Here is a 115083-nt window from a genome sequence, read left to right as displayed (position 1 = left end):
CTGTAAGAGCGGAACCAATACCAGCCATGACCGAAGAAACGGATATGTACTCCCGCCTAAGGATCCAACACCCCCCCGCTGTACCCCTCAGACAACCGCGTCCCGGTAAACTTGGCCACCACCGAACCCTGTGAAACCAGCCGCTCCCGATGCCCCGTCACCATCCGCCCGGTTTGCGCCGCATGCAGCACAACCTCAGAAGCCGGATCCCCAGGCCGCCGAATAATCCGCGCAAACCGCTCACCCTCTTCCACCTGTTCACCCAAACCTTTTTCAAACACCAACACCCCGGCACACGGCGCCAGGATGGTCTCCATACAGCCCATATCCACCACCTGCCCGTGCCATTGCGTAATCACTGGCGCTTCATCAATCACCCCGCTGGCGCAGAGCCAAGCCCAGATCCCATCACCATCCTGCCCGGCCAGGGCATCACTCACATCCGCCTGCCCACGCAATTCAATCGTCGCCGCCAACCGCGGCTGCCCATGATCAATGATGGTCTCCTCAAACGACCCATCACCGCCCTCGTCCCAGACAATCACCACATCCACCTGCAACGCCGCCGCCAATACCTGGCCCTCTGGCCAAAAGCTGCGGTGGATGTAGAGATATGGCAGGGCTTCATCATCGGTGTGCAGGTCCAGCACCAGGTCAGCATCGGCGGCCAGTTGCACCAGGCTTTTCTGCCATTGCGCCAGGTTGCTGGCCGGCCGCTCCATGGCCAATGAATGATCAAACGACCGGTTGAAATTCTGCCCGGTGGCTTCGTGAAACCGCCCCAACAACCGCCCCTGGCGAAACTGGCCAATGCCAAACGGGTTGGCCTGGGGCACCACCGTCACCGTGCCCTTGAGCCGGCCCTGATCCTGGCAGGCCTGCAAACGCGGCAGCAGTTGATGCAACACCAGCATCCCGGCGATTTCATCGGCATGCACACCGGCCTGCAGGTGTACCCGAGGGCCGTCGCCGTCACCCTCGAAGCGCCAGGCGCCAATGTGCAGGGTGTTCCCGGAATCCCCGGGGACTTGCCACGAAAGGTCTTTTGCCATGCCGTTGCCCTCCTCTTGTTGGTTCTGCAGGTATATATTGAACACACGTTCAACCATGTATCTTCACCGAGGGTGTGCCTGTGGCCGAAGACCGTCGCGACCTGTTGATTGCCGCCACCCTCACCAGCCTCGCCCGTGACGGGCATGCCGGCATTTCCGTGCGGCGCATCGCCGCTGAAGCCGGGGTTTCGGTGGGGTTGCTCAATCACCATTTCGGCAGCATCGATGCACTGATCGCCGAGACCTACCACAAACTCGCCAGCGAACTGACCACCGCCCTGTGGCAGGAAGTCGACCAGGCCGTGGGCCCTGCCGCGCGGCTCGATGCATTCCTCGCCGGTTCGTTTTCCTCGCGGGTCATGGACCCGAAACTGTTGGGCGTCTGGGTGGTGTTCTGGAGCCTGATCCGCCACTCGAACCACGTGAACGACTCCCATGAAAAAAGCTACCGCGCCTACCTCGAACTGATCCGCCAGTTGCTCGACGACCTGGCCGAGAGCGAAGGCTTCGTGATCCACGACACGCGCCTGGCCGCCATCGGCTTATCGGCGATGCTCGACGGACTCTGGCTCGAGTGGTGCCTCAACCCCGGCACCTTCAGCCCCGCCAACGGGCTGCACATCTGCCGTTGCTGGATACAGGGGCTGCGTCACGGAGCATTCGGCGCCGACCACATCCTGTGACACCGGGTGCCGGGCGCTGAGCATGGCCAGGGTGCCGCTGATGGCGATCAGCACGGCGCCGAAAATCAGCGACACGTCCATCACCGTGCCCCAGACCAGGCTCGACAGCAGGAACGCCCAGATCAAACCGGTGTATTCAAACGGCGCCAGCAGCGTCGCCGTGGCCCGGCGGAAGCTCGCAAACAGCAGGAACTGGCCAATCCCGCCCACCAGCCCCGCGCCGAGCATGCCCAGCCATGCCGGGGTCGGCGATGGCGTGTGGGTCCAGGGCAGCGTCAGCGCCATGCAGATTACAAACACCACATTGGTGATCAGCATCTGCTCCAGCACCGAGGTGTTGTCGTCCACCTGGCGCAACTGGATATAGGTAAACGCCCAGCACAGTGCTGCCGCCAATGTCAGGGCGATTGGCAACGGATCGAGCATGTTGCTGGGGCGACAAGCGATCACCACGCCGACAAAGCCGATGATCAGCGAAATCCACTGGCCGCGACTGGCGCGCTCCTTGAGGATCAATGCCGCGAGCAACGTGACCATGATCGGTGCGGAAAAATACAGCGTGGTCATTTCCGCCAGGGTCAGGTCTCTGGCGGCGGTGTAGTACAGCAGCCAGGCCAGCAGCGACAGCAGGCCGCGGATGATCAACAGCTTGCGGCTGACCGAGTGCCAGGCACGCTTGAGCAAACCCATTCGCCCGGCGATCACGCACGCGGCGACCACCACCAGGCTGCGCCAGAACAGGATGGTGAACACTGAGTAGTCGGCCACCAGCCATTTGATCCCGGCGTCCTGCAACGCCAGGAACGCATAGGCCAGCGAGCACAAGGCAATTCCTTGCAACGAGCGATCGGTTTTCATCCGGCAGACCTGCGCAACGGTGTGCCGCGTCGCTCGGCAATCGCGTACAGGGCTTCAATCAAAAAGGTCAGACACAGGTAGACCCCGGCCACCAGCAGCAGCGGCTGGTAGATCTGCAAGGTCTGGGCGCGTACCACGTTGGCGGCGCCAAGCAGGTCGACTACCGCAATGGTCGAGGCCAGCGCCGTGGACTTGAGCAGCATCACCGTCTCCCCCGCCAGGGTCGGCAGCAGCAGGCGCATGGCCCGTGGCAGGCGCACCCGCAACAGTGCCTGGCGTGGCGTCATGCCGAACGCCGAGGCGGCTTCCATTTCACCCTTGGGCACGGCCAGCAGCCCGCCGCGAATCACTTCACCGACGTACGCGCCCACCGACAACACCAGGGCGAACACGATGTACCAGTAACCGTCTCGCAGGAACGGCCAGAGGAAACTCCCGCGAATCATCGGGAACTGGGCAAACAGGCTGCCCAGGCCGTAATAGAAGATGTAGATCTGGATCAGCAACGGCGTGCCCCGCAGCACACTGGTGTAGCCCAGTGCGCAACGGGCCAGCCACTTGCGCCGGGACAGCCGCGCCAGCGCTACCAGCACCGCCAGGGCGAAGCCGAGCACTGCCGAGATCACCAGCAGCGACAGCGTCGTCTGCAAGCCCTTGGCGATCAGTCCTGCGTAATAACTTATCCACTCAGGCATGTGCGGCTCACTCGACAACCGGCATCCAGCGACGAATACGTCGCTCCAGGCGCCCGGACAGGTAGTTGGAGGCCAGTGTCACCAGGTAATACAAGGCGGCGGCCGTGAGGTAGAACAACAGGTAATGCCGGGTCGAGCCCGCCGCCTGTTTGGCGGTGTACAGCAGTTCGTTGGTGCCCACTACGCTGATCAGCGCGCTGTCCTTGATCAGGTTGATCCACAGGTTGGACATCCCCGCCAGGGCGTATGGCGCCATGATCGGCAGGGTCACCCGACGGAACAGGCCAAAGCCGCTCAAGCCAAACGCCCGCGCCGCTTCGATCTGGCCATGGGGAATCGCGAGGATCGCCGCGCGGAAAATCTCCGAGGCGTACGCGCCTTGCACCAGCCCCAGTACCAGGACCGCTACCAGCGGGCCGCTGATGTTGAACTGCGCAAACCCCAGCCACAGCATCAATGCGTTGAGGCCCATCGAGCCTGCGTAATACAGCAGCAGGATCAGCAGCAACTCGGGCACCGCGCGAAACACCGTGGTGTAGCCGCGCATCAGCATGGCTATCGGGCGCGGTGCACTGAGCTTGGCGCAGGCCACCACCAGGCCGATCAGCAGCCCCACCGCAAACGAGCCGGCGGAGATCTGCAGGGTCATCCATAACCCCTTGAGCAATGCGTTGCCCCAACCTTGTTCGCTGAAGCTGAGTAGATCGAACATCGCTGCTCCCTATTTCGATGACACGCAATGACCCTGTGACGAGGGAGCTTGCTGTGGCGAGGGAGCTTGCTCCCGCTGGACTGCGCAGCAGGCCCATTTTTTGGGGGCGCTTCGCACCCCAGCGGGAGCAAGCTCCCTCGCCACAAGCACTCCCTTTCTACCGGATTAGTTTGTGTAGGGGCTGTCGCAGACTTTGCTCACATAGGCAGGCGTGTCGGCGCGTTTGCACGGGCTGACCGATACCCCAAACACGCTCTGGGACAGGTCGGCGTAGTCCTTGCTCACCAGCAACTCACCGATGGCCTTGTCGAGCCGGGCCTTGAGTTCGGTGTCTTCCTTGCGCAGACCGGCCCCCACGCCGCGGCCGATGATCGGGTCGTAAGGCACTTCGGCGATTTCGGCCAGGCCCTGGGCCTCAGGGGTCTTGACCATCATGGCGATGGCGACGCCGTCGGCCATCATCAGGTCGGTGCGCCCGGCAATCAGGTCGGCGTTGGCCGATTCCTGGGTGTCGTAGTACTTCAGGTCAGCAATATTCTCGTAGTACTTCTTCAGGTAGTTGGCGCTGACCGTAGAGATCTGCACGCCGATGATCTTGCCCTTCAGCCCTGCCGGCGAGACTTCGACCGTGGTGCCCTTGGGGCCGGCAATGCCCAGCAGCGAATCGTAGTAGGCGCGGCTGAAGGCGATCTGTTTTTCGCGCTCTTCGGTGACCGACATCGAGGAGAAAATCACGTCGATTTTCTTCGCCAGCAGCGACGGAATAATCCCGTCCCAGGCCACTTCCTTGATCTGGCACTCAGCCTTCATCAAGCCGCAGAGCTTATGGATCAGGTCGACTTCAAAGCCCGTCCACTCACCATTGCCGCCCTTTACCGTGAACGGTGGGTAGGGTTCTGCCGCCACCGCGAACACAATGGGTTTCTCCGCCGCCAACGCAGTACCTGCCGCCAGCATCAACACAGCACTGCTCAACCACTTTGCCAATCGTTTGGATTTCATGATCTTGCCCCGTCTTTTTTTGGAGTTAGCGAGTTTGATGCGCGTTGACGAACTGCCGGCAACGTTCACTGCGTGGGTCGATAAACACCGAGTCCGGCGAGCCGGTTTCCTCGATCAGGCCTTGATGCAAAAACGCGACTTTGGATGACACATCCCGGGCGAACGCCATTTCATGGGTCACCAGGATCATGGTGCGGCCTTCTTCGGCCAGGGAGCGAATCACCCGCAGGACTTCGCCCACCAGCTCCGGGTCGAGGGCCGAGGTGGGTTCGTCGAACAGCATGACTTTGGGGCGCATGGCCAGGGCGCGGGCGATGGCCACCCGCTGCTGCTGGCCGCCGGAGAGGAACGCCGGGTATTCATTGCGCTTGGCGGCCAGGCCAACCCGGTCGAGCAAGGCTTCGGCGCGCTCGATGGCTTCGGCCCGGCTTTCGCGCAGCACCTGGATCGGCGCTTCGATCAGGTTCTCCAGCACAGTGCGATGGGGCCACAAGTTGAAGTTCTGGAACACCATGCCGAGTGTCGAGCGAATCCGCACCAGTTGCCTGGCGTCGGCCACCAGCGGTGCGCCGGGCCGGCCGTAGTTGAGCTTGATGCTTTCACCGTCGACGTGGATGCTGCCCTGGTCCGGCACTTCGAGCATGTTGATGCAGCGCAGCAAGGTACTTTTGCCCGAGCCGCTGGCGCCGATCAGCGAGATCACCTCGCCTTCGTGGGCGGTCAGGGAGATGCCCTTGAGCACCTCGATATTGCCAAAGCGTTTATGCAGGTCGAGCACCTCGATCATCTTCTTCGCCGCCACCGGCTGTACGCTGATGATTTTCGCCGCAGGCTCGATTCGCGGTTCTCCGGCGAGCTTGGCGACGAAGCGGCTGATACGTTCACAGGCTTCGGCCAGTCGCGCTTCACCCAGGGTAAACGACAGCCGCACAAAACCCTGGGCCGGTTCGCCGAAGGCCGCGGCATCCAGCACGGAAACCCCTGCTTCGCGGAACAGCCGCCAGGCGAAATCCAGGGAGCCGAGGCCGGTGTCCCGCACATCCACCAACACGAACATGCCTGCCTGCGGGGCCCGCACGTGAATGCCCGGGCAACCGCCGAGGCCTGCTACCACCAGGTCGCGGCGGCGGCGGTAGGTTTCGCGCATGCCCTGGGTGACTTCATCGTGGGCCAGCACGGCGGCGGTCGCGGCTTCCATCACGAACCCCGGCAAGCCGTAGAGCATGCTCAATACCAGGGTTTCCGCGTGGGCCACCATCGCAGGCGCGGCGACGATCCAGCCGATGCGCCAGCCGGTCATGGCATGGGACTTGGACAGGCTGCCGATCACGATGCAGCGATCGGCCATGCCCGGCAACGCGGCCAGGCTATGGTATTCGCCATCGAACACCAGGCTTTCGTAGACCTCGTCCACCACTACCCACAGTTCATGCTCGATCGCCAGGTCGGCGATCACCTGCAATTCCTGAGGGTTGAGGACAACGCCGGTGGGATTGTTGGGGTTGGAGAAGAAGATCGCCCGGGTGCGAGGCGTAATGGCGGCAGCCAGCAGTGCCGGATCGAGGCGAAAGCCCGAGTCGGCGGAACACGGCACCCGCACCAGCGTTGCGCCGCTGGCCTTGAGGGTCGCTTCGTAGGTGACGTACATCGGGTCGAGCACGATCACTTCATCACCGGCCTGCAACAGGCACAGCGAGGTGACGAACAAGGCGTTCTGCGCACCGGCCACGGTGATGACGTTTTCAGCGTTGAGCGGGCGAGCCAGGGACTGGCTGTAGCGCGCGGCGATGGCATCGCGCAGTGCCGGGCGGCCGGGGATTTCGGTGTAGTGGGTGTCGCCCTGGCGCAGGGCCTCGACGGCGGCGTCGGTGATGAACGAGGGTGTGGCGAAATCCGGATCGCCCACACTCAGGATGATGATGTCTTCGCCTTTGCTGCTGGCCTGGAAGGCGGCGTGGTGGATGTCCCAGGCGGCTACGCCCTGCCCTGCAATTCGCTCGACAAAAGGTGAAAACCGCATGCCAGTGCCTCTCGTTCAATCAGAAAAAGCGCAAGCCCGCCTGTTACCAGGCAGGGGGTGCAGCCAACATAATTGAAACTGAACACTCGTTCAACGGCAAACTTCACCGGATGTCGTTAACAGCTAAAACAGGTCGTTGTGGTGGTTTGCCCATCAGGTTGCACTGGCGGTCCTGCAGTTCTTCGGCGGAGGCCAGGTTCCATTCCTTGAGCGTCAACCGCGTGGTCAACAGTACGAAGTTGCCGTTCGCCGCCGGTGCCAACAGCAAGCTGTAACTGGCCATGGCGTCGCCCTGGGCCTGCACGTAGTCATTCAGGATGGCCAATGGGTCGCGCAGGTCGAATTCCACCGCCGACAACGTACGGGCACTGTAGGTATGCCCCTGCAGTTTTACCGGCAGGGTTTGCCAGTGCTCGTCGAGGGTTGCCGCGCGTTCGTTGAGGGTGTTGAAAATGTCGGGGCGCAGGCAGGCGATATGAATGTGCAACTGGTTTTGCGTGCGGCCATACCGCGAGTTGATCGCCAGGGATACATAACGGTCGGCAATCGGTGTTTGCAGGCCGGCCGAGAGTACATCGTGGTGTTTCCAGGCCTGGGCAAAGTAATGCGGCAACAAGTCCCGGGCCAGCGCGACGTCTTCGATTCCGGTGACTTTATCGGTGGGGATCAGTAAGTCCTGGTACGGGCCGTTGAGGTCCTTGAGCAGCGCGAACCCCTTGTCCGGATCAACCTCGAGGCAGGGGCGCGGATTCTGGTGCTGGTTCTGGTCGGGCACGCATTGACGGCTGACGATCTGCCACAGCACATCGGGATTGCCGCGCCATTTCCAGGCGGCTGCCACCGCCACCACACACAGCAAACCACCCATGATCTTGAACAAGGGACCGCGCTTCATGCCAAAAACCTCAACGCCAAAGGAATGTCTTTTGTTGTTTTGCAGCTGCAAGACATCCCTGTCGCAAAGGTTAACGCTGGGCCGGGGCCATGAACTCCGGCCCTACCGGGTCTTTTATCGTGCTGGCCAGAATACGGTCGATATGTTGCAGGTCATCGGCCGTGAGCTGCCAGCCGAACGCATCTTCAACGCCTTTGAGCTGCTCCGGCCGGCGGGCGCCCCACAGTGCAACCGTGGGGCCCTGGTCCAGCACCCAGCGCAACGCCAGGGCCAGCACAGACTTGCCGTGGCATTCGCGAGCGTACACGTCCAATGCCGCGACCGCCGCCAGGTACTGCTCAAAGCGTGGCGCCTTGAATTTCGGGTCGAGCTTGCGCACGTCATCCCCGGTAAAACCCGTGGCCGCGTGCATGCTGCCGCTCAACAAACCCCGGCACAGCGAACCGTAAGCCAAAACCACCAGTGAATTTTGCTTGGCGTACGGCAGGATATCGCTGTCGATCGCCCGCTCAAACAGGTTGTAGGGCGGCTGCACGGTGTCCAGGTGCGTGTACTGGCGGAAATCGTCCATTTGCGCAGGCGAATAATTGCTCACCCCCGCGGCAAGGATCTTGCCTTCACGGCGCAGTTTTTCCAGCTCGCCGGCGGTTTCCTCCTGGGCTACCAACGGGTCGGGCCAGTGAATCTGGTAGAGGTCGATGTAGTCGGTTTCGAGGCGCAGCAGTGAGTCTTCGATTTCCTTGCGGATACGTCGGGCCGTGGCATTGCGGCGCACCGTGCCGTCGTCCCATTGCAACCCGGCCTTGGTGGCGATCACCGCCGTGTGGCGTACGCCGCGCAGGGCCCGGCCGATCAGTTCTTCCGACAGCCCAAGGCCGTAGACCGGCGCACTGTCGATAAAGTTGATGCCGCTGGCCAGCGCATGGCGAATGGTCTTGACCGAGACCTCATTATCGGCGCCGCCCCACATCGAGCCACCCATGGACCAGGTGCCCAGGGCAATCCGCGAGACGGCCTTGTCGATGCCCGGGATCTTGATGGTTTCGATACTCATGAAAAAGCCTCCGCCAGAAACAATCAGTAAAAAAACGATTACTCTAGATCATCCGTGGTTGAATCGGGCTCAACGCCGCGTGCAACCCAAACCCCATAAAAGGTGCTTGATATGGCTGCGTTCAACCGCTCCGAGTTGGCCGACCTGAATGTCTTCATGGCGATCATCCGTCGCCGCAGTTTCCGGCATGCCGCCAATGAACTTGGCGTCACCACCTCGGCCCTGAGCCACACCATGCGCAACCTGGAAACGCGCCTGGGGGTCAAATTGCTGTATCGCACCAGCCGCGCCGTAGAGCCTACCGATGCCGGCGTGGTACTGGCGGAAAAACTCAGTGCCGGCTTTGCGACGATCCAGGACGGCCTCGACACCCTCGAACTGTACCGCGAGGCGCCGATTGGCCGCCTGCGCCTGAACGTACCCCGGGATGCCGCGGTGCTGCTGATTTCGCCGGTGCTCGGCGAGTTCACCCGCACCTACCCGCAACTGCGCCTGGACGTGATGATCGAGGACCGCATGCTCGACATCGTCGCAGAGGGCTACGACGCAGGAATCCGCTATGGCGCCACGGTGCCCCAGGACATGGTGGCCGTGCCGCTGACCGGCGAGCTGCTCTGGATCATGGTCGCCTCCCCGGCCTACCTCGCACAGGCAGGGACACCTGCAGTGCCCAGGGACTTGCTCACGCACTCCTGTGTACGCATGTACCTGGGCGACAAGACCACCTACAAATGGGAACTGGGCAATGGCGCACGCCAACAGCGGCTCGATGTGCCCGGCCACTTCAGCGCGGCCGACACCCAGACCATCGTTGATGCGGCCCTGCAAGGCGTGGGTATCGCCTACTGCCTGGAGAATCGCGTGCTGGCGGAACTGGCCGAAGGGCGCCTGGTGGAAGTGCTGCCCGACTGGGCCTGCATCGGCGCGCCGCTGTGCATGTACTACCCTAGCCGGCGTCAGTCGCAGCCGGGATTGCGCCAGCTGATCGACATGATTCGGCTGAGGACCGCGGCGCGCCCTTAGCATGGGCGCGTAAAACGCCGTATCAATCTGCATGCCAGTGGGATGGAATCGCTGATGGGGCATCGGGTACGAAGAGTTACACCCGCTGGAGCGAAGCGCTGCTTGGGTGTACTCGATAAATTACCGGATCCCCCTCCTATGACAATTGCTCCTACTCAGGCTACGGCTTCTTTCATTCCTTTGAACGCACCTGACAAGCCGCTTCCCCCGGCGCGGCTCCAGGCCACAGCGCCGGAAAATGCCGCGCCAGGCTCCCCCGGGACCAGGATCCCCAGCCCGCGTGCCGATGCCGACGGTGAACTGGCAGGCCAGGTAGCCAGCGCGCTGCGTCAGGTCAAGGGCGACGGCCATGATGACACGATCATGGTCGAGAACATTCCGCCGAACTCAACGTTCGGGCAGTGGTGGTCGCAGTTGGGGCGTGCCATGGAGTCCCCGCAAGTCCGTGACTGGATGAGGGAAAACGGGATAAACCCCAATTCAGTGATGATTGACCCCAATACCGGGAAGATCACCTACCAGCGCAGGCCCTCCGCCGCCGCGCAACCCAACGGCCCCGATGACAAAGGCTGGGCGCAGGTGGGCGCACAGGTCAGGGACGCCGCACGCGTTATCGGCGACGGTAACCCGATCCCCTTCAAACCGCCGCTCTCCCAAAACAGCAACAGTGCCCCCCTGTGGTTGGTGAGCCAATTCTACAAAGAGCAAGAACATATCCTGCCGGATCATGCCCACGAGCGTGCAGATGAGTTGGCGCGCGACAAGGCTTTTACCGGCGTGAGCGGCCCGCGTTTTGCGGACCTGCACGAAACCCGTGGTGAGGATGAGGTTGAGCGCCAGAAAGCCCTGGTGGGCAATACCCAGACGCTGAACACCGTGGGGCGTGAACTCAATTACCTGCTTGAGCGGATTCGATCGGGCAGCATTGGGAGCGGTGACGTTCTCGACTACCTGCAAAAGAATAAAGTCGAGCTTCACCCCGACAGCGCTTACCGCCAGGTCGGGAGCACCGACTCAGGGAGCACCATTAGCCTCAAGGAATTCCTTGAGATCAATGGCTGGGACGTGCCAACCACGCCCGAGGAGGTGGAGAACCTGACGAATTATCTGCTCAGGCCTGAACTCCAGACGCCGCTCCATGGCAATTATGGCGGTGCGCTGGAATGGCAGCCCCCGCTTGCGCCCGAGGCGGCGAATCAGCTGCGGTCCGACCTGCGCCGCGGCAAGATCGGCGACGTTGATTTGAACGGCGCCAGGAACGTAGTGGAATACCTCATGCAGGGCAAGTCGTTCACGCCTTCCGAGCTGGCTGACCCGCAGCGGGTGCTCGACTCGCTGATCCGCTCCCCCAAGGGCAAGGCGTTGGGCGAGGCCCTCCAGGCAAAATTTGACGCGCAGTCCATCAAAGGCAGTGCCACTGATTGGCTGTTGGCAGCCATGAGTGTGGACAAAGACAACTCGTTCCGCGCGACAGACCCCAGGTCCAGGCATCACATCGCCGGTTTTGCCGTGACCGGGAACAGTACCTGGGGCAAACCCGCCTCCGGTATCGTCAGCCGGTTGGCCGAACATCTTGTCAGCACCGGCAAGGCATCGTCACCCGAGGCAGCGGCACTACAAGCGCATCTGCTGCTCTCCACCCGCGCTCCGGAGTTCCTGGTTAAAGACATCCCGGACCAGGTCACCCCGGGTTCCCATAGTTGGGTCAGTTTTGTCACCGCGGTAGAACGCATCGAAGCGCAGTCTCCGGGTTCAACCGCAGGGATGTCCTATGGGCAGGTCATGCTCCACGCTGAGGTCGCGCCGGTCTCCGCCCAGGAGCGTTATGTCGAATATGCCGCCCAGCAAGAGGCGCTCAAGGATTGGGGAAGCGCGAACGGTATGCCGTATCCGGTGACCGAAGGCCAAATGAATGATGTACGCGATGCATTCGATGCGCAGATCACCGAGCTGAGCGCGGCCAGTCAAACACAGAGCATGCCGATGCCATTACGCAAGGAAATGGCCCTGGAGCAGTTGCGCAAAGCCCTGCCAGGCATGGATACGGCAACCCTGGAAGACAAGAGCATCACGCTGGAACCCGCCCATAGCGATTTCCCGGGGCCTTATTCGATCCTCGACTTGTATATGAAGGACGCGCTTCACCATCGACCTGGCGTCGAAGAACCACCGGCCGTAGGGGTACTTGGAATTGGGCCCCCGCCCCCCGCTGACAATCAGTGGGTGACCTCATCCAGTACGTTGAACCTCAGCGAGGTGCTGGAAAAAACCAAAGACCTGCCAAGTATGCCGAACGTGTTCCAGGACGCGTTCGGGGAATACGCCGACGGCATCGAAAAAAGCGTCGCGGCCCAGGTGAAGTGGATGGTTTCGCGGCTCCCTGAAGAAGACCGTAAAAACCTGGAATACGGCGAAATCACAGTGGTCAGGGAAGTCGACGTCGATAAGGACAACTTTGGCAAGGAAACCCGCAAGCGGGTGCCCGAAGACAATTGCCTGCTGGTGAAAACCAGGCGCAAAAACCAGGTGCACACCTACGAAATCAATCTCAGGACCGCGAAGATTACCGAGCGTACGGACCTGGGTGACTTCACGGCAGGCAAACAACCTTCCAACCACACCCATTACCATAAAGACCTGGAAGAAGTCATACCTTCGGGCGAGTACGCACCCGGGTTGACGGATGAAAAAATCCAGGACGCCAACCCCAAGAGCTTTGGCAGTGCCCGAACGTCTTATATTGCCGATGCCATGGTGACGGATGTTGATATCCGGTCATTCAAAAAAGAGGCCGAGGGGGTCACCACGCTTGATACCGAGGTTCCCTTTTACAAGAAAGTCAATGAATTCCTCCTCAACCTGATCCCCTTGAGGTCGGCAATCGTCAACTTTCAAAACGGCAACATCGGCGAAGGTGTCGGCGACCTGGCCCTGGATATATTTGGGTTTGCCGTGGGCCTCGGTGCGGCAGCCAGGGGGGCCAAGGCCGTGGCCGCCGGCGCATCGGCTTTCAGCAAGTTCGCCCAGGGCGCGAAGATTGTCGGGCGCGCGGCGCTGGGGAGTTTCAATCCGTTGAGCGGGGCTGATGATCTGGCCCGAAGTGCATTGAAGCTGGGGCGCACCACGCTGACCGCTGGACGTAACGGCGTCAATCATCTGCGTGGCGCCTTGCGCAGTGTCGACCTGACGTCACTGGCGAAAAAGCCCGGCATTGCCGAAGGCACTTACAAGGCGGCCAATGCGACCGAAGAAGCCAAGGTGTTTGCGAAGTTTGATGACGCCACCGGTAATTGGCACGCCTTGAATGTGAAAACCAGACAGCCCTTTGGCGAGCCGCTGGAAAATTTCAAAGCTGACGCCGTGCCGGTAGAAGCGCTTCGCGACAAACTGGAGAAGCTCCATGCCAAAACGGGATACACCGGGACAATCTGCTACGAAAAAACCATGTTCGTCGGGATGGCAGACAATGCACTCCCGTTGAAAACTCGCGAGGCCGTGCTGGGCAGTGTGGCCAGGAGCGGGGATTCCAATTACACGCAACGCTACAAGGATCTGATGGGTATTACTGCGGAGAATACCAGCGCCGTATTCAGGCCCGCGGACATTACCGAATCAGGCGTTATCAATTTCATGAGCAATAGAGCAGACGGCAATATCGTACACACCGCCTATATTCAAAAGAGCAGTGATGGAAAGCTCTATATCTACAACACCAACCAAGCCGGCCTGGACAAAGCCATGTTCGATGCCACTGGCACTCTTGATCAATCGGTCGGTGCAACGGTATTCAGTCTTGATAATGACGGGCTGCAAAAGTTTCTCGACTCGGGGTTCACCTTCTCCTTCACCCCAAACAGCACCCTCAATGCCAACGTAACACGCCTGGCGACCTGACAAACCGCGCATTGTCCGAGCAGTCAATGCGCGTTTTTTGAACCTCTCTCTCCCGGCAAACCTCAAACGTTCACACAGACCATGCCCGGGACTATTCAATGACCTTCATCCTATGGATGGCCGTACTGGGCGCGGTGTTGCTCACCCTCGCCCTCACCTCCTCCTACCTGCGCTGGATGCCGGTCACCACCTCGGCGGTGTGCCTGTTGCTCGGCGTGGGTATCGGCCCGCTGGGCATGGACCTGCTGCATCTGGACATCAAGGCCTCGGCCAGTTGGATGGAACACCTGACAGAAGTCGCGGTGCTGTTTTCGCTGTTCGTCAGCGGGCTGAAACTGCGCCTGCCCCTCAAGCACCGAACCTGGCGCATTGCGTTTGGCATGGCCGGGCCGGTGATGCTCTTGACCATCCTCGGGACGTGCCTGGTGCTGCATTGGCTGCTGGGGTTGTCGTGGGGGGTTTCACTGCTGGTGGGGGCGATTCTTGCGCCCACCGACCCGGTGCTCGCGGGCCTGGTGCAGGTCAATAACGCGCAGGATTATGACGCGCTGCGCTTCGGTCTTTCCGGTGAGGCAGGCTTGAACGACGGCACGGCCTTCCCGTTCGTGATCTTTGCGCTGATTTTCATGCAGCACGGCGGGTTCGACGGTGACTGGCTGGGCGGCTGGGTGCTGAAAAACCTGCTCTGGGCCGTACCTGCCGGGCTGCTCGTGGGCTACTGGATGGGGCGTGGCATCGGTCGCGTCACCCTGAAGATGCGTATCACCAATGCCGACAGCACCCTGTCACCGAATGACTACCTGACGCTGGCGCTGATCGCCCTCGCCTATGTGGTGGCCGAAGCCATCGGCGGCTACGGCTTCCTGTCGGTATTTGCCGCCGGCCTGGGGCTGCGCCAGGCCGAGTTCAAGTCCACCGGCAACTCACAAACCCCGGCGGAACATCTGGCACAGCCGGTGGTTGGCCACATGGAAGTTGAGCCGGAGCATGCGTTGCATGGCGATGTCGGGCAACTGCAGGACACGCAAATCGCCGCCGGGGTGATGATGGGCGACATGCTCGCCTTTGGTGGGCTGGTAGAGCGTTCGATGGAAGTGTTCCTGGTGACCTTGCTGGGCGTGGTGCTGATCAGCCATTGGGACTGGCGGGCGCTGGCGGTGGGGGCGGTGCTGTTTTGCGTGATTCGCCCCCTCAGCGTGCTGTCGATACCCTGGGGCAGCTTGCTGAATCGCCATCAGCGCGGGCTGGTGGGCTGGTTCGGGATTCGCGGGATCGGCAGCATCTACTACCTGTTCTATGCCATCAACCACGGGCTGGTGGGCACCAGCAGCGCGGTCGCGGTGAACCTGACGCTGTCAGTCATTGCCCTGAGCATCGTCGTTCATGGTCTCAGCACGCAGCCGATGCTGGCGTGGTATGAACGACGTGCCCAGGCACAACAATGACGTCTACTCCTGGTTTTCAGTGTTGCCGACGTCAGCGGCATCATCCAGGTCGTTAAGCGGTACTTCGGCATCATCCATCAATGAACCCGGGTCTTCGTTGCCCGGGTCATTGAGTTCATCGTCTTCGTCTATTTCAACTGACATCACCGTCTCCTCTAACCGCCTTGGGTATCGATATCGGCATCGGTTTCAGGCTTGGGCTCGCGCTCGGGCTTGAAATCTGGACTGTAGTCGTTTTCCTTGGCCTTGGGGTCGCTGGCAGGCTTGGGGTCTTTCGGCGCGTCGGCCGCGGTGCCGGGGGCCGGTTCGCCGCGGTCGATGGCGGGATCGTTACGGTTGCTGGTTTGCGGGTCGTTGTCTGTGCTCATGGCTCACCTCTGTTGGAAAACGCAGACTGCGTAAAGGTAAGGTCCCGTGCGGGTCGGTGAAGTTCCAATTGCTTATGAGCCGGGATTGTCCACCTGGATGTAAAACGCGTAGGCCCCCAGCATCACCCAGAACACCATGAACAGCCAGGGCGCGCGCATCGAGAACAACAGCGACTTGCGATAGCCCTTGTGGGACGACTCCATCTCACTGAACAGTGGCGACTCATCGTAGGCCAGGCCCATCACCGGCTCGCTGCGCAGCAGTTCGCTCTGCTTGTAATGCCAGTGGTCGATGATTTCGTAGGCCGCCCGAATCCCCGGCCAGGCGTTGAGGGAACTGAGAATGCCCAGGGTCGCCAGGAACACGGGCACCACCAGGGTGAACAGCTTGCCCCATTCGGGGTTCAGGTTGCCCATGCCGGACACGAAGGCGATCACCAGGAATGACTGAGCCGTGAGGTAGGCGTCGGTGCGGTTGGCCAGGATGCTGGTTTCGTACTGGATTTCACGCCGGTAAAAGTCGAGACGGTCCTTGGGCGAACCGAAAATCTTAGCGTTGTGTTCGCTGTGGTCGGTCAGGCTCGATTCCGGGGTGTCGGGTGAGATGATTCTGGGCACATCCGTGCTCCGTGCTGGCATTTGAAGCAGTTTAGAAGAACCGGGCTGGTGCAAAGTTCAAGTAATCAGTGCACCGTTTTGAGGCGATAGGGCCGCATCGGTGGCGCGGGAGCTTGGTGCCGCTGGACCGGGACAGCGCTCCGGTGCGCAGCGGTCTGATTCCTTTTTGGGGCCGCTGCGCAGCCCAGCGGGAGCAAGCTCCCTCGCCACAAGGTGGATGGCACAGGCATTGCTTTAGTCCTTTATCTGCCCGGATACAGGAGCAATCGTTACCCCCCGACCCAGAGCCCACCCCAAAAGAAAGTAAGGACCAGGCCTGCTGGCACCATCAGCCACGGGCTCATAAAAAAATACGTTTTCTAAAGCGGCAGTGCCAAAGCGCAGTTAGTCCCGGCACTGACAAGGTAATTGGAATGGCTCGATCTTTCTTTGATGAAATGAATGACGCACAAGGCGTTTGCCGTGCGCATTATCAGGAATTCTCCCGCTGGCTGGCCAACACGCCGCCAGAACTGCTGGCCCAGCGCCGCCGTGAAGCCGACCTGCTGTTTCACCGCGCGGGGATCACCTTCACCCTGTATGGCGACGAGCAAGACACCGAGCGCCTGATCCCCTTCGATATCATCCCCCGCAGCATCCCCGCCAGTGAGTGGAGTGTCATCGAGCGTGGCTGTATCCAGCGGGTGAATGCGCTGAACATGTTCCTTGCCGACATCTACCACGACCAACGCATCATCAAGGCCGGGATCATTCCCGCCGATCAGGTGCTGGGCAACGAGGGATACCAGAAAGCCATGGTCGGCCTGGACCTGCACCGCGATATCTACTCGCACATCTCCGGGGTCGACCTGGTGCGCGATGGCGACGGCACCTACTACGTGCTCGAAGACAACCTGCGTACCCCCAGCGGCGTGAGCTACATGCTCGAAGACCGCAAGATGATGATGCGCCTGTTCCCCGAGGTGTTCGCCAAGCAACGCATCGCCCCGGTGGACCACTATCCCAACCTGCTGCTCAAGACCCTGAAAAGCTCCAGCCGCCTGGACAACCCGAATGTGGTGGTGCTGACGCCGGGCCGGTTTAACAGCGCGTTCTTCGAGCATGCATTCCTGGCCCGGGAAATGGGCGTGGAGCTGGTGGAAGGCGCCGACCTGTTCGTGCACGACCTCAAGGTGTTCATGCGTACCACCGACGGCCCCAAGGCCGTGGATGTGATCTACCGCCGCATCGACGATGCCTTCCTCGATCCGCAGGCTTTCAACCCCGATTCGATGCTCGGCGTGCCCGGCCTGGTCGCGGCGTACTGCGCGGGCAACGTAGTGCTGGCGAATGCGATAGGCACCGGCGTGGCGGACGACAAGTCGATCTACCCGTACGTGCCGGAAATGATCCGGTTCTACCTGGATGAAGAGCCGGTCCTGCAAAACGTGCCGACCTTCCAGTGCCGCAAGCCGGATGAGCTGTCCCACGTACTGGCGCACCTGCCGGAACTGGTGGTCAAGGAAACCCAGGGTTCCGGCGGCTACGGCATGCTGGTGGGCCCGGCGTCCAGCGCGGCCGAGATCGAGGACTTCCGGCAACGCATCAAGGCCCGACCCCACGCTTACATCGCCCAACCGACCTTGAGCCTGTCCACCTGCCCGACCTTTGTCGAAAACGGCATCGCGCCGCGGCATATCGACCTGCGGCCGTTCGTGCTCTCGGGCAAGGAAACCCGCCTGGTACCCGGTGGCTTGACCCGCGTGGCGCTGCGCGAAGGCTCATTGATCGTCAACTCGTCGCAAGGCGGCGGAACCAAGGACACCTGGGTGGTGGAGGGCTGAATATGCTGAGTAGAACCGCCGCAGATCTGTATTGGATGTCCCGTTACCTGGAGCGTGCCGAGAACCTGGCTCGCATGCTCGAAGTCAGTTATTCACTGTCGTTGATGCCCCAGGCCGGGCGCAGTGACGGGCTGGACGAGTTGGCCATGTCGCTGCTCAGCAGCGGCACCCTGGACAGTTACCTTGAGCGCCATCAGCAACTGGACGCCGAGCGCATGCTGCACTTCTTCGCCCTCGACGAGGAAAACCCCGCCAGTATCTACAACTGCCTGCGGGCTGCACGGGGTAATGCCCATGCGGTGCGGGGACGGATCACGGCTGATATGTGGGAAAACCTCAACGCCACCTGGCTGGAGATGCGCAGTATTGCGGCCGGCGGGTTGGCGCGGCATGGCATCAGCCACTTTTGTGACTGGGTGAAACAGCGCTCGCACCTGTTTCGTGGGGCGACGTCCGGGACGATCATGCGTAACGATGCGTATCGGTTTATTCGGCTGGGGACGTTTGTCGAGCGGGCGGATAACACGTTGCGGTTGCTGGACGCGCGGTATGAAATGTTTGGGGAAGAGTCCGAGGAAGTCAGCGACCTTTCGGCACGCGGGTATTACCAGTGGAGCGCGTTGTTGCGGGCGCTGTCGTCGTTTGAGGCGTATACCGAGCTGTACCCGAATGCGCTGAATGCGCGGTCGGTGTCGGAGTTGTTGCTGTTGCGCAGTGATGTGCCGCGCTCGTTGCATGCGTGTATCGAGGAGTTGAGCCATATCCTGGCGGACCTGCCGGGGAGTTATGGGCGTACGGCCCAGCGTTTGGCGGCGGAGTTTGAGGCGCGGCTGAGGTATACAGGGATTGATGAGATTCTGGAGGATGGGCTGCATAGCCGGTTGACGGATTTTATCGACACCGTGCGGGAGTTGGCGCGGGCGATTCATAGCTCCTACCTTGAAGTCGTCTGATAATCGTTCCCACGCTGATCGTTCCCACGCTCCGCGTGGGAATGAATCCGGTGACGCTCCGCGTCACGACTTCAAGAGCGGACGCAGAGCGCCCTGGCGGCGTTCCCACGCAGAGCGTGGGAACGATCGTCCTGCGTGGGAACGAGCGTCGAGAGTGGGAACGATCATAGGTCTACTGGTTTTTCACCAGTACCGGTTCTGCGCGGTACTGCTCAGGGAACAATTTTTTCAGCTGGGCCACCTTTGGCAGGTCGTTGATCACGATGTAGGGGTACGACGGGTTTTCGGTCAGGAAGTCCTGGTGATAGGACTCCGCCGGGTAGAAGGCTTTGCCCATCTCGATCTTGGTCACGATCGGCTTGTCGAAGGCTTTCGCGGCGTCGAGCTGGGCGATGTAGGCCTGGGCGACTTTTTGCTGTTCGGCGTTCTGGGCAAAGATCGCCGAGCGGTACTGGGTGCCGCTGTCCGGGCCCTGGCGGTTGAGTTCCGTGGGGTTGTGAGCGACCGAGAAGTAGATCTGCAGCAGCTTGCCGTAGCTGACCTTGCTCGGGTCGTAGGTCACGGCGACGGACTCGGCGTGGCCGGTGTCGCCGCCGCTGACGCTTTCGTACTGCGCGGTGCTCGCCGCGCCGCCGTCATAGCCGGAGACGGCGTTTCTCACCCCTTGTACATGCTGGAACACACCCTGCACGCCCCAGAAGCAGCCGCCGGCGAAGACCGCGGTTTGCAGGTTGTTCGCGTCTGCCGCCAGGTCCATGGCCGGCGGCGCGATGGCCACGGCGTCGTCGGACGGGCCGAAGGAGAACGCCGAGCTGTGGCCGACAAAGGCGGCGAATGCCAGGGCCGGTAAGTACTTAAGCAGTTTCATCTCAGTCACTCCGAAACATCAGGATAAATGCGGTCAACTGTGGGAGCTGGCTTGCCTGCGATTGAGGTGGTGAATTCAACATCGCTATCGCAGCGATGCGGCGACCCGACAAGCCAGCTCCTACATTGATCGGGTTAACCATGCAAAATTTCGCTATGGGTTAGCCGAAGGTGAAGGCATAGGCCGCCACTTGCGGGTCCAGGAACTCGATGGTGAAGGTCCGGTCCTTGACCGCGCCCGGCTGGCGCACCAGTTGATACAAGCGTTGTTCGGTCACGGTGCCGCTGCCATCCGGTGCGACGTCGGTGCCGTGGGCATCCCCCGGCGCCTGGCCGTCGATGCTGACCTTGAAGCGCACCGGCTTGCCGTCGGCGCCCGGGCCCAGCACCAGGTGCAGGTCACGGGCGTGGAAGCGGTAGACGATCTTGCCGTTGGCCGCTGCGAGGGTGGCTTGCTGGCCGCCGACGTTCCATGGGCCTTCCAGGGTCCAGTTGTTCAAGGCCAGGTTGCCGGCTGCCGGGTAGTTCACCACCTTGTCGGTGCCCAGGGTGCCGGTGGTCACGAAGTTCTCGGCGCGCTGGAAGCCCAGGTAGGTTTCCGGCGACTGCACTTCGTTCATGTCCGGTGCGGCCTGGATGCCCTTGGCATCGGCTTCGATCAAGCCGCCCGCCACCTTGGTAGCGCCTGCCTCACGCAGCAGTTGCTGGATCACTCGTTCGGACTCGGCGTAGTCACCCTCGCCAAAATGGTGATAGCGGATCTGGCCCTTGGCATCGGCAAAGTAATGCGCCGGCCAGTACTGGTTGTTGAAGGCGCGCCAGATCTTGTAGTTGTTGTCGATGGCCACCGGGTAAGTGATGCCCAGGTCCTTCATGGCCTTGGTGACGTTGTTCACGTCGCGTTCGAAGGCGAATTCCGGAGCGTGCACACCGATCACCACCAGGCCCTGGTCGCGGTATTTCTCGGCCCAGGCCTTGACGTACGGCAAGGTGCGCAGGCAGTTGATGCAGGAGTAGGTCCAGAAATCCACCAGCACCACCTTGCCTTTCAACGCCTCGGCAGTCAGTGGCTCGGAGTTGAGCCATTGCACGGCACCGTCCAGCGGCGGCAACTGGCTTTCCACTGGCAGCGTGTCACTGTGGTTGGCGGCCATCATCGCGCCGCCGGCCATCATCGCCCCGCTCTTCTGTTCAGGCTTGGCGCTGAGTTTTTCCACCAGGCTTTGTTCCAGGCCACCGGTTGACGCCGTCGACAGGCGCGCCAGGATGCCGGTGTCCAGGCCCAGGGCGATGGCCGCCACACCGGCCAACATCAGGGCGCCGAGCCCACGACGCAGCCATTCACCAGCGCCCAGCGAACGCTTCATGAAACCGAAGACTTTACCGCCGACCAGCAGCGCCAAGGCCAGGGAGGTGGCAGCCCCTGCCGCGTAGGCCAGCAAGAGCAAGGTAGTGCCGATACTGGCGCCCTGCAGCGCGGCGCCCGTCAGCACCAGCCCGAGGATGGGCCCGGCGCACGGCGCCCACAGCAGCCCGGTGGCCACGCCGATCAGGAACGATGCGCCCGGACGCGGCCGCGAATCGGCCCCGGCGGCTTCCGACAGGCGACTGCCCGCGGCCACCAGCGGCCGGGTCAGGCGCTCGGACAGGCTTGGCAGCAGCAGCGTCAGCCCGAATAGCGCAACAAACAGCAACGCGAGCCAGCGACCGTACTGATTGACTTGCACCACCCAACCGCCGCCCACCGCCGCGAGCGAGGCGACCAGGGCGAAGGTCATCGCCATCCCCAGCAGCAGCGGCAAGCCACTGCGCAAAAACGGCTGCCCGGTGCGAGCGAAGACAAAAGGCAGAACCGGCAGGATGCAGGGACTGACAATCGTCAGCACGCCGCCCAGATATGCGAGAACCAAAAGCCACATGGGGTAGACCCTTATAGGAAGACATTGAATTAAGTCGCGGTGAACGTCATGGCTGCGCCGTTCATGCAGTAGCGCAGGCCGGTGGGTGCCGGGCCGTCATCGAACACGTGGCCCTGATGACCGCCGCAGCGGCGGCAGTGGATTTCCTTGCGTACCACGCCGAAGGAGGTGTCGACGTGGCTGGCCACGGCGTTTTCCAGGGGTTGCCAGAAGCTGGGCCAGCCGGTGTGGCTTTCGAATTTGGTGGCTGAGGCGTACAGGGGCAAAGCGCAACCGGCGCAGGCGAAGGTGCCGTTGCGGTGTTCACTGTTAAGGGCGCTGCTGTAGGGGCGTTCGGTGCCCTCCTCCCGCAGGATCGCGTACTGCTCGGCGGTCAACAGGGTGCGCCATTCGGCGTCGGTGTGGCTGACTTCGAAATTTTCGGCGGCTTCGGCTTCGGCGATCAGGGCGGGGCCGGCGTTGATTTTTTGCAGCAGGCCACCGGCGATTACCGCGAGGCCGAGGCCGCCGCCGGCGAGCAGGATCTGTCGACGTGAATACATGAGTTGCTCCTCACACAAGTGCGGATGGCTGGCGAAGCCCCTATGGCTGATAAACAAACTGTGGCGAGGGGGGGCGTACTTTTGCCGTTGCGATGAGTAAGGTTAGGCCCGGGGTGGTCGCGGAATCCTCACGCAGAGTTAAACAATTCGTGATAACTACACTGTTGCAAAAGCCGCACAATGCGCGAATCAAGAAGACAGGTTTCTATCAATGGATCAGCCCAAACGTGTCCTGGTGGTCGAGGACGATGCCCATATTGCCGATTTGATCTGCCTGCACCTGCGGGACGAGCAGTTCGAGGTGGTTCACAGTGCCGATGGTGACGAAGGCCTGCGCCTGCTGGAGCAAGGCGGCTGGGATGCGTTGATCCTGGACCTGATGCTGCCCGGCGTCGACGGCCTGGAGATCTGCCGGCGGGCCCGGGCGATGACGCGCTACACGCCGATCATTATCACCAGTGCCCGCTCCAGCGAGTTGCATCGCATCCTCGGCCTGGAACTGGGAGCGGATGACTACCTGGCCAAGCCGTTTTCCATGCCGGAGCTGGTGGCGCGGGTCAAGGCGCTGCTGCGCCGGGTCGACGCCATGGCGCGCAACTTGAAGATGGACGCCGGCAGCCTCGACCTCGGCCAGTTGTTCATCAACCCGCTGACCCGTGACGCCACCCTGCAAGGCCAGCGGCTGGACCTCACGCCCCGGGAATTCGACCTGCTGTACTTTTTCGCCCGCCAACCGGGCAAGGTATTCTCGCGCATGGACCTGCTCAACGCCGTGTGGGGCTACAGCCACGAAGGTTACGAACACACCGTCAATACCCATATCAACCGCCTGCGGGCCAAGGTCGAGGCCGATCCGGCCAACCCGGCGCGCATCCTCACGGTGTGGGGCCGTGGCTACAAGTTTGCCGAGCAATCGGCATGAGGCTGACCCTTACCCAGCGCCTGTCCCTGGTGTTCGCGCTGTTGCTGCTGATTTGCAGCGGCACGTCGGCCTGGCTGCAAGTGCGCTCCAACCACATGCATGAACTGGAAGTGGTGCAAGGCCTGTCCCGCGACCTCGCCGCGCACATCGCCCGGGATACGCAGTTGATGGACGCCGACGGTCTCAAGCCGGACGCGGTGCGCAACCTGTTCAGCCAGTTGATGCTGGTAAACCCGAGTGTCGAGGTGTACCTGCTGGACATTAACGGGCGCGTGGTCGGCAACGCTGCGCCCAGCGGCCACCTGCGCCGCGACCAGGTCAACCTGGAACCGGTGCGCCGTTTCCTCAGCGGCGCGATGCTGCCGATCCTCGGCGACGACCCGCGCAGCGTCGACGGCCTCAAGGTGTTCAGCGCCGCGCCGCTGCGGGTCAACGGCCAGCAGGCCGGCTACCTGTATGTAGTGCTGCTGGGCGAAGCCCATGATGTGTTCGACGCCCGGGATGCCACCGGCATGGCACTGAACATCGCCCTGTGGTCCATCGCCCTGGTGGCATTGTTGTGCTTGCTCGCGGGTTTGACCGCGTTCGCCTGGATCACCCGGCCCTTGCGGCAACTGACCGAGAAGGTCGGCCAGTTCGATATCAACGGCGCACCGAAAGTCCCGCAGGCCGTGGCGCCCGAGGTTGCCAGCCAGGATGAAATCGCCGTGCTCGACCACGCCTTCGTGCAGATGGAGAACCGCCTGGGTGAACAGTGGCGCGCCATCACCCATCAAGAGCAGGAACGCCGGGAGATGGTCGCGAATATTTCCCATGACCTGCGCACACCGCTGGCCTCCTTGCATGGCTACCTGGAAACCCTGTCCCTGAAAGACGCCAGCCTGACCCCGCAGGAACGCCGGCGTTACCTGGGCATCGCCCTCGACCAGAGCCGCAAGGTCGGCGGGCTGGCCCAGTCGCTGCTGGAACTGGTACGCCTGGAACACGGGTTTGTGCAGCCGGTCATCGAAGGCTTTTCGTTACCCGACCTGGTGCAGGATATTTTCCAGAAGTTCGAACTGACCGCGGAAGCCCGGGCGATCACCCTCACCGCCAGCCTGCCACCGGTGGTGCCAACCGTATTGGCCGACCTGGGCCTGATCGAACGGGTACTCACCAACCTGCTGGATAACGCCCTGCGCCATACCCCGCCCAATGGCGAAGTTGAAGTGACCCTGGCCCCCAAGTCCGGTTTTGTTGAAGTCACGGTGAGCGACAGCGGCCCCGGGATTTCGGCGGATCTGCGCGAAGGTCTGTTCCTGCGCGCCTTCACCATTGGCGGGGCTCGACGCGATGGCGGCCTGGGCTTGCGCATCGTGCACCGGATCCTGCAACTGCACGGTCAGGAAATCCGCCTGATCGATGTGCCACGACGCGGCGCGACGTTCACGTTCGCCCTAGAAACCCGAGCAGCAGTTCGTTGACCTTGGGCCCCTGCTCGCTCTGAATCCAGTGGCCGCAGTTGGCCAGGACGCTTTGTTGCAGGTTCGGCACGACGTCGGGCATGCGCTTGAGGGTGTGGGCTTCGAACACGCCGACCGGGTCGCGGTCACCGATCAGGAACAGCGTCGGCTGCAGCACCTGCCTGCCGGCGAGGAACTCGGTGCGCTGCCAGTTGCGTTCGAAGTTGCGGTACCAGTTCAACGGGCCGCGAAAGCCGTCATTGGCGAAGGTCTGAACATACACGTCGAGGTCCTGCTGGCTGCACCAGGCCGGGAGCTTGGCCGGCAGCGGCACACCTTCCAGCAGCTTCGCGCTGGCGGGTTTCTTCTGCAGGAAAACGTCCTGGTCCTGCATGAACAGCCGTAATGTCCGCTCGATATCGGCATCCAGTTCCTTTTCAGCCACACCCGGGGCCTGGAAGTACAGAATGTAATTGAAGCGATCGGCGTACAGTTCGCGCATGATCTCGATCACCGGCCTGCGGGAGCGTCCGGCGAACGGTACCGACATCGTCACCAGCTGGCTGACGCGCTCTGGCTCGAGCAACGCCAGGTGCCAGGCCACCACGGCGCCCCAGTCATGGCCAATCATGACGACCCGGCGATGCCCGAACAGGTCCATGGCTCCCTGGATATCGGCGCACAGGGTCAGCAGGTCATAGTCGACCACTTCCGGCGGCGCGCTGGATTGTCCATAGCCGCGCATTTCCGGGACAAACACCCGATAACCCTGGGCCACCAGCGCCGGAATCTGCTCGCGCCAGGAGTGCCAGCACTCGGGAAACCCATGCAGCAACCACACCGGCGGGCCGCTCTCGGGGCCGGCGATGTGCACGTTCAACTCAATGCCGTTGACCTTGACCTTCTGCTGCTGGATTTCGCTCATCACTGGGTTCCTTGTGTGGGGTTCGCTCGCGGTATTCCCGGGGAGAACAAGCCATCACGCGCTTGAAAGCATTGCTGAAAGCGCTGTCTGACTGATAACCCAGGGACTGGCCGATCGTGGACACGCTGTTGTCGCTGGCTTTCAAGGCCTGTACCGCCAGGTGCATACGCCAGCGGGTCAGGTATTCCTGCGGTGCCAGCCCTACCCGTTGCTTGAAGTGCAAGGCGAAGGTGGAGCGGGATTGACTCGCCACGCCGGCCATTTCACTCAATGTCCAGCGCCGGGCGGGTGCTGCGTGAATTTCCCGCAGCACCGGGGCCAGCCTTGGATCCGTCAAGGCTCCCAGCCAGCCGGTGGTATGGGTGCCCATGGAAGATTGATAGAGCCGCAGGATTTGCACCAGCATCATTTGCGCCAAATGCTCGGTCATCAGCGCCGCGCCTTGTAACGGGCTGGCGTATTCCCGGGCCAGGCGATCCAGGCACCAACGCAACACGGCGGCCTGTTCGGAGTTGGCACTCACCCGCAACACCGGCGGCAGGCTGTCCAGCAACAGTCGGGCGTCGTCCCCGTAGATAAATCGTCCGCCGATCAAGAACAGATCCACCGTGGCACCCACCGTGGCGATGCCTCCCACCGCATCGGCATACACCTCACGTGCATCGAGTCCTTCAGGGCACAGATTGCTGGACAGCCTCCACGGGCGTGCCTGGGTCAACAGGAAACAATCTCCCTCATACAAGCGTATCGGTACTGCCAGCCCTTCCACTTCCAGCCAGCAACTACCCTCCACCACCGCGTTGAACTTGATGCCATCCGGCGCCGCAAAGTCAATGGCCCAGGTGCCCCCAGCCTTCAGGCCGGCGAAGGTCGAGCGATGGCTTTTTAACAGTGCCAGCACATCGGAAAGGGTATCCATAAAAGCTCCGGACGATCGCGACAGAAACACGGACTCTAGGGCATTCCGCGTCCGGGCTCCAGCGAGAGACTCTAGGCCTCCCATAAGGAGATCTTTCATGGCTGACAAACAAACCCCAATTGGCAGCGGCTTCGATGCCGGCACTACCGCCCAGCAAGCCTTGGCGGGCAGCGATTTGCGAGGCAAGACGGTGATTGTCACCGGTGGCTACTCCGGCATTGGCCTGGAAACGGTTCGCGTGTTGGTCGACGCGGGTGCGCAGGTGATCGTTCCCGCGCGGGATCCTGAAAAGGCCGAACGCAACCTCTCGGGCATCATCGGTGTTGAACACGCCAGCCTGGATTTACTCGACCCGATTTCCATCGACCGTTTTGCCGAAAACTTCCTCGCCAGCGACCGGGCATTGAACCTTCTGATCAATAGCGCCGGAATCATGGCCACACCACTGCAACGGGATACGCGAGGTTTCGAAGCGCAGTTCGCCACCAACCACCTGGGCCACTTCCAGCTAACCGCGCGGTTGTGGCCGGCGCTGCGTGAGGCTAATGGCGCGCGAGTGGTTTCGGTATCATCCCTCGGCCATCGTCTCAGCCCTGTGCATTTCGATGACCCGCAATTTGAACACCGCCCCTATGACAAGTGGCTCGCCTACGGCCAATCAAAAACCGCCAACGCACTGTTCGCGGTAGCACTGGACCGACGAGGTAAAGCGGAGGGTGTACGCGCATTTTCCGTGCACCCGGGGGAAATCCTCACCGACTTGATCCGCTACCTGGACAAGGACGACCTGGCATTCGTCGGCGCACTGGATGAGCACGGCAATATCCGCCGCGCCAGTCACTACAAGAGCCCCGAGCAAGGCGCCGCGACCTCGGTGTGGTGCGCTGTCAGCCCGCAACTGGAGGGCATGGGCGGACTCTACTGCGAAGATTGCGATGTGGCCGCTTCGTCGCAGGATGACACCAGCCGTAACGGCGTATGGCCCTGGGCTGTCGACCCGGAGCAGGCCGAACGCTTATGGGCAGTGAGTCAGCAGTTGTGCAATGTCACGTTGTAGTCCGGGACCCCAGCGTTCATATTTGGCAGTCATGCACTGCCAATGAGCGACCTGAACCATGCAGCCTCCTGCCAGATACCTCGTGCCCCTTGCCGCCTCCCTTTGCGCCACCCTCGCCTGCGCCGACAGCCACGACCCACTGCTCGCCAAGCGCGTGGATGCGGTGGTCGACAGCGCCATTGCCGACAATCGCCTGGTGGGCACCGTGGTGATGGTGCTGCGGGACGGGCAGCTGGTTTATCACCGTGCTGCCGGCTTGGCGGACCGCGAAGACGGGCGCCCGATGACAGAGGACACGATCTTTCGCCTGGCATCGGTGACCAAACCGCTGGTATCCGCCGCCGCGATGCACCTGGTGGAACAAGGTCGCTTGGGCCTGGACGATCCGGTCAGCCGCTGGCTGCCCGACTTCAATCCCAAGCTGGCGGATGGCACCATCCCGGTGATCACCGTCAGCCAGTTGCTTAACCACACAGCCGGCCTGAGCTATGGATTTCTGGAAAGCCCGCACGGACCCTACCGCACCGCCGGGGTTTCCGATGGTTTGGGCGAGCCGGAAATCAGCTTTGCCGAGAACCTGAAGCGCATCGCCAGCGTGCCCTTGAGTTACCCGCCGGGTACCCGCTGGCAGTATTCGATGGCCACCGATGTGCTGGGTGCGGTGCTGGAAAAGGCGTCCGGCCAGAGCCTGCCGGCATTGCTCCGCGACTCGGTGACCGAACCACTGGGGCTAAGCGATACCGGGTTTTCCGTGACGGATATAAAACGCCTGTCCGCCGCCTATCAGGATGGCTCGCCACAGCCGTTGCGCATGGTCGACAAGGCCACGATCACCTCGGGCAACAGCACCGCGCTGTTTGATGTGCGGCGGATTCTCGATCCCCAGTCCTACCCTTCCGGCGGCGCAGGCATGGCCGGGACGGCAGGTGATATTGCGCGGTTCCTGGAAACCATTCGCCGGGGCGGCGCTCCGATCCTGTCGGCACACAGCGTGCAGTTGATGGTCACCGATTCGGTCGGCGCCAAGGCGCAAACCCAGGACCCGGGTTGGGGGTTCGGTTATGGCTGGGCGGTGCTGGATGACCCGGCGTTGACAGGCACACCGCAATCCCGGGGCACCTTTGAATGGGGCGGCGCCTACGGTCACAGCTGGTTTGTCGACCCGCAGCAGAAGCTTACGGTGGTGGCACTGACCAATACGGCTTACGAAGGCATGTCCGGCCAGTTCACCCACCAGTTGCGGGATGCGGTGTATCCGCCGCAGTGATCGACCACCAGCGCGGTAATAACTGCCGCACCCGCGCTTCGCCAAACCGGTCATCAATCAGCATTACCACCCCTCGGTCCTGCTGGCTGCGGATCACCCGGCCCGCGGCTTGCACCACCTTCTGGATGCCCGGATAAAGGTAGGTGTAGTCATAACCGGCGCCGAAAATCGCGCCCATCCGCAGCTTGAGCTGCTCGTTCACCGGGTTGAGTTGCGCCAGGCCCAGGGTAGCGATAAACGCGCCGATCAGGCGGGTCCCCGGCAGGTCGATGCCTTCGCCGAATGCGCCGCCAAGCACGGCAAACCCGATGCCCTGGCTGTGCTGGGTGAACTGGTCGAGAAATGCCTGGCGTTCAGCCTCGGCCATGCCCCGTGACTGCTGCCACAGCGGGATGCGCGGGTGCCGCTCGGCAAGCAAATGCGCCACTTGCTGCAGATAATCAAAACTGCTGAAAAACGCCAGGTAGTTGCCCGGCGCCTGGGCAAACTGCGCTGCAATCAGCTCGACGATGGGCTCCAGGGACGCCTGGCGATGCACAAACCGGGTGGAGATCCGGTCGACGATACGCACCCGCAGCTGCTCGGCCTTGAACGGTGATTCCACATCCACCCAGGCCGTGTCGGGCGGCATTCCCAGCAAGTCCGCGTAGTAGTGCCGCGGGCTCAGTGTTGCGGAAAACAACACGCTGCTGCGGGCCGCTGTCAGCCGGGGCCGAATGAATTCGGCGGGCACCACGTTGCGCAGGCACAGGTTTGATGAACTGCGCTTGCCGCTGAGTTCGCGTTTGCTGATGTCGAAAATGAAGTGTTCGTTGAACAGCTCGGCGACCTTGGCAAACTGCAACGCCTCGAAGTAGAAGGCTTGCAGTTCGCCATTGAGTGCTTCGGGATGGTCGTTGAAATATTCACCCATGGCGCTGGTGCACAGGCTCAGCGCCTGCAGCAGTTTGTCGGGTTTCTGGGCGTAGGCCTGATAAGGCGCCACTTGCTCCTTGTGCAGGGCATTCCACTCACGGTTCAGGCGCTGGAGCGGCTTTTTCAGCGGCTCGGGTGCGATCTCGCGCAGGGTCTTGAGCGTGTACTGGTCGAGGGCCGCGCTGTACATCGAGCGGCCACGCTCCACCAGGTTGTGGGCTTCGTCCACCAGCACCGCGACACGCCACTGGTTGAGCTGGGCCAGGCCGAACAGCATGGCGCCGAAGTCGAAGTAATAGTTGTAGTCGGCGACCACCACGTCGGCCCAGCGTGCCATTTCCTGGCTCAGGTAATAGGGGCAGACGTCATGGGCCAAGGCGACTTCCCGCAGGTTGCGCTGGTCCAGCAGGCGCACGCGGGAAGCGGCTTCGCGGGCCGCCGGCAAGCGGTCATAAAAACCCTTCGCCAGTGGGCAGGAGTCGCCGTGGCAGGCTTTGTCCAGGTGTTCGCAGGCCTTGTCCCGCGCCACCAGCTCCAGCACCCGCAATGGCAGATCGGGGCTGCTGTCATACAGCACCTGCGCCGCATCCAGCGCGAGTTTGCGGCCCGGGGTCTTGGCGGTCAGGAAGAACACCCTGTCCAGCTGTTGTGGCGCCATGGCCTTGAGCATCGGGAAAATCGTGCCGACGGTCTTGCCAATCCCGGTAGGCGCCTGGGCCATCAGGCAGCGGCCGGTGCTGACTGCCTTGTAGACCGTTTCCGCCAGGGCGCGCTGGCCTGGGCGAAACGCCGCATGGGGAAAGCCCAGGGTAACCGCTGCGGCATTGCGGGCTTCGCGCTGGTGTATTTCCTGTTCGGCCCAGCCGAGGAACAGGGCGCATTGCTGCACGAAGAATGCCTGCAGGTCATCAGCCTGAAACCGTTGGCTGAGCAGCGTCTCATGCTCGCCAACAATGTCGAAGTACACCAGCGCCAGGACAATCTCCGACAACCCGAGCTTCTGGCACATCAACCAGCCGTAGACCTTGACCTGGGCCCAGTGCAGTTGCCGGTGGTTGGCCGGTTGTTTGTCCAGGTCGCCGCGATAGGTTTTCACCTCTTCCAGCTGGTTGCGGTCCGGGTCGTAGCCATCCGCCCTGCCCCGGACTTTCAACTGCTGGTATTCGCCCTCCAGCGCGACTTCATTCTGGTAATGGGCGCTGCGCCGCGAGGCCACGGTGCGGTGGCCGACAATCCCTTCCTGGGCACTGGGAGACGGGGTAAAGCGCAGGTCGAGGTCGCCGACCTTGGCGGTGAATTCACATAACGCACGCACCGCAACGCTGTAGCTCAAGCGGCCTGCCCCGCCCAGCGCACATAACACACAGTGACGGGCATCTGGTGTTCGCCGCAGAACTCCAGCCAGCGCAGCTGGTTGTCCTGCAGGCGATCACCGGGGCCTTTGACTTCGATCATGCGGTAGGTTTTTTCTTCGGGCCAGAACTGGATCAGGTCGGGCATGCCGGCGCGGTTGGCGCGGATATCCAGCAGCAGGCGTTCGAACCAGTGGCGCAGGTGCGCCGCAGGCAGGCAGTCGAGGGCCTGATCGAGCAGTTCTTCGCTGAGCACGTTCCAGAACACGAAGGGTGACTGGATGCCCCATTTGTCTACATAACGCTGGCGAATGGTGTGCTTGTAGCGCCCATCGTCCAGTTGGCCCAGGCACTCGGCGAACAGCTCGGCGCGCCGCAGATGAAAATCCTCGCTGTGCAGGTCTACCGGCCCGCGCTGGAACGGGTGGAAAAACGACCCCGGCAACGGCGCGAAAATCGCCGGCCAGCACAGCAGGCCAAACAGCGAATTGATCAGGCTGTTCTCGACGTAATGCACGGGTGCACCATGGTCGCTGAGGTGCGCCTGTACGCAATACTCCACCGACATCATCGGTTCCGGAGCCGGCAGTTCGAGGTCCAGGCGCACGATCTCGCGAGGTTTTGCCTTGGGCAGCGCCGGCTCGCCGAGCTTGCGTCGCAGCCTGGGTATCACGCGCAGCAAGTGCTGCTGTTCGGCAGCGCTTTCCGGGGCCTGTTGCGCCTCACGGGCCAGCCCCATCGCCTGGGCAAAATCCTCCTGGCGCTCCAGCACCCGGATCAGCCGCGCCCGTGCGCCCGGATAGGTGCAGCCCCGGTAGATAGCTTCCGCCAGGGCCAACTCGGCGCTGCGCTCACAATACTGGCCCACCTGGAACAACAGCTTGGCTCGACGTTTCTCCAGCCAGGGGTTGTCGGTGTGCAAGGTAGCGATTTGTTCCAGCACGCCATCGAGTGCCTCGCCCGCTTCAAAGGCCTGCTGGCACTGATGCAGGAACAGGAAGCCGTGCACATCGTCACGGCTGCGCAAACCGCGGGATTCGGCGCAGAATTCGACTTTCTCGTAGGTAAAGATCCCCAGGTCCGCCAACACAAATTCCGACCAGTCCTGATAGAGATTACCGAAGAACATCAGGCGCAGGCGGTCGCACAGTTCCATCACGGTGAGGCTGTAAAGCTGATCGGCCAGGTCCGGGCACCAGTGCTGGAAGTGACGCAGGTCACAAAACTGCGTTGACAGCGTTTCCAGCCAGTCAGCCTTCCTGGCCTTGGGTTGCTCGATCCAGGGTTTGAACGCCGCCAGGATTTCCGCTTTCTGCAACAGGCCGAACAACTCGGCGAACGACAACAGGCATTGATCCGTCACCCAACCCTGTTCCAGCAAAGGCACAACCGCCTCGTGTACCGCGCCGATCTCGACATAGTTGAGCTTGCCCGCCCGGAAATGCGCGCCCTTGCGCATCACCATGCGTACCAGTAACGCCTGGGAAGCCTGCGGCAAGCTGTCAAATTGCTGAATGAAATGCTCTTCGTCCGGGGCCAGCAAATCGGCATAACGCTGCCCCAGCCAGGCGAGCACTTGGCGGAAGTTATGCAGGTAATAGAGCGGATCTTCTAGGGGATTGGACATGTCAGGCACTGGATCAACCACTGTTTATGCATACAGAGTGCCGTCCCTGACCGACTGTTGCAATCAGTAATAGATCAAAGGCACACGCAACTTTTTGCGTAATAATGATCAGATGGCTGTCAGCCACATTAAATGAGTCTCCCCCGACCGCTCAGGTGCGGGGTTTTCGAAGGATCAGGGTAAGGGTTATGAGCATGAAGAATTTGGGTCTGGCGGTGGGTATGTTCACGTTGCTGGTATTGGCCGGTTGCTCCACGCAGACGGTGGTGACGTTGCAGAACGGCACTCAATACCTGACCAAGGACGTGCCCAACGCGAAAACGGCCGATGGCTTCTACGAATTCACCGACATCGCCGGCAAGCATATTCGCGTCAAGGCCGATGACGTCGCGACCGTGATGAAGGAGAAATAAAAAGTGGGAGCCCGTCGGCTCCCACTTTTCTTTGCAATGATCGTTCCCACGTTCTACGTGGGAATGCATCCCGTGACGCTCCGCGTCACCACTGCGCAAGACATGAACCGTGGGTTGGCCGTTGGACGCAGAGCGTCCGGGGCGGCGTTCCCACGCAGAGCGTGGGAACGATCAATCCGTGGCGCTACTTAGCCGATGGAAACCCCATCGCCCCAAACCCCGGCGAGCCCAACGCCAACCAGCGTCACCGAGTCCGCGCCAAAACTCAGCACGGTATCGCCCCCCACCACCTTGGCGTGGTCACGCCAGTCCGCACTGCCCTCCACGTCCCGGAACAACAGCTTGTCCGTCGGCTGATAACCAATCACCCGGTCCTGCCCAAACTGCCCGCCGAACAGAAAGGTGTTATGCCCGCTGTTGTCGCGAATAGTGTCATTGCCCTTGCCGCCCTCGATGAAATCCACACCCTTGCCACCCTGGATCAGGTCATCGCCATCACTGCCGATGATGAACGTGTTGCCCTTGTGCGGCTCGGCATTGCGGTTGAGGTCCTGCACCCAGGTATTGGCCCGGGCCGGGTCCGACAGGTTGGCCACGATAATCGTCGAGTCCCGGCTGGTCAGGTCGTAGAACTGCGAGTCCAGGACCCGCGTCATGCCATCCCCATACCCGGTGGGCAAATGAGAAAGCCAGGTGGGAACATTGACGATGGAAAACGGCAGGACATTCCACAGCGTCGACGCGTAGTGATCGTTGAAGCTGACGATATTGTCCGTGGTCGACTCATGGGGCTTGTCGTGCACGCCCAGTGACGAGAAGTTGAACGACGAGCCGTCCAGCGCGCGAAACACCGGGTCGTTTTCATAACCGATGTTCAGCACCTTGTCGCCGGCACTCTGGGTTGGCGAGGCATAGGCCACATAGTTGGAGTCCTTGTAGAACCCCGACCATTTATTGCCGCTCAGGTCGGCCATGCTGTTGACCGCCAGGCCACCCAGGCTATGACCGCTGACCACCACGTCCTTGCCCGTCAGGCCATGACTGCCGGCATACGCCGCGACATCCTTGAGCAAGGTGCCAAAGGCTTCGCCGGCGTAGTTTTTCGCGTAGTCCTTGGGCCCCAGCGCCGCCAGCAGGTCACTGACCAAATCGCCGATGGAGTCGCTGATCAAGGTTTCCCGAGGCCCCGAAGTCCCGCGAAAACCAATGCCGATTTCCAGCAGCTTGCCGTCGCCATCGTACTTGCCCAGCACTTCCACCTGCGCGGTGGTGTAGCCGGGCTTTTCACCGAAGAACGTGCCCCGGGCGTCCACCTTGCCGCCGTAGCCCAGGGTACTGGCGCTGATGGGCGTCCAGCCGGCCTTGTTGACCGCCTCGAGGGCGGCTTTTTCCGAGTCGGGGTTCCAGGGAATCCCTGGAATAACCCCCTGTGAATCGGTGCTGCCCAGCAGCGCGCCCACCAGAGTGGCGGGCAGCCCCAGGCCAAAACCGTTGTGCTGGTAACCCACGGCAAAGCCGTTGTCCAGATTGTGATAGGAGTACAGCGTGATCGCCATGGCATCGGCGAACAACGCTTTGGAGCCCTCGGTGCCGAGGTTTTTATAGTCGAAAACACCCATGGTATTGCCTCTCTTTTGTTGGAATTGTCGAGAAAGCCGAATCTGCACAAATGGACGATTGGAACCGGATCAATGTGGGAGCGGGCTTGCTCGCGAAGGCGGTGTGCCAGTCGGTGGATGGGTTGACTGATCCACCGCTTTCGCGAGCAAGCCCGCTCCCACATTTCCAACTGCGGTGTTTAGAAAGCCCAGTCCAGGCTCAAACCCACCCCATGGACTTTCTCCTTGCTGGCCAGCAGGCCGTTGTAATCCAGATTCACCTTCGCCTCCTTGCTCAACGCCAGGCTGACCCGCGCCCCCACCAATGCCGCATCACGCACCATCGACGAACTCTCCACAGTGAACGAAGGGCCGCCCGAGGCAAACGCCAGGTGCCGCTCGGAATCGACGCTGCTCAGGTTGTGCTGCCAACCCAGGGTGCCGGAAAGCTCCAGTTGCTGATGGTCATTGATATTCAAGGTTTTCAGCGCTCGAGCACCCAGGGTACTCAACACCACATCGCGGCTGTCATCCCGGCCCTTCAAGGCCGCCGCATCACCCTTCTCGGTAAACCCATCGGCATCCAGATGCACGTACGCCAGGTTGGCGAACGGTTCCAGGGCCAGGGGTTGCAGGTTCAGGCGATACGCCGCTTCGGTAAACACCTGGGTACTGCGGGCATCCACCTTGGCTTTCTGCTTGCCGGCGACTTCACCGTATTGCAGCTCGCGCTTCACATCGGCGCGGTGCCAGCTGTAGGTCGCACCACCGCTCAAGCGCAAGGCACCGATTTCATGCCCGGCATACGCACCCAGGTGATAGCTGTCCACCGATGCCCGGGAATGGGTGTCGCTGCCCATGTTCAGCGATGTATCGCTGTACCCCGCCACCAGGCCCACACGGGTGTCTTCATCCAACGCGCCGTCCACACCCGCCAGCATGCCGCCGATGGAGGTGGTGTAGCCCGCCGTATCGCTGCCGCTGTTGGTCTTGCCCCAGGCGCCCAACGCCTTGACCCAGACGTTGCCACGGCTGTCGACGGTCTGGCTCGATGCGCCCATTTGCCCTTGCTGCAAACGCTCGCCCACGGCTTCGCGCAGGTAGCGGTTGTCATTCACCAACGCGGTTTCCAGCGCCGGGTAGATTTCCCCGGACAGCTGCTGGAATGCACCCTGGGCCGAAGGCGCATTCGGCGCCAGCAACAGGCTTTCGTACACGGCGTTGCCCGCGCCCAACTGCTCGGCAGCAGCGGCCACCGAACGTTGGTTCGGGGTGGCGGCCACACTGGCAAAGGTGTTGGCATTGCGCCCCACATCCAGCTGCACGCCGTTGGCGGCGTAGTTCAGGGTACCGCCGATAAACAGATAGTTGGGCAGCACCGAACCGAAGCTGCCGGTAATCCCGCCCGCAGCCTGCAGGATGTTGTATTGGCGACCGATCAGGCTTTCGGCCTGGGTCTGGGTCAGCAGCGTCGGGCTGTTTTCCAGGGCCAGGGTCACCGTGCCGCCGCTGAGGGTGGCCTTGCCACCGGCGACGATGCGATCACTGTTGGTGGCCGACAACTCCACCGCATAGGTGGAGCCCGCCGCGAAGTTCACATCCCCGGCCACGTTCAGGGTGCCGATGGAGTTGCCCGGCGCCACGGTACCGCCGCTGTTCGCCGTGAGCGAGCCAATGCGCCCGGAACCACCCACTACCCCGCTGCTGCTGACGGTAACGTCGGAGGTGATCGAGCCATTGATCGCCAGCAACCCTTGGTTGACCAGGGTCGGGCCGCTGTAGGTGTTGGTGCCGGTCAGTACCAGCGCGCCAATGCCCTGCTTGGTCAGGCCGCCATGCCCGGAGATATCGTTGCTCCACACATCCAGCCCGCAATGCACATCGGTGCACGTGCGCTGGGTCGGTTTGCCGGCATCCACCACGGCGCCAATCCCTGGCAGGTCCGCGACAAACTGGCCGGAGCCGTAGGCGCCGTCGATACGAAACTCCGCCGGGATATCCTCAGCCGTCACAAACATCCCCGGGCCGTTGATGGCCTTGCTCAGGTTGATCATGCCCCAGCCGTACAGCGAGTCGATGCCCGGTGCGCCGAGGTCGGTCGCGGTGGTTTTCAGCAGCGTGGAGATCTGGTCGCCGCTCATGTACGGGAAGCGCTCCATCAACACCGCTGCACTGCCGGCCACATGCGGCGCGGCCATGGAGGTGCCGTTGAAATTGGCGTAGTCGGTGGTCAGGTTTTCCAGGGAGGTGCCGTTGATCACCGAGCTGTAGATCTTGGTGCCGGGGGCCGCGACGCAGAAGCTGGCGGCATACCCGCAGCGCGAGGAAAACGTACTGATCACGTAAGGATCGGAACTGGCGGTGTCGGGATTCTGTTGCAAGGCCGCCACCGACAGCCAGTTGGGTGCAATCTCCGGCACGAAGTACGCCAGGCCCGAGATCGCATCCGGGTTGTTGCGGTTGTAATCGTTGCCGGCGGCAAAGATCGTCAGCACGCCGCTGCGGGCCGCATCAATGGCGCCCTGATAAGCGCCACCTGCGATCGTCCCAAGGATCGGCCGAATGTTATTGAACTGCGCCTGGGCTTCATTGACCGTGAAGTTGGGGAATGCCGGATCTCGGCCGCCCTTGGCGTACTGGTCACCAATGCCGATGCCCCAGCTGTTGTTGATAATGCGTGCGCCGCTGGCCACCAGCGCGTCCCAACCGGCTTTGTAGACCGCACCGTCGTTGCCCAGGATGATCCCGTCTTCGGGGCCCGGGTCACCATTTTCGGCGCTGATGATCTGCGCATCGAACGCCACGCCGTGCATTGGCCCGCCGTCGCGGTTACCCGCGGCGATCCCGCCTACGTGCGTGCCGTGATTGCCGAGCTTGCCGTTGGAACCCAGGGAAGGCGTGCCGTCGTAGCGAAACGCGTCCCCGGCCTTCACCGGGATGTACGGGTCGGTGTATTGGCGAATGCCTTCGGTCACGAGCGTGACCACTTTGCCGGGGCTGGCGAATTCCGGATGCTGGGCATACACCGGCTGGTCGAAGATCCCCAGCTTCACGCCCTTGCCGGTGTAGCCGGCGGCGTAGGCGGCGTCTGCATGCACGGCGCCCAGGCCCCAATCGGCCTTGAATTCATTACTGCGCCAACTGGCAGCATCTCCCAGTTTTCCGGTTTCCACGTAGGGTGCGGCCTGGGCGGTACCCAGGCTGGCCAGGCAACACAGCAACGCGCCGTATGGCACGCAGCTCAGGGCCTTGAGCGGGTAGCCCGGGCCTGTTGGGATGGCGGATTGAAACCCTCGTTTTGTTTTTTTCACGGTGACCTTCCTTAGTTTTTATTGCACTTGTATAAATCACGTTTCTCCCAAGCGTCGCCGACCCAATGTGGGAGCGGGCTTGCTCGCGAATGCGGTGGCTCAGTTACAGGTGCGTCGACTGACACACCGCATTCGCGAGCAAGCCCGCTCCCACAGTTGACCTCTTTCGGCCTCAGGATCTTGCTCAGAACTGCCAGTTCAGGCTCAGCCCCACGCCCTGGATTTTTTCCCGGCCAGCCAATTGGCCGGTGTAGTCGAGGTTGACCCGTGTGCTTTTGCTCAACGCCAGGCTCGCCTGCACGCCCACCAATGCCGCGTCGCGCATCAACGGCGAGCTTTGCACCGCAAACGACGGCCCTCCGGCGACAAACGCCAGATGCTCTTCGGATTCAACGGCACTCAGGCTGTGCTGCCAGCCCAGCGAGCCGGAAACGTCCAGTTGCTGGCGGTCATTGAGGGGGAAGGTTTTTGCCGCCCGCAGGCCCAGGGTGCTCAGCACCGCATCGCGGCTGTCACTGCCACTCTCCAGCGCGGCGGCGTCGCCCTTCTCGTGAAAACGTTCGTTGTCCAGATGCACGTAAGCCAGGTTGGCGAACGGCTCCAGCGCCACCGAGGACACGTTCAAACGGTAGGCCGCTTCGGTAAATACCTGGGCGCTGCGCGCATCCAGCTTGGTCTTCTGCTTGCCGCTGACTTCGCCGTACTGCAAGTCGCGTTTCACGTCGCCGCGATGCCAGCTGTAGGCACCGCCGACGCTCAAGCGCCAATTGCCCAGCTCATGCCCGGCGTAGGCGCCGAGGTGGTAGCTGTCGATGGACGCCGATGAATGCGTGCCGCTGCCCATGTTCAGCGAGCTGTCGCTGTAACCGGCCACGAGACCGGCACGGGTCTGCTCGTCCAGCGCGCCGTCGACACCGGCCAGCATGCCGCCCAGTGAGCTGGTGTAGCCTGCCGTGTCGCTGCGGCTGTCGGTCTTGCCCCAACTGCCGAGCGCCTTGACCCACACGTTGCTCTCACCGGTAACCGGCGTATGGCGCAGGCGCTCGCCCACGGCATCGCGTACCTGGCGGCTGTCATTGATCAGCATTGTGCCGATGGCTGGGTAGATTTCTCCCGACAGCTGCTGGAAACCCGACTGCGCCGTGGCTGCCGAGTCTGACCGCAGGATGCTTTCGTACACCGGATTACCGGCGCCCAACTGCTCGGCGGCCGCCGCCACCGAACGCTGGTTACGAGTGGCACCGACACTGGCGAAACTCGCATCACTGCGGGCAATGCCCAGTTGCACACCGTTGGCGGCATAGTCGAGGGTGCCGCCGAGGAACAGGTAGTTGGGCAACACGGCACCGAACTGGCCCTGGACCCCGCCAGCCGCCTGGAGGATGTTGTACTGGCGCCCCACCAGGCTTTCCGCCTGTTGCAGGCTGAGCAGGGTCGGGCTGTTTTCCAGGGCCAGGGTCACGGTGCCGCCGCCGAGGATTGCCTTGCCCGTGGCGACAATCCGGTCGCTGGTGGTGGGGGTGAGTTCGACCGCATAGGTGGAGCCGGCGGCGAGGTTTACATCCCCGGCCACCTGCAAGATGCCCACGGAGTTGCCCGGCGCCACGGTGCCGCCGCTATTGACCTGTAACGCCGCGATGCGACCGGAGCCGCCCAACGTGCCGCTGTCATTGACCGTCACCGCGGACGTCAGCGAGCCATTCACCGCCAACCGGCCGCCATTCACGGTGGTAGGGCCACGGTAGGTGTTGTCGCCCGCCAGGATCAGGCTGCCCGCACCGGACTTGGTCAGGCTGCCTTCGTAGATACGCTGGGCCGCGGCTGCCGCACGGGCAGTGCCAACGGCATAGTCCGTCTGGTCCTGCTGACTCGCGCCGGCGCCCACGCCGTTCTCCCAGCCCTTGTCGCGCAGGGTTTGCTGCCAGGCCAGGGTTTCGGCGCTGTCTTCGACCTGGCGCTGGATCAGCGCCTTGTCGGAGATCGCATTGCTCCACACATCGCCCTGCCCGGCCGCCAACGTGACATTCATCGGCCCGAGCAATTGCCCGGGCCCGTGCATTGCTCGGCCAAGGTCCGGCACGCCCCAGCCGACCTGAGTGGTCGGTGCATCGGTGACCGCGCCATTGAGCTGGGTGGCCGTGGTCAACAGCACCTGCAAGGCCTGTTCGTTGTTCAGGTATGGATAGCGTTCCATCACCAGCGCCAGTGCGCCGGTGGCATGGGGCGCCGACATCGAGGTGCCGGATTTCACCCCATAACCGCCATCGGGAATGGTGCTGTTGATCAACGCCCCGGGGGTGGAAATGCACCAGTACTTGGCGATGCCGCACTGGTTGTATTTCTGGTTGTTCGCCTTGTCCAGGCCCGATACCGCCAGCCAGTGGCCTTCCAGCTCCGGCTGGAAATAAGGCAAGGCCGAACGCACGCTGGCGTTGGCGTAGCCGCTGTTGCCAGCACTGAACACGTTGATCACCCCGGCCTTGGCCACCTCCGCAGCGGCATCCAGCCAGGTGTTCTGGTTGTAGTGCTGGGCATAGGCAGCGTGCAGGTCGCCAATGGTCTGGTAGCTGACATCCTTGGGTTGGCTGCCCCAACTGTTATTGATCGCGCGCACGCCGGAATCCACCAGCGCGCTGTACACCGCCTTGAAGTACTTGGGGTCTGGCGTGGGGCCGAACAGGAAGCTGTCGCTGGCGTTGGTGTTGCCGACGTAGATCTGCGCGTTGTACGCCACGCCGTGCATGCCCACGCCATCGCGGGCCGCGCCCATGGTGCCGGTGACGTGGGTGCCGTGGGAGTCATTGTTTGGGTTGAGCGCGCCGGTGGTCGTGAAGGGGCTGCCATCGACATAGGTGCCACTGGCGGTGACCGCGTGATAGCGGTCTTTTGAGGCTTCGGGATGGTTGGGGTCGAAACCCGAGTCCAGGGCGCCGATCTTCACGCCACTGCCGGTGATGCCGCTCGCATAGGCCTCGTTGGCTTTCATCCGGTCCAGGCCCCAGTCGCTCTGGAACTCGGCGGTGCGCCAACTGCCGGGGTCGCCGACTTTGCCGGCTTCGATGTACTGCCCGTGGGCCGCCACTGACAGCAGCAGCAAGGAGCCTGCGGTGAGAGGTTTGAAGCGAGGTGAACCAGTGATCATGAAGAGTCCCTTTTCTTATTGTTGAAATACCTGTGGCGAGAGAGCTTGCTCCCGCTGGAGTGCGCAGCGCTCCCAAGATCTTGGGGCCGCTACGCAGCCCAGCGGGAGCAAGCTCCCTCGCCACAACAAGCTCCCTTGCCACAGAAAGCTCCCTTGCCAAAACAAGCGCCCATGCCACCAAAGCTCCCTTGCACCAAGTGCTACTCCTCCAGGCATCAGCGGCTCTCAGGACCAAACGCCTCGTCCACCTTGGCCAGGTCGGTGTCACGCAAGTTGCCCGCGTAGTAATGCAATTTGGTCCAGGCCATCAGGTAGTCGTACCGTGCCTGGGCCAGGTCGCGACGGGTGCTGTACAGCTGCTGCTCGGCGTTCAGCGCATCGAGGTTGACCCGCTCGCCCCCGAGGATGCTTTGCTTGGTCGAGACCACCAGCGCTTCAGCCGAAGTCAGCGCCTTTTGATACGCCCGCAACTTGCTGACGCCCGACAGGCAAGCACTGAACTGGCGTCGCAGTTCGATCAGGGTTTCGCGGGTCTTGCCTTCCAGTTCGTACTCGGCCTGCTCCATGGCGCGGCTGGCCTGGCGGGTGGAAGCCGAGACGCCGCCACCGGCATACAACGGCATGCTGACTTCGATGCCGATGGTGTTGGTGTCGTAGCGCTGGTTGTAGGTGTTGCCGCTGTCGGACTCCTGCTGCCTCGAGCTGGCATAGGCCGTGATGCGTGGCAGGTGCCCTGAGCGGTTGCGCTCCACTTCATAACGCGCCACTTCCACGGACTGGCGTTGCGAGGCCAGGTTGGGGTTGTTGGTCAGCGCCAGTTCGTGCCAGGTGTCGTAATTGGCCGGGGTCAGGGTGAAGGCGGCAAACCCCGGGTTCAGCGGCGCCAGGTCGTTGATGTTGACGCTCTGCACGCCAATCAGCGCCCCGAGTTCGCGCAGCGAGGCGTCCTGTTCATCCAGCGCCTGGATCTCCTCGGCAGTCGCCAGCTCATAGCGCGACTCGGCTTCCAGGATGTCGGTGCGGGTGCCCTCACCCTGCTGGAACAGATGCTGGTTCTGCTGGAACTGCTGCTCGTAGGCCTTTTTCTTGGCGCGGGCAATGTCGATCTGGTCCTGGGCAAACAACGCCTGGGTGTAATAGGTCAGCACCCGCACCAGCAGCGCCTGGCTCTTGTCGCGGAAGCTCTCGTCGGCAAACAGTGCCTGGGCCACGCCCTTGCGGTAGTTGGCATAGGCTTCGTAGTCGAACAGCGGCTGTTGCAGGGTGAACGTGGAGCCATAGCTGTTGTAGTTGCGGTCATCGTGATAATTACCGCCGCGCCCGTCGGGCAAGGTGGCCTGGGAGTTGTTGCGGCCCTTGTTGTAGTTGTACGAGAGCTTGGGCAGCAGGCCGGCGCGGCCGATGGTGCGGTTTTCCAGGCCGGCGTCGCGCTCCTTGATGGCACCAAGGAATACCGGGTCGTTGCGCAGGGCCTGTTCGTAGACATCGAACGGGCCCATGGCGGCCTGGGCGCTGCTGCAGGCGAGCAGCAAGGCGATGAACATCGGCTTCATGCTCATTCCTCGGTCAATGCCGAGCCGGCGCGGTCCAGCAGCGGCTTGAACAGGTAATTGAGCAAGGAGCGCTCGCCGGTGCGGATGAACATCTCGGCGGGCATCCCCGGCTTGATCACCAGGCCATGGAGTTTCTCCAGGGCGCTGCTGCTGACGGTGGTGCGCAGCACGTAGTAAGGCATGCCGGTTTTTTCGTCGAGCATCTGGTCGGCGGAGATCAGGCTCACCTCCCCCGGCACCCGCGGCGTGCGGCTCTGATTGAAGGCGGTGAAGAGAATGTCCACCGGCAAGTGCGCCCCGACCTTGTCCACCAGGTGCACTGGCAGGCGCCCTTCGACTTCCAGGCGGGTGTCCTGGGGCACGATTTCCAGCAGGGTTTCACCGGCACGCACCACGGCGCCTTCGGTGTGCACGCCCAGGTTGACCGCGATGCCATCGGCGGGCGCGTTGATCTCGCTGTGCTGCAGGTCGAAACCGGCGGAGGTCAGTTGTTGTTCCAGGGTCAGGCTGCGCAGCTGCGCGTCGGCCAGTTGGCTGCGCACTTCCTTCTGGTACTCCTCGCTGTGCTGCTGCAACTTGAGGCGCGACTCGAGGATGCCCTGCTCCACCCGCCCGCTTTCGCCGGTGTTCTGCGCCAGGTCCTGTTGCACCTGGGACAGTTGCCGCTGGTATTCCATCAGCCGGTTGCGCGGGATGTAGCCGTTGTCGGCCAGGGGTTGCAGGTTGTTCAACTGGTCACGCAGGGATTGCGCCTGGGCCGTCAGGTCACTACGGGCGCGACGCATGCCGTTCAGTTGCGCCGTAGCGCCCTCGATACTGGCGCGAATCCCGGCCTGTTCCCGGGCAAAGGCTTCGCGGCGGCTACTGAACAGTTGACGCTGGCCTTCGAGGACCAGTGCCAGGGCTTGATCCGGGTTGCCGCTCAGCTCGGGCGGAAAGGTGATCGTCGACTGGTTATCCCGCTCGCTCTGCCACCGTGCCACGCTGGCCCAGGCCATGCGGTACTGGGCTTGCAGGGAGTGCACGTCGGCCTGGTTCTGCGTCTGGTCGAGACGGAACAGCGGTTGGCCCTGCTTCACCGTCTCGCCCTCACGCACCAGGATCCGGCTGACCACGCCGGGGCTCAGGGTTTGTACCGCCTTGCGCTTGCCCGAAACCACCACCGTGCCTTGTACCGGGATCCCCTGGTCCAGCGGCGCCAGACTGGCCCAGAGGAAAAACCCGCCGGCGCCGACCACCGTCAGCAGCCAGCCCATGCGGGCGAAGAAACGCGCGTCGTGCTCGGGGTGGGTCTGTTCGTAATCGCGGTTGATTTGAATGCTGCTGTCGCTGCTCATGCGCCTGGATTCCTTCCGGCTTGATACTGACGGCTGAGGCTGACCCCGGCCTTTTCTCGTGGTGCTTCCTGCTGGCCGGACAGTGCGCGCAGCACGTCCTGGCTCGGACCAAATGCCTGCAAACGACCTTCGTTCAGCACCAGCAGCTTGTCGGCCTGGGCCAACGCCGAGGAGCGGTGAGTCACCAGCACCACCGTGCTGCCCTGGGCTTTCATCTGCATGATCGCGCTGGCCAGGGCGGCTTCACCCACGGTGTCGAGGTTGGAGTTGGGCTCGTCGAGCACGATCAGGCGTGGCCCGCCGTACAGCGCGCGGGCCAGGGCGACCCGTTGCTTCTGCCCACCGGACAGGCCGCTGCCCTCGTCACCGAGCACGGTGTCGTAGCCGTGGGGCAAGCGCAGGATCAATTCGTGCACACCTGCCTGTTGGGCGGCCTGCACCACTAAATCCGGGTCGGCTTCGCGAAAGCGCGCGATGTTGTCGGCGATGCTGCCGCTGAACAGTTCGATGTCCTGGGGCAGATAACCGATATGCGGTCCGAGGTCGTCGCGGTCCCAGCGATGAATGTCGGCTCCGTCCAGGCGCACGGTGCCTGCCAGGGTTGGCCATACGCCCACGAGCACGCGGGCCAGGGTTGATTTGCCGGAGCCGGAAGCACCCAGCACGCCGACCACTTCGCCCGCAGTCAGGTTGAAGCTGACTTGATGCAAGGTCGGCACACGTCGCCCCGGCGGGCCTGCGCTGACTTGCTCGAAACTCACATTGCCCTTGGGCGCCGGCAAGGCCATCTGCTCGCCCTGGGGCGGAAACTCGCGCATCAGGTTGTCCAGGCGCTGGTAGGCCAGCTTGGCCGAACTCCATTGCTTCCACACGGCAATCAACTGGTCGATGGGGCTCAACACCCGGCCCATCAAAATGGAGCCTGCGATCATCATCCCGGCGGTCATGTCGCCCTTGATCACCAATAGCGCACCCAGGCCCAGCACCAACGATTGCAGGCACAGGCGCAGGGATTTACTCAGGGAACTGATGATCGAGCCGGTGTCGCTGGCCTTGTTCTGCAGGCCCAGGAACTGCGAATGCACCTTGAACCAGCGCTTGCGCAATGCACCCAGCATGCCCATGGCCTGGATGGTCTCGGCGTTATGCAGGTGGCTGGTGGCCAATTGGGTGGATTGCTGGGAATAACCGCTGGCTTCACCCAGAGGCTTTTTGGTCAGGTATTCGTTAAGGCACGCCAGGGCAATCAGCAGCACGGCACCGGCACTGGCCAAGACACCCAGCCACACGTTGAACAGGAAAATCACGAACAGATAGATCGGAAACCACGGCGCGTCGAAAAACGCGAACAGCGCAGGCCCGGTGATGAATTGGCGGATGTGGGTCAGGTCCCCCAGGGATTGCCCGCCATGGCCTTCGCCCCGTTGCAGGTTGCGCTCGAAAGCGGCCTTGTAGACCCGCAGGTTGAAACGCCGCTCCAGCTGGCTGCCGATGCGAATCACGATAAAGCTGCGGATCACCTCCAGCACACCGATAAAGGCGAAGAATCCCACCACCATCAGCGTCAACATCACCAGGGTGGTTTCGTTCTGTGAAGACAGCACGCGGTCGTAGACTTGCAACATATAAATCGACGGCACCAACATCAATACGTTAATCAATGCCGTGAAACAGCCAATACTGATCAGAATACTTTTGTAGTCGCCGAGTGCCTTGAACAATGGTGCAACGGGAGTGGTCTTCGCCATGTTGCCTGATCTTCCCTGAGCCGAATGACGCGCAATAGTTTACCGAGCGCCCCAATAAGGGGCGGGCAAACATTAAAATCGGGTTATATCGTTATAACGAACTATTACGGTGCACGTTGCAATATCAATACCGCGCCGGTTTTTGCGCGACCTTCATATTCGCCTTCTTTCTGGCGATTCAAATGGGTTATGCCGGTGCCTTCGGCATTCATCAGCCAAATACCATCGGGAGTAGGCGTCCAACTAACGGGGGCTTCCCCCAGCCATTGTCCGGCGCACTCCACATCGCCCCCTAACGCGTTAGCCTGCTCAATCAAGTCCAGTGCGCACACCTGCTCTTGCTGGTGCAGCGCCCAATGCCCGGCCAACTGCGCGGAAGTAGGTAAAACCAGACTGCTTGCCATTGCTGTGGCTCCTGCCGACATAAGCAACACCTGGAAACTCCAGGCCACGGTACTGCGAAATAGCGTCATCACCTTCGCCCGTTCATGGGGTGGATGCAAGGGCAGAGGGCGGCGCGTGTGCGCCACCCTCCTTTACGCGTGTATCAGGCCACGATGTCGCTGACGGCTGCCTGGCCAACGGTGGTGACGAGGAAATCCGCCACGCCGTGCCCGGAGAAGTCCACGGCCAATGTGCCCAGGTTGGTACCCGAAGCGTAGGACAGCACCGCGTCGCCGGCATGACCGGTAAACGCGTTGACGAAGGTCAGGCCTGCACCTTTGGTGATGCCGGTGAGGTCGATCTTGTCGGAACCCGAGGTGAAGTCGAAGATCTTGTCGGCCGCACCCGGCTTGGAGTCGGAGCTGGCGCCGAACACGAAGGTGTCGTTGCCTGAGCCGCCCCACAGCTGGTCTGCACCGCCGCCGCCGAAGATGATGTCGTTGCCGGCACCGCCCTTGAGGACGTTGGCGGCTGCGTTACCGATCAGCAGGTCGTTGCCCGAACCGCCGATGGCGTTCTCCACGGTCACACCCTTGGCGATGGAAACGTTGCCCACCAGGCCGCCAACGTCGGAGAACGAGGTTTCATTGAGGTTGATCTTCTGGTTCTGGGTAAAACCGGAGAAGTCCAGGGTGTCGTTGCCGCCACCGTCCCATACCGAGAACACCAGCTTGTCGGCCGATGAAGTGGCGCTGAGGAAATCACGCCCGGTGTTGGAGTTGAAGCCGTAGGTGGTGCCACCGGCACGGGTGTTGTAGTTGGCGCCGTAGAGCTTCTGGATCGCGGCGATGTCGTCGATCAGCGGGCCGGACGAGTAGGCTTCTACCCCGCCTTTGCTGAAGTTCTGGTTGGTGTTGCTCTCGCTCCAGTAACTCATGACGCTGTAGCCACGCGTGTCCTGTCCATAGTCCGCGTCTTTGTACGAAGGGTTGCCGGTCCCGGCGTTGTAGTCGCCAGGGTGGTCCAGGCCCAGGGTGTGGCCGATTTCGTGGGTCAGGGTCTGCCGGCCATAGTTGTTCAGGTCCGGGGTCTTGTTCGGCGTGTAGCTGTTGTTCGTCAGGTACCAGGAAGTGCCGTCAAGGCCGCTTTCGTTGTACTTGGCGTTGGTGCCTGGCAGGTAGGCAAAGGCCGCTGCGCCGTCCTGGCCGCCGCTGTAGTTGCCGAAGGTCATGTGGAAGTCACCGCCCGAGGCTTTCTCGGTGAAGGTGACATTGGCCACATCGGCCCAGGATTGCATGGCCAGTACGGCCTGTGCTTTCTGCTGGGTGTTGAACTGGCTGAACCCGGTGATCCCATGCTTGTTCATGGTCGCGTTCGAAGCCGAAGTCAGGAAGGTGTAGGTGAGATCGATCTTGCCGTTGCCATCCACGTCCCGGTACGCGGCGTTCTCACGCAGCAGGTGGTCGGCGGCCTGGTCAACGGTGAACGACGGTTTGCCATTGACCGTGAGGTTGCCACCGCGGTCGTATTGATGGCTAAAGCTATCGATCTGGGTGTAAGCGGTACTTGCTTGAGCCGCCGACACAATAGCTTTGTCTTTTACTTTTGACATAAACGTACTTCCTTGTTTGCAAGTGGAACAGTTTTTGTCCGACCGGACCCACTCTGGCGAGTAAGTCCGATCACTCGCCCCTTTTGAAGGCGAAAGAAAACTGACACAACCTGAAATCATTCGTCCAGCGGTTTTTATCCAAGGATAAAGTTGGGCCGGTGAACAAAACCTGCAAACACTGGTAAATAGCGCGTTATTAAAATCCAGCTATTTAAATATTAAATACTCCTAAAGACATTTAGCCACGAATGGATCCAAAGTATTGACTGAGGTGCACTAAGAAAGTGTCACCGTGTCATTGTTAGTATTGATTGGCCACTATTTAAGTGTTTGTCCCGTATTACCGGGACAAGACTTAGTTTACTTACTGGCCGCGCCAGCCGGTTTGGCGCAATGCCTGCAGGAGCGTGTGGGCATCCAGCGCGGGCACCCGCACACCCTGGTCGGTGGTCATGTCTTCGCCGGCCACTATGGCATTAATGATCGCCTCTTCCACGGCCTCCGCCGCCGCGCTGAACAGCGGTGAAATGTGGTCGTTATTGACCATTTGCAGGGCTGTGCTGAGGGGCGAGCCCTTGCGCCCGTAGTCGGCCACCGGCAAATCCTGATTGCCGGTGGCGAACGCCAGGAACAGGTCCCCGCTGGAGTCCTCGGTACCGCCACCCGTGCGCGCAATCCCGATGGACGCGCGTTGTGCCAGGCGCTGGCATTGATGGGGCAGCAACGGCGCATCGGTGGCGATGATCACCACGATGGAGCCCATGCCGGGTGTGCCGCGATCGGCAAAGGGTGACGGGATGTCCATCAATTGCCGGCCTACCGGGTAACCATCCACGCGCAGTTCCTGGCGCTTGCCATGGTTGGCCTGCACCAGCACACCGACGGTCCAGCCACCCTGCTCCGCCGGCAAGCGCCGTGACGCGGTACCGATGCCCCCCTTGAACTCATGGCAGATCATCCCGGTGCCGCCGCCCACGGCGCCCTCCGCCACCGGCCCGGATTCGGCGTTGGCCAGCGCCTTGCGCACATGCTCCGGGCCGACGTGCTGGCCCCAGATATCGTTGAGCAAGCCGTCGTAGGTTTCCATCACCACCGGCATGCACCAGTACACGGCGGGGTCTTCGAGGCTTTCGCGCTCCAGGGCGATCAGCGTGTCGCGCACAATCCCGATGCTGTGGGTGTTGGTGATCGCCAGCGGCGTGGTCAGCAACCCTGATTCGCTGATCCATTCAAGGCCCGTGGCGTCGCCATTGCCGTTGAGCACGTGGTAGCCGGCAAAACATGGCTGATACCGCGCGGCACCGGCCCGGGGCTGGATCGCCGTCACGCCGGTACGTACCTGTTTGCCGTCGATGCGGCTCTTGATCGTACTGTGGCCGACCCGAACCCCTGGAACGTCGGTGATGGCATTCAACTCACCGGGCGTACCCAGTCCCAAGGTGATGCCCAATTGACGTGCACGCATAACCACTCCTTACAATTTCTGAAACGCCGGACTCAACCGGCCACTGATGCAATACAGGATCACCGACAGTGCCAACAGGCCGATGATAATCATGATGTCGCGAACCGAGGCGGCAATCGCCAGGGTCACCAACAGGTAGCCGGCGCCCAGCACCGCCAGCAAGGCCGGCACCGGCCACAACGGCATGCGATACGGGTGCTCGCGGTCACGCAGCAACACCCGGCTCATCAACGCGCTCAACGCCACGATCAGGTACACCAGCATGATCAGCAGCACGCTGAAAGACGTCAGGTCCGCCAGGTTGGAGCTGAAGCTGAGCAATGCCGAAGGGACCGCCAGGAACAGCGTAGCCAACCACGGGGAATCCCAGCGTGGATGAATCCGGGTGAAGAGTTTGTTGATGGTGGGTGTCCACAGCGCATCGCGGCCGCTGCTGAACACCACCCGGCCAATCTGGATGACGATGGCGACGATGGCGTTGAACACCGACAGGAAGATCCCGGCGCTGACCAGCCGCGACAGGGTTTCGTTACCGTGGCTGGTCAGCAGGTAGCCGATCGGGTCGGGGCTGCTGATCATCGCGCTGAGGGATGGCGCACCGATCAGCAAGGCGGTGATCGGCACCAGCTCGATGACCACCACCAGGCCCAGGGACCACAACACTGCCTTGTGCACGCCCCTGCCGCCGCACTTCATGTCTTCGGCCAGCAATACGGCGGGACCGTAGCCATTGAACGAGAACAGGCCGATGCCCACCGCGCCGATGACCAGCGCCCAGGGCGCCAGGTGCAGCACGCCGTTCTCGACGATTTGCGGTTGCAACAGCACGCTGACCGGCTGCACCGGGTTGCCGAAGCCGATAAACACGATCACCAGCAACGCCGCCACTTCCAGCAGCAGGCAGGTGCCAGTGATCCAGGCATTCAGCTTGATATTGAGGATGCCCAGGGCGTAGCTGCACACCACAATCACCAGGGCCACGGTTTGCGAATCGAATTGGGTGCCGAGGGCGTTATTCAGGTAAGTCGCCGCCCCGGTGGCCAGTACCGGCGGGATAAACAGCAGCATCACCAGTACCGTGAGGAACGTCGCGTAGCCGGCCATGCCGCCGAACACCCGCTTGGCATACACGTATTCGCCGCCGGCGCTGTTGTGGGCACGCCCGAGTTCGGCGTAGCAAAAGGCGAACATCAGCGCGAGCAAGGCGGCCATCACAAAGGCCAGGAACACCCCGCTGCCAGCCTGCTGGATGGCAAACGGCGCAATCACGAACACTGAACTGGCCGGGGTGACCGCCGAGACGGTGATGGCCACTACATCGAATACGCTCAGGGTGGGTTTCAGCACGCCGTCGGGCGTGGAAGGAGCACTCATATCGTTATCCTCTTGATTGTTCTTGGTTTGAGGCAGAAACGAAAAGGTGAAGCGGCGCAGGGTATGTTCCCCACTGACTGACGGCCAACTTAAACACTCTGTGTAGATCGGCCAATTCCCCTATTGGAGTACTCCCCTTGACGCCGCCGGGCAAAAGTCGAACCCTTGCGGCCTGAATCCTTAGCGTGGAGCTGCACATGAGCCTGTTCAGGGAAGTCGGCATGCACGCGGGCCTGGGGCGTACCGTCGCACAGATCGGCACCGGGCGTTTCTGGAAGCAACTGGTGCTGTTGCTGCACCAATGCCTGCCCTTCGACAATGCCCTGGCGATCTTCTACCCCGCCGATGGCCCGCCCGAAGCGCTGGAAGAATACGACGCACAACCGAGCAGCAAACCGGCGTCGATGCTGGTTTATCTGAATGGCTTGTACCTGTTGGACCCGTTTTTCCAGGCGTGTCGCGAGGGGTATGCCAGTGGCGTGTACCGCCTTGAGGAAGTGGCGCCGGATCATTTTCGCCAGAGTGAATACTTCCTCAATTACTTCCACGACAACGTGCTGGAAGACGAGGTGCAATTCATCCTGCAATTGCCGGGTGCGGGGACGTTATCGCTGTCGTTGGGGATGCAGCGGTTGTTTACCGGCGAGGAAACGGGGTTGATGACCATGCTCGCGGCCTGGGTGTTGCCGTTGATGCAGCAGCATTGGCAGCAGAGCACCCAGCGAGTGGCCGCGCCGGCGGAAATGGCCAGCCAGATACGGGACGCGTTGAGTCATTTCGGCTGTGGCGTGTTGTCGGAGCGGGAACTGGAAATAGCGCGATTGGTGTTGCGTGGGTTTTCGTCAAAAGCCATGGCCGAACGGCTGAATATCTCGCCGGATACGGTCAAGGTTCACCGCCGGCACCTGTATGCCAAGCTGGATATCTCGTCGCAGCCGGAGTTGTTTTCGTTGTTTATCCAGTCGTTGGGGCATGACTTGGAGAATCCTTGATTCCGCGGCGTGGGAACGCCGCCCTGGACGCTCCGCATGCGCTTTTGAAGTCGTGACGCGGAGCGTCACAGGATGCATTCCCACGCGGAGCGTGGGAACGATCATCAACGCCCGGTACGAATGGTGTTCCACACCCGCGTACGAATCCGGTCGATGTTCAGTGGCATTGCTTCCAGTGCGAACAACTTGCCCATCATTTCCGGACTTGGGTACACCTTGGTGTCGCTCTTGATTGCCGGGTCCACCAGGCTGTCCGCCGCGGCATTGCCGTTGGCGTAGTGCACGTAGTTGGTGATGCTGGCCATCACTTCCGGGCGTAGCAGGTAGTTCATGAAGGCATAGCCGGCTTTTTCATCCGGGGCATCGGCGGGCATGGCGACCATGTCGAACCAGATCGCGGCGCCTTCTTTCGGAATGTTGTAGCCGATGTTCACGCCATTCTTGGCTTCCTTGGCGCGGCTCTCAGCCTGGAGGATGTCGCCGGAGAAGCCGACGGCCACGCAGATGTCACCATTGGCCAGGTCGGCGGTGTATTTCGAGGAATGGAAATACGCCACGTATGGCCGCACTTTCATCAGCAGGTCCTCGGCCTTTTTGTAGTCTTCCGCCTTCTTGCTGTGGTGCGGCAGGCCCAGATAGTTGAGCGCCGCCGGCAGCAGCTCCGGGCCGTTGTCGAGGATGGCGACGCCACACTTCTGCAGTTTTTGCATGTTCTCGGGCTTGAAGATCAGGTCCCAGGAATCCACTGGGGCGTTGTCGCCGAGTACCGCCTTGACCTTGTCGATGTTGTAGCCGATACCGGTGCTGCCCCACAGGTACGGGAAGCCGTGGGCATTGCCCGGGTCGTTGTTTTCCAGGGCCTTGAGCAGCACCGGGTTGAGGTTCTTCCAGTTGGGCAACTGGCTCTTGTCGAGTTTCTTCAGCGCCCCGCCCTGGATCTGCCGGGCCATGAAGTGGTTGGAGGGGAACACCACGTCATAGCCGGATTTGCCGGTCATCAACTTGCCGTCGAGGGTTTCGTTGCTGTCGTACACGTCGTAGGTGAAACCGATGCCGGTTTCTTTCTGGAAGTTCTTGGTGGTGTCGGGGGCGATATAGTCCGACCAGTTGTAGATCTTCACCGTCTCGGCGGCTTGGCTGAGGGTGGCGACGAATACCAGCGGCAACAGGGCAATGGGTCTCATGGTTCGATTTCCTGGCGGTTTTAGGGCTGTTTTTATGGCAGGCGATCAAAGATCAAAGAATCAGAGGATCAATACATAGGTCTTGCGCACGGTTTCCTGGATGTCCCAGATACCGGTGCTGTTGGCCGGCAACATCAGTGCGTCGCCGGCTTCTATGTGGAGCATTTCCCCGTTGTCGGGGGTGAAGGTGCACCGTCCCTGGATAAAGTGGCAAAACTCCTGGGCTTTGATCTGCCGGCGCCAGCGCCCGGGCGTGCATTCCCAGATGCCGGTTTCGACGCCGTCGCTACGTTCCACGCTCAAGGTCGAGGCCACCGCCACCGGTGTGCCCAGTGGCACGGCGACGGGCGAGGAGTCCGGCAAATGGGCGCTGAGTGTGTCTTTGAACTGGGTAATGCTCATGTTCATACCTGTGGTGATTGAAACGACTTAGTGCATGAAACCTTCCATGAACCCGGCAACCCCGCTGGCCAGTTTGCGGCGCCACGGGGCGGTATTGGGGTTGGCCAACACCTGGTCCTCATGCACAAAACTGCGGATGATCGCGTTGTAGCCCAGCCAGCGGCAGGGTTCCGGTTCCCAGGCTTTGAGCCCGTCCAGCCGGCCCGGCTGAATCACCCATGGCTGGCGAACCAACGGCGTATCGAGCCCCAGGATCAAGTCCGCCAGGGTGCGGCCACCGAGGTTGCTGGCGCCTACGCCCTCGCCGCCGTAACCACCGGCCAGGGCGATGCCTGCCGCGTGATCGCAGAGCATGTGCGGCTTGAAGCGCCGGGACATGCCCAGGTTGCCGCCCCAGGCGTGGGTGATCCGGACATTCTTGAGCTGCGGGAACAGTTCGCCGAACAGATAGCGACGCAGTTCGACTTCGCTGTCGGTGAGCTCGAAGTTGTGCCGCAACTTGCCGGCAAACTGATAACCCCCGCGAGCGCCGAACACCAGGCGGTTGTCCGCCGAACGCTGGCCGTAAGTCACTTGCCGGCTGCTCTCGCCGAACGCCTGGCCACGATTCAGGCCGATCTCGTCCCAGGTGCTGGCCGGCAACGGCTCGGTGGCAACGATCAGGCTTTGCACCGGCAACTGATAGCGCCCCAGCGGAGCCAGCGTGGTGGCATACCCTTCCACCGCCGGCACCACCCAGGAGGCGCGCACCGAGGCTTTGTCCGTGCGCAGGCTGCCGGACTGCCAATGAGTGACGGGACTGTTTTCGTAGATCTTGACGCCCATCCGCTCCACCAACCGCGCCAGGCCGCGCACCAGCTTGGCCGGGTGAATCGTGGCAACGTGGGGTGCATAGATGCCACCATAAGGCTTGGCGATACGGATCTGCTCGGCCAGTTGTTGCGGGCCAAGCCAACGGTAATCGTCGTCGGTCAGGCCCTGGCTGTGAAGTTTGGCCAGGTACGCACGCAGGGTGGCTTCCTGTTCGGGGTAGCGCGCGGCGCAATACAGCACACCACCCTTGCGGTAGTCGCAGTCGATGCCTTCGCGCTCGATCACTTGCGCGACTTCGTCGGGGATGGCGTGCAGCAGGTCGAACGAGGCCCGGCGCTGTTCCGGGGTCAGGCCGGCCAACAGGCGGTCCTCTCCCAGCAGGTTGCCCATCAGCCAGCCGCCGTTACGGCCCGAGGCACCGAACCCGGCGGTTTGCGCCTCGATGATTGCGATTTTCAGCTCGGGCGCCTGGCGCTTCAGGTAATACGCGGTCCAGAGCCCGGTGTAGCCGGCGCCGATGATGGCCACGTTGACGTCCAGGTCCTGCTCCAGGGACGCGCGTGCCAGCAGCGGCTCGTCCAGCTGGTCCATCCATAAACTGATATTGCGCCATGCAGGCATGCCAAGCTCCACCACCACACTTCGATGGCAGTGATCCTAGAGCCTGGCCTCAGGGGCTGTCTTGCGCGCGTGCACGCAGGGAAATTTGTTTGACGTAGGCCTTGGGCGACTGGCCGGTGTGCTGGCGGAAGCTGCTGTAGAACGCCGACGTCGAATTGAAGCCGGCGGCAAACGCCAGTTCGTCGATGCGGATCGGCGGCGCGGCCATTTCCAGTGCAGCCAGCAAATGCTGGAGGCGTGCCTGGTTGACGTAGCGATAAAAACTTTGCCCCAGCACCTGGTTCAACAGGTAGGAAATCTGGTTGCGGCTGTACCCGCACTCCTTCGCCACCCGTTGCAGGTCCAGTTCCGGGTCAAGATAGGGTTGCTGGCGCTCGAAGTACTGTTGCAGGTCGTTGGCCATGTAGCTCAGTTGCTGCGGCGACAGGCCCAGGCGGCTGACGGTCGGGCGTGTGGTCTCGCGGCGGCTGGCAGACTGCTCGTGGACCAGGGAGGCGTACTCGTTGACCCGCCAGATCAAGCCATCGCGCACGGTAATCGCTTCGCTGGTGCGAAACGACACCAGGCCCTGGCCGCCACGCAAGGTGATGCGGTATTGGATGAACGCGGTGTCGCCGTCGGCGCGGATGCGGTCGGTGTGTTCGATCGCTTCGTCGGCGCCACGGGGCATGCTGGCTTGCAGGTATTCGCGCAGCTCGCCGGCACCCACCACGCGGTTCTGGAAGAAATCGTGGTACTGGATGTCCGGATGGTAGTACGACATCACTCCATCCAGGTCCCGATCCCGCCAGCACAGATGGTGACGCAGTACCAGCTTGGCCGTAGCTTGGGTTTTCTGGGAGTCATCCGGAATGATGTCTTGCATTGAGCGCTCTACGCCGGTGAAAAAAGAGGCAGCTTGCCCAACTGCCCGTACCCGCTCAACGGCCATTTGATATTTCCGACTAATGGCCTTTCGCTTAATACCACGCAGCACGTGACCCATATCAACGTTATTGAAAACAACTGCCGGACGGGACGAAAAAACTCCCATGCCCGATGCGAACGAATGCTATTTTTAGTGCTCACGACGGCCAGGACCAGTGACGGTCATGGCGCCCCTGCAGCGAGCTAAAGGAAGCGCTCAATGAACAAGGTGGGCAACATGAACAAAGTGACATTCCCCAACGCCTGCCAGTTGATGCGCTGGCACTTTCATCCCATGGGCTTTGAGGCGAGCATGGATGCTCCCGGCAGTATGATCGCCCGCCTGTTCGACCGCGCCAGCGGGGAAACCCTGATTGCAATTGCCGGTATCCCTTGCGCCACGGTGATGAACGCTGCGGACGTGGAGCGGATCATCGAGGCGGTTGAGGATGAACTGGAGTCGTTTGTGCCGCCGCTGTCGCTGCGGGCTTGATCTGGCAACGCAGGTATCCTGTGGCGAGGGAGCTTGCTCCCGCTGGGTTGCGTAGCAGCCCCAAAATCCTGGGAGCGCTGCGCACTCCAGCGGGAGCAAGCTCCCTCGCCACAGCAAGCTCCCTCGCCACAGGATTCAACGTCATCCCTTATGATTTGCTGATGCGCTGGTCGTCAAAAAACGGTTTGTCCCCGGCAACCCGGTCCGAAGCCTTTGGCACATTCACCCCTTGGCCATCCTGGGCGTCGACATACCAATAGCAATGGCTCACCGCCCGGGTAATGCCCACGTAGGCCAGGCGCAGCACTTCGTCTTTCTGCGCGCTGTCGTAAGCTTCGGTATCGCCGTCCTTGCCCAGTCCTGCCATGCGGTAGACCTGGTTCTTGTACGGCGAACTGGTCAAGTGCTGGCAGTCGCCCAGCAGGAATACCGCATCCGCTTGCAGGCCCTTGGCGCTGTGATAAGTCAGTTGCTTGAGCCGGCGGCTGCCGTACGGCAAACTAGAATCCACATTAACTATCGACTGAATATGCTCTTTAATCAATGACTTATCGCTGCTTTTTCGATACAGCATTAACACCGAGTCACCTTTTTGATAGTGCGCCAGCAGTTGTTGGCCCAGCGCCGCATCGTCACGGTCACGCACCGTGACCGGCACCAACTCCTTCGCGGTTCCACTGGCCTTGGCTTTCTTACCGCTGATGGCCGGGGCCGCCCGCACAATGTGCTCGGCAGCATCGATCACGTGCTGATGGCTGCGGTAGTTCTCGCCCAGCATCACCCGGGTGGTCGTGGGTGACGGGAACTCCTTGTTGAACTCCATGAAATACTTGGGCGAACTGCCACGCCAGCCATAGATCGACTGCCAGTCATCGCCCACGCACAACAGCGAAGAGCGCTGGGCCCCACGCCCCACGTGCATGGCCGGCCCGCGGCTGCGGATCTCCCGCAGGCTGGCCCGGATCCACGAGACGATCTGCGGCGATACGTCCTGGAATTCGTCGATCATCAGGTGCGACATCGGCCGTAGCAGCGGGTCGCTGAGCAACTTCAGGTTCTCCGGGGTGTTTTCGCCAAACAGCGAGAACATCCGGTTGTAGGTCATGACCGGTGGCGACTGGTCCAGCAAGTGATCTTCGAGGGCCTTCCAGAAAATGCTCAGTGCCTCGAAGTAAAAACGGTCTGGATCATCCTTGGCAAAACTCATCTTGCCCACGGCGGTGGGCACATCCAGCCCGAGGTTCTCGATGAACCCGGCGGCGGCAACAAAGCTGTCCAGCAACGGTGCCGAACCCAGCTCGCCCTTGACCTTGTAATCGAAGCCCGGGCCCGCTGTTGCGTCACCTGCCAGGCTGCTTAAAAGCCGCTTGGAAGACTCGTAGCTTTCTAGCCATATCAATGATTTACGACAGAAAGCTTGAAATAGGGTTCGCTTTACCGCCCATTCGGCACGTACTGACAGCTTGGACCCGGGTCGACTGACCTGGGCATTTTCCCGCGGGTCGAAGCCCAGTACGACCCAGGCATCCAGTTCGGCAATGTAGCCATGGCAGTGAAACTTCGCGCCGTTGATATCGAACGTCTGGCGATTGGGCTCGATGCCCTTGATCGGCCAGGCGCCGGCACGAAACCACAGGTCTTCGATCACATCGCAGAGTTCTTCATCGCGCTTGGCCGCCAGTTCGGTCACCGCCACGCGTTTTTGCACGTCCGGGTGATCGCGCTCCAGCTCCTTGAGTTGCAGGGCATGGCGCGCCAGCGGGGCGATCAGTTCGCGGAAGCGTTCATGGCGGCCATGCAGCCGGTGATAGCAGGCATTCAGTTGCTGGCGCTGGGCGTCGTTGATCCGCAATTCGAAGGGGTTGCTGTCGGCCTCATCAAAGCCCGCTTCGGTCCGCGCATTGAGGTTCTCGAACGCCTGCAGCCGTTCAAGGCCCGGCAGGCTGCGCACCATTGGCAGGATGCGTGAGTGAAAGGTCCGCACCACCGCTTGCGCTTCTTTCATACCAAGGGGTTGGCCCCACAAGGCGAGAATTTCCATGAGCTTGTTGATGAAGTCCTTGCGCGACTCACGGGTGAAGGTCACCACCGTCATCGAGCTCAGCTCGAAGCCCAGGTAATGGGTCAGCAGCAGGATACGCAGCACCAGCGAGGTGGATTTACCCGCGCCGGCGCCGGCGATCACCGAGGTGGACGGCGTATCGCTGAAAATCATCTTCCATTGCGCCGCACTCGGCTGGGCATGGGCCGGCAGCAGGCGCGCCACATCAGCCTTGATGCGTTTTTTCAACTCGGCGGTCAGCGGCAGGCGCCAATCATCGAACAGATTGTCGTCAACACCCGGCGCAGTGTGCTCATCCGGCCGGAAGTCACGAATCAGCAGGACCTGGCGGCCTTCTTCGATACCATCCGCCTTGCCTTCCTTATAGCCATACTCCACGCCGGCCGTGTGGCCACTGCGAAAGCCGTCGGCCTGGCCATGCAGCCATGAGAAACGGTGCTGTGCCCGCAGGCGCGTCAGGCCGTGACCAAATAATCGGGCGGCGAGCCGTTTCAACAGGGGCATTTCGGCCAGTGGCCGCAGTTCGGGAGGCAGATCGGGGGTGTGTTGCGGCACGCGGACTCCTGCGATGCTTTAACTCGGACAAGAGCCCTATGGTCGCCGCAAATGCCCCACAGTTCCAGCCAATTGCTTTGCGCTCATGCAGTTAGGCGATGAAGTGAAGACAAGTCCTGAGCATCGGCATCGAAGCATTCGATAGGAATCCAGCATTTTTTACGCTTTTTATCGATCTGGCGCTGCTGGATGATGGCTCCCATCCACAGGAGACGATCATGCTTGAACTTCGACCTTTCAACACCCTGGGCGGCGCCAATCACGGTTGGCTGGACGCTCACCACCACTTCTCGTTTGCCGAATACCATGACCCCAAGCGCATGCACTGGGGCAACCTGCGGGTGTGGAACGATGACCTCATCGCACCGGGCACCGGCTTCCCGCAGCACCCCCACCGGGACATGGAAATCATCACCTATGTGCGTGAAGGCGCCATCAGCCATGCCGACAACCTGGGCAACCAGGGCCGCACCGAGGCCGGCGACGTCCAGGTAATGAGCGCCGGCACCGGGATCGCCCACAGCGAGTACAACCTGGAAGCTACGCCGACCAAGATTTTCCAGATCTGGATCATACCCAATGAGGCCGGTTTGCCGCCGTCGTGGGGCGCGAAGCCGTTTCCGAAAGGTGACCGCGAAGGTTTTGTGACCCTGGCCAGTGGCAAGGCCGGAGACAGCGAAAGCCTGCGGATTCGGGCCGATGCACGCTTGGTAGCGGCAAACCTGAAAGCCGGTGAAAGTGCCGAGTATCGGCTGGACAACGGACGCCGGGCGTACCTGGTACCGGCCACCGGGGTGATTGAAGTCAATGGCTTGCGTGCACAAGCTCGAGACGGTGTGGCGGTTGAGGATGAGCAGGTACTGCGGGTGACAGCGGTTGAGGACAGCGAGATCGTGTTGGTCGACCTCGCCTGACCGAGCTTGAATGTGGCAAGGGAGCTTGCTCCCGCTGGGGTGCGAAGCGCCCCCAAAAATGGGACTGCTGCGCAGTCCGGCGGGAGCAAGCTCCCTCGCCACAGGTTAATCAGTCATAGGTTGCGTATCAGTTAGCCGAGATCGCCCCGTCTACCAACACCTGGGCCTCTTCCACCAGTTGCTTGAGGTGATCTTCGCCGATAAAGCTCTCGGCGTAGATCTTGTAGATGTCCTCGGTGCCCGATGGCCGTGCGGCAAACCAACCGTTTTCAGTCATGACTTTCAGCCCGCCGATCGCCTGGTCATTGCCCGGCGCGTGGCTGAGGATCTGCTGGATGCTTTCCCCGGCCAACTGCGTGGACGTCACCTGGTCTGGCGACAGCTTGCCCAACAAGGCCTTCTGCGCCGGAGTCGCCTTGGCATCCACCCGAATGGCGAACGGCTCACCCAGTGCATCGGTCAGCCCGCGATAAATCTGGCTTGGGTCCTGGCCTTTGCGCGAGGTCATTTCCGCCGCCAGCAGCGCCGGGATCAAACCGTCCTTGTCAGTGCTCCACACGCTGCCGTCCTTGCGAAGGAACGAGGCGCCGGCACTTTCTTCGCCACCAAAACCCAGCGAACCGTCAAACAGGCCATCGGCAAACCACTTGAAGCCCACCGGCACTTCGTACAGGCGACGGCCAATGCGCTTGGCCACGCGATCAATCAAGCCGCTGCTGACCACGGTCTTGCCCACCGCAGCATCAGCGCGCCATTCGGGGCGGTTCTGGAACAGGTAGTCGATGGACACGGCCAGGTAGTTGTTCGGCGCCAGCAAGCCACCGGACGGCGTCACGATGCCATGGCGGTCGTGGTCCGGGTCGCAGGCGAAGGCCACGTCATAACGGTCCTTGAGGCCGATCAACCCCTGCATGGCGTAGCTGGAGGACGGGTCCATGCGGATCTGGCCGTCCCAGTCGACGCTCATGAAGCGGAAGGTCGAATCCACTTCGGTGTTCACCACGTCGAGGTTCAGGCGGTGATGCTCGGCGATGGCCGACCAGTAGCGCACCCCTGCTCCGCCCAGCGGATCGACGCCCAGGCGCAAGCCAGCGTTGCGGATGGCATCGAAGTCGATGACGTTGACCAGGTCGGCCACGTAGGTGTTGAGGTAGTCGTGGCGATGAGTGGTGTCGGCCTTCAGCGCCTGGGCATGGGTGATGCGCTTGACCCCGGCCAGCTTATTGGCCAGCAGTTCGTTAGCCTTGGCTTCGATCCACTTGGTGATGTGGGTGTCGGCCGGGCCGCCGTTGGGCGGGTTGTACTTGTAGCCGCCGCTTTGTGGCGGGTTGTGGGACGGCGTGATCACGATGCCGTCGGCCAAACCACTGGTGCGGCCGCGGTTGTAGCAAATGATGGCGTGGGAAATCGCCGGTGTCGGGGTGTACTCATCGCCTTCGGCGAGCATCACGTGCACGCCATTGGCGGCCAGCACTTCCAGCGCACCGGCGCCGGCCGGGGTGGACAACGCGTGGGTGTCGAGGCCGACAAACAGCGGGCCGTTGATGCCCTGGGCTTCACGGTACAGGCAAATGGCCTGGCTGATGGCAAGCACGTGCCATTCATTGAAGCTGAGGTCGAACGAGCTGCCGCGGTGTCCTGAGGTACCAAAGGCGACGCGCTGGGTGGAGATCGCTGCATCAGGCTGGCCGGTGTAATAGGCCGTTACCAGTCGCGGGATGTCTACCAGCAATTGAGCTGGTGCCGGCTTGCCCGCAAAAGGACTGAGAGTCATGCATAAACCTCGGAAAGAGAAGGATTCGGAAAAAAGTGCAGTTTACTGGGACTTGGACTGCTCCGCGACGTTATAAATCCTACAGCAATCAGCGAAATTTCATTCAGCGCCGGTCTGTGCCTGCCTGAGCGCCAGAGCCAGTTCATCCAGGGCATTCTCCAGGTTATGGGCGCCGTCAACGGCATGGCTCAGCCGCAGATGCTGGCAGTGCAGGCCACTGAGGCTGAACAACTCCCCCGGCGCAATCACCACCTGCCGGGTGAGCAGGCGCTGGAACACCTGGCGCATATCCACCGGGGCCTCTGAGCGCAACCAGAAGGTCGCGCCAGCGGCGGGCATTCGGTAGCTCACCTGGTTGCCCAGATGCGTGTCCAGCCGCAGGCCCATGAGCCGGGCCTGCTCTTTGAGTTGCGGTCGCAACTCCCGCAGATGCTGGTCGATGCGCCCGCTTTGATAGAGCCGCGCAATCGCGCGCTGGCGGATAGAGGACAACCGGAATGCGCGCAACAGGAACTGGCGCTGCAGCTCGCCGCTGAGGTGGCGCGACAGCAAATAGCCAAACGGCGCTTCCGGCCCGAGCATCTTCTCGAACGTGGAAAACACCATCAGCCGCTCGGGATTGGCCAGGTCCCGTAACGCGGTGATTGGCTGCCCGAAGCCGAGGTCACCATGGCTGTCATTTTCTAACAACCAACAGCCATGCTGGTCCAGCAATCGCACTAGCTGCAGGCGGTCATGGGTGGACAGGACTACGCCGGACGGCAGGCTGACACCGGATGACAGCAACGCCAGCTGCACCGGCTCGGTGCTGAGCAAGTGCTCGAACAACCCCAGGTCCAGGCCGTCGTCCGCCGTGAATGGCAATTCGAGAACCCTCACGCCTGCCCTCTGCAACAACCGCAGGATCAGCCAGTCACACGGGGATTCGACGATGATCGCAGCGCCCTTGAGACCCAGCACCTCGATCAGGATTTCCAGTACCCCGCGCAAGTCGGCGCCGAGGTATACCTCGTCCGCCTGCCAGCAACGGGTCGGCGACGAGGTATAGCGCGCCGCGAGCGTCGCCCGCAGTTCCCACACACCACAGGGCTGCGACCATGGCTGCAGATGATGCGGGTAATGCCGCAACAGTTCGCGCTCGAGCAGCAACAGCGCTGCGTCCAGTGACGCCGCAAGTGCCGGCTCATCGGCGCTGAGCACGCGCATTCCCGGGCGTCGCGCACTGGCATAGAGGCGCTCCAGCAGGTCGCCACCGCTGCTGCCTGGCGGTCTATTCAATACCGGCCAGGCGTAGTAGCCCGACTTGGGCACCGAGTACACCCGGCCCTCCTTCTCGAGCAACGAGTAAGCGTATTGAATGGTCGAGATCGACACATTCAGGCGCTCCGCCAGCTGCCGCAATGATGGCAGTTTTACCCGGGCATCCGTGCCCACCTCGCCGATGAGGTTGATCATGTAGCGATACACCGCCTGGTAGGCGAAGTCGGTTTGCCGGTCGTCCCTGAGGTTCATCGCTGGTCACCCGCCGCCACCCGCTTAACGCCCCGCCAGTTGGTAGGCTGCCAGGGCGGGCGCACCTTGCTGTGGCGTCTCGGCCATGCCCGGCACGCCGGTGGCTGGCCGCTTGCGATAGAGATGTTGCAGCAGGTCGATCGGCAACCCGCTGGTGTCGATGGCCCATTGCACCAGCATCTCGGCCACCGGCTTGCCTTGCAGCGCCTTGTGCAGCTCGGGGAGCGCCACCAGCATGCCGGGGTGACATTGGCGCAAAAAGCTTTCGAGACGCTCGCCGTGACGGATAAACGGCGAAAACATCAGGCAGTTCAGTTGGCTTTCATCCAATCGGAACATCGCCTGGGCGTAGTCGGCCGCCAGCGCTCGGCCATCCTGGGTCGCTGCCTGGGCAATCAGGTGTTCGGGAATCTGCTTGCGCCGCATGAACAGCGCGGCCTGCTGCATGAAGCCCTGTGCGCCCTCCTCGTAATCCAGTTCCCGCAGGCACTCGGCCTGCAAGCCCCGCAGATGGGCCATCAGCAACGGGTTCGCATAGCTCGCGTGGCTGAAATGAAAGCCAAACTCGTCCGGTTCATAGCCCATGAACTGACGCAACAGCGGCCCGGAGGAGTATTCGGCCGCGTCCTTAAGGTCGGCAGCGCCGATATAGGCCAAGTGGCGATGGTTGTCCGTGTCGGACTTATCGGCGACGGCGTAACGCTCGCCGTAAAGGTCGCAGTAATAGGCGTTGCTCCACTCATCCATGCCCGCGAACAGTCCGCTGAGCACCAGAGGCTGGCGCGGCGGGACCTCTGCACCGCTCGCCAGCGCAGCCTTCTTCAGCCACGCCAGGTACTCCCGCTGCTTGCGCGCGGAGTCACCGCTGACCAGCGCGTGCACGCCCCCATTGCAGGTGGTGACGCGCTGGTAAAAGTCACCGAGGGCCAGGTAGGCGTCGTTGCACAGGGTTTGGCGAAGATCTCCCGAGGTCAGGTGCCCCACCATCAGCATATTGCGCCGGCTGGTATCGCGCGCCGCACTGGAGGCCGGCCGCAGGTGGTTGAACGGCAAGACTTCCTGATTCTCGACCATCAGCAATTCGACACGCGCATCGTCATGCAGGAACAGCGCGCTGTAGCCGCGGTGCAGCGTGTCCAGGGCATTTTGCGACATGCCGGCATGGCGCAAGGTCGCGACCCGCAGTTGAAACGTCCGCGGCGCCCGGCCTGCAAGCGTCAGCTGGGCTGCGCGCAACAACGCCAGGACATAGCTGCTGCCGGCGCCTGCGCCGTGAGCGACCAGCACCTTGTATTCACCGATCCGCTCCATGCCGCCTGCCGCTACCACGATTCGTTGAATCAATAACTGGAGCGAGGTACGTTCTGTTCGAGAGAAATGCCCTATCAAGCGTTGCAATACTTGTTGATAGACATAGTTCATGGCTTGTTCGTGAATAGCGCTCATAGTTCTACTACCTGAGTTGAAATATCAGTTTCGGGCAATCGTTGACGGCATTTGCCTGACCTGTTGTTTCTGTAGGGGCGTTACAACATGTGACATTCAATGGAGATTAGCACCGGGCCCTACCTGCCAGGCCTGCCTTTGGGGGCTTCCAGTCCCGAAAAGGCGCCAAGCCAAGGGGCACGCAGCCCAAACCGAAAGTCTTAGGAACGCTCTGACAACTTCCTACGCTGCTTTAACTTACAAACTAGAGAAGCATCCGACATAACCCACTTCAATATTGATGTTCCGGCAAAACAGCCATGGGAAACATTATTGGGCTTGACGGATGTACGGGGTGATTTCATATATTCAATCATTGCTCAATCCTTGAGATAAAAGTGACGGGGCAATTATCGGCACTTGAATAATGATTAACAGATACAGAACGCCGGCTAAAACCGGTTCAGATGGGGGCTTGCATGGGGTATCGAGTGTGCAGACACGACAACGCCGCGCTGGGATTCAGGGCGGCGTCAGGGGCATACATCTGGTTTATCGGGCTGAAGTGCTGAAATCCCGATTCAAGCGGTGGGCAGGTTAAGTCCTGTCAAATGGCGCATTTGCCCCATGCGCCCGGGGGCAGGAATACTCGCTTGAGAATATTCCCACAGATCAAACAGTTTCTACCTGCAAGGCAACCCGTTCACGGCACGGACATTCGTCCATATAGCGGTGCGCTTCAACGAACTGGCTGAACGGAAATACCGTGGTTTTCAGCGGTACCAGCACCTTGTCGGCGGTCAGTTGGTTGATGTCACGCAAGGCTCGCTGCAAGGCCACCTGGTCCTGGATGATGCCCAGTTCCGGTTTGCCGGTGAAGTTGCCGATGCAGTGCACAAAGAACTGAATGTTCTTCTGGAACGCCGCACAGGCCGGGAATGGCGTCTGGTTGCCACCTTGCAGGCCGTACAGCACCAGGCTGCCACGCGGCGCCAGCACATCACCCAGCAACGACATCTGCGGGCCACCCAAGCCATCGAACACCACGTCTACGCCGCGGTTGTCGGTGAACTTGTTGACTTGCATCAGCAGGTCCTGCTCTTCGGTGACGATGACCTTCTCGGCCCCGAGGGACAGCAGGTATTCGCGCTCATCACTGGTCTTGGTCGCAGCAATCACCCGCACACCCAGGGCTTTGCCCAGTTGCACGAACGATGGGCCGGCACAGTGGCTGGCGTCCGTTACCAGGGCGAATTGCCCGGGTTTGACCCGCGCCAGGTCCATGTACGCAAAGTAGGCAATCAGCAGCGGCGTGTAGTGCACGCTGGCTTCGATCGGGCTCAGGACATCCGGGTAGCGGGTCAGCGCCGAGCGCGGCAGGACGATCTGTTCGCCGTACACCGGGTAGTCATTCGGGCTCTCGGCCGGGAAGCTGGCGACCTTGTCACCCACCGCCAGGTCGTCGACACCCTCGCCAACGGCCACAACCACGCCGGCCATTTCATGGCCAAGGCCGGAAGGCAAGCGGGCATGGGACGACGCCAGGTTCTGGCGCCACAGAATGTCGTACCAGCTGATGCCAATCGCCTCGACGCGCACCTGCACTTCGCCCGGTGCGGGCTTAGCGGCTGCATGCTCTTCGCATTTGAGCACCTCGGCCGGACCAAACTTGTGAAAACGGATCGTGCGGGACATCGCAAACCTCGTCAAAGTAACCTCTATTGCCATGAACTCTATCTGGGCTTTCGGGGCAAGACCACCGGTCGCCGTTAATAGTCGACATGCCTGTCATTGATTCCGCACATACGGAAAAGGTGCCAAGCCATGTAGGAAAACTGAATTAGCCGGTGCAGAGTACCAGCCTTTCCCCGTAAGATTCATGCCGGTCATTGTTCTTATATGACCGCTCCCGTCAAGTTTACTGACGCCGCCTGGGACACAAGATGAACCGTAACGACCTGCGTCGTGTCGACCTCAACCTGTTGATCGTATTCGAAACCTTGATGCATGAGCGCAGTGTGACCCGCGCTGCCGAGAAACTGTTCCTTGGCCAGCCGGCCATCAGCGCAGCCCTGTCACGCCTGCGCGGCCTGTTCGACGACCCGTTGTTCGTGCGTACCGGACGCAGCATGGAGCCCTCGGCCCGTGCGGTAGAAATCTTCGCCCTGCTCTCCCCGGCCCTGGACTCGATTTCCACGGCCGTCAGCCGCGCCTCCGAATTCGACCCGGCCACCAGCACCGCGGTATTCCGCATCGGCCTGTCGGACGACGTCGAATTCGCCCTGCTGCCGCTGCTGCTCAAGCGCCTGCGGGCCGAAGCCCCCGGCATCGTGCTGGTAGTGCGCCGCGTCAACTACATCCTGATGCCCGGCCTGCTGGCCTCCGGCGAAATCTCCATCGGCGTGAGCTACACCACCGATTTGCCAGCCAACGCCAAACGCAAAGTCCTGCGCCGCAGCAAGCCGATGCTGTTGCGAGCCGACAGCATGCCGGGCTCCATGAGCCTGGATGACTTCTGCGCCCGGCCCCATGCTCTGGTGTCGTTTGCCGGGGATTTGAGCGGGTTTCTGGATGAAGAACTGGAAAAACTGGGCCGCAAGCGCCACGTAGTCCTGGCTGTGCCGCAGTTCAATGGGCTCGGGACATTGCTGGCGGGCACCGATATTGTCGCGACCGTGCCGGACTATGCCGCTGAAGCGTTGACTTCAGCGGGTGGCTTGCGGGCTGAGGAGCCGCCACTGCCGGTGCGCACCTTTGAATTGCACATGGCGTGGCGTGGGTCACAGGACAATGATCCGGGGGAACGGTGGTTAAGGTCGCGGATTCAGATGTTTTTCGGCGACCCCGATAGTCTGTAATTGTGACGTCTGCATGACGGTTCGACTCGATACTGCGATGGAACGTGGGATCTCGTGCACGCAGAAATGCTGAACTAGTGCCGCGCCGACGTTGCAGACCTCATCCCTACTTCCAGAAGATCGACTTAGTTCTTGGAGAGCCGGCATTGTTGTGCCTAGCTAAGTGCTCATCCCTCCAGAAATCTTATAAAGTGTTAGAAATACGTCTGCTTCGGCCACGCCGAGCAAGCCTTCAAAGAAGGTCACAAGGACGGTCTATGGCCGCCAAGGATGAGCAAATGATTGGTCGTGGGTCTGAATGGCGTCGCTGGGAACCGCACATCCATGCGCCGGGAACTGTCCTAAATAATCAGTTTGGCAGCGACTCCCCTTGGGATGTTTACCTCGAAAAACTTGAGACAGTCACGCCGAAAATTGAGGCGCTGGCGGTGACTGACTACTACCTTACTGAGACTTACGAAGAGGTGCTAAGGCAAAAGGCGGCTGGCCGTTTACAAGATGTGCAGCTCATTTTTCCCAACGTCGAATTGCGTTTAGATGTCGCTGCAAAATCTGGCTTCGTCAATTTGCATCTCCTAGTCAGCCCTGAAGACCCGAACCACGTCGCAGAACTGCACCGCATCCTTCAGCGCCTTCAGTTCCAGGCGCACGGCGATACCTTCAACTGCACCCGCCAAGATCTGATTTCGCTCGGGAAGAAAGCCGACACGAGCATTCTCGATGATCGTGCGGCGCTTTCGCACGGTGCCACGCAATTCAAGGTAAATTTTGACCAGCTTCGCCGCGTTATGCGAGAGAGCGATTGGGCGAAGACCAACATCCTCATCGCGGTTGCAGGTGCGACGGGCGACGGAACTTCGGGGTTGCGCCAAGCCGCAGACGCAACCATGCGTCAGGAGATCGAAAAGTTCGCCCACATCATCTTCTCAAGTAGTACGGCACAGCGCGAGTTCTGGTCTGGTCGTAAGGGCGTGACGCTCGACCAACTGAAGGAGCGATATGGCGGTTGCAAGCCCTGCCTCCACGGCAGCGACGCCCACGACCAGAAAACCGTAGGCCAGCCGGTTGAAGAGCGTTATTCGTGGATCAAGGGTGGTCTAGAGTTCGATGCCCTCCGCCAGGCTTGTATCGACCCCGAAGGTCGGGCTTATGTCGGCAGCGAATCGCCGTCCACGGCCATGCCTTCCCAAGTTATCTCGAACATAACTATTGGAGATGCCAGTTGGGCAGCAACTCCGGACATACCACTTAATCCTGGGCTCGTCGCAATCATCGGCGCGCGCGGCTCAGGCAAGACCGCGCTTGCTGACATGATTGCCGCCGGCTGTGACGCAATCACGCCAGGTACTTGGAGTGCGAGCGCAAATATCAGCCCGTCATTTCTCGTCCGTGCCCGCCAGTTGCTTGGCCACGCGACTGCAACGCTGACATGGGGTGGAGGTGCTTCAGTCACACGCTTCCTCGATGGTCGCGATGCAAACGGTCATTTAGCCTTTCCCCGAGCGCGCTACTTGTCGCAGCAATTCGTAGAGGAGCTTTGCTCCTCTGCTGGCGTCTCCGATGGACTTATTGCGGAGATAGAGCGTGTGATCTTTGATGCTCACCCGCAGGATGATCTTGACGGCGCTATCGACTTTGCCGAATTACGGGATTTTCGCACCGCCCGTTTCCAGCAGGCCAGAGAACGGGAGGCTGAGGCAATCGCCGATTTATCCGAGCGCATTGCTACGGAGATTGAAAAGGAAGCTGCTGTCACAGGCCTAGCGCTGCAAGTCACGCAAAAGACCGGCCAGATCAAGAGTTACAACGAAGATCTCGCCAAACTTGTCGTAAAGGGAACTGAGGCGCAGGCCATTCGCCACACCGAGCTCGGACAGGCCGTGCAGACGCTGCGCGGCACGATCCAGGCCTACGGCAATCAGCGCCGGACATTCCTTGCTCTGCAGGATGAGGTCGTCAGCACTCGCAATACCAAAGCCCCCGAGCTGCTTCGCCAAGCCAAGGAGCGGCATGTTCTCAGCGGCCTCAGTCAGGAGCAATGGGATGAATTCCTGCTGATCTATAAAGGCGATGTTGATACGAGTTTGACCAGCTATGTGACATGGTCCGATCAGCAAATCGCAGCGCTCACAGGTCCGGCCATTTCGGCCACTCCGACCAGCGACCCGAACACGCCGCTCTTCCCAGTTACTGCTGACCTGTCCAAATTAACCCTCAATACGCTGTTGGCTGAAATGGCCCGGCTGGAGGTCCTACTAAGCGCCGACAATATCATTCGCGGTCAGTACTCCACCCTGTCAAAGCGCATCGCCCAAGAGAACGCCGCGCTCATCACCCTTCAATCACGCCTAACCGACGCTCAAGGAGCTGGCGCGCGTCGTAAGGAACTTCAAAGCGAGCGCGATGAGGCTTATGGCCGAGTATTTCAGGCGATCATCAATGAGCAGAATTCGCTCTCCGATCTTTATGGACCGCTGATGGCGCGCTTGAATGCGTCCACCGGCACACTTCGCAAGCTCGGGTTCTCGGTTCGCCGCGTCGTGGACGTTACCACCTGGGGAGCTGTGGCTGAAGAAGACCTTCTCGACCGACGGAAGGCCGGTCCATTCCAAGGTCGCGGTGCACTAATCGCTCTGGCGGACACAACCCTACGATCAGCATGGGAAACAGGGTCGGCTGCCGACGTACAGGCAGCGATGGCGAACTTCATTTCGCTATACATGCGCGACCTTCTGAGCCAGGCCCCCTTTGGCCAGAATCAACAAGCAGAGTTTCGTGGCTGGTTGAAGCAGTTCGCGCACTGGCTTTTCGCCACCGATCACATCTCGGTGCGGTACGAAATAGTCTATGACGGAATGGATATCCGCAAACTGTCGCCTGGGACGCGGGGAATCGTACTTCTCCTACTCTACTTGGCACTGGACGATGCTGACGATCGGCCACTCATCATCGATCAGCCAGAGGAGAACTTGGATCCCAAATCTGTGTTCGAGGAGTTGGTCGCCCTGTTTATCGCGGCCAAGGCCAAACGCCAGGTAATCATGGTCACGCACAATGCCAACCTCGTCATCAACACCGATGCGGACCAAATCATTGTCGCCGACGCCGGTCCGCATCCTGCTGGTGGGTTGCCCCCATTCAAATACACTTCTGGCGGTCTTGAGAACACTGCTATTCGCAAGGCGGTTTGCGACATTCTGGAGGGCGGCGAAGAGGCCTTCCGCGAACGCGCACGTCGATTGAGGGTTAGGCTGGATCGCTAACGGCTGCAGCATTGAGCTCTCGATGCATAGATTGATTGTCCGATGTTTGGGAGCAAACATCGGTTTTCCTCACCTTGATGCTTTGCACCGGTATGGACGCAAATTGCACCTGGGTGTGATCCCATCGACCAACGGAAGGATGCAACAGCTCCAATGACGGCCTCCGCTTCTATAGACACTACGGGCCTGCTCACCATATTGGGAGTCATCGCCGCCGTGTGGGCGCTCATTTCTCCTACTGACCGACTCCGGCTTCGCTTCTGCACGACCTGGGTGGATTGGGTCGTGGGTGGATCAGTGCTCTTTCTTGTCCACTACTTAATGTTCGCCCCGGCCTTGGTGCAACTTGGGCTTTACTACAGCTTGGGGCCTTGGAAATGGGGGCTCGACAGTTCCAGTGCGGTGTATCTGCTGCTGCTCTCGGTGGCGCTCTACTTCTTTTGGCGAACACGCTTTCCGACACTGGCCCGAGGGCGAGTTCACGTCTTTCGTGAGCTGATCGAAAATCTGCACCTGACGAAACGCTACGACGAGCTGGTGCTGCTGGTCGAACCCCAACTGCCGACACTCATTTCCCTGACCCAGCAACAGTCTTGGCTGGTGCGCTGGATCGAAAACCGGGGCAATTTCAAGAATGAACTGGCTTCGCTCCTGCGTGGGGAAGCCCCTAAGCCCCCTTCAGCCTGGCGCAAACAGTGGCGCCGCGTGTTGCAAACATTGAAATCAAGATGCGCGGAGCGAGACCAGGCCAGCCTACAAGCCCGGGAGATCCTATTGAATCTGCTCACCTCACCTGACTTGATCGTTCACTTGGCGCAGGCGCACCCACATTTCTGCCTCAAACTGCTGGAGACTGACGAAGCAATACGCTCCGACTTCATAGCGCATTACATCGAAGCATTGCTGGACGCGCCGGGAAGCCGTCTCTATGTCGAGCTGAAAAACAATCAAAATCTAAATGGTGGAAGCCGCTTGTATCTGCCGGAAAGCAATCGGTTACTTCGCTTTTTCTTCGCTGATGCAGCCATGGCGGTGAAGAACGGCTTGGAGGCGGCAATAGGTGACTCAGTATGCCGCCGCTTGGATGAAGACCGGAATCTGGCCGAAAAGCTTAACCAGCCGCTGGGCTCCTACCAGGAGAGTGGGCGGTTTCGCTGTCCAATCAATTCCGGCATCACGCTCTTTGAGATCATGGTGCACGAAGGCATCCACCAGGGACTCCAAGACCATATGTGGCTGCACTACTTTGACAACTTCGCCGAAAAGATCCTCAAGCAAATGTCCGGACCACCCGACGAAGATGCCTATCAGGAGTGGCCGACGCCCTTTCACTATATCCTCTATCGCCTCGTCAGCATCGCCACGGATTGGGCTGAGCAGTGCGCGCGGATGGATGACTCTGAAATCCCGCAGGCAACACGTTCTGCCGGTAATTTTGATCGCCACTACATCTCCAAAGAAGCTACTAAGGTGCTTGGCGCAATGCTGCAAGACATCATTCCGAGTGAGAAGCTATCTGCTTCCTTCAAGACGTATCTGCTAGAAATCGCCATTCGCAGCCATGTGCAACTCCAGGGCGATCCGAAGATGGCAGATGTTGCAGCGTCATTCCTGACCGCCGTGATCCAGGGGGCCAACTTGCCAACAAAGGTCGCCTACCGGCAAGAGCTTCGGAATGTATTCGGAAGTTTAGATTACGCTCTGAGGGACAACGCATCTGCCTTCGAAACAGCGCTGGATGCCTCACTGCCTTGACCCTCTACTGCGCTCAGGTGTCCGCCGCACGGGGGTGGGCCGTGATGGTGGATGACACCAGAGTTGAATCACTCATTCAGCATGTCGGACGTTGGCTGTAGCTACTACTTGATTGAGGCCATAGCCTCTTCGCCATCGCCCTCGTCAATGAGTCGCATCATGGCCTCGCGCAGTTCGCTCGACACGGGTGTGCCGGCGTCCGTGTCGCGAAAGTAACGCATCACGGTGCCCGCAACGATGTCGGCCAGCTGCACGCCGATGGCCTCATGCGATTGCGCAAACTCGATGCTGGCTTCTTCCTCGAACCGGTAGTCAGACTGCGGGATGTAGGGCAGATCCATGGAGCGGCTCAGGTTTTCGGCCGTCATTTTTCCCTGGCGCAGAATGTTCTCCACCTCCAATTGCTGGTCGTGTACCAAGCGGATACCGGCCAAGCGCCTGCTGTAATAGCGATTCATCCTGGCGTAGATACTCGTGAATGACGTTAGGTTCGGCAACATCCAGACCTGTTTCGCATGTTTGTTGAGATCGGGGAGCGGAAGAAACCGCATCCAAGCCTCGCCACCGTTATCACGTTGCTCGCCGTATTCGGCTTCAGCCTCCTGCACCATGTGGGCAGTGCCTTCCGCGATTTGCACGGCCGATCCGGTATAGCCCAGATCTGTAGCCATGTCGCGCAGCACGGCGAATGAGGCGCGGAGCGTCGCGTCACCCGGCGCTAGGCACGAGGCGACGAATGTATCGAGGACGCGTTCGGACGCGTGAAAGTACAGGAAGTCTGCCACCGTGTTCTTTATGGAGTGGAGCTTTACCGACTCGGTATAGCCAAGGCATGCTGGCAAGAGTTGGAACGAGGTGATGCTGGTGCAGATAAAAACGCTTGTCGACCACCTCGATGAAAAGCGGAGCACGCTGATCAAGCAATCCATGGATGACTTCGGCCGAAAATCTGGCTTGGCTGTCAGCGACTTAGACTTGAGTTCGCCGGCAGAAATGCGGTGACGGCTTCGCAGCTCATTGATGCGATCGCCCCAGTCATGACCGTCCTCAAGACCAATGCCGGCCAGGGCAAAGTAGGGCTGGCCCTTGAAGTCGTAAGCATTGCCGCTGTTGATCATGTCACCGCTGTGGCCGCTTTCATCAATATAGACGGTGGTCATGTTCTGTCCCTGAAATGGTTCGCCTTCGGATACATAGCGCATTCTGAACGCGCGCTCGACCTAGTGTTAAGGATCGGGCGCGTTTGCGCCTTCCTTTGAGCTGGCGGCTTTTGGTGTCTTCCTGCCACCTCTGCAGAACGTCAATGTCCCGTTGCAGTTGGAAGAACGACTCTTTGATCAAAGTGCGCCAAAGAGCCTGCTGATCCGTTGATTCAACTGTCTTTGACCATGAGGTCGGTGCGCTGCCAATGCTAGAAATCTCCCCCATGGTTTCCATGAATTAATTTCAGAAAAGGGTGAAGAATTTCTTTCTGCACAGCATGATTATCTCCGTAAAATTTCCTTTCTTTAATTTTACAGAATCGCGCACTTCATCAATTACTTCTTCGATTATGTACTCTTCGCCCTGGTACGTGTATTCGCTTGGCACGACTACCATTAAGATGCGTTTGTCTTGATAGTTTTTATCGTGTTTATCTTCGATGGCTTTTGTAATCCTGGCGGCAAGAGTATCGGCTTCCTGCTTCAGGTACGCCATTGTCTTTAGTGGAAATATGCCGTCGTGCGTCTGGCTAGCTAACGAGTGCAAAAGATAATCGTTTTTCGGGCACCCCAGAGTGATCTCTATTATTATTTCTTGGTTGTTTTTATCATCAGTGATTTTAGCATCGAAATTCTCTTTTTCTGTGCCAAGTTCAAGAATGGCATGATCTGGTATCGACCTCCTCATCAAAAAATAATTAATAGGCAAAAACTCTTCTCTCAGGTATTTATTTGCCCGATATTTGTTTGAGAAAAACCCATCTGGCGCATGGATGTAGCTAAAATCGCTGCTTGAATTTATAGATAGGTGACCCTGTATTAATCTCTTGAATTCAACTACAGATATCGGCTTCTTGAATACACCAAGATCGATATCGTCTTTTTCATATGATTTTTCTTTTGGTGGCCGGTATGAAGCTTCTAGTGAATACTCAGCATTTAAAACCAAGCCAGAATAGTGCACTGCCAGATCGGGGTGTAGTGAAAAGTTTTTGTTATGATTATTTAGTACACCCCTTCCTTTCATATTAGGGAATGAGTCTATAATTTTCCTCACCCCACTTAATAGGAGATTGGTTAATTCGTCTCTTTTCTTACAGTCCGATTCAAGAAAGCTGAAGCCCCATAAAAATGCACCCTCAACGAAAATGTTCTCGTACTCATATACATACACCTTTACGCCATGTACTTTTCCAAATTTCTGGAGACACTCATTTATCAGGCTATTGAATTGTCTATATTTTTTCCATCCTAACTCGCAATAGGGTGGGCCTTGATCGAAAAATATGAAAGAGTGTGATTGCTGTTCTCCTTTCTTCAGGAATTCGGCGTTATCGAACATCTTTGCTGTCCTCGCGTTAATTGGCTTTGCTGAGCAAGCCAGTCTTTCCATGTCATTTGTCAGATGTCCTTCAGCATCGCTGCTAAAACGATCAGGCCGTCTTACGTGCATGAAGGAGACGTCTTAAGCCGCCCCCCTTGCTACATCAGCCTCCTCAGCTGCCCCTAAACAGCTTCTCGACAGCCGAGGCCATTCTCCCCAAAGCATTGATAACACCACCTAAGATAAAATCAAGTGCTCGTCCGTAGCCTGCATGGACGTTTGCGGTATCGAATCCAAGCTCTTACAGTGTCGCCAAGCAGCGATCAACGTCCTCGTGCGCATCGGCGATTCTGAAATCGTTATTCAAGAACAAGGAGGCCATGGATTCACTGCGATCGCTCCAATCCACAGGCTCCCTGGCTGAGGCGAAGGCATCGTTTGCCTCATCCTGAGCATTTAGCCCTTCTAGAATGTTCAAGAGTGCCTGCAACAGCCGAAGGCTTCTCAGGTCCCTGACAGTCCCCGTCGGACATCCAGCCTGCTCCAACAATAACTTGAGTATCTGTTGGGAATGCGCTGCCACAACTCGTGCAAGCCTTTGCAGCGGGCGAGGAACATATGCTGAGCCATGTTCAACGATGCCACCTGAGCCGACCGATCGAGCGCCGGATAGGCAAGCCAACCGTCGGCTGCCACCTCGGCAGGACCAAAGCCGGTCAGCTCGACAATCGATTTGTTCAGTCCTACCAGCCCGTCACCCTATCGTAAAAGCACCTCAAGCAACCGCTGTACCTTAGCGACCACATATTCTTCTAGGTCCAACCGAACCAGCCAAACTGTTACTAGGATATCAGACGCAGGACAATCCAGAGCGCGCAGTCTCTCTCGGATCGACGCCTGACCATTGTGGCCATTAGCGTCGTCCTTGAGACGCACACATACCTAGTAATACTCTCACGAGAAAAGAATGTTTTGCATATGGAAACGATCAGACAATGAGCGACCTATTCGATGTTGACGGTTCCAATCTCGATCTGCGGTTCGAGAACCTGAAGGCCGCCGAAAGCCCGGTTGAGCAGCAGCTTCGCGTCACACTGCAAGAGATGTGGACTCACTACGAGCCCTATGCCGATCCAGACTTCCGCCAGGGATTCGCACGTGACGTGGATGGACGCTTCTGGGAGATGTATCTGGGTTGCACACTTCTTGAGGCGGGGCGCACATTGTTGCCCGTCGCCGACCGTAAGCGCGAAGGCGGCCAGCCCGACCTATGCGTGCTTGAAGAGAGTCGCCGTATCTGGATCGAAGCTATAGCTCCAGACGGAGGCGCTGCGGGACCAGACCGGATTGTGCGTCCTGTGCCGATCAATGAGGGCGGTGGCCTTATTGCTGCGCCGATCCGTCAAGCGCAACTTCGAACCTCCGGGGCATTCTGGACCAAAGCAAGGAAGATCAGCCGCTATATCGTACAGGGCGTGATCGCCCCGGAAGACGCTCGCATCGTCGCGATCAGCGCCAGCCGGTTCGGCATCTATGTCCCCGAACATCCCTTACCACTCATCATGACGACGCTGTTCCCCATCGGCGATGCTTTCCTCACTATCGATCGCGATACAGGCGATGTCATCGAAGAAGGCTTTCACGTCTCTCCCTTGATCCACCGAGAACGGAATCCGATCCCGCGCTCGGCATTTCTTGACGAGCGCTTCGCAGATATCTCTGGCGTGATCTGGTCACGGGTTGGTCTTGGCAACCTCTCGCGTCAGGTTCGGCCAATCACCTATGTTCACAATCCCCTGGCACAGGCGCCATTGACCGTGAATTGGGGCGTCTGGGACCGTGAGTTCGTGACCATCCGCCAGATCGACAGCTGGGAGTCCACCGACATCCTTGCCGCAACGGAGTCCTTGTGAAGAGGAACTTGAATTCGCGCACCTGCTACATACAGGGCTAAGAGGCCGACCATGTCCGCAACCGGCGAAACTCGACTTTTCACCTTAATCAGCCAGCGCCAATTCGAGCTCTATGCCCTGTCGCTCGAACACGGTCCCAATTTCGACCCCGCACATATTTTCAGTGCCTATCAGGTCGGAACTGGTGGCGTAACCGGCTGCATTCTGCTTGATCCAACGAAAGGGGCTTTCACCACTCTGGCCATGCGCCGACGCATCGACCACTGTTGGATCAAAGTAGATGAAAGCGGGCCCTACTCCACACCCGAGGCTGCACTAGACCGACTCAGCGTCGCTATGCGTGCCAGTGATCCACCGGAAGCATTGCTGCCAGGAGTCCGGCGTCGCCCGCATTTGCTGAAACCGGGGTCGCGTGGGACGTCTCCAGAGTTCCAGCTACTGACAACCACGATCTACCATCTGCCGGCGCTCATGGCGGTCGGCGAATGCTACCTCTCGCTTCCCAACCCCGACGCCAATTTCGTCTCGGATTTTCAAACCAACAACTTCGCGTCCCGTCTGTTCGAGCTCTACCTTTTCAGCTGCTTTCGTGAGCAGGGTTTGAACGTCCGACAAGACCATGTCTCTCCCGACTTCTTGATCGAGAAGGAAGGTAACGCATGCTGGATTGAGGCAGTTACAGCAAACTCCGAGCTTCCACGCGCCGGCGGCATCGGAAAATGGGTTCATGCCCCAAAGGATCGCATTGAACGGCTGACAGGCAACCCGGCGGAACGATTCGCAAAGACGATGCGCGGCAAGCTCCAGCGCAACTATCATGAACTGGACCATGTAAAAGGACAGCCGTTCGCCTTAGCGATCGCCGACTTCCATGATTTCGGCTCCATGATTTGGAGCCGCGAGGCTCTCCCCACCTACCTTTACGGCTTACGCGCGGAAGTCACTGGAGATGGCACTGATCGTAGTGCGATTGGAGTGCCGATCCTAAATCTGACAGGCCAACACAGCATTCCTGCTGGGCTCTTCCGCGACCCAAATTTCGCACACCTCTCGGCCGTCATCTTCAGTAATTCTGCAACGCTCGCCAAATTCAACCGCATGGGTTTCTTGGCAGGATGGCGACCGCCCGGGCTGACGATGATCAGACGCGGCATTCTCTTCGACCGAACTCCGGGCGCATTAGAGCCTATCGATTTCAACCTTGCCGTCGACAGTGCCGAATACCAAGCACTTTGGCCGTGGGGCGAAGCTTGGTGTCAGGAACTTGAAGTGTTTCACAACCCATTGGCAACACATCCCATCCCGTTTGATCTCATCCCCGGCGCGACCCACTGGTTTGAACGCGATGGCGACATCGAATGCAGCACGATTTGGGCGAACTCAGTCATCTCATCGATCACTCATCTACAGATGGACGGCAAACCCGCTGTGACGAGCAAGCAGCGTGACCGTCGCCAACCACCTGCCCCCACGAGCACAGAATAGACAACGACAATGACGAGTGAGCCATTTGATCGGACGATCATCCTACATCTCCTCCGCGGCGCCGTGCCCGAGCGAGCCGATGAAATCAGCGGTCTTTGGAGCCAATACGGCCATGCCGTCGAGGTCGCGCCAAGTAGAAAGGGCGTGACAATGAATGCCAACAGGAAACGTATCCAGTTCGACACTAAGACGATCGACTTGTTCTGGCTGCTTGGCTTCAGCTCGTGGCGGGCGATCGAAGTGTACGCACCAGCCTTAGTTGTCGCGACATCCAGTGGGTTACCTCTCGACCAAGCCCTCAGTGGCGATGAAGAACGCGGCCAATATGAATTCGACTACAAGCAGCGCATCGCCGCCGCCCAGTCGCTCATCACAGCCGAACAGACCTCAGACGTATCCTGGCCGGTGGACATCCCCCTGCCGAGCGCCGACCGTGATGGCCTGGGCAACATTCAGCACATGGCGGCATTCGACCTTGTTGCGCTCGCCTTGGCCTTCGCCCTGCTACACGAATTCCAGCACGTCATGTTCTGCGCCGATAACCGCGCGCCCTCTACGCGACCTGAAGAGGAAATCGCCTGCGACACATATGCCCGAACTTTCATGACAAGCGAGCTCGCCGCCTATGCGAAGGCACACGGACACGATTTCGCCCAGGTCCAGAACAAGCGTGCGATGGGCATCACGCTCGCCGCCGTCATCGTTCATGCGATGACGCCGCCCCATGCTCGTTGGGGCAATAGCGAATATCCACCGATCACCGAACGGCTGACAGCAATGATCCGTGGCTACACTCTACCAGCCGATTCATCATTCTGGGCCTTCACGGCCTGTGTCCTAATCGCGCTTATGCGGCAGGAAAATCTTCCGCTCGACATTGTCGCCTACTCGAACAAAGAAATGGTCGAAATGCTACTCGACCGGCTCGGTTGAAGGCTTAGGGGAAATAACTTGCCGGTCTATTTCATTGGCGAAGATGAAAACGGATGCTCTCCTATCAAGATCGTGGTGGCGAAGAACATCGAGGAGCGTAAGCGCAATCTCCAGACCGGTAACCCTCTTGACCTGAAACTGCTCGGATGGATCGAAGTAGCCCATGCCTTTCAGCTTGAACGCCAGCTTCATCAGCACTTCGAGTCGACCCATGTGCGCGGCGAGTGGTTCGCAATAGAGCCTGCAGAGATCTTGCCCATTCTCATGCGCGCTGGCCTAGACGGATTTGTCGCCAAGAATGCTGATGCGTTCCAAGTCATTGGCTATGACCGTGACGCTGTGCCGGAGTATCTTGGGGTATGGGAATGGAGCGACCTTGAGATCTATGAATGCTGCCCCTACTGCGGCTGCCTGTGCGGCATGCACTTTCAAGATGCATCACAGATGTACCACTGTCTGAACTGCGACACGCTAACGGACTTTTCGGACTTGGACCCACGCAACGAAGACTTGGACGACTGAGCCATGACTGACAAGGAACTTAGTGCAAGTGAACAATGGCTTGAAGCCCGAGCCCCCGGCTTTCGGCGCCTACCAGATCTTGATCGCCGCGTCATATTCGACTTCGCCTTTCTTTGGAGTCTTTTCGAGGCACAGATCATGGAGAACCACGCCCGGACTGATCGCATCCGCGATCGAATAGATGCCTGGATTTTGGACGGAACGCTAGAAGCTGAGCTCTTCGAGGGGGAGCTTGCCTATTTTCGGAATCGTTACTATGCCGATGGTGAATTGACTCACCATTTCCTTCACCTGAAACTCCGGCCCTCAGACCACCTTAGTCTCGTTCAGGAGGTTGTTGAAGGGGTGAACGACACCCCACGCGACCGAATGTTAGCTCTCCTGATGATCGTCTGGCGCCTACGCAACAATCTCTTCCACGGTGAAAAATGGGCCTATGAGCTTCGCGATCAGCTCGAGAACTTCAGTCATGCGAACAGCGTTTTGATGCGAATACTCGAACGCCATGGCCGGCTCGGCTAACACTCCATCCGAATCCATCTTGATCTCTGTCAGAAATCGCCCCGCGCGATCGCTCGCAAATCGGATGCAACTGGGGGCAAAATTGGGGGCATATTTGATATTTTTCTGTCTAAAAATGTCGTTTTAGAGCCAAGTCAAAATGTTCTTCGGCGACCCGGACAGCCTATAAAGCAACAGCACCGCCGGGCATCACACCGAACTCGTCACTTCGCTCCGAATAGATTGCAATCGACCGGGAACCGGCTCATCGCTGGCGATCGGCCTTGGGCCTTGAATCACGGCCAGGCGCCCGGTGCTCGGCGAGCTTTTTTTGCTCTTGTTTGAATTGCTGTTGCCAGCGTGCCAGCGCCTCAGCCCCGTCCGATGCCTGCACCGCCATTGGCACAGACACGATCATCCCGAAAAGCGTCCAGATAAGGAGTTGCTTCATTTCATCTCACCTTCGTTGTTTTAGCTGAAACTGGTTCGGATATCGGCACGCTGGTATTGGTCGAGCAACCGCGCCAAATCCCGGTAACAAGCAGCCAGGTCGCGGGCACCAAGGCGGATCAGTGATCTCGACGTACGCCGGGCCTGGGCCGCGCTGATCGCTGAATCGAAGGCATATCTGGCAATACGCCGATCGCCCGCTTGCACACACCTGGCGATTGACGAATCAGGCTCCAGGTCGCGTGTCTTGCGGTGCAGCAACCTTAACTGTCGACCCAGTTGAAGCGAGACGGCACCGGCCTCATCGGCGCCCGACAGCGCTTGCAGGGCAACCATCCGGTGCTGTTGCGTGGCCTGCCACTTCAGAAGATCCATGCGGTGCCAGCGACGCAGTAACTGGCGCGTGTCTTTGTGCAGCGCGGTCCTCAGGACGTCGGCGTGGCTGGCGGGTTTCCCCGGCAGCAACTGGAAGGCCAGCAGGCAGATAGCGAGCGTCACCATCCAGGCCAGGGCTTGATTCACGAAGTCAGCGAAGTCGTATTGGGCGGTCCCGGCGGTGCCGACCAGGGTGTTGAACGTAATCAGGTAGGCGACGCCTTGCAGGGCATGGCGCGGCCGGGTCGTGGCATGAATCCCGACCGCCCAGAACGCAACCAGCACCACCGTGAGCAACCCGAACCCGCTGATGTGCGGCAACAGCAGGAACTTGCACCCCGCCGCTGCCAGGATTGCGTAGAAGGTTCCCCTGGCAAGGCTCGCAATACCTTGCTCGGGCGCCGCGCTGGTGGCCAGCAAGGTGCAGAACGGACCCAGTACGGCCAGCAAGGTTGGCCCCTGGTCCCAGCCGGTGAGGTACCAGACAGCACCGGTCGCCAGCGTGGCCAGCAACGCTCGCACACCGTTACGCAGTGCAGCGCCGTAGTGTCGGTGAAACCCCACGGCGCGGGCCGGCGGCAGGGGCGCGCGCTCAAGGCAGGCAAAACTCGACAAGGCGCTGGCCAGTTCGGCCAATGGTTCATTCAGACGCCGCTGGCTCGCGCCTGGTTCAAGGCTGGCTTGCAGCTCCCGGACACGATCGGCCGCCACGCAAAACCCGGGCATGGCTTCAGCCAGCTGGCGCAACTGTGCGCCGATTCCAGCGTGCGAAGGTATCGCGCATTCGTCGAGCACCACGGCATGCAGATACGCAAGTCCTGCCTGCAGGGTCGCCAGCCTGGCGCGGATCAGCACCGACTCGCCCCGACCAATCCCGAGAAGGTCGTCCACTTTGCTGATATCGATTGCCAGCGGGTCCTGCGCACGCGCCGGCCCGCCGTCAAACCGCACGGCCAATAACCGCAGGGTGCGCGACGAGACGTCGCGAAGTGCCATGGTCAGTGTGCGCTCGACGGTCTTGCGGCTGAATAATGTGGCCACCAGGCTCAGGCTCAACACCCCCAGAACAACGGTCGTGCCCCGTCCGACGATATGTTCGAAACCTTGCTGCGGCGCGACGATGGCGGGCCCCAGGGCCAGGCAAACGGTGTAGCCGGCGACCACCGCCGCCGTGGCCTGGTAGTGCCGAAACACGGTCATGGCGCCGACACAAAGGCCCAGCCATACCCCGATCCCGAGGATAAACAGCAGCATTTGCTGGGCGAACAGACTGGTCAGGACCAATGCCACAGCCAACCCCACGAGGGTGCCCAGTGCCCGGTGGAAGCCCTTGCCAACCACTGCCCCCTGCAGCGGATGGATCAGCAACAACACGGTTGAGGCGGCCGAGAACGGCGAATCCAGGTGTAATCGGAACCCCAGCCACAGGGCCAATGAGGCCGCCAAAAGACTACGCAGCACATAGCCCGAGGTAGCAGCTTCCCATGCCCCCAGCATGCGCAGTGCACGGAGCATCACATGAACGCCTGAAGCCACTGCACCAGCCTCCAGCGCGGCGCCGTGCCCTCCTCGGCAACCTCGATGCTGGCGGTCATCCCCGCCGCCAGCTCCACACCGGGCGGCACCTTGTCCAGTTCAATCCGCACGGGCACGCGCTGGGCCAGGCGTATCCAGCTGAACGTAGGCGCCACCTGGGGCAAACCACTGTTACTGCGCAGCTCGTTACCGTCGGCAATGCCCCGACCAATGCTCGCCACATGCCCTTCGAGCAGCGGTGAAAAACCCATCAGCTTGATGGACGTCGCAGCCCCCACCCGAACACCGGCCAGCTTGGTCTCCTCGAAGTAACCGGTGACCCAGAAGCTATGGCTATCGACCACAAAGATATTGGTCTCGCCCGCTGCCGCGTAGTCACCCGGCTGCAGCCGCAACTGGGTCACATAGCCGTCGACCGGCGAACGAATCGTCGTGCGGTCCAGATCCAGCCGCGCATGGGCCAGTTGGCTGCGGGCCGCATCCAGGCGCGCCCTGGCCACCGCCAGGTCCCGGGCTGCGTTGTCGGTTTCCTCCCGCGCAATCGCATCGCCGAGCTGGTTGCGGCGTTTGAGCTGTGCACTGCGCTGCTCGAAAACACTGCGCGCCTCGGCAAGCTCGGCCGTGCGCTGTTGCTGGGCAAGCAAGTAGCTGCTGCGATCGATCTGGTACAGCATCGCGCCCTTGGCGACCCACTGGTTGTCGCCCACCAGCAGGTGTTCGACCTGGCCGGACACCTCGGGGGCAATACGGATAACTTGCGCGCTGACACGCCCGTCCCGCGTCCAGGGGGCCAACTCATAGGCACGCCACAGTTGCGTGCAGAACAGCAATGCGGCCAGCCCGAGCACCAGGGTGACGAGGGTCTTGAGGATGTGTTTGATGATCATCGCGCTGCCCTCAAAAGCTCAGAACCAAGGTCGAGAGCACGATCAGCGACACAAAGAAACGCGCCAGGCTGGGGTGCCAGGCCCAATCCAGCCAGCGCCGCAGGGCCCGCTCCAGTAGCCCGTACACCAGGGCTGCAACGCCGACGTAGAGCAAGAACGGAGGAATGTAGAGGTGGGCAATCGTGATTTCGCTGAGCATCGGTTGAATCTCGCAGTCGGCAATCACCTTGATCGCCTTGATGAAGATGGTAGGGACTGCAAGGTCGTGCCGATATTGAGTATGCTGCCAGGATATAATCAATTTCAGACAATCGAGGCGGTGCAACATGGGCGAGATGAAGCTCCAGGGCGTTGATCAATTCGAACTGGACAGTTTTGATCAGCCCGCCGTCGCGTTGATGCTCGGCAGCCAGCGCAACGACACCGAATTCCCCGTGCACAGCCACCGCAAAGGCCAACTGGTGGTGGCGTATCACGGCGGTATCGTGTGTACCGTAGAGGATGGCGTGTGGATGGTGCCGTCGGGCTTCGGCGTGTGGATTCCGGGCGGTATCGCCCACAGCAACCGGGTGACCGCCAACGGCAGGATCGGCTATCTGTTTGTCGAGCCCGGCGCCGCCGCGCTACCGGAGAAATGCTGCACGCTGGTGCTTTCGCCGCTGGTCCTGGCGTTGATCCTGCACCTGAGCGCCCAGCCCCAGGATTATCCGCCTGCCTCTGCCAATTCGCGCGTGGCGAGCGTGCTCCTTGAACAACTGGAACTGGCTCCTTCGGAGCAGTTGTACCTGCCGCTCCCCGCTGCTACGCAGTTGCGCTTCATCGCCCGCGGCCTGGCCCAGGCCCCGTCAAACCGTTGCACCATGGCCCAGTGGGCACGCCAGGTGGCCATGAGCGAGCGCTCCCTGGCCCGCCTGGTCAAGAGCGAAACAGGCCTGACTTTTGGCCAATGGCGCAAACAATGGCAAATCATCGTGGCCTTGCAGAGCCTGGCCGAAGGCGAGTCGGTGCAACGAACCGCCGAGGCGCTGGGGTACGAGTCGGTCAGTTCGTTCATCAGCATGTTTCGCAAGACACTGGGCTCGTCGCCGGCGCGCTACATTCGCCGTACGGCAACGCGCTAGCCTCAAGGTGCCTCAATCACTGCCAACTGCTCCGCCAACAACCCCGGCAATCGCGCCTGCAAAAAACCGACCCACGTCCGCACCTTGGCATCCAGAAAGCGCCTTGATGGATACACCGCGAAAATGCTCCGCTCCCGTAGCCGATATCCGGGCAACAGCCGCACCAGCGAGCCCTCGCGCAGCGCCGGGTTGGCGCTGAAGAACGGCAACAAGCTGATGCCCATTCCTTCCTGCGTCGCCTTGACCATCGCATCCGCGACATTGGTCCTGAAGGTGTCACCCGGCGAAATCGCAATCTCGCTCTCTTGCCCCTTGAACAACCACGCATCCTCCTGGAAATCCTGCAGATGCAACCGTCGATGCTGCATCAACTGCTGCGGATGCTCGGGCACGCCGTACCGGGCCAGATACCCCGGTGCCGCACAGGGCACACTGAACAACTGCCCGATCGTCTGACTGACCAGCGCCGAATCCGGCAACGAATGGGCGATGGAGATCACCACGTCGTGACCCTCTTCAAGCGGGTCCGGGTTGTGCTGGGACAGGGTCAACTCAATGGACACGTCCGGGTATTGCTCGCTGTAGCGGGCAATCAGCGGCGTGATCAGCACCCCCAACCCGCTCATGCAATGCACCCGCAATCGCCCGCGCGGGTTGAGGTGCGCGCCGCTGGCTTCTGCCGTGGCCTCCCTGACGTCTTCAAGAATGTCGCGACAGCGCAACAGAAAGCGCTCGCCCGAATCGGTAAGGCCCAGGCGTCGGGTGGTGCGTTGCAACAGGCGGGTCTGCAGGTGTTTTTCCAGCTCGCAGATCAACCGTGATACGTGTGCCCCGGACAGGTCCAGCGCCTCGGCCGCTGCGGCAAAGCTGCCAGTGTCGACAACCCGGGCAAACACCCGCATGCCATTGAGCAAATCCATCAACATTGCCCCTCGATTGCTACGTGATACGTACGAGTCATTCACCTGTTCCTGTCTTTATCCCGCTGCGGCAATCACTAAAATGAACCCTACTCACAGAGGAACTCATCATGAATATCAAATGGCTCAGCCTGCTCCTGTTTTTCACCGCCGCCGGCGCCATGGCGGCCGGCAGCAATGAAGCGCTGGATATCCAACACGTTGTTTCAATCACGCCCGTGCCGGGCAGTTGCCAGGTAGAACCGGCGACCATGGTGTATCTCGACAGCCAGGGCGCCAGCCATACCGTCCACTACCAGGTCATGGGCACGTGCCAGGGCGGGGTTTAAAGCAGCTTCCAGGTGTAACTGAGGATCAGCCGGTTCTCGTCGATGTCGCTGCGGTAGTTTGAACGGGCCATGACATTGCGCACCCGAATGCCCAGACCGCTCAATGTGCCGCTTTGCACCACATAGCCGATATCCAGGTCGCGCTCGCGATCCTTGCCTTCATAGCCCGCGCCGGTGGTCACGTTGTTACCGGTGATATAACGCACGGTGGTGGTCAGCCCCGGAATGCCCAGCGCCACGAAGTCATAGTCGTACCGCACTTGCCAGGAGCGTTCGTCGGTGTAGGCAAACTCGTAGGTGGGTACTTCGTTGCCCAGCGGCGTGATGTTGGCGAAGACCCGCGGGAAGGCACTGTCGCCATACATGGCTTGATAACCGACGTAGAAGATATGGCCGCCATGCTTGGCCGACAGCAGCGAGAAAAACGCCTGGTTGTCGATCTTGCCGAGCAGTTTGTCGCCGTCTTCCCGGGCATCGTAGTAGCCGAGGTTGGCGCCGAGCGTCCACTCACCCATTGGCTGGCTGTGCTTGAGGCCGACAAAGTCCTGGCGGTAGATGTCCTTGAGTTGGCCATGCCAGTAGCTGACGCTGGTGCGGTTGGTGTTGAAGGCGTAGTCGCCGCCGACGTAGTTGAACCCATCACCTTCAGCGCCGCGTTGCGGCACATGGCCGAGCATGGCGATCATTTTCTCGTCGCCGGCTTCGTTGCGCAGGCTGGTGGTGGTCAAGTGCCCGGCCTGTAGCGCAAGGCCGGCGATTTCGCCGGAGCTGACACTCACGCCCTGATAGCTCGGCGGCAGCAAGCGGATATCGCTGAAGGCCAGCACCGGCAGGTTCGGTTGCAGTTCGCCGACCTTCAATTCGGTCCTGGAAAACCTGGCCTTGAAGGTCAGGCCCAAACGGCTGTAATCATTCGGGGCGCTGCCGTCGCCCTTGACCGGGAGCAGGCCGGTATTGGTGCGGTCCGGGCTGCTGTCGAGCTTGAGGCCGAGGGTGCCCAGGGCATCCAGGCCAAAGCCCATGGGCCCCGGCGTGTAGCCGGATTTATAGGTCAGGATAAAACCCTGGCCCCACTCCTCTGCCTTTGATTGCTTGTTGGCGCCGACGATGTCCGAGAAATCGCGGCTGAAGTAATAGTTGCGCGCCTGCAAGGTGGCGGTGGAGTCCTCGAAAAACCCGCCCTCGGCCGCCGTCGCCGCAAGGGGCACGCCCAACAGGGATAGCCAGATACGTTGTGTGTTCATGTCGTTGCTCTTAGTTATTGTTATCGACAGTTACTGCGCCGGGGCGGCGATCACCTCCTGCCGGCCCCGACGTTCATTCAGCGCATACGCCGTCATTGCCAGCACGGCGATGGCCCCGGGGATGGCAAAGGCCATGAAGTTCAGGTGCAGCGGCAGTTCAATCCCCATCAGCACGCCGCCCAGCAGCGGGCCGACGATGGCGCCGATACGACCGATACCGGAAGCCCAGCCCAGGCCGGTGGCTCGAATGTTCAAGCCATAGAGTTGTGCGGCGCCGGCGTACAGCAGGATTTGCGTGCCGATGGTGGTGGCGCCGGCAAAAAAGATCAGCAGGTACAGGACCGGCATCGGGCTCTTGATACCCAGCAGGCTGATGGAGAGCAGCGCGGCGATAAAGAAACCGATCACCACCTTCACCAGGTTAAGCCGGTCACACAGCCAGCCACCGACAAGCGCCCCGGCGATGCCGCCAAAATTCAGCGCCAGCAGGAACGACAGGCTCGATCCCAGGCTGTAACCGGCACCCGCCATCAGTTTGGGCAGCCAGGAACTCAGGGCGTAGACCATCAACAGGCAGCAGAAAAACGCGACCCAGATCGCCGCCGTCCTCAAGGCCAGGCCGTGTCGGAACAACTCCAGCACCGAAGCGCCCTTGCCTTTACCGGCGCTGACGAGCAGTTGGTCTTGCGGGTCGATCCGGGTCTGCGGCGACAGGCGCTTGAGCAGCTCACGCGCCTGTTCCTTGCGGCCCTGGCGAATCAGGAACCCGATGGACTCAGGCAGCCAGTACACAATCAACGGCATCAGCAGCAGCGGGATCGCCGCGGCGAAGAACATGGACGACCAGCCAAAACGCGGCAGCATGAAAATCCCCACGCCGGCCGACAGCATGCCGCCCAGCGAGTACCCGCCAAACATCACCGCCATCAGGATGCTGCGCATTTTCTTCGGTGCGTATTCGGTAATCAGTGCGGCCGCATTGGGCATCAGGCCGCCACAGCCGAGCCCGGCAATAAACCGGCAGATTCCGAACTCAGTCGGGTTGCTGGCAAAACCGTTAATCACCGTGGCGACGCTGAACAAGGCAAAGCAGATGGCGATGCCTTTGCGGCGACCGAACTTGTCGGCCAGGCTGCCGAAGACCAGCGCGCCGAACATCATCCCGAACAGCGCATAACTGCCCAGAGCGCCGGCCTGCAGGGGCGATAGTCCCCATTCCTTCATGATCGACGGCAAGACCACGCCGTAGATGAACAAGTCATAACCGTCAAAGATCAACAGCACAGCACACAGGCTGACCACCAGCCAGTGGAAACGATTGAAATGGGCATTATCGATAATCGAATTGACGTCATGGGTACGCATGGCAGTGCTCTCATTATTGTTGTTGTGAGTCAGTGTCTGCAGGTACGGCGCTGGGTCAGCCGAGGTCGCCGCCTCCTACCGGCAAGGTAACGCCCGTGATGTAGGAGGCCTCATCAGAGGCCAGAAACAGAATCGCGCCGGCTTGTTCGTCGATGCTGCCGTAGCGCTTCATCGGGCTGCTGTCGAGGGTCTGGTCGACGATCTGCTGGTACCAGACGCGCTCCTGGTCGCTCTGGGGCTGGCTGTTGCGCGGGATCCGCCGCGGTGGGGCCTCGGTGCCACCGGGTGCGGTGGCGTTGACCCGAATGCCGCTGCCGGCGGTCTCCAGGGCCAGGCACGCGGTCAAGGCGTTGACGCCGCCCTTGGCCGCGCCATACGGCACACGGTTCACTCCGCGCGTGGCCACGGACGAGACATTGACGATGGCACCGCTGCCCTGCTCCAGCATGTAGGGCAACACGCAATGGCAGCACCACAGGGTCGGGAACAGCGAGCGGCGCACCTCGGCTTCGATTTCGTTCTCGGCGTAGTGCTCGAAGGGCTTGGCCCAGATAGTCCCGCCGACGTTGTTGACCAGGATGTCGATACGCCCGAACCGCGCCTTGGCAGCGGCCATCACACGGGCACATTCGGCATGCTGCTCCAGGTCGGCGGTGAGGATCAGCGCCCGCTCATGCTGCAATTCATGCACGAGTTCCGAGCGATCGACGGCCACCAGCCAGGCGCCCTCTTCCAGCAAACGCTCGGCAACCCGCCGACCGATGCCCTGGGCGGCGCCGGTCACCAGCGCAACCTGGGTGTTGAAACGTGGAGTCATGGGGGATTCCTCAGGCGGCGTCGCCGGTGACGATGGCGTTGGGGGTGAACTTCTCGTAGTGGAAGCTGGCGGGGGTGACGCCCTGGTTCTTGAAGTGCTGGCGTACCGCGTCGACCATCGGTGGCGGCCCGCACAGGTACACATCCACGTCGCCATCGTTCAGCACGTCAGCGGCCATGTGCTGGGTGACATACCCCTGCCGGGGGTGCGCGGTCTGGGGGTCGGCCACGCAGGTGACAAAACCGAAGTTGGGCAGGCGTTGGGCGAACGCCTCCAGCGCCTCGACCATCACCAGGTCCTGGTCCCGCGTCACGCCGTAGATCAGCGTGACCGGCCGGGTTTCCTCGCGTTCGGCCAACACTTCAAGCATCGACAGGAACGGCGCCAGCCCCGTACCACCTGCCAGCAACAGCAGTGGCCGCGCCACTTCGCGCAGGTAGAAACTGCCCAGCGGCCCGGTCATCGGCACCGCGTCGCCCGGCTGGGCACGCTCCAGCCAGCCACTCATCAACCCGCCGGGCACATGCTTGATCAAAAAGCTCGCGCGTTTGTCGCCAGGGCGACTGCTGAAGGAATACGCGCGGGTCTGCCCACTGTCGGGCACGCCGATATTCACGTATTGCCCCGGCAGGAACACCGGCGCCTGATCCAGTTCGAAGCTGACTTCCAACGCGGCATCGGCATGCCGGGTAATGCTCGCCACCGTCGCGGCAAATTGCGCGGTGCCGGTCTTGCAGGCACCGGACGGCACCGGCACGGCAATCACGCAGTCCGACTGCGGCACCATCTGGCAGGTGAGCACCTGGCGCTCAGCGGCTTCATCCTCGCTCAGGGCGTCTTCGATGTAGTCGTCGCCCAAATCATAGGCGCCGGTTTCACAGCGACATTTGCAGGTGCCGCACACACCGTCGGAGCAGTCCATGGGCAGGTTGATACGTTGGCGAAAGGCCGCGTCGAGGACCTTTTCACCCACCTTGCAGTCGATGAAACGGGTTACCCCGTCCTCGAAGTTCAGGGCAATGGAGTACGTCATGGGCGTGTCCTCAGATGTGGTAGATATCGATGACCTGATGGATGTAGTCGTTTTTCAGCACCACCTTCTTGCGCGTGATCAGCGGCTGTTCGGCGCGGATGTCGAGGCGATAGAACGAGGTACCGAAGTACGTATCCGTGGTCTTGTAGCGATGGCTGAGGGTTTGCCAGTTGAAACGCAACTCCACGTGCTGCCCGTCGTCGGCCAGCACTTCGAGGTTGGTGATCAGGTGCGCGGTGCGCGGCTCCGGGGTGCTGGCGCTGGAGCGCTCGGTCTTGATCCGGAACACCCGGTCTTCCAGGCCGTCGCGGCTGGGGTAATAGATCAGCGAGATTTCGCTCTGGGGGTCTTCGGTCAGCGTGTCGTGGTCGTCCCAGGCCGGCATCCAGTACTCGACCTTGGGTGAATAGCATTCGAGCCACTCATCCCACTGGCGGTCATCCAGCAGGCGGGCTTCGCGGTACAGAAAGTCCAGCAGGCGGTCACGGGAAGCACTCATGCCAGCACCTCCTTGTCCGTCGCGATCAAGCCTTGCTGCTCCCGTTCGATAGCGCGTTGCAGGCTCTGGGCCCAGTGGGCGTGCTGGCGCACGAACAGGCCTTCGTCCTCGGTCTTGACGCCACTGAGCTGCGGATTCATGCCCATGGCCCGGGCGTTTTCGTCAGGGCCTTCGACCCACTGTTTGGCGCCGCGGCTGAGGTCATTCCACAAGGTGGTCGCACCCTGGTAGCCGGTCTGGCAGGCGCGGAACTCTTCCAGATCGTCCGGTGTACCCATGCCGCTGACGTTGAAGAAATCTTCGTACTGGCGGATGCGCGTGGTGCGTTCCTCGGCACTTTCGCCCTTGGGTGCCATGCAATAGATCGTGACTTCGGTCTTGTCGAGCGCGATTGGCCGTACCACGCGGATCTGCGTGGAGAACTGGTCCATCAGGTACACATTCGGGTAGAGGCACAGGTTGCGGGTTTGGTCGACGATAAAATCGGCGCGTTCCTGGCCCAGGCGCTCGGCCAGCGCCTCGCGATGGGCATGCACCGGACGCACTTCGGGGTTGAGCAGGCGCGTCCACAGCAGGATATGGCCATGCTCGTAGGCGTACACGCCGCCCAGGCTTTTCGACCAGCCATTGGCATCCACGGTGCGCGTGCCTTCGGCTTCGTAATTGCGCCGGCCCATGGTCGCCGAGTAGTTCCAGTGCACGGAGCTGACGTGATAACCGTCGGCGCCGTTTTCGATCTGCAGCTTCCAGTTGCCGTCATACACATATGACGAACTGCCCCGCAGCACCTCCAGCCCCAGCGGGGCCTGATCGACCATCTGGTCGATGATCACCCGGGTCTCACCCAGGTAGTCGCTCAGCTCCGGCACCGTCTCGCTGAGGCTGCCGAACAGGAAGCCGCGATAGTTTTCGAAGCGGCCAAGGCGTTTCAAGTCGTGGGAGCCGTCACAGTCGAAGCTGTCGGGGTAGGCGCCGGTCTTGGCGTCCTTCACTTTGAGCAGCTTGCCGGCGTTGCTGAAGGTCCAGCCGTGGAACGGGCAGGTAAACGAGCCTTTGTTGCCTTGCTTACGGCGGCAGAGCATGGCGCCACGGTGGGCGCAGGCGTTGACCAGGCCGTGCAGCGTGCCGTGTTTGTCGCGGGTGATGACCACGGGCTGGCGGCCGATCCAGGTGGTGAAGTAGTCGTTGATCTCCGGCACCTGGCTTTCGTGCGCCAGGTAGACCCAACCGCCTTCGAAAATGTGCTTCATTTCCAGGGCAAACAGGTCGGGGTCGGTGAAGATGTCGCGGCGGCAGCGGAACACCCCGGTGGCGGGATCTTCCTGGACGGAGTCGCGCAATTGTCGGGCGAGTCGGTCGAATGTGCTGATCATGGGGTAGGCCCTCGGTTGTTCTTGTATCAGGCCCCCCCACCTTATGTGCTTGCCCTACCCCTCAATATCCGCTGACTGCAATTCGTTATCCGCCTGGCGCGAGCCGGCGCTTCCAGGTTTGCGAAGGCAGCTCGCCAAAGCGTTTGCGATAGGCCTCGGAAAACCGCCCCAAATGCACAAACCCATGATCCAGCGCCACCTCCGTCACGCTGCGCGCCGTGGCCAGTTGCAGCATGGCGTGCACCCGCTCCAGCTTGCGCTGGCGCATGTAGTCACGGGGTGACAGGCCGACCTGGCGTTCAAACAAGGTATACAACGAACGCTCGCTGACCCTGGCGATGGCCATCAGTTGTTCGACGCTGATGTCGTCGGCCAGGTGCTCCTCGATGAACTGACGCACGGCTTCAAAGCCCCCACCCTGATCCGGTCGCGGAATCACCCGCAGGACGTTGCTGGCCAGCAGCGCCAACAGCTTGTTCGCCACAATGCGCTCGTACAGGCCCTGCACTTCGGGTTCGGCGGCGTTTTCGGCCTCATGGCAGATCAGCCCCAGCAATTGCAGGAACCCACCCATTTCGGCAAGTGCGTGGCGCGGCGCCGCAAAACGGATGCCCGGCTGCGGCAACGTCCAGTGCTGCTCAAGGCAGGCGTTTTCCAGCAGGCGCACGGGCACCTTGACGATGAATTTTTCGCAGTCGGCGGAATAGGTCAGGTCTACCGGGTCATCCGGGTTGATCAGCAGCACTTCGCCGGGGCCCAACACCTGCTCTTCGCCACGGGAGCTCGAGCGGCAGTGGCCATGCAGCAGGATCTGCAGGTGGTAGATGGTTTCCAGCGCCACCGAGGTCACCCGCACCGGCGCGCCGTAGCTGATGCGGCACAGGTCCAGGCTGGAAAAGGTCCGGTGGCTGATGCTCGCCTGCGGGCGGCCCTTGGGCGGTAGGCGGATGCAGTGGCTGCCGACATGCTGGTTGACGTAGTCGGACACGGCATAGGCATCTGCACGGTCGAAAATCTGGCTGCGCTCACTCAATAGCACGGTCATGGTTGCGCCTTTTATTGTTATGGGCCCTGCGTATGTACTTCACCGCAGAGTGATGCGGGGGACGCAAGCCGTCCAATATTCAATAGGTGTTGCTTCATACCCCGAAGGTATCGTGGGTTCACTTTCGCTGCAAAACCGACTCACCGGCCTGGGGCGGCAGCCGCAGGTTATCCAGCAGCGCCACGCCGGCGATCACCGCCACTAGAAGAAACGTCAGCTGGAAATCGGCGGTGGCGGCCTGCCCGGTATTGCCGTGAAAATTCATGGCAAAACGTAACAACAGCGCGCCAATCGCCACGCCCATGGCCATGCTCAGCTGGAAGAACATGCTGAACAAGGTTGAGGCGTCGCTCATCTGCGCCTTGGGTATATCGGCGAACCCCAGGGTGTTGAACAAGGTGAACTGCATGGAGCGTGACAGGCCACCCACGAACAGAATGAACAGGATCAGCGTCCAGCTCATGCGCTCGTCCAGCAGCGCACAGGCCGCAATCGCGAGCACGCCAAGGATGCCGTTGATCATCAGCACCGAGCGAAAGCCCCAGCGCTGCATCACCGCCGTGGTGAACGGCTTCATCGCCAGGTTGCCGGCAAATACCGCGAGCACCAGCAACCCCGCATCGAATGCAGAAAGGCCGAACGCCAGTTGAAACATCAGCGGCAGCAGGAACGGCAAGGTGCTGATGGCCACCCGGAAAATCGACCCGCCGCACAGGCACACACTGAACGTGCGCACACTCACCACACCCAGCGCCAGCAATGGTTGGGCATGCCGGCGCATATGGCGCCAGGCAAAGGCACCGAGCATCACGCCTGCAGCGCTGAGTAACAGGCCCTGCAACAAGCTGCCACGGCTTTGCCCGAGCAGTTCCACGCCGTACAACAGCGCCGCGCTGGCGACGCCCACCAGCAGGAAACCGCTGAAGTCGAATGAGCGGGACGTGACCTCGTCGTGTTTGGGGATCAGTACCAGCGTGGCAATCAGCGCCAGCAGGCCCAGCGGCAGGTTGAGGTAGAAAATCCACGGCCAGGACGCGTGGGTAACGATAAACCCGCCCACGGGCGGCCCGAGTATCGGCGCCACCAGGCCGGGCCAGGTGATGAATGAAATCGCCCGCACCAGGTCTTTTTTCTCGGTAGCCCGCAGCACCGCCAGACGCCCCACCGGCACCATCATCGCGCCGCTGATGCCCTGCAACACGCGCGCGGCGACGAAGGTCTGCAGGCTGTCGCTCCACCCGCACAGCAGTGACGACAGGCTGAACAGCACGATTGCCCAACCGAATACCCGCCGCGAGCCAAAGCGGTCGGCCAGCCAGCCGCTGATGGGAATGAACACCGCGACGGCGAGCATGTAGGCGCTCATACCGATGTTCACGTCCACCGCGCCCACGCCGAAGGTTTTGGCGATGTCCGGCAACGCGGTCGCGATCACGGTGGCATCGAGGTTCTCCATGAAGAAGGTGACGGCGACCAACAAGGCAATCAGGGTTGAGCGGCGTTGGGAGGTCGACGTCATTGCTGTTCACTCATGGTTTCGAATCGGCACTTTATCAATAAGTGCGTCCTTTATGGTCCGCGAAATGCCTGCCTCACAACGTGGCGCCCGGTAACGAATTGCCCCGAATTGGGGTGCGCGCTTGCAAAAAACGGCTGTCTCACGCGTCAAAACCCATCAAAAACCTGGAAAAGTCATTAGTTGGCACGATAACCGCTTATTAACTAATACAGGATTGTTGAACAATCCAAATCTCCCTGCATCCAGCAACCGAGGCGACGAACATGCAAAAAGGTCTGACGGGCAAGAACACCCTGCGCACATTGGGGATAGCGATCACCCTGGCGTGCGTGACGCCGCTGCTGTCGGCTGCCGAAATCAAGGGCACCCTGAAACCGGGCGAGCTGTCCATCGGCTCCGACCTCACCTACCCGCCTTACACCTACCTTGAGCAAAAGACCCCGGCCGGTTTCGACCCGGAGTTCATGCAACTGATGGGCAAGCAACTGGGGCTCAAACCACGTTTTCTAGACACCCGTTTCGCCAACCTGATCCTCGGCGTCAACGCCCGGCGTTTCGACGTGGTGGCCTCGGCGCTATACGTCACCCCCGAGCGCGCCAAACAGGTGGATTTCCTCAGCTACCTGAAGACCGGTTCTTCGCTGATGGTGCTCAGCACCGGCGACTTCAAGCCCCAGCGCCCGGAAGACCTGTGCGGCAAGCGCGTCGGGTCGATCAAGGGCGCGTCGTGGGTGCCAAAGCTGAACAAGGTTTCGGCGGACTACTGCCTTCCTGCGGGCAAGCCGGCGATCGAGTCGCGTGAGTTCCCGACGTCCCCGGAGGCCGCCCAGGCCCTGCTCGCCCAGGCGGTGGACGTGCAGATGGAAGACGCGGCGGTCGCCAAGATCACCGTGGAAAAACTGCAAGGCAAAACCGTGATCAGCTCCAGCGAGTTGATCTACCCGGTGGTGGTCGGCCTGGCCGTGCGCAAGGAAAACCCGGCACTGCTCCAGGCGCTGACCGGCGCCCTGAGCCAGATCAGGCAGGACGGCAGCTACGGCAAGCTGCTGGCGCGCTACAACCTGGCCGAGCCGAACGCCGCCGAGATCAGTGCGGCACTGGGTAACTGAAACGCGGAGCACCTTTATGCAATTCGATTGGCACTACACCCTGGGCTTGTTATGGAACGGCGACTTCTGGCGAGCCGTCGGCACCGTGGTCGAACTGAGCCTGGAAACCTGGCTGCTGGGCATTGTGCTGGGGTTTTTCCTGGCCCTGGCGCGGCAGTCGGAGCGCCGCTGGCTGCGGGACTCCGCTGGCGTCTACATCTGGTTCTTCCGCAGCCTGCCGTTGCTGGTGCTGTTGATCTTCGTCTACAACCTGCCGCAGGTGTTTCCGTCCACCAGCGCGGTGTTGTCCAACCCCTACTCCGCGGGCCTGATCGCCCTGGTGCTGAGTGAGGCGGCCTACATCGCCGAGATCCATCGGGGCGGCCTGCTGGCGGTGGTCAAGGGGCAGCGCGAAGCCGGCAAGGCGCTGGGCGTTGGTTATCGCGGCGTGCAGCGGTTGATTGTGGTGCCGCAGGCGCTGCGGGTTGCGTTGCCCACACTGGCCAACGAATACATCACCATCGTCAAACTCACCTCGCTGGTGTCGGTGATTTCGCTTTCGGAAATTCTGCTGGTGGGCCAACAACTCTACACCCAGAACTTCCTGGTGATGGAGACCATGCTAGCCGTGGCGTTCTATTACGTGTTCATCGTGACGGTGTTCAGTTGGCTGTTGCGGGTGCTGGAGAATCACCTGGACGTGACCCGGCGCAAACCCAAGGCCATCGCCCCCGCCGTGCTCGACCAAGTGGCGACGCGTCGTGCCCCCGGCCAGGCCGAGCCCGGTGAGTTTGCCTTGCAGGCTCGCGGGGTGCGCAAGGCCTATGGCGAGCTGGAAGTGCTCAAGGGCGTCGAACTGAATGTGCGCTGGGGCGAGGTGGTGTCGATCATCGGCCCGTCAGGCTCTGGCAAGACCACGCTGATTCGTACCATGAACGGCCTCGAAAGCCTCGACCGTGGCGAAATCACCCTGCAAGGCCAGCCGTTCCTGCGTGGCAGCCAGGAGCCGCAAGGCGCGCTGGGGCACAAGGTGCATATGCGCGGCATCGTGCATGTCGGCATGGTGTTCCAGGGGTTCAACCTGTTCCCGCATAAAACCGCCCTTGAGAACGTGATGCTCGCGCCGGTCTACCATGCCCATGGTAGCGGCGAAGAACTGCGCCTGTTGAGCCTGGCCCTGTTGCGCAAGGTCGGCATGCTGGAGCACGCCGGCAAATACCCGCACCAGCTATCCGGCGGGCAACAGCAACGGGTGGCGATTGCCCGCGCCCTGGCGATGCGGCCCTCGGTGATGCTGTTCGATGAACCCACCTCGGCCCTCGACCCGGAACTGGTGGGCGACGTACTGGCGGTAATCGAGGAATTGGCTCGCGAGGGCATGACCATGGTCATCGTCACCCATGAAATGAACTTCGCGTTCAAGCTTTCCGATCGTGTGGTGTTCATGGAAGGCGGCGAGATTATCCAGGACGCCGCACCGCGTGACATGCTCGAGCAACGCAGCGAACGCATGACCAAGTTCCTCAAAGACGTCCAACTGGCGTGAGCCCAAGGAGCCCCGACGTGAGCCAAGCCAAGGAACCCAGCCTGTCGCTGGCCGACCAGGTTGCCATCGAACTGCGCGAAGACATCATCGGCGGCCGCCTGCTGCCCGGCATGCCGCTGGTGGAAAGCGAACTGGTGAACGCCTACAACGCCTCGCGCAACACGGTGCGTGAAGCCTTGCACCACCTGGGCCGCGAAGGCCTGACCAGCTACGTGCGCAACAAAGGCGTGATCGTGCGCCGCCTGGGGGTGGAGGAAGTGCGTGACATCTTCAAGGTGCGACGCACCCTGGAGCTGCAGGCCATCGCCGCCAGCAAGCCGCTGCGCGAATACCAGTCCGACCTGATGCTGGAGTCCATCGAGGCCGCGCAGCTGGCCCAGGACCGCGAGAACTGGCAAGCCTTCGGCACCCACAGCCTGCGCTTTCACCAACATATTGTCGGGCTGATGCGCAGCCCGTTGCTGGACGAGTTTTTTACCCATATTGCAGCCCAGATGCGTCTGGTGTTTTCCAACGCGCCCAGCGAGGAAACCTTCCAGAAGCCCTGGCTGGAGCGCGACCGGCAGATTCACGACTTGCTGGTTGACGGCCACAAGCAAGCCGCCGGCGAAGCCCTGGCCAGCTACCTCAATGACTCCGAATCGCTGCTGCTGGACATCCTGAGCAGCATTCCAAAACCCTGAAGCGAGGACCCACCATGTACAAGGACTACCCAGCGGCCTACCAAGTCAGCAAAGGCGCCGCCTTGCAGGTCGACAAAGCCTTTTATGACCGCGTACGCGAGTCCCGGGACGGGCGCACCCTGATCGAGCAATTCGAAGTGCCGATCCGCACCGGCCGCGCCTGGAAAGTACCGGCAGGCCATGTGTTCCGCGTGACCACGCCGGTTGGCCCGCAGGTCGGCGACTTCAACGTGTGGAGCGCCAACGACCCCCGCGAACGCATGTGGGCGGCGCGCACCCGCCAGCTGCAAGGCGCGCACGTCACCACCTACGACCGCCTGTGGTCGAACCTGCCGTTTTTGCGGCCGATGGTCACCATCACCGACGACAGCCTGGCCGACTATGGCATCGACGAACACGGCGGGCGCCTGCACGACTTGCTGGGCACGCGCTGCGACCCTTACGTGAACAAGATGCTCACCGGCGAAGACTTCCACCACCACTGCCACTCCAACCTGACCCGCGCCGTGCTGCCCCATGGCCTGACCGAGTTCGACGTGCACGACGTGCTGAACATTTTCCAGTGCACCGGCCTCAATCACGACGACATGTACTTCATGAAAGCCTGCCCGGCCAAGCAGGGCGACTATCTGGAGTTCTTCGCCGAAATCGACCTGCTGTGTGCCCTCTCCACCTGCCCCGGTGGCGACCTGTCGCTGCCGATGTGGGGCCCGGATGCGGAAGACCCGTTGAAGGTCTGCCGTCCGCTGGGGGTGGAAATCTACCGCCTCGACGACGCGCTGCTGGAGGGTTGGAAACAACCCGAGCGCGCCGCCTATAACGGCAACCATGGCCTGTTGATTGCCAAGGCCGACTGGGAAAAGTAAAGGGCAGGCCCGCACCTGGGGCGCCGCGCCTCAGGTGTTCTGCGCAATCCTGCGGCTGACAAAACTGAAGGCCAGCACGATAAAAATCAGCACGCCGGTTGCCACCTGCTGCCAGTAGAAGTTCCAGCCGATCAACAGCAAGCCATTGGCGATGACGTTGATGAACAACACCCCCAGCAATGTGCCCGGAATATTCGCCCGGCCCTGGCGGTTCAATGTGGTGCCGATAAACACCGCACCAATCGCATTCAGCAGGAACGCATTGCCCGACAGCGGCACATAGGCACTCACCGTCGAACTGAGCAGGATCCCCGCCACCGCGCACGCCAGCGCCGCCGCCAGCACCGTGGTGGTGACGATGCGCCGCACCGACAACCCCGAGTAATACGCCAGCAGCGGCTGGGTACCCTGGGCCAGCAGTTCGCGCCCCAGGCGTCCACGGGCCAGCAACAGGCCGTAGACCACGGCCAATACCAGCACGATCAACAGCGGCAAGGGCACGCCCAACGGGCTGAAGCTCGCCAGTTCCGGCTTGAAACCCTGGGCGATATAAATTGGCTGGCCGCCGTCCGAGAGCAGTTGCTGGGCACTGGTGCCGATAAACAAGGTGCCGAGGGTGGCCAGGAACGGGCTGATCCGCAGCCCCGCGATCAAGCCGGCATTGAACAGTCCTACCAGCAGCCCGGCGGCCAACGCACCGGCAATCGCCACACCCAGCCCGTGCCCGGCGTTAAGCAACACCACGAAGCTGAAGCTGGCGAAATCCAGCGCGGTGCCTACCGACAGATCGATGCCACCGGCCGCCACCGCATAGGTCATGCCGATCGCAACAATCGCCAGCAGCACGAAGTTATTCAGCACCAGGCTTTTCAGGTTGCCGCCACTGAGAAACCCCGGGGCCTGCCAGGCAAACACCACCACGATGGCCACGAACACCAGCGGCAACGTCAGGGGCAACAGCGAACGCCAGCCGCCATGGGCTTGCAGGATGGATACCTGACTCATGAATGTTCTCCCCGGTTCAATGCGCTGGAAGCGGCGACCACCAGCAGAATCAGCACGCCCTGGACACCGTTGACCCAGAAGCTCGATACGTTGAGCAACTGAAACCCGTTGATCAAAAAGCCGATCAACAGCGTCGCGAGCAAGGTGCCGGGGATGCTTGCCACCAGTCGCCGGGAAAACACCACGCCAAGAAAGGCTATGGCGACCACCGACAACAGCATGTCACCGGAGCCGGTGGTGCTGCCGCTGAAAAATGCCGCTGAACACAAAGCCGCCACCGCGGCACACAGCCCAGAGAGCAAATAACTGGAGAGTACGTAGGCCGGCACTCGAATCCCGGCGGCCTCGGCGGCGTGCGGGTACTCGCCGACGGCATGCAGGCGCAGCCCATAGGCGGTGTGCTGGATCAGCAGCGTCAACACAAAGGCCGTCACCAGCAACACCCAGGCGAGTGCCGGCACGCCCAGCCAGGTCCCGCCACTGAGCAGGTCGAGCAACGGTGAGTCAGTCGAGACCACGGTGTTTTCGGTGAGGACCAGCTCCAGCCCGGCCAGTACATTCATGCTTGCCAGCGTTGCGAGCAACGGTGGCAAGCGCAGCACCACCACGGCCAGGCCATTGAGCAGGCCCACCGCCAGGCCGCAACCCAAGGTCAGCAGCAGGCTTGCCCACAGGTCGAGGCCTGCGTTGTTGAGTCGACTGAACACGGCCGCGCACAAGCCCAAATTGGCCGCCAGCGACAGATCAAGCCCGCCCGCCACCACGTTGGAGCCGCCGCCGATAATCACGCAGGTCAGGCCGAAGGCCAGTACGCCGAGGATCGCCGACTGGCTGAACACATTCGCGATATTGCCGACTGAAAAGAAGTTCGGCGCGGCGACGGCAAAGCCCAGCAAAATCGCGAGGAATACGCCCACCGAGCCGCGCCGCAACAGCAGTACCCATAACCGTTGGGACAAGCCAGGAGTAGCAGCTTCAAGCAGGGACATGCGCCACCTCCTGTTTCACCTGCACAGCCACTGTGGACTGCACCGCACCCGTGGCACACGCCAACAGTTGATCACTGTCCGCCTCACCGGCATGGAACTCCCCGGCTATTTCACCGCGATGCAGCACCAGGATGCGGTCGCAGATCCCCAACAGCTCGGGCAAATCCGAAGACAGCACAAGCACCGCTGCGCCCTCTTCCACCAGCCGCCCGATCACGCGATAAATCTCGACCTTGGCGCCGACGTCCACACCTACGCACGGTTCGTCCAACAGGTACACCGCCGAGCGCCGGCTCAGCCATTTGCCCAGGGCGACTTTCTGCTGGTTGCCGCCGCTGAGCTGGCTGACGGCAGCCTGCGGGCCCGGCGTCTTGATCGCCAACTCGTCGATCAGCCGCAGGCTTTCGGCCTGCTCCTTACGCTGGCTCAGTAACCCCCAGCGACTGAAACGCCCAAGCCCGGCGAGCGTGAGGTTTTCCAGCACCGACAGCAGCGGTGAAATCCCCTGGCTGCGGCGTTCTTCCGGCACCAGTGCAATCCCTTGGGCAATGGCTTCTCCGGGTGAACGCAGGCGCAACAAACGCCCCTCCAGATGAATGCTGCCGCTGTCGGCGCGCACCACACCGAACAGGGTCTTGAGCAGGTCCTTGGCGCCCGACCCGACCAGCCCGGTGAGGCCGACGATCTCGCCCCGACGCAATTCCAGGTCGATCTGCCGGTAGCGCCGGGCCAGGTTCAGCCCACGCACCTGCAGCAATGGTTCGCCGAGCTCGACCTGCGCCTTGGGGTACATCTCCTGGACCTCGCGGTTGACCATCAACCGCGCAATCTGCGCGCTGGAGGTGTGCCGTGGCTCAACCACGGCCACATCTCGACCATTGCGCAACACCGTCACTTCATCGCACAGGCTGTCGATTTCCTGCAGGTAATGGGAGATGTAGAGAATCGACAAACCCTGGTCCCGCAGGCGCTTGACGATCCGCAGCAGCTGGTCGACTTCGCGCTTGACCAGCGCCACGCTGGGCTCGTCGAACACCAGGATCTTCGGCTGGCGAATCAACGCCCGGGTGATTTGCAGCACCTGGCGCTCGGCGCTGTTCAGCTCGCCTACCAACGCGTCGGCGGGCAGTTGCAGCTCAAAATATTCCGCCAGCAAACGTTCTGCCTCGCGCTGCTGCCGGCGCCGGTCGACAAACGGACCACGGCGTAATTCATGCCCGAAAAACAACGCCTCGCCCACGGTAAAACTCGCCGGCAACAGCCGCTCCTGATGGATGAACTGCACGCCCAGCGCGTCCACCTGGCGCGGCGACAGTGCGGCATACGGCTGGCCGTCAATGCTCACCTGCCCCGAGTCCGCTTTGTGGATCCCCGCCAGGACCTTGATCAAGGTCGACTTGCCGGCACCGTTCTCGCCCACCAGGCCGTGAATGGTGCCGCGCTCGACTTTCAGGCTCGCATCATCCAGCGCCAGCGTGGCGCCGAAGCGTTTGCGCAGGTGCTGCAAGTGCAACGCGGCCATCAATCACCCCGCAGTTGCTGGACCTGCGCCAGGTTGGCGGCGGTGGTCAGCAGCGTCGGCACATGGGTTTCCTTGGGCAGGTCACGCTGCCCGGCCAGGTAGCGGGCCACGTTCTGCACGGCAGTCTTGCCGATCAGCGCCGGTTGCTGGGCGACTACCGCGCCCACCGGCGAATTGGCCTGGCCGAGCAGCTCCAGTACCTCCGGCGTACCGTCCACGCCGTAGGTCTTGATCTCGGTGCGCTTGGCGTCGATCAACGCCTTGCTTGCCCCCAGTTGCGGAATGTCCCATGCCGCCCAGATCGCCGAGACACTGCCGGCCGGGTACTTGTTGAGCAATGCGGACACCTGGGAATAGGCATCCTGCACGGTGTTGGGGATCACATCCCGCAGCTCCGGCTCGATGATTTCCAGTTGCGGGTGATCCTTGAGCGCCAGCTTCAACTGGTCGTAGCGAATCGCGCACACCGGCACGCCGTAGAAGCCGTTGAACACCAGGATCTTGCCCTTGCCGCCGGCATCCTTGATCAACTGATCGGCCAGGGCCTTGCCGGTGGCGACATTATCCGAGGTGGTGTTGTTGAGGCTGTACTGCGACGGCGCGTCGATGGTGAACAGCGGGATGCCGGCCTTGCTGATGCGCTTGAGCCACGGGTCGATCACGCTCAGGGTGCCGAGGGTCTGGATCACCGCATCGGGTTTCTGGGTGACCACGGTTTGCAGTTGGGTCACCAGGTTCTTGTCATTGCGCCCGGCGTCGAGGGTGATGGGCGTGCCGCCGAGGCGCTTGATCTCGTCGACCTGGGCCTGGAAGGCCTTGATATCGAAGTAGTGACTGGTGCCGGTCATGCTCACGGCAATGCGCTTGCCGGCCAGGGACGGCACCGCGTCATCGCCCTCGGCGGCCTGGGACACGGCGGCGTGGCCCAGCAACAACGCTGCGCCGAGCAAGATGTAACGTGAACGCGAGAAAAAGGTGCAAGGCATACAGGGCTCCGCTGAGCAACGGGTGAAAGGGTTCACCTGTGTGCATTGCAGAGCCCATGCCATAAATTATTTCGAATAAAATCAAGCAGATGAAAACATTGGATGACGTTGCGCTGTCCCGCCCAAACCACAACTGTCCGACTGCTGTTGCCCAGCCAACAGTTGGCCGGGAAATCCGGCCAGCCACCTCAGGCCGCCGGGTAAGCAAAGATCAGCTCGACCCTGATCCCGTTGGGGTCTTCGACAAACAATTGGTGCTCGAACAGCTCCGGCACCACCCGCTCGGTAAAAGGCAGCCCTAGCGTGTGCAGGCGTTGCCGGTGAGTTTCAAGGTCATTGCAGCGCAATGCAATGTGATCGAGCGCACTTGAGCCGTCGCCGGCAGCACGCACCCCAAGATACGTTTCAAGCTGCGCGGCGCTGCCCTGCAGGCTGGCGATATGCAGCAGCGGGCGACCTGCTGAATAAAGCCAACTGCCCGGAAAAGGAAACGCCGGGCGCCAGCCCTCCTCCAGGCCGAGGGCGTCACGATAGAAACTCACCGTCGCGTCGACATGCTCCGTGCGGAGCGTGAAGTGATCAAGGTAGTGAACGGTCATGTGCAGAGCCCTCCCGTCAGAGCGCACCCAACTGCTTCATCAGCGTCAGGTTGTCTTCGATGTGCCAGTTGGCGACGATCTTGCCCTTGCCGATCTGGTAAATGTCGGTGGCAATAAAGTCTACGACCTGCCCAGTGCCCTTGATCTGACCAAAGGAACCGGTGAAGTGCCCGCGAAAATGCAAATGTGCCACCACGCGGTCGCCGGCAATGATCATTTGCTCTACTTCACAGCTCAGGTCCGGCACCGCGCCGCGAAACGCACGGGAGGCCAGCAGCGGTCCCTCCGGCCCTTGTTTGCGCCCGGCGGGCGGTGTTTTATCGATGAAGTTGAGCGCCAGCGCTTCACGGGCCAGGCTCTCGTCACCGGTATTCCAGAAAGTGTCGTAACGCCGGGCGACAGTTTCCATGATCTTCAGTTGCGCGGCGGTCAGGCTCTTGTCCACCACCAGGACACCCGGCGTCACCAGTTCGGTGGTGGCAAACGCCACGCCGGAGAGGGTCAGGGCCAGGAATCCGGCGGCGATAAGGGGAATGGAACGTTGCATACGGGCACATCCTTTAAAGGCGAAGAGAACGAACTCAGATGGTTTCGCTTTCCCTGAGGCTGAGGGGGCTTTTCAAGGTGTATTGAGCGATGGCGTCCTTGCGCATGAACGCCACGCCGGGATGGCTGTTGGCGTACCGCAGAAACTCGTCCCAGACCCTGACCATTTGCGGCGTACCGCTGATGCGATCGTGGGCACTGATCGCCATCATGCGGCGTCGGCTTCCGGCTTCCAGGTAGAGCTGGTCGAACTCCAGCTTGACCTGTTGAAGGAATTTCGAGGGCGAGTAATTGCGCCCCTCAATCAACACGATGTCGTTGTTGCGCAGGGTATACGGGACCACGACAAAGTCCTTGCCATTGACCTGCTCGATAAACGGCTCATCGCGACTCACATCATCAATGTGATAGACGTAGCCCAGCTCCTGCAACAACGACAAGGTATTGGGCCCGCGCCGCAGCCAGTTGCAGTTGTAGCCGGTGACCGGCTGACCGGTGACGTCCTGCAACATGCTCGCGGCCTGGCGCAGGAAAGTGCGCTCTTCATCCCGGCTCATGGCAAATTGCGAGCTCCAGTGCGGGCCATGCCCCGAGGCTTCGTGCCCACGGGCGACGATCTCCCGGGCCAGCGCTGGGTTGCGCTTTACGGCGTCGCCGATCATGTGGCAGGTGACTTTCACCCCATGCCGGTCCCAGAGATCAAGCATCCGCGGAATACCTTCACGGTAGCCATAGGCAAACCAGGTATTGGTGGCCACATCCTCCGGAACACTGTCGGGAAAATCCACGTGGGGAAACGGACTGTCAGTGCCCTTGAGCGGTTGGCCGCCTGCCTCGAATTGCATGGAAATGGACACCACCAGCCGGGTGTCCCCTGGCCAGAAACGCCCGATTGCCTTGCCGGCAGTCGCCGCGGGGGCAGCGTTGCCCGGCCCTGTCACCGCAGCTTTGGCAGCGGCCGGGCCGAGCAGCGATCCTGCGGCCAGAACAGCAGCACCTGCGCCGGCCTGGGCGAGGAAAGTACGACGATGCGGGTTATCGGTTTTGTCCATGTTGGTTCACCTCATACTGAATTCAGGGGATCAGGCAATCGCTGCAGGCCGGGTGGCTTTACCCGCGCCTTCCTGGGAAACAATGAACAGCACACCGAGCAATGGAATCGCCGCAGCCGCAAACGGAATCGCCGCCGCGCCCCAGTGGCTGTCCACCACGATGCCGCCGATGATGCCGCCCAGGGCGTTGGCCAGGTTGAAGGCCGAGATATTCGCCGTGGCAGCCAGCTCCGGGGCCTTGCCGCCGTGCTTCATCACGCGCATTTGCATGGATGGCACGTTGGCGAACGAGGCGATACCGAAGAGGAACGCGGTCACCAGGAACGGCCACTTGTAGGGCGCCACAAGGCCTGCGGCGATCAGTGTCACGATCATCGCCGCCGGCCAGAACATCAGCGAAAAGCGCAAGTTGGCGTCTGCGGTACGCGCCCCGAGACTGTTGCCGACTACCAGGCCAATGCCGACCACGACCAGCACAGCGGTCAGCATCGTCGAATCAAACCCGGCCACCTGTTCGGCGATCGGCGCGATATAGCCATAAAAGGCCATGAACCCGGCCCAGCCGAGCACCGTGAACATCAGACTGGCCAGCAGGTTGCGGTTACGGAACACCGCCAACTGGTTGATCAACGACACTGACTGCTCGGTGCCCTGGCGCTTGATCGACACAATGATTGCCAGCAACGCGAGCACGCCCAACGCGGCGACTATCAGGAATGCGGTGCTCCAGCCATATTGATTGCCAATCCACGAGCCGGCGGGAACGCCCAGCACGTTGGCCAACGTCAGCCCGGCAAACATCTGGCCGACGGCGCGGCCTTCCATGCCGCTGGCCACCAGGCGCGTCGCGACCACCGCGCCGATCCCGTAGAACGGCCCCTGGGTCAGCCCGGCAATCGCCCGGCTGACCAGCAACACGCTGTAGTCGCTGCTGAGGGCAGTCATTACGTTGGCGCCGACGAACACCGCCATCAACAACCACAGCACCGTGCGTTTTTCGTAGCGCGAGAGCCAGATGGTCAGCACCGGGCCTCCGACCACGATGGCCAGCGCGTAGGCGGTAATCAGGCTGCCAGCCTGCCCTTCGCTGATGTTCAAGCTGTGGGAGACCTGGGTCAGTAATCCGGCAATCACGAACTCGGCGGTGCCGATGGCGAAAGCCGCCAGGGTCAGCACCCAGACCTGGATGGGCATTTTCGAAGAATTGGATGACATGTCAGTCACTCCGATGGTTAACGATGGATGCAAAACTAGTTCTTTTGGCTTAACTTGATAATTGAGTCGAAATCAAAAACCACTTTCGGAAATACCGAACAATGCTGCTGAAGAACCTTGAGTTGTTTTTGCTGATTGTGGAAAAAGGCGGGTTGTCGGCAGCGGGTAGAGAGCTGGGACTGTCACCCGCCTCTGTCTCGGAAAGGCTCGCGCAGTTGGAGGGTTTCTATGGCGCCAGCCTGCTCAACCGCACCACCCGGGCGATCAACCTGACGGACGAAGGCCGCTTGCTGGTGGAAGGCGCCCGCCGCTTGCTGGCAGAGGCCAACGAGCTGCACAGCAGCATTCGCCATGGCACCCACACCCTGTCCGGGCCGATTCGCCTCAGCGCCCCGGAAGACCTCGGGCGCCAATACATCGAACCGATCCTCGCCGCATTCATGCTGGAGCATCCCGAGATCAGCATTGACCTGAACCTGAGCGACGGCTACGCCGATCCGGTGAGCCAGGGCATCGATTTCGCGGTGCGCTACGGCGAGCTGGCGGACAGCACCCTGCATGCCAGGCCGATTGGCGAAAACCGTCGCGTGCTGTGTGCGTCACCCCACTACCTGGCGCTCAATGGTACGCCCCGACACCCCGAGGATCTGGCGCGCCACGAGTGCCTGGTGATGCGCTTCGGCATCAATATTTCGCGGGAATGGACCTTCAAGCGGCACGGGCACGCCCATCGGGTGCTGGTCCAGGGCCGGCGGGTGGCGAACGACGGTGCGCTGGTACGCCAGTGGTGCCTGGCGGGCCATGGCATTTGCCTGAAATCGGTGTGGGACGTGCGCGCCGACCTTGAGGCCGGGCGATTGGTCGAGCTGCTGGCTGACTATGATTTGGGTAGTACCGCGCTGAACATCATCTATCCGCCGACACGGGTTCAACCGCGCCGTGTCAGGGTGTTGATCGAGCGGATAGTGGATGAGCTGTCGCTGCACGATCATTCAATATCCGGCCAGCCGTTAGGCCTAACTTAAGGCTCCAATGTCCTGAAACCCTGGAACCTACAATGCCCGCCTCCCACACTTCGACGAATTACGCCTCGATCAACTTCGCCCAGAAATACGCCCTGTTCAGCGAGCAATGGGCGCCCAAGGTCGTCGCGCAGATGAACGACTACCAGTTCAAGGTGGTGAAGATCGAAGGTGACTTCATCTGGCACGACCATGCCGACACCGATGAAACCTTTATCGTCCTCGAAGGCACCCTGCGCATCGACTTCCGCGACGGCGCGGTGACCATCGGCCAAGGGGAAATGTACGTGGTGCCCAAGGGCGTCGAGCACAAGCCGCACGCATTGGGTGAGGTGAAGTTGCTGTTGATCGAACCCTGCGGCGTGCTGAACACCGGCAGCGAGGGTGGCGAGCGCACGGCAATCAACGACGTGTGGATTTAGCACCTTCCGGCGTTGCCTGTTTGGGCTAGTCTTTACCTCACAGTTACTCCAGACCAGGAGCACGCGTGATGAACAGGCAGCTCAGGAAAACCTCAGCCCTCGTGATTACCCTGATGGCGTTGATGGGCAACGTCTACGCTGGCACTGGTGCCTGCCCGCCCACCCATGCCCTTAAAGACGCGTTCAAAAAGACGCCGACCGGGGAAGTGGTCGCCTACACTGCGTCCGGCCCGGACGGTCGGCAATGGACCGGGCAAAACCCGATGACAGAGCAGAAGGACCTGCACCAGGTCCACTTTGAAAAGGCGGTGATCCAAAGCAGCCAGGGCCAGTCGTCTGTGGCATGCCACTACCTGGATCAGAACCATGAACCGGTAAGCATGACCCTGAAAAACCAGCTCAATGCCAGGCCTCTGGGCAGCGCATGGTCAGGCAACGAATGCACGGCAACCAACCCGGCGCTCTGTACATTTGAATAGCAGACACGCCCGACAATTTATGCGGCGCGCTGTTCCTTGCATCTTGCGCAACAGTCCTTTGTCATCAACAGCATTGATAGCTCCCTAACGAAAGCCCCATGCTAGAGGGCTCGCTTTACGCTTATATCATTCCGAATGATAGTTACCTTTGTTTCATTCGATTCGTGAGATAGCACCCTGCCGAGCATGATCCGCCCATCTTAAATACATTGGCGGATGCACCTCATGGAACAGTCACTCAAACATTTGCGCTATCCCTTGGCCATTTTGGCCGTGATGGTGATGAGCGCCTGCGGCAAAGCGCCCGAACAGGCAGCCGCCATGCCACCAAGCCACGTCAGCGTGGCCAAGGTGCTGGAACAACCGGTCAATGAGTGGGACGAATTCACCGGCCGGCTCGAAGCGCCGGAAACCGTGCAGATCCGTCCGCGCGTGTCGGGCCAGATCGATCAGGTCGCCTTCACCGAAGGTGCCTTGGTCAAGAAGGGCGACCTGTTGTTCCAGATCGACCCACGCCCATTCCAGGCCGAAGTGCGCCGCCTCGAAGCACAACTCGCACAAACCAAGGCCGCCGCCACCCGCAGCGATAACGAAGCCCAGCGCGGCGAACGCCTGCGCCAGAGCAATGCGATCTCCGCCGAGCTGGCCGACTCGCGCACCACCGCCGCCCAGGAAGCCCATGCGACTGTCGCCGGCATCCAGGCGCAGTTGGACCTGGCCAAGCTGAACCTGAGCTTCACCCGTGTCAGCTCGCCCATCAGCGGCCGCGTCAGCCGTGCCGAGATCACCGCCGGCAACCTGGTGACAGCCGATGTCACCGCGCTGACCAGCGTGGTGTCCACCGACAAGGTCTACGCCTACTTCGACGCCGATGAACGTGTGTACCTCAAGTACACCGAGCTCGCGCGCCAGGGTCGCCGTGGCGCGACCACCCCGGTGTACCTGGGCCTGTCCAATGAAGACGGCAACCCGCACCTGGGCCAGATGAACTTCGTCGACAACCAGGTCAACCCGGCCACCGGCACCATTCGTGGTCGCGCCGTGTTTGATAACAGCAAGGGCGAATACACCCCAGGCCTGTATGCGCGCCTAAAGCTGGTAGGCAGTGGCACCTACTCCGCCGTGCTGATCAGCGACGAAGCCGTGGGCACCGACCTGGGCAAGAAGTTCGTACTGGTGATGGACGGCGACAAGCCTGCCTACCGCGCGGTGGAACTGGGTCCGAAGATCGAAGGTTTGCGCATCGTGCGCAGCGGCCTGACCAAGGACGACACGATCATCGTCAAGGGTTTGCAGCGTGTTCGCCCGGGGTCGCCGGTTGCACCGGAAACCATCCCGATGGCCAGCAAGGAAACCCTCGCCGCCTTGGCACAACAACGACAAGCGCTTGAAGCCAGCAACCTGGAGCAAGTGGCGCCGGATAAAGCCGCGCCCAAGCTCGCCAGTGTCGCGACTCCACGCGGTTAAGGGATACGACTCAAGATGAATTTTTCCAAGTTCTTCATTTCGCGGCCGATCTTCGCAGCGGTGCTGTCGCTGTTGATCCTGATCGCCGGCGCGATTTCACTGTTCCAGCTGCCGATCAGTGAATACCCGGAAGTGGTACCGCCGACCGTCGTGGTCCGTGCCAACTTCCCGGGCGCCAACCCCAAGGTCATCGGTGAAACCGTGGCCGCGCCCCTGGAGCAAGCCATCACCGGCGTCGAGAATATGCTGTACATGTCCTCGCAATCGACCGCCGACGGCAAGCTGACCCTGACCATCACCTTCGCCCTGGGCACCGACCTGGACAACGCGCAGGTGCAGGTGCAGAACCGGGTAACCCGGACTCAGCCAAAACTGCCCGAGGAAGTGACGCGCATCGGTATTACCGTGGACAAGGCCTCTCCCGACCTGACCATGGTGGTGCACATCACCTCCCCCGACCAGCGCTACAACATGCTCTACCTGTCCAACTACGCGATCCTCAATATCAAGGATGAGCTGGCACGGCTGGGCGGCGTGGGTGATGTGCAGCTGTTCGGCATGGGCGATTACTCCCTGCGTGTGTGGCTGGACCCGAACAAGACCGCCTCGCGCAACCTGACCGCCACCGATGTGGTCACGGCCATTCGCGAACAGAACCGCCAGGTGGCGGCCGGTGCCTTGGGCGCGCAACCTGCGCCGAATGACACCAGCTTCCAGCTGTCGGTCAACACCCAGGGCCGACTGGTCACTGAGGAAGAGTTCGAGAATATCGTCATCCGTGCCGGCGCCAACGGCGAAATCACGCGTTTGAAGGACATTGCACGGGTTGAGCTGGGTTCCAGCCAGTACGCCCTGCGCTCGTTGATCGACAACCAGCCGGCCGTGGCGATCCCGATCTTCCAGCGCCCGGGCTCCAACGCAATCGACATCTCCAATGAAGTGCGCGCCAAGATGGCGGAGCTGAAACAGAGCTTCCCGGAGGGCATGGATTACCGCATCGCCTATGACCCTACCGTCTTCGTACGTGGCTCCATCGAGGCCGTGGTTCACACCCTGTTCGAAGCACTGATCCTGGTGGTGCTGGTGGTGATCCTGTTCCTGCAGACCTGGCGTGCGTCGATCATTCCATTGGTGGCGGTGCCGGTATCGTTGATCGGTACCTTTGCGGTGATGCACCTGTTTGGCTTCTCGCTCAACGCGCTGTCGCTGTTCGGGCTGGTGTTGGCGATCGGTATCGTGGTGGACGACGCCATCGTGGTGGTGGAGAACGTCGAACGGAACATCGAATTGGGCCTGGAACCGTTCCCGGCCACTGAAAAGGCCATGAGCGAAGTAACCGGCCCGATCATCGCGACCGCGCTGGTACTGTGTGCGGTGTTCATTCCAGCGGCATTTATCAGCGGCTTGACCGGCCAGTTCTACAAGCAGTTCGCCTTGACCATTGCGATCTCGACCGTGATCTCGGCGTTCAACTCGCTGACCCTGTCGCCCGCACTGGCAGCGGTATTGCTCAAAGGCCACAACGCTCCGAAAGACGGGTTCTCCAGGTTCCTCGACAGGATGCTGGGCGGCTGGTTGTTCAAACCGTTCAACCGCTTCTTCGACAAGGCCAGCCATGGTTACGTCGGCACGGTACGCAGGGTGATCCGCGGCAGTGGTATCGCGCTGTTCCTGTACGCCGGCCTGATGGTCCTGACCTGGATGGGCTTTGCCCACACGCCGACCGGTTTCGTACCGGCCCAGGACAAGCAATACCTGGTGGCCTTCGCGCAATTGCCGGACGCCGCGAGCCTGGACCGTACCGAAGACGTGATCAAGCGCATGTCCGACATCGCCATGAAACAGCCCGGCGTGGAAAGCGCGATCGCCTTCCCCGGCTTGTCGATCAACGGTTTTACCAACAGCCCGAACAACGGCATCGTGTTCGTGACCTTGAAGCCGTTCGATGAGCGTAAAGACCCGAGCTTGTCTGCCGGTGCGATTGCCGGTGCACTGAATGGCAAGTACAGCAGCATCCAGGAAGCCTACATGGCGATCTTCCCACCGCCGCCGGTACAGGGCCTGGGTACGATCGGCGGGTTCCGCCTGCAGGTCGAAGACCGTGGCAACCTGGGTTACGACGAGCTGTACAAAGAAGTGCAGAACATCATTACCAAGAGCCGTGGCGTGCCTGAGTTGTTCGGCCTGTTCACCAGCTACACGGTCAACGTGCCCCAGGTCGATGCTGCCATCGACCGCGAAAAGGCCAAGACCCACGGCGTGGCGATCAGCGACATCTTCGACACCCTGCAGATCTACCTGGGCTCGTTGTATGCCAACGACTTCAACCGCTTCGGGCGCACCTATCAGGTCAACGTGCAGGCTGAGCAACAGTTCCGCCAGGATGAAGACCAGATCGGCCAGTTGAAAGTGCGCAACAACAAAGGCGAGATGATTCCCCTGGCGACCTTCATCAAGGTCAGCGACACCTCGGGCCCGGACCGCGTGATGCACTACAACGGCTTCATCACCGCCGAGATCAACGGCAACGCCGCACCGGGCTACAGCTCCGGCCAGGCCCAGGCGGCGATCGAGAAACTGTTGAAAGACGAACTGCCCAACGGCATGACCTACGAGTGGACCGACCTGACCTATCAGCAAATCCTCTCGGGCAACACTGCGCTGTTCGTGTTCCCGCTCTGCGTACTGCTGGCGTTCCTGGTACTGGCCGCCCAATACGAAAGCTGGAGCCTGCCACTGGCGGTGATCCTGATCGTACCGATGACCCTGTTGTCGGCCATCACCGGGGTGATTATCTCTGGCGGCGACAACAACATCTTTACCCAGATCGGCCTGATCGTCCTGGTGGGCCTGGCCTGTAAGAACGCGATTCTGATCGTCGAGTTCGCCAAGGATAAACAGCAGGAAGGCCTCGATCCGCTCGCTGCGGTACTGGAAGCCTGCCGTCTGCGTCTGCGGCCGATCCTGATGACCTCGTTCGCCTTCATCATGGGTGTAGTGCCTCTGGTGATGTCCAGCGGTGCCGGTGCCGAGATGCGCCATGCCATGGGTGTGGCGGTGTTCTCCGGGATGATCGGCGTGACCTTCTTCGGTCTGCTGCTGACGCCAGTGTTCTATGTACTGATCCGCCGGTTTGTTGAACGCGGTGAAGCGCGCAAAGCGGCCAAGGCCTTGAAGCTGGAGACACAGCAATGAGCGTGAAAGTATTTTTGCCGAGCTTGCTGGTACTGGCGCTGAGCGCCTGTGCCGTGGGCCCGGACTATAAAACCCAGCCACTGGAGGCGGCCAACGTAACGGCCGCCGCCGATGCCAAGCAGTACGACCACGCGAAGTTCGAAGGCATCTGGTGGCAACAGTTCGAGGACCCGACCCTTAACCAGTTGGTGACTCAGTCCCTGAACGGTAACCGTGACCTGCGGGTGGCATTTGCCCGCCTGCGGGCAGCCCGGGCGATTCGTGACGACGCTGCCAATGACGTGATGCCGGTGATCACCAGCCGTGTCAGCAGCGATGTGGGCAAAGGCCAGATCCCCGGCCAGACCACCCAACGTGTCAACAGCGAGCGTTATGACCTGGGCCTGGACATGGCCTGGGAAGTGGACTTGTTCGGCCGCATCCGCCGCAACCTGGAGGCCAGCGACGCTGACCAACAGGTTGCCGAAGCTGACTTGTATCAGCTGCAAGTGACGATGATTGCCGAGTTGGTGGACGCTTACGGTCAACTGCGGGGCGCGCAACTGCGCGAGAAAATCGCGGTGGCGAATCTGAAGAACCAGGAGGATTCGCGCGGCATCACCGTCAGCCTGCGGGATGCCGGTGTGGGCGATCAGCTCGATGTGGTGCGGGCCGATGCGCGTCTGGCGGCTGTAGAAGCCAGTGTGCCGCAGTTGCAGGCCGAGGAAGTTCGCGAGCGTAATCGTATCGCTACCCTGCTCGGTGAGCGGCCGGACAAGTTGAGCGTGGATTTGAGCCCGAAAGATTTGCCGGCGATTGCCAAGGCGTTGCCGATTGGTGATCCGGGGCAACTGCTGCAACGTCGTCCGGACATTCTCAGTGCCGAGCGTAAGTTGGCAGCCGCCACGGCGCGGATTGGGGTGGCCAAGGCTGATCTGTTTCCGCGGGTGAGCCTCAGTGGGTTCCTCGGTTTTACCGCTGGGCGGGGTTCGCAGATTGGGTCGGCGGCTGCTAATGCCTGGTCGCTGGGTCCGAGCATTACCTGGGCGGCGTTTGACCTGGGCAGTGTGCGGGCAAGGTTGCGTGGTGCGGATGCCGAAGCGGATGGCGCCCTGGCGACTTATGAGCAGCAGGTGCTGTTGGCGCTGGAAGAATCGGAGAATGCCTTCAGTGATTACGGCAAACGCCAGCAGCGGTTGGTCTCGCTGATTCGTCAGAGTGAGTCGAGCCGGGCTGCTGCGGATCTGGCGGAGATTCGTTACCGCGAAGGGACGGTGGACTTCCTGGTGTTGCTGGACGCGCAGCGTGAGCGTTTGGCCGCCGAGGACTCCCAGGCTCAGGCCGAAGTGGATCTGTATCGTGGGATCGTCGCGATCTACAAGGCGTTGGGCGGTGGGTGGCAGCCGAGTACCACGATTGCCAGTGCCAAGTGATTTGACTTAAAGAGCTCCTTTGGTTGGTCGCATCCAGCCAATTTTTAGCCCCGTGCCGTCATTCGGTCGCGGGGCTTTTTTTTGCTCGCTTGTGGTGTGTGCATATCCGTTATTTCGGTCAGGGCTGCTATTGGTTCCGCTCTTACAGCGGCTCACTTTTGAAAAGCGCAAAAGTAAGCAAAACGCTCTTGCCCCACCACTCGGCACCTCGCCTAGGCTCGGTGTGCCCTCACTCCGGCTTTGGACCGTGGGCCGCCGCGATGGGCCATCCTTGGCCCAGC

Annotated in this window: 93 protein-coding genes and 1 pseudogene; 34 read left to right on the top strand and 60 right to left on the bottom strand. The window is 61.0% G+C overall.

The window, feature by feature from the left end:
- Nucleotides 1-56: 56 nt before the first annotated feature.
- A complete protein-coding gene (locus HYE77_RS24320; protein ID WP_177069589.1) occupies nucleotides 57-1052 on the bottom strand; it encodes a succinylglutamate desuccinylase/aspartoacylase family protein in 996 nt (331 codons plus the stop codon).
- Nucleotides 1053-1126: 74 nt separating this feature from the next.
- Between HYE77_RS24320 and HYE77_RS32700 the strand changes: the two are divergent.
- Nucleotides 1127-1639: pseudogene (locus HYE77_RS32700) on the top strand (TetR family transcriptional regulator C-terminal domain-containing protein); the annotation flags it as partial.
- Here the strand turns inward: HYE77_RS32700 and HYE77_RS24315 are convergent.
- From HYE77_RS24315 to HYE77_RS24285, 7 genes are all read right to left on the bottom strand, one after another.
- A complete protein-coding gene (locus tag HYE77_RS24315) occupies nucleotides 1595-2593 on the bottom strand; it encodes a DMT family transporter (RefSeq protein ID WP_008433732.1) in 999 nt (332 codons plus the stop codon). The pseudogene HYE77_RS32700 and the gene HYE77_RS24315 sit on opposite strands and share 45 nt — an antisense overlap.
- Nucleotides 2590-3288, bottom strand: coding sequence for an ABC transporter permease (locus HYE77_RS24310; protein ID WP_003217050.1), 699 nt, complete (start codon nucleotides 3286-3288; stop codon nucleotides 2590-2592). The genes HYE77_RS24315 and HYE77_RS24310 overlap by 4 nt, the downstream gene beginning before the upstream one ends.
- A 7-nt stretch (nucleotides 3289-3295) precedes the next feature.
- Nucleotides 3296-4000: an ABC transporter permease gene (locus HYE77_RS24305; protein ID WP_003217052.1), complete on the bottom strand. Its 705-nt coding sequence runs from the start codon at nucleotides 3998-4000 to the stop codon at nucleotides 3296-3298.
- Between the two features lie 165 nt (nucleotides 4001-4165).
- Entirely contained in the window at nucleotides 4166-5002 is an 837-nt protein-coding gene (locus tag HYE77_RS24300; RefSeq protein ID WP_087692319.1) for a transporter substrate-binding domain-containing protein, read from the bottom strand.
- 25 nt (nucleotides 5003-5027) lie between these two features.
- Nucleotides 5028-7022, bottom strand: a complete 1995-nt coding sequence (locus HYE77_RS32830; protein ID WP_177069587.1) for an aminotransferase class I/II-fold pyridoxal phosphate-dependent enzyme — start codon at nucleotides 7020-7022, stop codon at nucleotides 5028-5030.
- Between the two features lie 103 nt (nucleotides 7023-7125).
- A complete protein-coding gene (locus HYE77_RS24290; RefSeq protein ID WP_102369106.1) occupies nucleotides 7126-7917 on the bottom strand; it encodes a CDP-diacylglycerol diphosphatase in 792 nt (263 codons plus the stop codon).
- Between the two features lie 70 nt (nucleotides 7918-7987).
- Nucleotides 7988-8971, bottom strand: a complete 984-nt coding sequence (locus tag HYE77_RS24285) for an aldo/keto reductase (RefSeq protein ID WP_177069585.1) — start codon at nucleotides 8969-8971, stop codon at nucleotides 7988-7990.
- Nucleotides 8972-9082: 111 nt separating this feature from the next.
- Here HYE77_RS24285 and HYE77_RS24280 point away from each other — a divergent pair, with 111 nt between their 5' ends.
- The 3 genes from HYE77_RS24280 (at nucleotide 9083) to HYE77_RS24270 (ending at nucleotide 15333) form a co-directional block, all read left to right on the top strand.
- Nucleotides 9083-9994, top strand: coding sequence for a LysR family transcriptional regulator (locus HYE77_RS24280; RefSeq protein ID WP_177069583.1), 912 nt, complete (start codon nucleotides 9083-9085; stop codon nucleotides 9992-9994).
- Between the two features lie 102 nt (nucleotides 9995-10096).
- Entirely contained in the window at nucleotides 10097-13888 is a 3792-nt protein-coding gene (locus HYE77_RS24275; protein ID WP_256347473.1) for a hypothetical protein, read from the top strand.
- Nucleotides 13889-13986: 98 nt separating this feature from the next.
- Nucleotides 13987-15333: a sodium:proton antiporter gene (locus HYE77_RS24270; RefSeq protein ID WP_177069581.1), complete on the top strand. Its 1347-nt coding sequence runs from the start codon at nucleotides 13987-13989 to the stop codon at nucleotides 15331-15333.
- A 3-nt stretch (nucleotides 15334-15336) separates the two neighbouring features.
- Here HYE77_RS24270 and HYE77_RS24265 read toward each other — a convergent pair whose 3' ends face one another.
- The 3 genes from HYE77_RS24265 to HYE77_RS24255 form a co-directional block, all read right to left on the bottom strand.
- Nucleotides 15337-15477: a hypothetical protein gene (locus HYE77_RS24265; RefSeq protein ID WP_003217070.1), complete on the bottom strand. Its 141-nt coding sequence runs from the start codon at nucleotides 15475-15477 to the stop codon at nucleotides 15337-15339.
- Nucleotides 15478-15488: 11 nt separating this feature from the next.
- Entirely contained in the window at nucleotides 15489-15701 is a 213-nt protein-coding gene (locus HYE77_RS24260; RefSeq protein WP_003217072.1) for a hypothetical protein, read from the bottom strand.
- A gap of 72 nt (nucleotides 15702-15773) precedes the next feature.
- On the bottom strand, nucleotides 15774-16319 hold the full coding sequence (locus HYE77_RS24255) for a hypothetical protein (RefSeq protein ID WP_003217074.1): 546 nt from the start codon (nucleotides 16317-16319) through the stop codon (nucleotides 15774-15776).
- A gap of 413 nt (nucleotides 16320-16732) precedes the next feature.
- Between HYE77_RS24255 and HYE77_RS24250 the strand changes: the two genes are divergently transcribed.
- Complete coding sequence (locus tag HYE77_RS24250; RefSeq protein ID WP_003217076.1) at nucleotides 16733-18142, top strand: circularly permuted type 2 ATP-grasp protein; 1410 nt, start codon at nucleotides 16733-16735, stop codon at nucleotides 18140-18142.
- 2 nt (nucleotides 18143-18144) lie between these two features.
- A complete protein-coding gene (locus HYE77_RS24245; RefSeq protein ID WP_003217078.1) occupies nucleotides 18145-19095 on the top strand; it encodes an alpha-E domain-containing protein in 951 nt (316 codons plus the stop codon).
- Nucleotides 19096-19267: 172 nt separating this feature from the next.
- On the opposite strand, the gene msrA is transcribed toward HYE77_RS24245, so the two are convergent.
- The 3 genes from msrA to msrB all read right to left on the bottom strand — a co-directional run bounded on the left by msrA (nucleotide 19268) and on the right by msrB (nucleotide 22423).
- Nucleotides 19268-19963 carry a peptide-methionine (S)-S-oxide reductase MsrA gene (gene msrA, locus HYE77_RS24240; RefSeq protein WP_177069579.1) on the bottom strand — a complete coding sequence of 232 codons (696 nt, stop codon included), beginning with the start codon at nucleotides 19961-19963 and terminating at the stop codon, nucleotides 19268-19270.
- 160 nt (nucleotides 19964-20123) lie between these two features.
- Nucleotides 20124-21881: a cytochrome c biogenesis protein DipZ gene (locus tag HYE77_RS24235; protein WP_177069577.1), complete on the bottom strand. Its 1758-nt coding sequence runs from the start codon at nucleotides 21879-21881 to the stop codon at nucleotides 20124-20126.
- Nucleotides 21882-21910: 29 nt separating this feature from the next.
- The gene (gene msrB, locus HYE77_RS24230; protein ID WP_177010013.1) at nucleotides 21911-22423 is read right to left on the bottom strand and encodes a peptide-methionine (R)-S-oxide reductase MsrB; all 513 of its coding nucleotides are present in this window, start codon (nucleotides 22421-22423) and stop codon (nucleotides 21911-21913) included.
- 211 nt (nucleotides 22424-22634) lie between these two features.
- On the opposite strand from msrB, the gene HYE77_RS24225 reads away from it, so the two are divergent.
- Together HYE77_RS24225 and HYE77_RS24220 are read left to right on the top strand one after the other, a co-directional pair.
- The gene (locus tag HYE77_RS24225; protein WP_003217086.1) at nucleotides 22635-23345 is read left to right on the top strand and encodes a response regulator transcription factor; all 711 of its coding nucleotides are present in this window, start codon (nucleotides 22635-22637) and stop codon (nucleotides 23343-23345) included.
- Entirely contained in the window at nucleotides 23342-24808 is a 1467-nt protein-coding gene (locus HYE77_RS24220; RefSeq protein WP_177069575.1) for a HAMP domain-containing sensor histidine kinase, read from the top strand. Before HYE77_RS24225 ends, HYE77_RS24220 begins: the two co-directional genes overlap by 4 nt.
- Here HYE77_RS24220 and HYE77_RS24215 read toward each other — a convergent pair.
- Nucleotides 24771-25712: an alpha/beta fold hydrolase gene (locus HYE77_RS24215; protein WP_177069573.1), complete on the bottom strand. Its 942-nt coding sequence runs from the start codon at nucleotides 25710-25712 to the stop codon at nucleotides 24771-24773. The two genes, HYE77_RS24220 and HYE77_RS24215, sit on opposite strands and share 38 nt — an antisense overlap.
- Nucleotides 25669-26631, bottom strand: coding sequence for an AraC family transcriptional regulator (locus tag HYE77_RS24210; RefSeq protein ID WP_177056037.1), 963 nt, complete (start codon nucleotides 26629-26631; stop codon nucleotides 25669-25671). Before HYE77_RS24210 ends, HYE77_RS24215 begins: the two co-directional genes overlap by 44 nt.
- 97 nt (nucleotides 26632-26728) lie before the next feature.
- On the opposite strand from HYE77_RS24210, the gene HYE77_RS24205 reads away from it, so the two are divergent.
- Both HYE77_RS24205 and HYE77_RS24200 read left to right on the top strand, forming a co-directional pair.
- Nucleotides 26729-27688, top strand: a complete 960-nt coding sequence (locus HYE77_RS24205) for an oxidoreductase (protein WP_102369111.1) — start codon at nucleotides 26729-26731, stop codon at nucleotides 27686-27688.
- 58 nt (nucleotides 27689-27746) lie between these two features.
- Entirely contained in the window at nucleotides 27747-28955 is a 1209-nt protein-coding gene (locus HYE77_RS24200; protein WP_177069572.1) for a serine hydrolase, read from the top strand.
- Here HYE77_RS24200 and HYE77_RS24195 read toward each other — a convergent pair.
- Entirely contained in the window at nucleotides 28915-31203 is a 2289-nt protein-coding gene (locus tag HYE77_RS24195) for an ATP-dependent DNA helicase (RefSeq protein WP_177069570.1), read from the bottom strand. The genes HYE77_RS24200 and HYE77_RS24195 overlap by 41 nt on opposite strands.
- Nucleotides 31200-32849 carry a VRR-NUC domain-containing protein gene (locus HYE77_RS24190; protein WP_177069568.1) on the bottom strand — a complete coding sequence of 550 codons (1650 nt, stop codon included), beginning with the start codon at nucleotides 32847-32849 and terminating at the stop codon, nucleotides 31200-31202. The genes HYE77_RS24195 and HYE77_RS24190 overlap by 4 nt, the downstream gene beginning before the upstream one ends.
- A gap of 188 nt (nucleotides 32850-33037) precedes the next feature.
- On the opposite strand from HYE77_RS24190, the gene HYE77_RS24185 reads away from it, so the two are divergent.
- Complete coding sequence (locus tag HYE77_RS24185) at nucleotides 33038-33262, top strand: YgdI/YgdR family lipoprotein (protein ID WP_102369114.1); 225 nt, start codon at nucleotides 33038-33040, stop codon at nucleotides 33260-33262.
- 188 nt (nucleotides 33263-33450) lie between these two features.
- Here the strand turns inward: HYE77_RS24185 and HYE77_RS24180 are convergent, their stop codons facing one another.
- The 10 genes from HYE77_RS24180 to HYE77_RS24135 form a co-directional block, all read right to left on the bottom strand.
- Nucleotides 33451-34881, bottom strand: coding sequence for a lipase (locus HYE77_RS24180; protein ID WP_177069566.1), 1431 nt, complete (start codon nucleotides 34879-34881; stop codon nucleotides 33451-33453).
- Between the two features lie 179 nt (nucleotides 34882-35060).
- Nucleotides 35061-38171 (bottom strand): autotransporter serine protease, encoded by a 3111-nt coding sequence (locus HYE77_RS24175; RefSeq protein WP_177069563.1) that lies wholly within the window; start codon nucleotides 38169-38171, stop codon nucleotides 35061-35063.
- Nucleotides 38172-38355: 184 nt separating this feature from the next.
- On the bottom strand, nucleotides 38356-41313 hold the full coding sequence (locus HYE77_RS24170; protein WP_177069553.1) for an autotransporter serine protease: 2958 nt from the start codon (nucleotides 41311-41313) through the stop codon (nucleotides 38356-38358).
- A 215-nt stretch (nucleotides 41314-41528) separates the two neighbouring features.
- On the bottom strand, nucleotides 41529-42866 hold the full coding sequence (locus tag HYE77_RS24165) for a TolC family outer membrane protein (protein WP_087694409.1): 1338 nt from the start codon (nucleotides 42864-42866) through the stop codon (nucleotides 41529-41531).
- 2 nt (nucleotides 42867-42868) lie between these two features.
- Entirely contained in the window at nucleotides 42869-44203 is a 1335-nt protein-coding gene (locus tag HYE77_RS24160) for an HlyD family type I secretion periplasmic adaptor subunit (protein ID WP_177069544.1), read from the bottom strand.
- The gene (locus tag HYE77_RS24155) at nucleotides 44200-45951 is read right to left on the bottom strand and encodes a type I secretion system permease/ATPase (RefSeq protein WP_177069542.1); all 1752 of its coding nucleotides are present in this window, start codon (nucleotides 45949-45951) and stop codon (nucleotides 44200-44202) included. Before HYE77_RS24155 ends, HYE77_RS24160 begins: the two co-directional genes overlap by 4 nt.
- A 104-nt stretch (nucleotides 45952-46055) precedes the next feature.
- Nucleotides 46056-46424, bottom strand: a complete 369-nt coding sequence (locus tag HYE77_RS24150; protein WP_158213549.1) for an AprI/Inh family metalloprotease inhibitor — start codon at nucleotides 46422-46424, stop codon at nucleotides 46056-46058.
- Between the two features lie 74 nt (nucleotides 46425-46498).
- The gene (locus HYE77_RS24145) at nucleotides 46499-47947 is read right to left on the bottom strand and encodes a serralysin family metalloprotease (RefSeq protein WP_177069540.1); all 1449 of its coding nucleotides are present in this window, start codon (nucleotides 47945-47947) and stop codon (nucleotides 46499-46501) included.
- Between the two features lie 364 nt (nucleotides 47948-48311).
- Entirely contained in the window at nucleotides 48312-49412 is a 1101-nt protein-coding gene (locus HYE77_RS24140) for a P1 family peptidase (RefSeq protein ID WP_177069539.1), read from the bottom strand.
- 9 nt (nucleotides 49413-49421) lie between these two features.
- Nucleotides 49422-50786, bottom strand: a complete 1365-nt coding sequence (locus HYE77_RS24135; RefSeq protein WP_003217116.1) for an APC family permease — start codon at nucleotides 50784-50786, stop codon at nucleotides 49422-49424.
- A 197-nt stretch (nucleotides 50787-50983) separates the two neighbouring features.
- Here HYE77_RS24135 and HYE77_RS24130 point away from each other — a divergent pair, with 197 nt between their 5' ends.
- Nucleotides 50984-51778, top strand: coding sequence for a helix-turn-helix transcriptional regulator (locus tag HYE77_RS24130; RefSeq protein WP_008433783.1), 795 nt, complete (start codon nucleotides 50984-50986; stop codon nucleotides 51776-51778).
- A gap of 104 nt (nucleotides 51779-51882) precedes the next feature.
- Here HYE77_RS24130 and HYE77_RS24125 read toward each other — a convergent pair whose 3' ends face one another.
- The 4 genes from HYE77_RS24125 to HYE77_RS24110 are packed head-to-tail and all read right to left on the bottom strand — an operon-like array spanning nucleotide 51883 to nucleotide 55663.
- Nucleotides 51883-52962 carry a polyamine ABC transporter substrate-binding protein gene (locus HYE77_RS24125; protein ID WP_010169417.1) on the bottom strand — a complete coding sequence of 360 codons (1080 nt, stop codon included), beginning with the start codon at nucleotides 52960-52962 and terminating at the stop codon, nucleotides 51883-51885.
- 60 nt (nucleotides 52963-53022) lie between these two features.
- The gene (locus HYE77_RS24120) at nucleotides 53023-53364 is read right to left on the bottom strand and encodes a cupin domain-containing protein (protein ID WP_003217122.1); all 342 of its coding nucleotides are present in this window, start codon (nucleotides 53362-53364) and stop codon (nucleotides 53023-53025) included.
- Nucleotides 53365-53391: 27 nt separating this feature from the next.
- Nucleotides 53392-54798, bottom strand: a complete 1407-nt coding sequence (locus HYE77_RS24115) for an FAD-binding oxidoreductase (RefSeq protein WP_177069537.1) — start codon at nucleotides 54796-54798, stop codon at nucleotides 53392-53394.
- Between the two features lie 49 nt (nucleotides 54799-54847).
- Nucleotides 54848-55663, bottom strand: a complete 816-nt coding sequence (locus tag HYE77_RS24110; protein WP_003217127.1) for an AraC family transcriptional regulator — start codon at nucleotides 55661-55663, stop codon at nucleotides 54848-54850.
- 261 nt (nucleotides 55664-55924) lie between these two features.
- Between HYE77_RS24110 and HYE77_RS24105 the strand changes: the two genes are divergently transcribed.
- The gene (locus HYE77_RS24105; protein ID WP_003217129.1) at nucleotides 55925-56197 is read left to right on the top strand and encodes a DUF1652 domain-containing protein; all 273 of its coding nucleotides are present in this window, start codon (nucleotides 55925-55927) and stop codon (nucleotides 56195-56197) included.
- A gap of 148 nt (nucleotides 56198-56345) precedes the next feature.
- Here the strand turns inward: HYE77_RS24105 and HYE77_RS24100 are convergent, their stop codons facing one another.
- Nucleotides 56346-58814, bottom strand: a complete 2469-nt coding sequence (locus tag HYE77_RS24100; RefSeq protein WP_177069535.1) for a UvrD-helicase domain-containing protein — start codon at nucleotides 58812-58814, stop codon at nucleotides 56346-56348.
- A 218-nt stretch (nucleotides 58815-59032) separates the two neighbouring features.
- Between HYE77_RS24100 and HYE77_RS24095 the strand changes: the two genes are divergently transcribed.
- Complete coding sequence (locus HYE77_RS24095) at nucleotides 59033-59728, top strand: pirin family protein (protein ID WP_003217133.1); 696 nt, start codon at nucleotides 59033-59035, stop codon at nucleotides 59726-59728.
- Between the two features lie 127 nt (nucleotides 59729-59855).
- Here the strand turns inward: HYE77_RS24095 and pgm are convergent, their stop codons facing one another.
- From pgm to HYE77_RS24075, 4 genes are all read right to left on the bottom strand, one after another.
- Nucleotides 59856-61502, bottom strand: coding sequence for a phosphoglucomutase (alpha-D-glucose-1,6-bisphosphate-dependent) (gene pgm, locus HYE77_RS24090; protein ID WP_177069533.1), 1647 nt, complete (start codon nucleotides 61500-61502; stop codon nucleotides 59856-59858).
- Between the two features lie 99 nt (nucleotides 61503-61601).
- The gene (locus tag HYE77_RS24085; RefSeq protein WP_177069531.1) at nucleotides 61602-63014 is read right to left on the bottom strand and encodes a PLP-dependent aminotransferase family protein; all 1413 of its coding nucleotides are present in this window, start codon (nucleotides 63012-63014) and stop codon (nucleotides 61602-61604) included.
- Between the two features lie 24 nt (nucleotides 63015-63038).
- A complete protein-coding gene (locus tag HYE77_RS24080) occupies nucleotides 63039-64460 on the bottom strand; it encodes a hypothetical protein (RefSeq protein WP_177069529.1) in 1422 nt (473 codons plus the stop codon).
- 651 nt (nucleotides 64461-65111) lie between these two features.
- Nucleotides 65112-66134, bottom strand: coding sequence for a zinc-dependent alcohol dehydrogenase family protein (locus HYE77_RS24075; RefSeq protein ID WP_003217140.1), 1023 nt, complete (start codon nucleotides 66132-66134; stop codon nucleotides 65112-65114).
- Nucleotides 66135-66382: 248 nt separating this feature from the next.
- On the opposite strand from HYE77_RS24075, the gene HYE77_RS24070 reads away from it, so the two are divergent.
- The 3 genes from HYE77_RS24070 (at nucleotide 66383) to HYE77_RS24060 (ending at nucleotide 72315) form a co-directional block, all read left to right on the top strand.
- Nucleotides 66383-67297: a LysR family transcriptional regulator gene (locus HYE77_RS24070; RefSeq protein ID WP_003217142.1), complete on the top strand. Its 915-nt coding sequence runs from the start codon at nucleotides 66383-66385 to the stop codon at nucleotides 67295-67297.
- 278 nt (nucleotides 67298-67575) lie between these two features.
- Nucleotides 67576-70560, top strand: a complete 2985-nt coding sequence (locus HYE77_RS24065; RefSeq protein ID WP_177069591.1) for a TrlF family AAA-like ATPase — start codon at nucleotides 67576-67578, stop codon at nucleotides 70558-70560.
- 153 nt (nucleotides 70561-70713) lie between these two features.
- Nucleotides 70714-72315 carry a hypothetical protein gene (locus tag HYE77_RS24060; RefSeq protein ID WP_177069527.1) on the top strand — a complete coding sequence of 534 codons (1602 nt, stop codon included), beginning with the start codon at nucleotides 70714-70716 and terminating at the stop codon, nucleotides 72313-72315.
- A 104-nt stretch (nucleotides 72316-72419) separates the two neighbouring features.
- Here the strand turns inward: HYE77_RS24060 and HYE77_RS24055 are convergent, their stop codons facing one another.
- Nucleotides 72420-73475 (bottom strand): DUF3800 domain-containing protein, encoded by a 1056-nt coding sequence (locus tag HYE77_RS24055; protein ID WP_177069525.1) that lies wholly within the window; start codon nucleotides 73473-73475, stop codon nucleotides 72420-72422.
- A gap of 286 nt (nucleotides 73476-73761) precedes the next feature.
- Entirely contained in the window at nucleotides 73762-74859 is a 1098-nt protein-coding gene (locus HYE77_RS24050; protein WP_177069523.1) for a hypothetical protein, read from the bottom strand.
- Nucleotides 74860-75836: 977 nt separating this feature from the next.
- On the opposite strand from HYE77_RS24050, the gene HYE77_RS24045 reads away from it, so the two are divergent.
- From HYE77_RS24045 to HYE77_RS24025, 5 genes are read left to right on the top strand one after another with little or no spacing between them, the layout of a single operon-like run.
- Nucleotides 75837-76754: a hypothetical protein gene (locus HYE77_RS24045; RefSeq protein ID WP_177069521.1), complete on the top strand. Its 918-nt coding sequence runs from the start codon at nucleotides 75837-75839 to the stop codon at nucleotides 76752-76754.
- 51 nt (nucleotides 76755-76805) lie between these two features.
- Nucleotides 76806-78239, top strand: coding sequence for a hypothetical protein (locus tag HYE77_RS24040; RefSeq protein WP_177069519.1), 1434 nt, complete (start codon nucleotides 76806-76808; stop codon nucleotides 78237-78239).
- A gap of 9 nt (nucleotides 78240-78248) precedes the next feature.
- Nucleotides 78249-79172 carry a phage exclusion protein Lit family protein gene (locus HYE77_RS24035; RefSeq protein WP_177069517.1) on the top strand — a complete coding sequence of 308 codons (924 nt, stop codon included), beginning with the start codon at nucleotides 78249-78251 and terminating at the stop codon, nucleotides 79170-79172.
- Between the two features lie 18 nt (nucleotides 79173-79190).
- Nucleotides 79191-79694: a GIY-YIG nuclease family protein gene (locus tag HYE77_RS24030; RefSeq protein WP_177069515.1), complete on the top strand. Its 504-nt coding sequence runs from the start codon at nucleotides 79191-79193 to the stop codon at nucleotides 79692-79694.
- A 3-nt stretch (nucleotides 79695-79697) separates the two neighbouring features.
- Nucleotides 79698-80216 carry a hypothetical protein gene (locus tag HYE77_RS24025; protein WP_177069513.1) on the top strand — a complete coding sequence of 173 codons (519 nt, stop codon included), beginning with the start codon at nucleotides 79698-79700 and terminating at the stop codon, nucleotides 80214-80216.
- 244 nt (nucleotides 80217-80460) lie between these two features.
- Here HYE77_RS24025 and HYE77_RS24020 read toward each other — a convergent pair whose 3' ends face one another.
- From HYE77_RS24020 to HYE77_RS33015, 4 genes are read right to left on the bottom strand one after another with little or no spacing between them, the layout of a single operon-like run.
- Nucleotides 80461-80646, bottom strand: a complete 186-nt coding sequence (locus HYE77_RS24020; protein WP_003217145.1) for a hypothetical protein — start codon at nucleotides 80644-80646, stop codon at nucleotides 80461-80463.
- 20 nt (nucleotides 80647-80666) lie between these two features.
- Entirely contained in the window at nucleotides 80667-82535 is a 1869-nt protein-coding gene (locus tag HYE77_RS24015) for an FUSC family protein (RefSeq protein ID WP_177069511.1), read from the bottom strand.
- On the bottom strand, nucleotides 82535-83443 hold the full coding sequence (locus HYE77_RS24010; RefSeq protein ID WP_177069509.1) for an HlyD family secretion protein: 909 nt from the start codon (nucleotides 83441-83443) through the stop codon (nucleotides 82535-82537). Before HYE77_RS24010 ends, HYE77_RS24015 begins: the two co-directional genes overlap by 1 nt.
- Before the next feature lie 10 nt (nucleotides 83444-83453).
- Nucleotides 83454-83642, bottom strand: coding sequence for a DUF1656 domain-containing protein (locus tag HYE77_RS33015; protein ID WP_032899212.1), 189 nt, complete (start codon nucleotides 83640-83642; stop codon nucleotides 83454-83456).
- Nucleotides 83643-83769: 127 nt separating this feature from the next.
- On the opposite strand from HYE77_RS33015, the gene HYE77_RS24000 reads away from it, so the two are divergent.
- Nucleotides 83770-84564, top strand: coding sequence for a helix-turn-helix domain-containing protein (locus tag HYE77_RS24000; RefSeq protein ID WP_008433826.1), 795 nt, complete (start codon nucleotides 83770-83772; stop codon nucleotides 84562-84564).
- A gap of 2 nt (nucleotides 84565-84566) precedes the next feature.
- Here the strand turns inward: HYE77_RS24000 and HYE77_RS23995 are convergent, their stop codons facing one another.
- On the bottom strand, nucleotides 84567-85484 hold the full coding sequence (locus HYE77_RS23995) for a LysR family transcriptional regulator (protein WP_177069507.1): 918 nt from the start codon (nucleotides 85482-85484) through the stop codon (nucleotides 84567-84569).
- Nucleotides 85485-85594: 110 nt separating this feature from the next.
- Between HYE77_RS23995 and HYE77_RS23990 the strand changes: the two genes are divergently transcribed.
- Nucleotides 85595-85813, top strand: a complete 219-nt coding sequence (locus HYE77_RS23990) for a DUF2790 domain-containing protein (protein ID WP_003210829.1) — start codon at nucleotides 85595-85597, stop codon at nucleotides 85811-85813.
- Here HYE77_RS23990 and HYE77_RS23985 read toward each other — a convergent pair.
- The 8 genes from HYE77_RS23985 to HYE77_RS23950 form a co-directional block, all read right to left on the bottom strand.
- Complete coding sequence (locus HYE77_RS23985; protein WP_177069505.1) at nucleotides 85810-87057, bottom strand: OprD family porin; 1248 nt, start codon at nucleotides 87055-87057, stop codon at nucleotides 85810-85812. The two genes, HYE77_RS23990 and HYE77_RS23985, sit on opposite strands and share 4 nt — an antisense overlap.
- A 30-nt stretch (nucleotides 87058-87087) precedes the next feature.
- Entirely contained in the window at nucleotides 87088-88422 is a 1335-nt protein-coding gene (locus HYE77_RS23980; RefSeq protein ID WP_177069503.1) for an MFS transporter, read from the bottom strand.
- A gap of 55 nt (nucleotides 88423-88477) precedes the next feature.
- Nucleotides 88478-89239, bottom strand: coding sequence for a 1,6-dihydroxycyclohexa-2,4-diene-1-carboxylate dehydrogenase (locus HYE77_RS23975; protein ID WP_008433831.1), 762 nt, complete (start codon nucleotides 89237-89239; stop codon nucleotides 88478-88480).
- Nucleotides 89240-89249: 10 nt separating this feature from the next.
- On the bottom strand, nucleotides 89250-90272 hold the full coding sequence (gene benC, locus HYE77_RS23970; RefSeq protein ID WP_008433832.1) for a benzoate 1,2-dioxygenase electron transfer component BenC: 1023 nt from the start codon (nucleotides 90270-90272) through the stop codon (nucleotides 89250-89252).
- 10 nt (nucleotides 90273-90282) lie between these two features.
- Complete coding sequence (gene benB / locus HYE77_RS23965) at nucleotides 90283-90771, bottom strand: benzoate 1,2-dioxygenase small subunit (RefSeq protein ID WP_008433833.1); 489 nt, start codon at nucleotides 90769-90771, stop codon at nucleotides 90283-90285.
- On the bottom strand, nucleotides 90768-92144 hold the full coding sequence (locus tag HYE77_RS23960; protein WP_177069501.1) for a Rieske 2Fe-2S domain-containing protein: 1377 nt from the start codon (nucleotides 92142-92144) through the stop codon (nucleotides 90768-90770). The genes benB and HYE77_RS23960 overlap by 4 nt, the downstream gene beginning before the upstream one ends.
- 85 nt (nucleotides 92145-92229) lie before the next feature.
- On the bottom strand, nucleotides 92230-93189 hold the full coding sequence (locus HYE77_RS23955) for an AraC family transcriptional regulator (RefSeq protein WP_008433834.1): 960 nt from the start codon (nucleotides 93187-93189) through the stop codon (nucleotides 92230-92232).
- Between the two features lie 118 nt (nucleotides 93190-93307).
- Complete coding sequence (locus HYE77_RS23950; protein ID WP_177051661.1) at nucleotides 93308-94708, bottom strand: DHA2 family efflux MFS transporter permease subunit; 1401 nt, start codon at nucleotides 94706-94708, stop codon at nucleotides 93308-93310.
- Nucleotides 94709-94971: 263 nt separating this feature from the next.
- On the opposite strand from HYE77_RS23950, the gene HYE77_RS23945 reads away from it, so the two are divergent.
- The 4 genes from HYE77_RS23945 to HYE77_RS23930 are packed head-to-tail and all read left to right on the top strand — an operon-like array spanning nucleotide 94972 to nucleotide 98891.
- Nucleotides 94972-95817 (top strand): ABC transporter substrate-binding protein, encoded by an 846-nt coding sequence (locus HYE77_RS23945; protein ID WP_177069494.1) that lies wholly within the window; start codon nucleotides 94972-94974, stop codon nucleotides 95815-95817.
- Between the two features lie 16 nt (nucleotides 95818-95833).
- A complete protein-coding gene (locus HYE77_RS23940; RefSeq protein ID WP_177036668.1) occupies nucleotides 95834-97342 on the top strand; it encodes an amino acid ABC transporter permease/ATP-binding protein in 1509 nt (502 codons plus the stop codon).
- A gap of 17 nt (nucleotides 97343-97359) precedes the next feature.
- Entirely contained in the window at nucleotides 97360-98025 is a 666-nt protein-coding gene (locus tag HYE77_RS23935; protein ID WP_003210850.1) for a GntR family transcriptional regulator, read from the top strand.
- Between the two features lie 14 nt (nucleotides 98026-98039).
- Entirely contained in the window at nucleotides 98040-98891 is an 852-nt protein-coding gene (locus HYE77_RS23930) for a DUF1989 domain-containing protein (protein ID WP_008433843.1), read from the top strand.
- A gap of 30 nt (nucleotides 98892-98921) precedes the next feature.
- On the opposite strand, the gene HYE77_RS23925 is transcribed toward HYE77_RS23930, so the two are convergent.
- The 8 genes from HYE77_RS23925 to HYE77_RS23890 form a co-directional block, all read right to left on the bottom strand.
- Nucleotides 98922-99896, bottom strand: coding sequence for an ABC transporter permease (locus HYE77_RS23925; RefSeq protein WP_177021728.1), 975 nt, complete (start codon nucleotides 99894-99896; stop codon nucleotides 98922-98924).
- Nucleotides 99893-100885 (bottom strand): ABC transporter permease, encoded by a 993-nt coding sequence (locus HYE77_RS23920; protein ID WP_102369138.1) that lies wholly within the window; start codon nucleotides 100883-100885, stop codon nucleotides 99893-99895. The genes HYE77_RS23925 and HYE77_RS23920 overlap by 4 nt, the downstream gene beginning before the upstream one ends.
- Nucleotides 100872-102407 carry a sugar ABC transporter ATP-binding protein gene (locus HYE77_RS23915; RefSeq protein WP_177069492.1) on the bottom strand — a complete coding sequence of 512 codons (1536 nt, stop codon included), beginning with the start codon at nucleotides 102405-102407 and terminating at the stop codon, nucleotides 100872-100874. Before HYE77_RS23915 ends, HYE77_RS23920 begins: the two co-directional genes overlap by 14 nt.
- Nucleotides 102407-103393, bottom strand: coding sequence for a sugar ABC transporter substrate-binding protein (locus HYE77_RS23910; protein ID WP_003210861.1), 987 nt, complete (start codon nucleotides 103391-103393; stop codon nucleotides 102407-102409). Before HYE77_RS23910 ends, HYE77_RS23915 begins: the two co-directional genes overlap by 1 nt.
- 188 nt (nucleotides 103394-103581) lie before the next feature.
- Complete coding sequence (locus HYE77_RS23905) at nucleotides 103582-103992, bottom strand: VOC family protein (protein ID WP_177021731.1); 411 nt, start codon at nucleotides 103990-103992, stop codon at nucleotides 103582-103584.
- Between the two features lie 16 nt (nucleotides 103993-104008).
- Nucleotides 104009-104539 (bottom strand): ester cyclase, encoded by a 531-nt coding sequence (locus tag HYE77_RS23900; RefSeq protein WP_177021732.1) that lies wholly within the window; start codon nucleotides 104537-104539, stop codon nucleotides 104009-104011.
- Between the two features lie 34 nt (nucleotides 104540-104573).
- Nucleotides 104574-105590 (bottom strand): polysaccharide deacetylase family protein, encoded by a 1017-nt coding sequence (locus HYE77_RS23895; protein ID WP_177021733.1) that lies wholly within the window; start codon nucleotides 105588-105590, stop codon nucleotides 104574-104576.
- Between the two features lie 30 nt (nucleotides 105591-105620).
- A complete protein-coding gene (locus tag HYE77_RS23890) occupies nucleotides 105621-106805 on the bottom strand; it encodes an MFS transporter (protein WP_177009928.1) in 1185 nt (394 codons plus the stop codon).
- 101 nt (nucleotides 106806-106906) lie between these two features.
- Here HYE77_RS23890 and HYE77_RS23885 point away from each other — a divergent pair, with 101 nt between their 5' ends.
- The 6 genes from HYE77_RS23885 (at nucleotide 106907) to HYE77_RS23860 (ending at nucleotide 114802) form a co-directional block, all read left to right on the top strand.
- Nucleotides 106907-107830 carry a LysR family transcriptional regulator gene (locus tag HYE77_RS23885; protein ID WP_177009927.1) on the top strand — a complete coding sequence of 308 codons (924 nt, stop codon included), beginning with the start codon at nucleotides 106907-106909 and terminating at the stop codon, nucleotides 107828-107830.
- Nucleotides 107831-107862: 32 nt separating this feature from the next.
- Nucleotides 107863-108249, top strand: coding sequence for a cupin domain-containing protein (locus tag HYE77_RS23880; RefSeq protein ID WP_102369141.1), 387 nt, complete (start codon nucleotides 107863-107865; stop codon nucleotides 108247-108249).
- Between the two features lie 68 nt (nucleotides 108250-108317).
- On the top strand, nucleotides 108318-108728 hold the full coding sequence (locus HYE77_RS23875; RefSeq protein WP_177021736.1) for a DUF3757 domain-containing protein: 411 nt from the start codon (nucleotides 108318-108320) through the stop codon (nucleotides 108726-108728).
- A gap of 225 nt (nucleotides 108729-108953) precedes the next feature.
- Entirely contained in the window at nucleotides 108954-110195 is a 1242-nt protein-coding gene (gene mexE / locus HYE77_RS23870; protein WP_003210867.1) for a multidrug efflux RND transporter periplasmic adaptor subunit MexE, read from the top strand.
- Nucleotides 110196-110210: 15 nt separating this feature from the next.
- The gene (locus HYE77_RS23865) at nucleotides 110211-113390 is read left to right on the top strand and encodes an efflux RND transporter permease subunit (protein ID WP_003210869.1); all 3180 of its coding nucleotides are present in this window, start codon (nucleotides 110211-110213) and stop codon (nucleotides 113388-113390) included.
- Nucleotides 113387-114802, top strand: coding sequence for an efflux transporter outer membrane subunit (locus HYE77_RS23860; protein WP_177069490.1), 1416 nt, complete (start codon nucleotides 113387-113389; stop codon nucleotides 114800-114802). Before HYE77_RS23865 ends, HYE77_RS23860 begins: the two co-directional genes overlap by 4 nt.
- Nucleotides 114803-115083 lie beyond the last annotated feature (281 nt).

It is taken from the genome of Pseudomonas sp. IPO3774 (genome assembly GCF_013386835.1).
In the GTDB taxonomy this organism is placed as follows: Bacteria; Pseudomonadota; Gammaproteobacteria; order Pseudomonadales; family Pseudomonadaceae; genus Aquipseudomonas.
Note: the sequence above shows the minus strand (reverse complement) of the source record. Positions and strands in the feature narration are given on the sequence as shown.

Excerpts from the sequence above, each read along its gene's own strand:
- HYE77_RS24235 (WP_177069577.1), bottom strand. The coding sequence starts at position 21,881 with ATGTGGCTTTTGGTTCTCGCATATCTGGGCGGCGTGCTGACGATTGTC.
- HYE77_RS23890 (WP_177009928.1), bottom strand. The coding sequence starts at position 106,805 with ATGTCATCCAATTCTTCGAAAATGCCCATCCAGGTCTGGGTGCTGACC.
- HYE77_RS24105 (WP_003217129.1), top strand. The coding sequence starts at position 55,925 with ATGAACAAGGTGGGCAACATGAACAAAGTGACATTCCCCAACGCCTGC.
- HYE77_RS33015 (WP_032899212.1), bottom strand. The coding sequence starts at position 83,642 with ATGCTCAGCGAAATCACGATTGCCCACCTCTACATTCCTCCGTTCTTG.
- HYE77_RS24190 (WP_177069568.1), bottom strand. The coding sequence starts at position 32,849 with ATGTCCAATCCCCTAGAAGATCCGCTCTATTACCTGCATAACTTCCGC.
- HYE77_RS24270 (WP_177069581.1), top strand. The coding sequence starts at position 13,987 with ATGACCTTCATCCTATGGATGGCCGTACTGGGCGCGGTGTTGCTCACC.
- HYE77_RS24320 (WP_177069589.1), bottom strand. The coding sequence starts at position 1,052 with ATGGCAAAAGACCTTTCGTGGCAAGTCCCCGGGGATTCCGGGAACACC.
- HYE77_RS24120 (WP_003217122.1), bottom strand. The coding sequence starts at position 53,364 with ATGAGCATTACCCAGTTCAAAGACACACTCAGCGCCCATTTGCCGGAC.
- HYE77_RS24055 (WP_177069525.1), bottom strand. The coding sequence starts at position 73,475 with ATGACCACCGTCTATATTGATGAAAGCGGCCACAGCGGTGACATGATC.
- HYE77_RS24020 (WP_003217145.1), bottom strand. The coding sequence starts at position 80,646 with ATGAAGCAACTCCTTATCTGGACGCTTTTCGGGATGATCGTGTCTGTG.
- HYE77_RS24070 (WP_003217142.1), top strand. The coding sequence starts at position 66,383 with ATGAACCGTAACGACCTGCGTCGTGTCGACCTCAACCTGTTGATCGTA.
- HYE77_RS23995 (WP_177069507.1), bottom strand. The coding sequence starts at position 85,484 with ATGGATTTGCTCAATGGCATGCGGGTGTTTGCCCGGGTTGTCGACACT.
- HYE77_RS24015 (WP_177069511.1), bottom strand. The coding sequence starts at position 82,535 with ATGCTCCGTGCACTGCGCATGCTGGGGGCATGGGAAGCTGCTACCTCG.
- HYE77_RS24010 (WP_177069509.1), bottom strand. The coding sequence starts at position 83,443 with ATGATCATCAAACACATCCTCAAGACCCTCGTCACCCTGGTGCTCGGG.
- HYE77_RS23905 (WP_177021731.1), bottom strand. The coding sequence starts at position 103,992 with ATGACCGTTCACTACCTTGATCACTTCACGCTCCGCACGGAGCATGTC.
- msrA (WP_177069579.1), bottom strand. The coding sequence starts at position 19,963 with ATGAAACTGCTTAAGTACTTACCGGCCCTGGCATTCGCCGCCTTTGTC.
- HYE77_RS23910 (WP_003210861.1), bottom strand. The coding sequence starts at position 103,393 with ATGCCTTGCACCTTTTTCTCGCGTTCACGTTACATCTTGCTCGGCGCA.
- HYE77_RS24155 (WP_177069542.1), bottom strand. The coding sequence starts at position 45,951 with ATGGCGAAGACCACTCCCGTTGCACCATTGTTCAAGGCACTCGGCGAC.
- HYE77_RS23860 (WP_177069490.1), top strand. The coding sequence starts at position 113,387 with ATGAGCGTGAAAGTATTTTTGCCGAGCTTGCTGGTACTGGCGCTGAGC.
- HYE77_RS24065 (WP_177069591.1), top strand. The coding sequence starts at position 67,576 with ATGATTGGTCGTGGGTCTGAATGGCGTCGCTGGGAACCGCACATCCAT.
- HYE77_RS23885 (WP_177009927.1), top strand. The coding sequence starts at position 106,907 with ATGCTGCTGAAGAACCTTGAGTTGTTTTTGCTGATTGTGGAAAAAGGC.
- HYE77_RS23875 (WP_177021736.1), top strand. The coding sequence starts at position 108,318 with ATGAACAGGCAGCTCAGGAAAACCTCAGCCCTCGTGATTACCCTGATG.
- HYE77_RS24290 (WP_102369106.1), bottom strand. The coding sequence starts at position 7,917 with ATGAAGCGCGGTCCCTTGTTCAAGATCATGGGTGGTTTGCTGTGTGTG.
- HYE77_RS23960 (WP_177069501.1), bottom strand. The coding sequence starts at position 92,144 with ATGATCAGCACATTCGACCGACTCGCCCGACAATTGCGCGACTCCGTC.
- HYE77_RS23865 (WP_003210869.1), top strand. The coding sequence starts at position 110,211 with ATGAATTTTTCCAAGTTCTTCATTTCGCGGCCGATCTTCGCAGCGGTG.
- HYE77_RS24215 (WP_177069573.1), bottom strand. The coding sequence starts at position 25,712 with ATGAGCGAAATCCAGCAGCAGAAGGTCAAGGTCAACGGCATTGAGTTG.
- HYE77_RS24250 (WP_003217076.1), top strand. The coding sequence starts at position 16,733 with ATGGCTCGATCTTTCTTTGATGAAATGAATGACGCACAAGGCGTTTGC.
- HYE77_RS23930 (WP_008433843.1), top strand. The coding sequence starts at position 98,040 with ATGTACAAGGACTACCCAGCGGCCTACCAAGTCAGCAAAGGCGCCGCC.
- HYE77_RS24080 (WP_177069529.1), bottom strand. The coding sequence starts at position 64,460 with ATGAGCGCTATTCACGAACAAGCCATGAACTATGTCTATCAACAAGTA.
- HYE77_RS23895 (WP_177021733.1), bottom strand. The coding sequence starts at position 105,590 with ATGGACAAAACCGATAACCCGCATCGTCGTACTTTCCTCGCCCAGGCC.
- HYE77_RS24245 (WP_003217078.1), top strand. The coding sequence starts at position 18,145 with ATGCTGAGTAGAACCGCCGCAGATCTGTATTGGATGTCCCGTTACCTG.
- HYE77_RS23880 (WP_102369141.1), top strand. The coding sequence starts at position 107,863 with ATGCCCGCCTCCCACACTTCGACGAATTACGCCTCGATCAACTTCGCC.
- HYE77_RS24115 (WP_177069537.1), bottom strand. The coding sequence starts at position 54,798 with ATGCCTGCATGGCGCAATATCAGTTTATGGATGGACCAGCTGGACGAG.
- HYE77_RS23950 (WP_177051661.1), bottom strand. The coding sequence starts at position 94,708 with ATGACGTCGACCTCCCAACGCCGCTCAACCCTGATTGCCTTGTTGGTC.
- HYE77_RS24095 (WP_003217133.1), top strand. The coding sequence starts at position 59,033 with ATGCTTGAACTTCGACCTTTCAACACCCTGGGCGGCGCCAATCACGGT.
- HYE77_RS24265 (WP_003217070.1), bottom strand. The coding sequence starts at position 15,477 with ATGTCAGTTGAAATAGACGAAGACGATGAACTCAATGACCCGGGCAAC.
- HYE77_RS23915 (WP_177069492.1), bottom strand. The coding sequence starts at position 102,407 with ATGGCCGCGTTGCACTTGCAGCACCTGCGCAAACGCTTCGGCGCCACG.
- HYE77_RS24210 (WP_177056037.1), bottom strand. The coding sequence starts at position 26,631 with ATGGATACCCTTTCCGATGTGCTGGCACTGTTAAAAAGCCATCGCTCG.
- HYE77_RS24315 (WP_008433732.1), bottom strand. The coding sequence starts at position 2,593 with ATGAAAACCGATCGCTCGTTGCAAGGAATTGCCTTGTGCTCGCTGGCC.
- pgm (WP_177069533.1), bottom strand. The coding sequence starts at position 61,502 with ATGACTCTCAGTCCTTTTGCGGGCAAGCCGGCACCAGCTCAATTGCTG.
- HYE77_RS23940 (WP_177036668.1), top strand. The coding sequence starts at position 95,834 with ATGCAATTCGATTGGCACTACACCCTGGGCTTGTTATGGAACGGCGAC.
- benC (WP_008433832.1), bottom strand. The coding sequence starts at position 90,272 with ATGACGTACTCCATTGCCCTGAACTTCGAGGACGGGGTAACCCGTTTC.
- HYE77_RS32830 (WP_177069587.1), bottom strand. The coding sequence starts at position 7,022 with ATGCGGTTTTCACCTTTTGTCGAGCGAATTGCAGGGCAGGGCGTAGCC.
- HYE77_RS24125 (WP_010169417.1), bottom strand. The coding sequence starts at position 52,962 with ATGAGACCCATTGCCCTGTTGCCGCTGGTATTCGTCGCCACCCTCAGC.
- HYE77_RS24085 (WP_177069531.1), bottom strand. The coding sequence starts at position 63,014 with ATGAACCTCAGGGACGACCGGCAAACCGACTTCGCCTACCAGGCGGTG.
- HYE77_RS24035 (WP_177069517.1), top strand. The coding sequence starts at position 78,249 with ATGACGAGTGAGCCATTTGATCGGACGATCATCCTACATCTCCTCCGC.
- HYE77_RS24180 (WP_177069566.1), bottom strand. The coding sequence starts at position 34,881 with ATGGGTGTTTTCGACTATAAAAACCTCGGCACCGAGGGCTCCAAAGCG.
- HYE77_RS23925 (WP_177021728.1), bottom strand. The coding sequence starts at position 99,896 with ATGAGTCAGGTATCCATCCTGCAAGCCCATGGCGGCTGGCGTTCGCTG.
- HYE77_RS23920 (WP_102369138.1), bottom strand. The coding sequence starts at position 100,885 with ATGTCCCTGCTTGAAGCTGCTACTCCTGGCTTGTCCCAACGGTTATGG.
- HYE77_RS24160 (WP_177069544.1), bottom strand. The coding sequence starts at position 44,203 with ATGAGCAGCGACAGCAGCATTCAAATCAACCGCGATTACGAACAGACC.
- HYE77_RS24075 (WP_003217140.1), bottom strand. The coding sequence starts at position 66,134 with ATGTCCCGCACGATCCGTTTTCACAAGTTTGGTCCGGCCGAGGTGCTC.
- HYE77_RS24150 (WP_158213549.1), bottom strand. The coding sequence starts at position 46,424 with ATGACGCTATTTCGCAGTACCGTGGCCTGGAGTTTCCAGGTGTTGCTT.
- HYE77_RS24165 (WP_087694409.1), bottom strand. The coding sequence starts at position 42,866 with ATGAAGCCGATGTTCATCGCCTTGCTGCTCGCCTGCAGCAGCGCCCAG.
- HYE77_RS24050 (WP_177069523.1), bottom strand. The coding sequence starts at position 74,859 with ATGTTCGATAACGCCGAATTCCTGAAGAAAGGAGAACAGCAATCACAC.
- HYE77_RS24140 (WP_177069539.1), bottom strand. The coding sequence starts at position 49,412 with ATGCGTGCACGTCAATTGGGCATCACCTTGGGACTGGGTACGCCCGGT.
- HYE77_RS24000 (WP_008433826.1), top strand. The coding sequence starts at position 83,770 with ATGGGCGAGATGAAGCTCCAGGGCGTTGATCAATTCGAACTGGACAGT.
- HYE77_RS24145 (WP_177069540.1), bottom strand. The coding sequence starts at position 47,947 with ATGTCAAAAGTAAAAGACAAAGCTATTGTGTCGGCGGCTCAAGCAAGT.
- HYE77_RS24305 (WP_003217052.1), bottom strand. The coding sequence starts at position 4,000 with ATGTTCGATCTACTCAGCTTCAGCGAACAAGGTTGGGGCAACGCATTG.
- HYE77_RS24135 (WP_003217116.1), bottom strand. The coding sequence starts at position 50,786 with ATGAGTGCTCCTTCCACGCCCGACGGCGTGCTGAAACCCACCCTGAGC.
- HYE77_RS24280 (WP_177069583.1), top strand. The coding sequence starts at position 9,083 with ATGGCTGCGTTCAACCGCTCCGAGTTGGCCGACCTGAATGTCTTCATG.
- HYE77_RS24300 (WP_087692319.1), bottom strand. The coding sequence starts at position 5,002 with ATGAAATCCAAACGATTGGCAAAGTGGTTGAGCAGTGCTGTGTTGATG.
- HYE77_RS23990 (WP_003210829.1), top strand. The coding sequence starts at position 85,595 with ATGAATATCAAATGGCTCAGCCTGCTCCTGTTTTTCACCGCCGCCGGC.
- HYE77_RS24310 (WP_003217050.1), bottom strand. The coding sequence starts at position 3,288 with ATGCCTGAGTGGATAAGTTATTACGCAGGACTGATCGCCAAGGGCTTG.
- HYE77_RS24130 (WP_008433783.1), top strand. The coding sequence starts at position 50,984 with ATGAGCCTGTTCAGGGAAGTCGGCATGCACGCGGGCCTGGGGCGTACC.
- HYE77_RS23985 (WP_177069505.1), bottom strand. The coding sequence starts at position 87,057 with ATGAACACACAACGTATCTGGCTATCCCTGTTGGGCGTGCCCCTTGCG.
- mexE (WP_003210867.1), top strand. The coding sequence starts at position 108,954 with ATGGAACAGTCACTCAAACATTTGCGCTATCCCTTGGCCATTTTGGCC.
- HYE77_RS24200 (WP_177069572.1), top strand. The coding sequence starts at position 27,747 with ATGCAGCCTCCTGCCAGATACCTCGTGCCCCTTGCCGCCTCCCTTTGC.
- HYE77_RS24285 (WP_177069585.1), bottom strand. The coding sequence starts at position 8,971 with ATGAGTATCGAAACCATCAAGATCCCGGGCATCGACAAGGCCGTCTCG.
- HYE77_RS23975 (WP_008433831.1), bottom strand. The coding sequence starts at position 89,239 with ATGACTCCACGTTTCAACACCCAGGTTGCGCTGGTGACCGGCGCCGCC.
- HYE77_RS24170 (WP_177069553.1), bottom strand. The coding sequence starts at position 41,313 with ATGATCACTGGTTCACCTCGCTTCAAACCTCTCACCGCAGGCTCCTTG.
- HYE77_RS24060 (WP_177069527.1), top strand. The coding sequence starts at position 70,714 with ATGACGGCCTCCGCTTCTATAGACACTACGGGCCTGCTCACCATATTG.
- benB (WP_008433833.1), bottom strand. The coding sequence starts at position 90,771 with ATGAGTGCTTCCCGTGACCGCCTGCTGGACTTTCTGTACCGCGAAGCC.
- HYE77_RS24110 (WP_003217127.1), bottom strand. The coding sequence starts at position 55,663 with ATGCAAGACATCATTCCGGATGACTCCCAGAAAACCCAAGCTACGGCC.
- HYE77_RS24225 (WP_003217086.1), top strand. The coding sequence starts at position 22,635 with ATGGATCAGCCCAAACGTGTCCTGGTGGTCGAGGACGATGCCCATATT.
- HYE77_RS24185 (WP_102369114.1), top strand. The coding sequence starts at position 33,038 with ATGAGCATGAAGAATTTGGGTCTGGCGGTGGGTATGTTCACGTTGCTG.
- HYE77_RS23955 (WP_008433834.1), bottom strand. The coding sequence starts at position 93,189 with ATGACCGTGCTATTGAGTGAGCGCAGCCAGATTTTCGACCGTGCAGAT.
- HYE77_RS24045 (WP_177069521.1), top strand. The coding sequence starts at position 75,837 with ATGAGCGACCTATTCGATGTTGACGGTTCCAATCTCGATCTGCGGTTC.
- HYE77_RS23945 (WP_177069494.1), top strand. The coding sequence starts at position 94,972 with ATGCAAAAAGGTCTGACGGGCAAGAACACCCTGCGCACATTGGGGATA.
- HYE77_RS23900 (WP_177021732.1), bottom strand. The coding sequence starts at position 104,539 with ATGCAACGTTCCATTCCCCTTATCGCCGCCGGATTCCTGGCCCTGACC.
- HYE77_RS24205 (WP_102369111.1), top strand. The coding sequence starts at position 26,729 with ATGGCTGACAAACAAACCCCAATTGGCAGCGGCTTCGATGCCGGCACT.
- HYE77_RS24260 (WP_003217072.1), bottom strand. The coding sequence starts at position 15,701 with ATGAGCACAGACAACGACCCGCAAACCAGCAACCGTAACGATCCCGCC.
- msrB (WP_177010013.1), bottom strand. The coding sequence starts at position 22,423 with ATGTATTCACGTCGACAGATCCTGCTCGCCGGCGGCGGCCTCGGCCTC.
- HYE77_RS24025 (WP_177069513.1), top strand. The coding sequence starts at position 79,698 with ATGACTGACAAGGAACTTAGTGCAAGTGAACAATGGCTTGAAGCCCGA.
- HYE77_RS24220 (WP_177069575.1), top strand. The coding sequence starts at position 23,342 with ATGAGGCTGACCCTTACCCAGCGCCTGTCCCTGGTGTTCGCGCTGTTG.
- HYE77_RS23980 (WP_177069503.1), bottom strand. The coding sequence starts at position 88,422 with ATGCGTACCCATGACGTCAATTCGATTATCGATAATGCCCATTTCAAT.
- HYE77_RS24040 (WP_177069519.1), top strand. The coding sequence starts at position 76,806 with ATGTCCGCAACCGGCGAAACTCGACTTTTCACCTTAATCAGCCAGCGC.